The organism is Chloroflexia bacterium SDU3-3 (assembly GCA_009268125.1).
In the GTDB taxonomy this organism is placed as follows: domain Bacteria; phylum Chloroflexota; class Chloroflexia; order Chloroflexales; family Roseiflexaceae; genus SDU3-3.
Genome location: WBOU01000004.1, coordinates 57,672 through 173,014, shown reverse-complemented (window position 1 = coordinate 173,014; position 115,343 = coordinate 57,672). Strand labels below are relative to the sequence as shown.

94 protein-coding genes and 2 pseudogenes (1 of these 96 only partly in view) are annotated in these 115,343 nt (G+C 67.0%); 60 read left to right on the top strand and 36 right to left on the bottom strand.

Annotated elements, in window-relative coordinates:
• Nucleotides 1-486: 486 nt before the first annotated feature.
• The 6 genes from F8S13_08040 to F8S13_08015 all read left to right on the top strand — a co-directional run bounded on the left by F8S13_08040 (nt 487) and on the right by F8S13_08015 (nt 7,793).
• A complete protein-coding gene (locus F8S13_08040) occupies nt 487-1,599 on the top strand; it encodes a LacI family transcriptional regulator (protein ID KAB8143842.1) in 1,113 nt (370 codons plus the stop codon).
• Nucleotides 1,600-1,726: 127 nt separating this feature from the next.
• Complete coding sequence (locus F8S13_08035; protein KAB8144096.1) at nt 1,727-3,460, top strand: ABC transporter substrate-binding protein; 1,734 nt, start codon at nt 1,727-1,729, stop codon at nt 3,458-3,460.
• A gap of 102 nt (nt 3,461-3,562) precedes the next feature.
• Nucleotides 3,563-4,540, top strand: coding sequence for an ABC transporter permease (locus F8S13_08030; protein ID KAB8143841.1), 978 nt, complete (start codon nt 3,563-3,565; stop codon nt 4,538-4,540).
• 11 nt (nt 4,541-4,551) lie between these two features.
• Nucleotides 4,552-5,532, top strand: coding sequence for an ABC transporter permease (locus F8S13_08025; protein KAB8143840.1), 981 nt, complete (start codon nt 4,552-4,554; stop codon nt 5,530-5,532).
• A gap of 10 nt (nt 5,533-5,542) precedes the next feature.
• The gene (locus F8S13_08020) at nt 5,543-6,499 is read left to right on the top strand and encodes an ABC transporter ATP-binding protein (protein KAB8144095.1); all 957 of its coding nucleotides are present in this window, start codon (nt 5,543-5,545) and stop codon (nt 6,497-6,499) included.
• A gap of 265 nt (nt 6,500-6,764) precedes the next feature.
• On the top strand, nt 6,765-7,793 hold the full coding sequence (locus tag F8S13_08015) for an ABC transporter ATP-binding protein (protein KAB8143839.1): 1,029 nt from the start codon (nt 6,765-6,767) through the stop codon (nt 7,791-7,793).
• Between the two features lie 96 nt (nt 7,794-7,889).
• On the opposite strand, the gene F8S13_08010 is transcribed toward F8S13_08015, so the two are convergent.
• Both F8S13_08010 and F8S13_08005 read right to left on the bottom strand, forming a co-directional pair.
• The gene (locus F8S13_08010) at nt 7,890-10,190 is read right to left on the bottom strand and encodes a bifunctional (p)ppGpp synthetase/guanosine-3',5'-bis(diphosphate) 3'-pyrophosphohydrolase (protein KAB8143838.1); all 2,301 of its coding nucleotides are present in this window, start codon (nt 10,188-10,190) and stop codon (nt 7,890-7,892) included.
• A 319-nt stretch (nt 10,191-10,509) separates the two neighbouring features.
• The gene (locus tag F8S13_08005; GenBank protein KAB8143837.1) at nt 10,510-13,014 is read right to left on the bottom strand and encodes a phenylalanine--tRNA ligase subunit beta; all 2,505 of its coding nucleotides are present in this window, start codon (nt 13,012-13,014) and stop codon (nt 10,510-10,512) included.
• Between the two features lie 1,110 nt (nt 13,015-14,124).
• Between F8S13_08005 and F8S13_08000 the strand changes: the two are divergent.
• Nucleotides 14,125-14,214: pseudogene (locus F8S13_08000) on the top strand (cell wall synthesis protein).
• Between the two features lie 659 nt (nt 14,215-14,873).
• Here the strand turns inward: F8S13_08000 and pheS are convergent.
• From pheS to F8S13_07970, 6 genes are all read right to left on the bottom strand, one after another.
• Complete coding sequence (gene pheS, locus F8S13_07995; protein KAB8144094.1) at nt 14,874-15,914, bottom strand: phenylalanine--tRNA ligase subunit alpha; 1,041 nt, start codon at nt 15,912-15,914, stop codon at nt 14,874-14,876.
• A gap of 618 nt (nt 15,915-16,532) precedes the next feature.
• On the bottom strand, nt 16,533-17,312 hold the full coding sequence (locus F8S13_07990) for an RNA methyltransferase (protein ID KAB8143836.1): 780 nt from the start codon (nt 17,310-17,312) through the stop codon (nt 16,533-16,535).
• A 79-nt stretch (nt 17,313-17,391) separates the two neighbouring features.
• On the bottom strand, nt 17,392-17,751 hold the full coding sequence (rplT, locus tag F8S13_07985) for a 50S ribosomal protein L20 (GenBank protein ID KAB8143835.1): 360 nt from the start codon (nt 17,749-17,751) through the stop codon (nt 17,392-17,394).
• 38 nt (nt 17,752-17,789) lie between these two features.
• Nucleotides 17,790-17,987, bottom strand: coding sequence for a 50S ribosomal protein L35 (rpmI, locus tag F8S13_07980; protein ID KAB8144093.1), 198 nt, complete (start codon nt 17,985-17,987; stop codon nt 17,790-17,792).
• 12 nt (nt 17,988-17,999) lie between these two features.
• Nucleotides 18,000-18,650 carry a translation initiation factor IF-3 gene (locus F8S13_07975; protein ID KAB8143834.1) on the bottom strand — a complete coding sequence of 217 codons (651 nt, stop codon included), beginning with the start codon at nt 18,648-18,650 and terminating at the stop codon, nt 18,000-18,002.
• A gap of 142 nt (nt 18,651-18,792) precedes the next feature.
• The gene (locus F8S13_07970; GenBank protein KAB8143833.1) at nt 18,793-19,191 is read right to left on the bottom strand and encodes a PspC domain-containing protein; all 399 of its coding nucleotides are present in this window, start codon (nt 19,189-19,191) and stop codon (nt 18,793-18,795) included.
• Between the two features lie 285 nt (nt 19,192-19,476).
• On the opposite strand from F8S13_07970, the gene F8S13_07965 reads away from it, so the two are divergent.
• The 14 genes from F8S13_07965 (at nt 19,477) to F8S13_07900 (ending at nt 33,673) form a co-directional block, all read left to right on the top strand.
• Nucleotides 19,477-20,625: a hypothetical protein gene (locus F8S13_07965; GenBank protein ID KAB8143832.1), complete on the top strand. Its 1,149-nt coding sequence runs from the start codon at nt 19,477-19,479 to the stop codon at nt 20,623-20,625.
• A 117-nt stretch (nt 20,626-20,742) separates the two neighbouring features.
• The gene (locus tag F8S13_07960; GenBank protein KAB8144092.1) at nt 20,743-22,362 is read left to right on the top strand and encodes a response regulator; all 1,620 of its coding nucleotides are present in this window, start codon (nt 20,743-20,745) and stop codon (nt 22,360-22,362) included.
• Between the two features lie 172 nt (nt 22,363-22,534).
• Nucleotides 22,535-23,491, top strand: coding sequence for a response regulator (locus F8S13_07955; GenBank protein KAB8143831.1), 957 nt, complete (start codon nt 22,535-22,537; stop codon nt 23,489-23,491).
• Between the two features lie 249 nt (nt 23,492-23,740).
• Nucleotides 23,741-24,790, top strand: a complete 1,050-nt coding sequence (locus tag F8S13_07950) for a F0F1 ATP synthase subunit A (protein KAB8143830.1) — start codon at nt 23,741-23,743, stop codon at nt 24,788-24,790.
• A gap of 78 nt (nt 24,791-24,868) precedes the next feature.
• Nucleotides 24,869-25,102, top strand: coding sequence for an ATP synthase F0 subunit C (atpE, locus tag F8S13_07945; protein KAB8143829.1), 234 nt, complete (start codon nt 24,869-24,871; stop codon nt 25,100-25,102).
• Between the two features lie 45 nt (nt 25,103-25,147).
• Nucleotides 25,148-25,639, top strand: coding sequence for a F0F1 ATP synthase subunit B (locus F8S13_07940; protein ID KAB8143828.1), 492 nt, complete (start codon nt 25,148-25,150; stop codon nt 25,637-25,639).
• Between the two features lie 66 nt (nt 25,640-25,705).
• On the top strand, nt 25,706-26,218 hold the full coding sequence (atpH, locus tag F8S13_07935; protein ID KAB8143827.1) for an ATP synthase F1 subunit delta: 513 nt from the start codon (nt 25,706-25,708) through the stop codon (nt 26,216-26,218).
• 134 nt (nt 26,219-26,352) lie between these two features.
• The gene (locus tag F8S13_07930; GenBank protein ID KAB8143826.1) at nt 26,353-27,927 is read left to right on the top strand and encodes a F0F1 ATP synthase subunit alpha; all 1,575 of its coding nucleotides are present in this window, start codon (nt 26,353-26,355) and stop codon (nt 27,925-27,927) included.
• Between the two features lie 69 nt (nt 27,928-27,996).
• Complete coding sequence (locus F8S13_07925) at nt 27,997-28,863, top strand: F0F1 ATP synthase subunit gamma (GenBank protein ID KAB8143825.1); 867 nt, start codon at nt 27,997-27,999, stop codon at nt 28,861-28,863.
• A gap of 61 nt (nt 28,864-28,924) precedes the next feature.
• Nucleotides 28,925-30,340, top strand: a complete 1,416-nt coding sequence (locus F8S13_07920) for a F0F1 ATP synthase subunit beta (protein KAB8143824.1) — start codon at nt 28,925-28,927, stop codon at nt 30,338-30,340.
• Between the two features lie 169 nt (nt 30,341-30,509).
• Complete coding sequence (locus F8S13_07915; GenBank protein ID KAB8143823.1) at nt 30,510-30,926, top strand: F0F1 ATP synthase subunit epsilon; 417 nt, start codon at nt 30,510-30,512, stop codon at nt 30,924-30,926.
• A 130-nt stretch (nt 30,927-31,056) separates the two neighbouring features.
• Nucleotides 31,057-32,067: a rod shape-determining protein gene (locus F8S13_07910; protein KAB8143822.1), complete on the top strand. Its 1,011-nt coding sequence runs from the start codon at nt 31,057-31,059 to the stop codon at nt 32,065-32,067.
• Nucleotides 32,068-32,076: 9 nt separating this feature from the next.
• Nucleotides 32,077-32,562 carry a DUF402 domain-containing protein gene (locus F8S13_07905; GenBank protein ID KAB8143821.1) on the top strand — a complete coding sequence of 162 codons (486 nt, stop codon included), beginning with the start codon at nt 32,077-32,079 and terminating at the stop codon, nt 32,560-32,562.
• Nucleotides 32,555-33,673, top strand: coding sequence for a Gfo/Idh/MocA family oxidoreductase (locus F8S13_07900; protein KAB8143820.1), 1,119 nt, complete (start codon nt 32,555-32,557; stop codon nt 33,671-33,673). Before F8S13_07905 ends, F8S13_07900 begins: the two co-directional genes overlap by 8 nt.
• 92 nt (nt 33,674-33,765) lie before the next feature.
• Here the strand turns inward: F8S13_07900 and F8S13_07895 are convergent, their stop codons facing one another.
• A complete protein-coding gene (locus F8S13_07895) occupies nt 33,766-34,722 on the bottom strand; it encodes a D-2-hydroxyacid dehydrogenase (protein ID KAB8143819.1) in 957 nt (318 codons plus the stop codon).
• Between the two features lie 23 nt (nt 34,723-34,745).
• Nucleotides 34,746-35,480, bottom strand: coding sequence for a metal-dependent hydrolase (locus F8S13_07890; GenBank protein ID KAB8143818.1), 735 nt, complete (start codon nt 35,478-35,480; stop codon nt 34,746-34,748).
• A 177-nt stretch (nt 35,481-35,657) separates the two neighbouring features.
• On the opposite strand from F8S13_07890, the gene trxA reads away from it, so the two are divergent.
• The 3 genes from trxA (at nt 35,658) to F8S13_07875 (ending at nt 37,078) form a co-directional block, all read left to right on the top strand.
• Nucleotides 35,658-35,987: a thioredoxin gene (gene trxA, locus F8S13_07885; protein KAB8143817.1), complete on the top strand. Its 330-nt coding sequence runs from the start codon at nt 35,658-35,660 to the stop codon at nt 35,985-35,987.
• A 117-nt stretch (nt 35,988-36,104) separates the two neighbouring features.
• A complete protein-coding gene (locus F8S13_07880; protein ID KAB8143816.1) occupies nt 36,105-36,389 on the top strand; it encodes a metal-sensitive transcriptional regulator in 285 nt (94 codons plus the stop codon).
• 59 nt (nt 36,390-36,448) lie between these two features.
• Entirely contained in the window at nt 36,449-37,078 is a 630-nt protein-coding gene (locus tag F8S13_07875; protein KAB8143815.1) for an aminoacyl-tRNA hydrolase, read from the top strand.
• 69 nt (nt 37,079-37,147) lie between these two features.
• Here F8S13_07875 and F8S13_07870 read toward each other — a convergent pair whose 3' ends face one another.
• Nucleotides 37,148-37,555: a hypothetical protein gene (locus F8S13_07870; GenBank protein ID KAB8143814.1), complete on the bottom strand. Its 408-nt coding sequence runs from the start codon at nt 37,553-37,555 to the stop codon at nt 37,148-37,150.
• A gap of 295 nt (nt 37,556-37,850) precedes the next feature.
• Here F8S13_07870 and F8S13_07865 point away from each other — a divergent pair, with 295 nt between their 5' ends.
• From F8S13_07865 to F8S13_07845, 5 genes are all read left to right on the top strand, one after another.
• A complete protein-coding gene (locus F8S13_07865) occupies nt 37,851-38,672 on the top strand; it encodes a PHP domain-containing protein (protein ID KAB8143813.1) in 822 nt (273 codons plus the stop codon).
• A 95-nt stretch (nt 38,673-38,767) separates the two neighbouring features.
• Nucleotides 38,768-41,413: a PAS domain S-box protein gene (locus F8S13_07860; protein ID KAB8143812.1), complete on the top strand. Its 2,646-nt coding sequence runs from the start codon at nt 38,768-38,770 to the stop codon at nt 41,411-41,413.
• Nucleotides 41,410-42,492, top strand: a complete 1,083-nt coding sequence (locus tag F8S13_07855; protein KAB8143811.1) for a class I SAM-dependent methyltransferase — start codon at nt 41,410-41,412, stop codon at nt 42,490-42,492. Before F8S13_07860 ends, F8S13_07855 begins: the two co-directional genes overlap by 4 nt.
• A 7-nt stretch (nt 42,493-42,499) precedes the next feature.
• Nucleotides 42,500-43,096 (top strand): NUDIX hydrolase, encoded by a 597-nt coding sequence (locus tag F8S13_07850; protein ID KAB8143810.1) that lies wholly within the window; start codon nt 42,500-42,502, stop codon nt 43,094-43,096.
• A gap of 20 nt (nt 43,097-43,116) precedes the next feature.
• The gene (locus tag F8S13_07845; protein ID KAB8143809.1) at nt 43,117-44,046 is read left to right on the top strand and encodes a hypothetical protein; all 930 of its coding nucleotides are present in this window, start codon (nt 43,117-43,119) and stop codon (nt 44,044-44,046) included.
• A 908-nt stretch (nt 44,047-44,954) separates the two neighbouring features.
• On the opposite strand, the gene F8S13_07840 is transcribed toward F8S13_07845, so the two are convergent.
• The 4 genes from F8S13_07840 to F8S13_07825 all read right to left on the bottom strand — a co-directional run bounded on the left by F8S13_07840 (nt 44,955) and on the right by F8S13_07825 (nt 50,074).
• Nucleotides 44,955-45,734 (bottom strand): hypothetical protein, encoded by a 780-nt coding sequence (locus F8S13_07840; GenBank protein KAB8143808.1) that lies wholly within the window; start codon nt 45,732-45,734, stop codon nt 44,955-44,957.
• On the bottom strand, nt 45,731-47,080 hold the full coding sequence (locus tag F8S13_07835) for a hypothetical protein (GenBank protein ID KAB8143807.1): 1,350 nt from the start codon (nt 47,078-47,080) through the stop codon (nt 45,731-45,733). Before F8S13_07835 ends, F8S13_07840 begins: the two co-directional genes overlap by 4 nt.
• Before the next feature lie 179 nt (nt 47,081-47,259).
• Nucleotides 47,260-48,822: an AAA family ATPase gene (locus F8S13_07830; GenBank protein KAB8143806.1), complete on the bottom strand. Its 1,563-nt coding sequence runs from the start codon at nt 48,820-48,822 to the stop codon at nt 47,260-47,262.
• A gap of 259 nt (nt 48,823-49,081) precedes the next feature.
• Entirely contained in the window at nt 49,082-50,074 is a 993-nt protein-coding gene (locus F8S13_07825; GenBank protein ID KAB8143805.1) for a ribose-phosphate pyrophosphokinase, read from the bottom strand.
• 142 nt (nt 50,075-50,216) lie between these two features.
• On the opposite strand from F8S13_07825, the gene F8S13_07820 reads away from it, so the two are divergent.
• The 13 genes from F8S13_07820 (at nt 50,217) to F8S13_07760 (ending at nt 61,784) form a co-directional block, all read left to right on the top strand.
• A complete protein-coding gene (locus F8S13_07820; protein ID KAB8143804.1) occupies nt 50,217-50,513 on the top strand; it encodes a (2Fe-2S) ferredoxin domain-containing protein in 297 nt (98 codons plus the stop codon).
• Between the two features lie 87 nt (nt 50,514-50,600).
• Nucleotides 50,601-51,704: an Mrp/NBP35 family ATP-binding protein gene (locus F8S13_07815; GenBank protein ID KAB8143803.1), complete on the top strand. Its 1,104-nt coding sequence runs from the start codon at nt 50,601-50,603 to the stop codon at nt 51,702-51,704.
• Nucleotides 51,705-51,845: 141 nt separating this feature from the next.
• Nucleotides 51,846-52,868: a GTP 3',8-cyclase MoaA gene (gene moaA, locus F8S13_07810; protein ID KAB8143802.1), complete on the top strand. Its 1,023-nt coding sequence runs from the start codon at nt 51,846-51,848 to the stop codon at nt 52,866-52,868.
• 101 nt (nt 52,869-52,969) lie between these two features.
• Nucleotides 52,970-53,428: an iron-sulfur cluster assembly accessory protein gene (locus F8S13_07805; protein ID KAB8143801.1), complete on the top strand. Its 459-nt coding sequence runs from the start codon at nt 52,970-52,972 to the stop codon at nt 53,426-53,428.
• A gap of 93 nt (nt 53,429-53,521) precedes the next feature.
• Nucleotides 53,522-53,848 (top strand): sulfurtransferase, encoded by a 327-nt coding sequence (locus F8S13_07800; protein ID KAB8143800.1) that lies wholly within the window; start codon nt 53,522-53,524, stop codon nt 53,846-53,848.
• The gene (locus F8S13_07795) at nt 53,841-54,221 is read left to right on the top strand and encodes a DUF309 domain-containing protein (protein KAB8143799.1); all 381 of its coding nucleotides are present in this window, start codon (nt 53,841-53,843) and stop codon (nt 54,219-54,221) included. The genes F8S13_07800 and F8S13_07795 overlap by 8 nt, the downstream gene beginning before the upstream one ends.
• A 154-nt stretch (nt 54,222-54,375) precedes the next feature.
• Nucleotides 54,376-55,386: a response regulator gene (locus tag F8S13_07790; protein ID KAB8143798.1), complete on the top strand. Its 1,011-nt coding sequence runs from the start codon at nt 54,376-54,378 to the stop codon at nt 55,384-55,386.
• Between the two features lie 184 nt (nt 55,387-55,570).
• Nucleotides 55,571-56,119 (top strand): cob(I)yrinic acid a,c-diamide adenosyltransferase, encoded by a 549-nt coding sequence (locus F8S13_07785; protein ID KAB8143797.1) that lies wholly within the window; start codon nt 55,571-55,573, stop codon nt 56,117-56,119.
• Nucleotides 56,120-56,151: 32 nt separating this feature from the next.
• The gene (locus F8S13_07780; protein ID KAB8143796.1) at nt 56,152-56,790 is read left to right on the top strand and encodes a hypothetical protein; all 639 of its coding nucleotides are present in this window, start codon (nt 56,152-56,154) and stop codon (nt 56,788-56,790) included.
• A gap of 148 nt (nt 56,791-56,938) precedes the next feature.
• A complete protein-coding gene (locus tag F8S13_07775) occupies nt 56,939-57,937 on the top strand; it encodes a MerR family transcriptional regulator (protein ID KAB8143795.1) in 999 nt (332 codons plus the stop codon).
• Between the two features lie 160 nt (nt 57,938-58,097).
• A complete protein-coding gene (locus tag F8S13_07770; protein KAB8143794.1) occupies nt 58,098-59,129 on the top strand; it encodes a phytoene/squalene synthase family protein in 1,032 nt (343 codons plus the stop codon).
• Nucleotides 59,126-59,602, top strand: coding sequence for a DUF2085 domain-containing protein (locus tag F8S13_07765; protein ID KAB8143793.1), 477 nt, complete (start codon nt 59,126-59,128; stop codon nt 59,600-59,602). Before F8S13_07770 ends, F8S13_07765 begins: the two co-directional genes overlap by 4 nt.
• Before the next feature lie 952 nt (nt 59,603-60,554).
• The gene (locus F8S13_07760; GenBank protein ID KAB8144091.1) at nt 60,555-61,784 is read left to right on the top strand and encodes a PDZ domain-containing protein; all 1,230 of its coding nucleotides are present in this window, start codon (nt 60,555-60,557) and stop codon (nt 61,782-61,784) included.
• 8 nt (nt 61,785-61,792) lie between these two features.
• Here the strand turns inward: F8S13_07760 and F8S13_07755 are convergent, their stop codons facing one another.
• The gene (locus F8S13_07755; GenBank protein KAB8144090.1) at nt 61,793-62,386 is read right to left on the bottom strand and encodes a leucyl/phenylalanyl-tRNA--protein transferase; all 594 of its coding nucleotides are present in this window, start codon (nt 62,384-62,386) and stop codon (nt 61,793-61,795) included.
• Between the two features lie 277 nt (nt 62,387-62,663).
• On the opposite strand from F8S13_07755, the gene F8S13_07750 reads away from it, so the two are divergent.
• Genes F8S13_07750 through F8S13_07730 form a run of 5 tightly spaced genes read left to right on the top strand, consistent with a single transcriptional unit; the run spans nt 62,664 to nt 65,930 of the window.
• The gene (locus F8S13_07750; GenBank protein ID KAB8143792.1) at nt 62,664-63,026 is read left to right on the top strand and encodes an NADH-quinone oxidoreductase subunit A; all 363 of its coding nucleotides are present in this window, start codon (nt 62,664-62,666) and stop codon (nt 63,024-63,026) included.
• On the top strand, nt 63,017-63,523 hold the full coding sequence (locus F8S13_07745; GenBank protein KAB8143791.1) for an NADH-quinone oxidoreductase subunit B: 507 nt from the start codon (nt 63,017-63,019) through the stop codon (nt 63,521-63,523). Before F8S13_07750 ends, F8S13_07745 begins: the two co-directional genes overlap by 10 nt.
• 32 nt (nt 63,524-63,555) lie before the next feature.
• Nucleotides 63,556-64,074 carry an NADH-quinone oxidoreductase subunit C gene (locus tag F8S13_07740; protein KAB8143790.1) on the top strand — a complete coding sequence of 173 codons (519 nt, stop codon included), beginning with the start codon at nt 63,556-63,558 and terminating at the stop codon, nt 64,072-64,074.
• Between the two features lie 53 nt (nt 64,075-64,127).
• Nucleotides 64,128-65,360, top strand: a complete 1,233-nt coding sequence (locus tag F8S13_07735) for an NADH-quinone oxidoreductase subunit D (protein KAB8143789.1) — start codon at nt 64,128-64,130, stop codon at nt 65,358-65,360.
• 45 nt (nt 65,361-65,405) lie between these two features.
• A complete protein-coding gene (locus F8S13_07730; GenBank protein ID KAB8143788.1) occupies nt 65,406-65,930 on the top strand; it encodes an NAD(P)H-dependent oxidoreductase subunit E in 525 nt (174 codons plus the stop codon).
• 101 nt (nt 65,931-66,031) lie between these two features.
• Here F8S13_07730 and F8S13_07725 read toward each other — a convergent pair whose 3' ends face one another.
• The 5 genes from F8S13_07725 to F8S13_07705 all read right to left on the bottom strand — a co-directional run bounded on the left by F8S13_07725 (nt 66,032) and on the right by F8S13_07705 (nt 77,339).
• Nucleotides 66,032-68,872, bottom strand: coding sequence for a hypothetical protein (locus F8S13_07725; protein KAB8143787.1), 2,841 nt, complete (start codon nt 68,870-68,872; stop codon nt 66,032-66,034).
• A gap of 64 nt (nt 68,873-68,936) precedes the next feature.
• A complete protein-coding gene (locus F8S13_07720; protein ID KAB8143786.1) occupies nt 68,937-72,227 on the bottom strand; it encodes a hypothetical protein in 3,291 nt (1,096 codons plus the stop codon).
• Between the two features lie 235 nt (nt 72,228-72,462).
• Complete coding sequence (locus tag F8S13_07715) at nt 72,463-72,870, bottom strand: globin (GenBank protein KAB8143785.1); 408 nt, start codon at nt 72,868-72,870, stop codon at nt 72,463-72,465.
• Between the two features lie 297 nt (nt 72,871-73,167).
• Entirely contained in the window at nt 73,168-75,396 is a 2,229-nt protein-coding gene (locus F8S13_07710; GenBank protein KAB8143784.1) for a CHAT domain-containing protein, read from the bottom strand.
• Nucleotides 75,397-75,419: 23 nt separating this feature from the next.
• The gene (locus F8S13_07705) at nt 75,420-77,339 is read right to left on the bottom strand and encodes an N-acetylmuramoyl-L-alanine amidase (protein KAB8144089.1); all 1,920 of its coding nucleotides are present in this window, start codon (nt 77,337-77,339) and stop codon (nt 75,420-75,422) included.
• A gap of 372 nt (nt 77,340-77,711) precedes the next feature.
• On the opposite strand from F8S13_07705, the gene F8S13_07700 reads away from it, so the two are divergent.
• Nucleotides 77,712-78,518 (top strand): low molecular weight phosphatase family protein, encoded by an 807-nt coding sequence (locus F8S13_07700; protein KAB8143783.1) that lies wholly within the window; start codon nt 77,712-77,714, stop codon nt 78,516-78,518.
• Nucleotides 78,519-78,617: 99 nt separating this feature from the next.
• Complete coding sequence (locus F8S13_07695) at nt 78,618-79,241, top strand: hypothetical protein (protein KAB8143782.1); 624 nt, start codon at nt 78,618-78,620, stop codon at nt 79,239-79,241.
• Between the two features lie 63 nt (nt 79,242-79,304).
• Here the strand turns inward: F8S13_07695 and F8S13_07690 are convergent, their stop codons facing one another.
• Together F8S13_07690 and F8S13_07685 are read right to left on the bottom strand one after the other, a co-directional pair.
• Nucleotides 79,305-80,537, bottom strand: a complete 1,233-nt coding sequence (locus tag F8S13_07690; GenBank protein KAB8143781.1) for a class I SAM-dependent rRNA methyltransferase — start codon at nt 80,535-80,537, stop codon at nt 79,305-79,307.
• 556 nt (nt 80,538-81,093) lie between these two features.
• Nucleotides 81,094-83,115: a beta-galactosidase gene (locus tag F8S13_07685; protein KAB8143780.1), complete on the bottom strand. Its 2,022-nt coding sequence runs from the start codon at nt 83,113-83,115 to the stop codon at nt 81,094-81,096.
• A gap of 397 nt (nt 83,116-83,512) precedes the next feature.
• Here F8S13_07685 and F8S13_07680 point away from each other — a divergent pair, with 397 nt between their 5' ends.
• Entirely contained in the window at nt 83,513-83,722 is a 210-nt protein-coding gene (locus F8S13_07680; protein ID KAB8143779.1) for a hypothetical protein, read from the top strand.
• Nucleotides 83,723-83,793: 71 nt separating this feature from the next.
• On the opposite strand, the gene F8S13_07675 is transcribed toward F8S13_07680, so the two are convergent.
• Complete coding sequence (locus F8S13_07675; protein KAB8143778.1) at nt 83,794-84,780, bottom strand: dihydrodipicolinate reductase; 987 nt, start codon at nt 84,778-84,780, stop codon at nt 83,794-83,796.
• A gap of 273 nt (nt 84,781-85,053) precedes the next feature.
• Between F8S13_07675 and F8S13_07670 the strand changes: the two genes are divergently transcribed.
• From F8S13_07670 to F8S13_07655, 4 genes are all read left to right on the top strand, one after another.
• Nucleotides 85,054-86,232 (top strand): response regulator, encoded by a 1,179-nt coding sequence (locus tag F8S13_07670; GenBank protein KAB8143777.1) that lies wholly within the window; start codon nt 85,054-85,056, stop codon nt 86,230-86,232.
• Nucleotides 86,233-86,441: 209 nt separating this feature from the next.
• The gene (locus tag F8S13_07665; GenBank protein KAB8143776.1) at nt 86,442-89,783 is read left to right on the top strand and encodes a hypothetical protein; all 3,342 of its coding nucleotides are present in this window, start codon (nt 86,442-86,444) and stop codon (nt 89,781-89,783) included.
• Nucleotides 89,780-91,024: a hypothetical protein gene (locus F8S13_07660; protein ID KAB8143775.1), complete on the top strand. Its 1,245-nt coding sequence runs from the start codon at nt 89,780-89,782 to the stop codon at nt 91,022-91,024. Before F8S13_07665 ends, F8S13_07660 begins: the two co-directional genes overlap by 4 nt.
• A 3-nt stretch (nt 91,025-91,027) precedes the next feature.
• On the top strand, nt 91,028-92,857 hold the full coding sequence (locus F8S13_07655) for a cellulase family glycosylhydrolase (GenBank protein ID KAB8143774.1): 1,830 nt from the start codon (nt 91,028-91,030) through the stop codon (nt 92,855-92,857).
• Nucleotides 92,858-93,835: 978 nt separating this feature from the next.
• Here the strand turns inward: F8S13_07655 and F8S13_07650 are convergent.
• The 11 genes and pseudogenes from F8S13_07650 to F8S13_07600 all read right to left on the bottom strand — a co-directional run bounded on the left by F8S13_07650 (nt 93,836) and on the right by F8S13_07600 (nt 108,100).
• Entirely contained in the window at nt 93,836-96,805 is a 2,970-nt protein-coding gene (locus F8S13_07650) for a hypothetical protein (GenBank protein ID KAB8143773.1), read from the bottom strand.
• 3 nt (nt 96,806-96,808) lie between these two features.
• A complete protein-coding gene (locus tag F8S13_07645) occupies nt 96,809-98,470 on the bottom strand; it encodes a DUF1080 domain-containing protein (protein ID KAB8143772.1) in 1,662 nt (553 codons plus the stop codon).
• A gap of 125 nt (nt 98,471-98,595) precedes the next feature.
• On the bottom strand, nt 98,596-99,978 hold the full coding sequence (locus tag F8S13_07640; protein KAB8143771.1) for an oligosaccharide flippase family protein: 1,383 nt from the start codon (nt 99,976-99,978) through the stop codon (nt 98,596-98,598).
• A 211-nt stretch (nt 99,979-100,189) separates the two neighbouring features.
• Nucleotides 100,190-102,646, bottom strand: a complete 2,457-nt coding sequence (locus F8S13_07635) for a response regulator (GenBank protein ID KAB8143770.1) — start codon at nt 102,644-102,646, stop codon at nt 100,190-100,192.
• Nucleotides 102,647-102,867: 221 nt separating this feature from the next.
• Nucleotides 102,868-103,242, bottom strand: coding sequence for a response regulator (locus F8S13_07630; GenBank protein ID KAB8143769.1), 375 nt, complete (start codon nt 103,240-103,242; stop codon nt 102,868-102,870).
• Between the two features lie 23 nt (nt 103,243-103,265).
• Entirely contained in the window at nt 103,266-103,607 is a 342-nt protein-coding gene (locus F8S13_07625) for an STAS domain-containing protein (GenBank protein ID KAB8143768.1), read from the bottom strand.
• A 9-nt stretch (nt 103,608-103,616) separates the two neighbouring features.
• Nucleotides 103,617-104,045 (bottom strand): ATP-binding protein, encoded by a 429-nt coding sequence (locus F8S13_07620; GenBank protein KAB8143767.1) that lies wholly within the window; start codon nt 104,043-104,045, stop codon nt 103,617-103,619.
• The gene (locus tag F8S13_07615; GenBank protein KAB8143766.1) at nt 104,011-105,540 is read right to left on the bottom strand and encodes a SpoIIE family protein phosphatase; all 1,530 of its coding nucleotides are present in this window, start codon (nt 105,538-105,540) and stop codon (nt 104,011-104,013) included. Before F8S13_07615 ends, F8S13_07620 begins: the two co-directional genes overlap by 35 nt.
• Nucleotides 105,541-105,549: 9 nt before the next feature.
• Entirely contained in the window at nt 105,550-106,029 is a 480-nt protein-coding gene (locus F8S13_07610; protein ID KAB8143765.1) for an STAS domain-containing protein, read from the bottom strand.
• Nucleotides 105,935-107,158: a glycosyltransferase gene (locus F8S13_07605; protein ID KAB8144088.1), complete on the bottom strand. Its 1,224-nt coding sequence runs from the start codon at nt 107,156-107,158 to the stop codon at nt 105,935-105,937. Before F8S13_07605 ends, F8S13_07610 begins: the two co-directional genes overlap by 95 nt.
• A 165-nt stretch (nt 107,159-107,323) precedes the next feature.
• Nucleotides 107,324-108,100, bottom strand: a pseudogene (locus F8S13_07600) (glycosyltransferase family 2 protein).
• Nucleotides 108,101-108,512: 412 nt separating this feature from the next.
• On the opposite strand from F8S13_07600, the gene F8S13_07595 reads away from it, so the two are divergent.
• Nucleotides 108,513-109,283 (top strand): hypothetical protein, encoded by a 771-nt coding sequence (locus F8S13_07595; protein ID KAB8143764.1) that lies wholly within the window; start codon nt 108,513-108,515, stop codon nt 109,281-109,283.
• A 209-nt stretch (nt 109,284-109,492) separates the two neighbouring features.
• Nucleotides 109,493-110,116 (top strand): STAS domain-containing protein, encoded by a 624-nt coding sequence (locus tag F8S13_07590; protein KAB8144087.1) that lies wholly within the window; start codon nt 109,493-109,495, stop codon nt 110,114-110,116.
• Between the two features lie 60 nt (nt 110,117-110,176).
• Here F8S13_07590 and F8S13_07585 read toward each other — a convergent pair whose 3' ends face one another.
• Nucleotides 110,177-111,544 (bottom strand): cystathionine beta-synthase, encoded by a 1,368-nt coding sequence (locus F8S13_07585; GenBank protein ID KAB8144086.1) that lies wholly within the window; start codon nt 111,542-111,544, stop codon nt 110,177-110,179.
• Between the two features lie 494 nt (nt 111,545-112,038).
• Between F8S13_07585 and F8S13_07580 the strand changes: the two genes are divergently transcribed.
• From F8S13_07580 to F8S13_07565, 4 genes are all read left to right on the top strand, one after another.
• On the top strand, nt 112,039-113,337 hold the full coding sequence (locus tag F8S13_07580; protein KAB8143763.1) for a hypothetical protein: 1,299 nt from the start codon (nt 112,039-112,041) through the stop codon (nt 113,335-113,337).
• Nucleotides 113,338-113,468: 131 nt separating this feature from the next.
• Nucleotides 113,469-114,455 (top strand): hypothetical protein, encoded by a 987-nt coding sequence (locus F8S13_07575; GenBank protein KAB8143762.1) that lies wholly within the window; start codon nt 113,469-113,471, stop codon nt 114,453-114,455.
• Entirely contained in the window at nt 114,452-115,279 is an 828-nt protein-coding gene (locus F8S13_07570; GenBank protein KAB8143761.1) for an alpha/beta hydrolase, read from the top strand. Before F8S13_07575 ends, F8S13_07570 begins: the two co-directional genes overlap by 4 nt.
• 30 nt (nt 115,280-115,309) lie before the next feature.
• Nucleotides 115,310-115,343: the start of a fumarylacetoacetate hydrolase family protein gene (locus tag F8S13_07565; GenBank protein KAB8143760.1), read on the top strand. It continues 992 nt past the right edge of the window; the window shows 34 of its 1,026 coding nt (coding positions 1-34); the start codon lies at nt 115,310-115,312; the stop codon falls past the right edge of the window.

The following is a 115,343-nucleotide window of genomic DNA, read 5'->3' as shown; positions in this document are numbered from 1 at the left end:
GGCTAGCCCCTCGGCGCTGCCCGCGCAGGGCATCCGCCTCCTCAACACGCACTATCGCCCGCGCTCATGTCAGATCCGCGCCAGACCAACGTCAAATGTGACCTCTCCTGCGGTGCGCAGCCCGTGGTACCGCTACCGCGCCGTCGTTTTGGGAAAGTAAGCGCCCCCAGCTTTGCAGCCTCGCTCTCCTTCTGTGCAAGCAGCTAGCCGCACTGCCTGTGGGAAAGTGAGTTTTTTCTCATTAAACATGGGCTTGTGTTTAATGGAGAACATAAGCTATACTTCGGGTATCACAGTAACATCAACTTGACAAAACCTGGCGGCTCTTCTATACTCTCTGCCATAATCTTGAGAGCGTTCCCAATAGGTGAAGACATAGCGCCGCGCGGATGCGGCATGTGCAGGTTCTTTCCTAAAGCATAGTGCTTGGCTTTCTAAAAGCATAGCATGCTCGGATTTACCTAGGTTATTCCATGCCAGATCGGTATGGGCATAGATGCGCTTTCACCCAAAATGTTGAGAGCGCTCCCAGCCATGCAATCGCTGACGATTGAAGAAATTGCCACTCTGGCCCAGGTCTCGCGCTCCACGGTCTCGCGGGTGCTCAACAACCACCCCAACGTGCGCGCCGCTGTGCGCGAGCGGGTCATGCAGGTCATCCAGGAGCACAACTACGCGCCCCGCGCGGCGGCGCGCAGCCTGGCCAGCAACCGCACCCACAGCATTGGCGTGCTGGTGCCCAGCATGATGTCCGAGGCGGTCTTCCACGACCCCTACCTCTCGGTGGCCATGCACGGCATGATCACGGCGGCCAGCCGGCGCGGCTACTTCGTGATGATCTCCATGCTCACCGTCGACATGCAGCAGGGCTTCTACGCCCGCGTGCTGCGCGGACGCCCCTTCGACGGCCTGATCATGATCGGCAACCAGATCGACGAGCCGATGCTGCCTAGCCTGCTGCGCGATCAGATCCCTCTGGTGCTCTGCGAGCGCCACCCCTACCTGCGTAATCTCTCCTGGGTCGATATCCAAAATCAGGAGTGCGCCTATATCGCCGTGCGCCACCTGCTGTCGCTGGGCCACCGCCGCGTGGCCACCATCACCGGCCCGCTCTACACCGCGTCGGGCTGCGACCGCCGCGATGGCTACAAGCAGGCCCTGCTGGAGCAGGCCATCCCGATCGACCCCGACCTGATCGTGGCTGGCGACTACGCGCAGGACAAGGCCGCTGCGGCCATGCAATTGCTGCTGGCCCTGCCCCAGCCGCCCACGGCGGTGTTCGCCGCCAACGACATGATGGCGCTGGGGGCCATCCGCGCCATCCGCGCCGCCGGGCTGCGCGTGCCCGAAGACATCGCCATTGTCGGCTTCGACGACATCTCGGCCCCGGTGATCGCCGATATCGGCCTCACCACCATCCGCCAGCCGGTCAGCGAGGTCGGCATGGCCGCCGCCAACCTGCTCATCGATCAGCTTGAATCTCAGGAGATCTCTCCTGCCTATCGATACCTCCCCACCGAGCTTGTCATCCGCGAGTCGTGCGGTGCCCACCTGCACGGCGCGGGGAAAGAGAAAGGGGTGCTCCAGGGCGCACTGTAACCACGTGATGTTGCATTTCTTTCGCATGGCCTGAAATGTTCTCGTAACCAGATTGAGGGGGACAATGATGTTAAACCTTCGACGGCGCAGATCTTTTCTCAAGACCATTCCGGTTTGGACCGCGACGATGATGACCGTGGCCGCATGTGGCGGCACCCCGCCCGCCGCGCAGCAGCCCACCGCCGCGCCTGCCGCGCAGCCCACCGCCGCGCCCGCCGCAGCCGAGGCCACCGCCGCGCCCGCCGCAGCCGAGGCCACCACCGCGCCTGCCACCGGCGGCTCGGGCAGCGCCACGCTGCTCACCGTCTCGGCCCAGCAGCAAGCCACCTGGACCCGCAACTTCAACCCCTTTGCCACCGACAACCGATTCCCTACGATCAATGGCATCTATGAGCCATCCATGGTCTACAACACGGTCAAGGGCGAGCTGACGCCCTGGCTGGCCACCAAGTACGAGTGGAGCAGCGACAACAAGAAGCTGACCGTCACCTACCGCGACAATGTGAAGTGGTCGGATGGCCAGGCCTTCACCGCCAAGGATGTGGCCTTCACCTTCAACCTGCAGAAGGCCAACAAGGGCCTGACCGGCAGCGGCCAGAACGCCTGGGTCTACCTGGACACCGTGACCGCGCCGAGCGACACCACCGCCGAGTTCAGCTTCAAAGAGGTCTACACCGTCGGCCTGTACGACATCGTGGGCCAGAACATCGTGGCCGAGCACGTCTGGAAGGATGTCAAGGATCCGGTGACCTTCACCAACGAGACCCCGGTCGGCACTGGCCCGTTCACCGAGGTGCAGAACTTCCAGAACCAGATCTACGAGGTTCACAAGAACCCCAACTACTGGCAGTCGGGCAAGCCCATGATCGACGGTATGCGCTTCCCGGCCTACCCCGGCAACGACCAGGCCAACCTGGCCACCATCAACGGCGAGAACGACTGGGCCGGGAACTTCCTGCCCGACATCGAGAAGACCTACGTGGCCAAGTCGCCCGACAACGGCTACTACTTCCCGCCGGTGGGCGCGACGGTGATGCTCTACCTGAACACCACCAAGAAGCCCTTCGACGACGTGAACGTGCGCAAGGCGATCAGCATGGCGATCAACCGCGACCAAGTCGTCAAGGTGGCCATGTACGGCTACACCAAGCCTGCCGACGTCACTGGTCTGAGCGACGCCTACCCCAAGTACAAAAGCCAGGCCGTGGTGGATGCGGGCACCTGGACCAAGCTTGACATCGCCAAGGCCAACGAACTGCTGGATGCCGCTGGCCTGGCCAAGGGTGGCGACGGCATGCGCACCCTGTCCGATGGCACCCCGCTGGTCTACGACATCAACGTGGTGTCGGGCTGGAGCGACTGGGTCTCGGCCTGCAACATCATCGCGCAGAACCTCAAGGCCGTGGGCATCAACGCCTCGGTGAAGAGCTACGACTACAGCGCCTGGTACGACCGCGTCCAGAAGGGCGAGTTCGACATCTCGATCGGCTGGAGCAACGGCGGCGCGACCCCGCTTAACTACTACCGTGGCCAGATGTCGAAGACCACCGTCAAGGCCGTGGGCGAAAGCTCCGATCAGAACTGGCACCGCTTCGGCCTGGATGAGGCCGACAAGCTGCTGGGCGATTTCGCCGCCACCTCCGACGAGGCCGAGCAGGTGAAGATCGCCGAGCAGCTGGAGCAGCTGTTCTCGGACAACGCCCCGGCCATCCCGCTCTTCCCTGGGCCGGCGTGGTACGAGTTCAACACCAGCCGCTTCACCGGCTGGCCTTCGAAGGATAACCCCTTCGCCCAGGGCTCGCCGTTCGGCAGCGGCACGCCCGAGCAGCTCCTGGTGATGACCAGCGTCCAGCCGAAGTAGCGCAAGGGGGGCCGCGCCGCCGCGGGTGGTGCGGCCCTCGCCCCTGGCCCAAAGGGCCAGGGGCGACTTCGCCGACGATGCACCCACAAAAGGAGCGCGACGATGCAATATATCCTTCGACGGCTGGGCTTCTACGCACTTGCGGCCTGGCTCTCCATCACCATCAACTTCTTTCTGCCCCGCCTGATGCCCGGCGACCCCGCGTCGGTGATCTTCGCGCGGTTCCGCGGCCAGCTGCAGCCCGAGCAGATCCAGGCCATGAAAGAGGCCTACGGCCTCAGCGACGCCCCGCTGCACATTCAGTACATCCAGTACCTCTCCAGCGTGCTGCACGGCAACCTCGGCACCTCGATCTCGGCCTTCCCCGCCCCCGTCACCAGCGTGATCGCCACCAGCGTCATGTGGACGCTGCTGCTCGGCGGCTCGGCGCTGCTGATCAGCTTCACGCTGGGCAATGTGCTGGGCATCTTCAGCGCCTGGAAGCGCGGCGGCCTGCTCGACAACGTGCTGCCGCCCCTGCTGATCTTTGTCGGCTCGTTCCCCTTCTTCTGGCTGGCCCTGGTGGCCCTCTACTTCCTGGGCTTTAAGTTTGGCTGGTTCCCGCTGCGCCACGCCTACAGCGACAAGCTGCAGATGGGCTGGACCTGGGAGTTTGTGGGCAGTGTGTTCCAGCACCTGATCTTGCCCGCGGGTGCGATCATCGTGGTCTCGATCGGCGGCTGGGTGCTGGGCATGCGCAACACCATGATCAACATGCTGGGCGAGGACTTTATCACCATGGCCGAGGCCAAGGGCCTGTCGCAGAACCGCATCATGTTCAACTATGCGGCCCGCAACGCCCTGCTGCCCAACATCACCGCGTTTGGCATGGCGCTGGGCTTCGTGCTGGGCGGCCAGCTGATCGTCGAGACGGTGTTCTCGTACCCCGGCCTGGGCTACCAGCTCACCAAGGCGGTGAGCAGCCTCGACTACCCGCTGATGCAGGGCCTGTTCCTCATGATCACCTTCGCGGTGCTGGGGGCCAACCTGATCATCGACATGCTGTATGTGCGGCTCGACCCGCGCGTGCGCGCCAGCTAAAGGAGGCTGCGATGCAGGCACAGAATCTTCAGCAGGCCCCAGCTACCAAGGCCCCTGCGGTGGCCAAGCCCGCCAGCAAGCGGCTTGCGCCCACCTGGCTGCGCGTGATCACCGGCAACGCCAAGGGCATGGTGGGCGCGGCGATCGTGCTGTTCTTCATCCTCATGGCGGTGTTCGCCCCCCTGGTGGCCCCCGGCGACCCCAACGAGTTTGTGGATGTGCCCCACCAGGAGCCGTCGCTCACCCACTGGTTTGGCACCGAGGGCCAGGGCAAAGACGTGTTCCGCCAGACCGTGTGGGGCGCGCGTAACTCGCTGGCCGTCGGCCTCTCCACTGGCCTGCTCACCACGCTGGTGGGCGTGGCCATCGGCATGATCGCGGGCTACTTCGGCGGGCGCATCGACGATGTGCTCTCGCTGCTCACCAACGTGGTGCTGATCATCCCCGGCCTGCCGCTGCTGGTGGTGCTGGCCGCCTTCCTCAAGCCCGGCCTGCTCACTATGATCTTCGTGCTGAGCGTGGTGGGCTGGGCATGGCCCGCCCGCGTGATGCGCTCGCAGACCCTCTCGCTGCGCGAGAAGGACTTCGCATCGGCGGCGGTGGTCAGCGGCGAGAACCGCCTGCGGATCGTCTTCCGCGAGCTGCTGCCCAATATGACCTCGCTGATCGTGGGTAGCACCATCGGCTCGGTCACCTACGCCATCGGCGCGGAGACCACGCTCAGCTTCCTGGGCCTCACCAACGTGAGCGATGTGAGCTGGGGCACCAACCTGTACTGGGCGCAAAATAACGCCGGGCTGCTGGTGGGCGCGTGGTGGACGATCATCCCCTCGGGCCTGTGCGTCGCGCTGGTCGCGTTCGCGCTCTCGCTGATCAACTACGCGATGGATGAGATCACCAACCCGCGCCTGCGTGCCGAGAAGGAGCTGAGCAATGTCTTCAAGAAACAGCGTCGCCGTGTCCGATCCACTCCTGTTGTCCGCAATGCCTAGCGCCCACGATCTGCGCTCCCCGCTGCTGGATGTGCGCGACCTGCAGGTGCAGTATATGACCCCGCGCGGCCCCGTGCGCGCCGTCGACGGCGTCTCGTTCTCGATCGCCCCCGGCGAGGTCTTCGGCCTGGCGGGCGAGTCGGGCAGCGGCAAGTCTACCATCGCCCACGCCATGATGCGCCTGCTGCACCCGCCTGCCGTGATCACCGGCGGCCAGGTGCTGTTTGGCGGCAATGATGTGCTGGAGATGGAGGATGACGAGCTGAGCAGCTTCCGCTGGAGCCAGGTTTCCATGGTGTTTCAGAGCGCCATGAACTCGCTCAACCCCGTGATCACTATTGGCGACCAGATCTGCGATGTGATCATCCGCCACCTCAAGCTCTCGAAAAAAGAGGCCCGCGATCGCGCCGCCTATCTGCTCGATCTGGTGGGCATCGAAAAGCAGCGCATCGACTCCTACCCCCACGAGCTTTCTGGCGGCATGCGCCAGCGCGTGGTGATCGCCATCGCCCTGGCGCTCAACCCGCCGCTGATGATCATGGACGAGCCGACCACCGCGCTCGATGTGGTGGTGCAGAAGGAGATCATGCAGCAGATCGAGAAGCTGAAGGAGAAGATGGGCTTCTCCATCCTCTTCATCACCCACGATCTCTCGCTGATGGTGGAGTTCTCCGACCGGATCGGTGTGATGTACGCGGGCGAGATCGTGGAGCTGACCTCGGCGCAGGAGCTGTTCAAGAACCCCATGCACCCCTACACCCAGGGGCTGATGAACTCGTTCCCGTCGATCACCGGCCCCAAGGTCAAGCTCACCGGCATCCCCGGCGCGCCGCCCGACATGGTCTGCCCGCCCTCGGGCTGCCGCTTCCACCCGCGCTGCGCCAAGGTGCAGCCCCGCCATACCCAGGAGGAGCCGCGCCTGCGCGAGGTCGCGCCAGGGCATTTTGTGGCCTGCCACCTGTACTAGATACAGGCTCGACCGGTGCAAAATGAGGTTCGACCGGTGCAAAATGAGGCTCGACCGGTGCAAAATGAGGTTCGACGGCGAAAAAATGAACCTCGACCGGGTCAGAATGAACCTCGACCGGGTCAGAATGAACCTCGACCGGTGCAAAATGAGGTTCGACCGGGTCAGAATGAACCTCGACCGGGTCAGAATGAACCTCGACCGGGTCAGAATGAACCTCGACCAAACTGGAACCCAGCACCACAGCTGAGGAGGATAGACGATGATGCAACCGACAACTGCCCAGCCGACGGTGGCGGGCGTCGATACCGACTCGCCGGTGCTGGAGGTGCGCGGCCTGACCAAGCACTTTCCGGTGGGCGGCATGTTTCAAAAGCGGTACGTACACGCGCTGGAGGATGTTTCGTTTAGCATTCGGCGCGGCCAGGTGATCTCGCTAGTGGGCGAGTCGGGCAGCGGCAAGAGCACCACGGCCCGCCTGATCGCGCGGCTGATGCCGCCCACCGCAGGCGAGATCCTGTTTCGCGGCCAGGACATCCTGAAGGCCGAGCCGCGCAGCGCCTCGCGCGAGTACCGCAGCCACGTGCAGATGATCTTCCAGGATCCATTCGGCTCGCTCAACCCCACGCAGACGATCGGCTACCACCTGGAGCGCCCGCTGTTCATCCACAAGAAGGCCGCATCCAAGGCCGAGGCCTACGACAAGGTGATCGATCTGCTGACCACCGTGGGCCTGAACCCCGCCACCGACTTTGCCCAGAAGTTCCCCTACCAGCTCTCCGGCGGCCAGCGCCAGCGCGTGGCCATCGCCCGCGCCCTGGCCGTGGACCCCGAGATCATCCTGGCCGACGAGCCGATCTCGATGCTGGATGTCTCCATCCGCATGGGCGTGCTCAACCTGATGGAGAAGCTGAAGGAGGAGCGCGGCATCGGCTACCTCTACATCACCCACGACATCGCCAGCGCCCGCTACATCGGCGACCAGACGATCGTGATGTACGCCGGGCATATGGTGGAGGGGGCCGAGAGCGACGAGCTGATGAGCCAGCCCGCCCACCCCTACACCAAGCTGCTGCTCTCGGCGGTGCCCAACCCCCACGCCAGCCTGACGGCGGCCAAGGTGGATGCGCGCGGCGAGGTGCCCTCGCTGATCGATCCGCCGCCGGGCTGCCCGTTCGTGGCGCGCTGCCCCAAGGTGATGGATGTGTGCAGGCAAGCCATGCCGGGCGTCGAGCAGATCGGGCCGCAGCACTGGGTGCGCTGCCACCTGTATGGCTCGGGCGGGGCCGCCTAGCGGCGAAGCTGCGCGAGCGACGCGCACGACACAGCGCGGGGGCCAGGCATATTGCCTAGCCCCCGCGCTGTGTCTGGTGGCTGCCCGCGCGCCGCGCTAGGCGGCGGGCACCGCGCCGCTGTTCTCGCGCCGCGCCTCGATCACGTCGGGCAGGCGGTTGAGCTTGTCGATGATCATGGTGAGCTGGGGGATGGAGCAGATAGTGAGGAGAGTCATCAGGATCGCGCGGTCGGGCTTGCGGGTGGGCACCTGGCGTACCTCTTCGATGTTGATGCCGTTGTCGGCCATCACGCTGGTGATGTCGCGCCAGAGGCCCACGCGGTCCCAGGCCTCGATCCGCACCGGCACCGAGAAGCCCTGCTGCTTCGGCCCGCCGCCCCAGGTGACCTCGACCAGCCGGGCCTGGTCGCGCTCGTTGAGGATGGTGTGACAGTCGGCGCGGTGGATGGTGATGCCCTTGCCGCGCGTCACATAGCCCACGATCGGCTCGCCGATGATCGGGTTGCAGCACTTGGCCAGGCGGGTGAGCACGCCATCCGCGCCGCGCACCTGGATGCCCTTGGGGTCGGCGCGGCGCTCGGGCGCGGGGGCCACCTGCGGGATCTGGGCGAGGTCGGCGGCCTGGGCGGCCTGCTGCTGCAGCACCTTCTGGCCCACGGCGCGGGCGGTGGTGTCGCCGCTGCCGATCAGGGCGAACACGTCCTCGATCGTCTTCGAGCCGACGATCTGGGCGATCTGGTCGAAGGGCACCGACAGGCCGAACTTCTTCAGCTCTTTTTCCAGCAGGTCGCGGCCAGCGGTCTCGTTCTCATCGCGGCGCATCTTCTTGAAGTAGCGGCGGATGTGGGCGCGGGCGCTGTTGGTGCGCACGAAGTTCAGCCAGTCGCGGCTGGGGCCGCGCACCGTCTTCGAGGTCATGATCTCGATGATCTCGCCGCTCTTCAGCTGGTAGTCCAGCGGCACCATGCGGTTGTTGACCTTCGCGCCCACGCAAGAGTTGCCGATCTGCGAGTGGATGCGGTAGGCGAAGTCGATCGGGGTGGAGCCAAGCGGCAGATCGATGATCTTGCCCCTGGGCGAGAACACATAGACCTGCTCCTCCAGCTCCTCGGACTTGAGCGACTCGACGAACTCCTTGGCGTCGTCGAGGTCGCGCCGCCAGTCGATCAGGCCGCGCAGCCAGGCCAGCTTGTGCTCGAACGAGGTGTCGCGCCGCCCGAAGCCCTCTTTGTAGCGCCAGTGGGCCGCGATGCCGTGCTCGGAGATCTCGTGCATCTCCCAGGTGCGGATCTGGATCTCGCAGGGCTGGCCGCCGGGGATGAGCACGGTGGTGTGGAGCGACTGGTACATGCTCTCCTTGGGGTTGGCGATGTAGTCGTCGAACTCGCCGGGCACGGGGGGCCATGTGGTGTGGGCGATGCCCAGCACCTGGTAGCACTCGCCCACGCTGTTCACGATCACGCGCACGGCCAGCTGGTCGTAGATCTGGTCGAGGCTGACGCCCTTGCGCTCCATCTTGCGGTAGATCGAGAAGATATGCTTGGGGCGGCCTGTGATGTCGGCCTGGATGTTCTCGCGGCCCAGCACCTGGCGCAGCTTCTCGATCACGCGCTGCACGGTGCGCTCGCGCATCTCGCGGCGCTGGGCCAGCTGGCGGCTGATCTCGTAGTATTTGTCGGGGTTGAGCACCTGGAACGAGCGGTCCTCAAGCTCCCACTTCATCTGCCAGATGCCCAGGCGGTGGGCCAGCGGGGCGTAGATGTCCAGCGTCTCGCGGGCGTTGCGCCGCTGGCTCTCGGTGGACATGGAGCCGATGGTGCGCATGTTGTGCATGCGGTCGGCCAGCTTCACCAGCACCACGCGCGGGTCGTCGGCCATGGCGATGAACATCTTGCGGTAGCTGTTGGCCTGGGCCTCCTCCTTGGTCTGGTTCTCCAGCACGGTCAGCTTGGTGACACCATCCACCAGATGCGCGACCTCTTCGCCAAAGAACTGGGTGATCTGCTCTTTGGTGATGGGGGTATCTTCGACGACATCGTGGAGGAGGGCTGCTGAGATCGAGGCGGGGTCCATGCGCAGGTCGAGGAGGATGTTGGCGACGGCGACCGGGTGATCGATGTATGGCTCGCCGGAGTTGCGGCGCTGGCCCTCGTGGGCCTCGCGGGCGACGGCATAGGCGTTTCGCACCATCGTGGCACCGGCCATATCGCCAGCGCGCTGATAGGAGAGCAGCCTTGTGGCAAGCTCGTGCGCCGTCGGGCTTTCGGCAAAATCGGGCTTCGGCACAAGTGGCGGAAGCTGGTTGGCCGAGGAGCTACGACGGGAGGATGAGGGACTACGGTGCGATTCTGATATGGCATCGTTGCCACCAGCCGCTATCGAGGTGGTTAGATCCATGGCATTGGGTGGCACAATACGCGCACAATGTTGTGGTGCGAACGATGCCGGTTTTAGATGGTGAACGGTAGGATAGCACGCGGAGTAGGTACTGTCAAGAATTATACCAGGGTTTGCTGCGCCGCGCCGAGCGCTGGGGGGCGATCTTCTAGCCGATTGTGATGCGGTCTGGTAGCGGCATGGTGGTGGGGCGCTGCACGTGGTCGGGCGGTTATGGTTTCACTACGGCAGATGGAGATGCCGCCTGGGGAAACGACGCGCTGTCGTTGGCGCGCGGCCCGCCGAGCAACAGCTGCTCGGCGGGCCGCACTGGGGCGCGCTAGGCGCGGATGGTGGCCTTCACGTCGTGCTCAAGGCCGCGGATGATCTTCTGGCGGATCTTGGCCAGGTCGGCGTCGCCCAGCGTGCGGTCCTGGGCGCGGAAGGTCAGGCGGTAGGCCAGGCTCTGCTTGCCCTCGCCCACCTGCGGCCCCTGGTACACGTCGAACAGCACCAGCGACTCAAGCGTGTTTCCGGCGTACTTGCGGATGGCCTGGGCCACGGCGTCGGCGGGGGTGGCGGTCTCCACCACCATGGCCAGATCCTGGATGGTGGCGGGGTAGCGCGAGATCGGGCGGTACTTGGCTGGCGCGGAGAGCGCGATCAGCTGCTCAAGGTCCAGCTCGGCCACGGCCACGCGCCGCGTCTCGATGCCCAGGCGCTCGCGCACATCGGGGTGCAGCTCGCCCAGCACGCCCAGCACCGCGCCCGGCTCGGCGGGGGCCTTGCCCCTGGGGGCGGCGCGTCGGCGCAGCACGGCGGCGCGGCCCGGCTGGAGCCGCGGGTCGCCATCCAGCGGGGCGAACTCGACCTGGTCGCCGATGTGCAGGCGCTCGACTAGGGTCTCGACCGCGCCCTTCACGTCGAAGAAGTCGATCGCCCCGGCGTCGCGCTGGTGCCAGCTGAGCGGCGTGCGCGGGCCGGCCATAGCGATGGCTAGGTAGCGCGGCTCGGCGGGCAGCACCTGGCCCTCCTGCCGCAGGTACACGCGCCCGATCTCGAACTGCAGCACGCGCTCCTGCTCGCGCAGGTTGCCCGCCACCGCCTCAAGGAACACCGGCAGCAGCGAGCGCCGCATGTACTCGCGGTCGGGGGTGTTGGGGTTGCTGACCCGCATGTGCAGGGCCGGGTCGGCGTCCGCCGGGCTGACGGCGGCCACGCTGGGCATGCTGGTCATCGAGTAGGTCATGGCCTCATCCAGCCCGCAGCCCACCATGGTGTCGCGGGCCTTCTGCTCTAGCTCGAAGCTGACGTTGTTCTGCTGCTTGGGCAGCGCATCGCTCAGCAGCGTGCCGGGGATGCGGTCGTAGCCGTACATGCGCGCCACCTCCTCGCACAGGTCGGCGAGGATGGTCACATCCTGGCGCGAGCTGGGCACCGTCACGCGCACCACGTCGGCCTCCACCGCGCAGCCGAAGCCGAGCGGGGCCAGCAGGGCGGCGATCTCCGCCGCGCTCAGGTCGATGCCGACGATGCGGCGCACCTCGGCGGGCGTCAGGTCGAGTGTTATTTGCTGCCAGGGCTGGGGGTAGATGTCGATCATGCCCTGGGCAATGGTGCCGCCCGCCGTCTGCTGGAGCAGGGCGGTGGCGCGCTGCTGGAGCAGCACGGGCAGCTCCCAGTCCACGCCGCGCTCGAAGCGGCGCGAGGCCTCGGAGGGCAGCGCGTAGGCGCGCGCGGTCTTGCGGATGGTGGCCGGCTCCCAGCTGGCCGCCTCCAGCAGCACGCGGGTGGTGCTGGCTGTCACCTCGCTGGTCTCGCCGCCCATCACGCCCGCGATGCTCAGCGGGCCGGTGGGGTCGGCCACCAGCAGCCGCTCGGGGGTGAGCGTGCGCTCCTTGCCGTCCAGCGTGGTCAGGCGCTCGCTCTCGCGTGCGGGCCGCACGATCAGGTGCTGCTCGGCGATCGTGTCGGCGTCGAACGAGTGGCTGGGCTGGCCGATCTCCAGCATCAGGTAGTTGGTCACATCCACCACGTTGCTGATCGGGCGCATCCCGGCCAGCATCAGGCGTCGCTGCATCCAGTAGGGCGAGGGCTTGATCTCGATGCCCTCGATCAAAGTGGCGGTGAAGCGCGGGCAGAGCGTCGGGGCCTCCACCGTCACGCGGAAGCGGCCCTCGATGCTAGGGCCGGTGGCGGGCGCGCTCAGCTCGGGGATGTGCACCTGCTTGCCCAGCAGCGCCGCGACCTCGCGGGCCACGCCCAGGATGGAGAGCGCGCGGGCGTAGTTCGGCGTGATCGCGATCTCGATCACCACGTCGCCCAGATAGTCGGCCAGCGGCGCACCGGTGGGCGCATCCTCAGGCAGGAACAGGATGCCCTCGTGCTCGTCGGAGATGCCCAGCTCCTTCTCGGAGCAGAGCATGGCATCCGACATGACGCCGCGCACCGGGCGGCCCTTCAGCTTCACCTTGACCTTGCCCTCGGCGTGGCCGTCGTATAGCTCGGCCCCCTCCTTGGCGAAGACCGACTTCAGCGGGTGGCCGACTGGCCCTTTATCCTTGTAGGGCTGCAGGTTGGGCGCGCCGGTGACGACGGTGTGCGGCTGGCCTGCGCCGTAGTCCACGTCGGCCAGCACCAGCTTGTCGGCGTTGGGGTGCTGCCGCACATCCAGGATGTTGCACACCAGCACTTTGTCCTTGTCCCACGGCAGCTCGCCGCCTGGCAGGCCCAGGTACTCGATCCCCTCGACCTCCAGCCCGGCCATGGTCAGCCGGTGCGCCAGCTCCTCGACCGGCACGTCGATATCAACAAACGCTTTCAGCCACGAAAGTGGTACGCGCATATCCCCTCCGTTATGGTTTCAGGCGATCGGCGGCACGCGCCTATTCTGTCACCTGTATATCGCTCAGTGTTAGGTAGTCGCCACGTAGCTTGTTTTTCTTATCCCACATCCCGGCGCGGCGCTGGCTGCCCTTGGCGTCGTACAGGCCCACCCGCAGGCGGTAGGTGCCCGGCGGCAGGTCGGCGGGCAGCGCCAGCGTGTGGGTATCCTCCACCCAGTCGCCCGCGTCCCACTGGCCCATGGGGAACTGACCCTGGCGCGGCATGCCGTTCACGTGGGCCACGATCGTGTCGTCGGCATCCACCAGATGCACAAACACCGTCCAGTCGCGGTTCTGGCGACCCTGCGAGTGCCAGTAGAGCGTCAGCTCCAGCGCCTGGCCGGGGCGGGCCTGCCCAGCCAGCGCGTAGCCGCGCAGGTCGGCCCCTGGGTCGCCCGCCAGCCCGAAGCGCCCGTAGACCTCGCGCTCGATCCGGGCCAGCGCGGCAGGCTGGCTCAGCACCTGCCACTGGTAGGCCGGGGCGATCACGCCCAGCGCCAGCCACGCGGGCAGCGCCAGCGCGGCCAGCCCCGCCGCCGCGCTGGCGCGCGGCCAGCGCCACACGGGGTGGGCCAGCCCCGCCGCCAGCAGCAGGGCCAGCGCGGGCAGCGCGGGGAAGACCAGCCGCCCCTGCCAGCCCACCAGCCCCGCCGTGCGCACAAACAGCAGCAGCCACGCCCCCGCTGTCGCGATCAGGGCCAGCGGCGGCAGCCAGGGCCGCAGCCCGCCGCGCCGCACCTGGATCGCCCAGCCAGCCAGCCCGGCCAGCGCCAGCGCGCCGTAGAGCCACACCACCCACAGCGGCGGCGCGATGTTCATCCAGCCGAAGCGCGCCCAGAACGAGCTATGCAGCTGGCCCAGCGCCATGGCCCAGGCCAGCGGGCTGGTGAAGTCGAACGGCTGCGTCGCAAACTCGGCGCTGAAGGCCGCCACGCCCAGCGGGTCGCCGTACAGCTGCCAGCTGCGCACGAACCACCAGCCCGCCGCCAGCGCTGCCGCGCCGCCAAAAGCGCCCGCGCCAGCCGCTAGCCGCCGCGCCGCGCCCGCGCGCCCAGGCTTCCAGGCCCAGGCCGCCAGCGCCAGCGCCAGCGGCGGCCCCAGCACCAGCGCGCTTAGCTTCACCAGCAGGCCTAGCCCCAGCAGCAGGCCCAGCGTCGCGCCGTAGCGCGCCATCGGCCATGCCCCCGGCCCGCGCAGGGCCAGCCACAGCGCCGCGGCGCAGCAGGCCGCCAGCGCCGGGTCGTTGCTCACCACCCCGCAGATGAACAGGAACTGCGGGTTCAGCGCCACTACGGCGGCGGCCAGCAGCGCGAGGCGCCTCGGCTCCACGCCGGGAGCCAGCCGCGCCGCCCCGGCCAGCGCGGCCAGGTAGGTCGTGCCCACCGCCAGCGCGCCCCAGGCCACGCTGGCCAGCCGCATCAGGTGCCAGGCCAGCGCCGCGCCGCGCCACGGCCACAGCTCGCGGCTGCCGTGGGCCACCGCGTTGCTATCGCCCCCGCCGCCCCACGCGAAGCGCGCGTTGGCGGGCTGGTCGAGCGCCCGCTGGTCGGCGGGCAGCCACAGCGCGGCAGGCAGCGCCGCCACATAGGCCAGCGGCGGCTGGTGGCCCTCGCCGGGCACCTCGCCCGCTCGCGGGTCGGGCAGCCGCCCCGCGCTGGCCAGGAAGAACACATACCCCGCGTGCCCTGGCTCATCCGGCCCCTCGCCCAGCGGCGTGGCCGCGCTGTACAGCGCCGCAAGCCCGACGAACAGCAGCAGCAGGATCAGGACTGGTCGGTGGTGCCTCATCGGGCGCTCCGTCGCGCTGGTCGCTCGCACATCATCCAAACTGCTGGATCAGCCGCTCGTCGCCGCTCAGGAACCAGCGGATGTCGTCGATCCCATACTTCAGCAGGCTGATCCGCTCCGGCCCGAAGCCGCCCGCGAACCCGCTGTATACCGCCGGGTCGTAGCCGCCGTTGCGCAGCACGTTCGGGTGCACCATGCCGCAGCCGCCGATCTCCAGCCAGCCGCTGTGCTTGCAGATCCGGCAGCCCTTGCCCCCACACAGGAAGCAGGTCACATCCATCTCCGCGCTCGGCTCGGTGAACGGGAAGTAGGAGGGCCGCAGCCGCACCTTGGTGCCCTCGCCGAACAGCCGCTCGGCCATCGCGCCCAGCGTGCCCTTCAGGTCGGCCAGGGTGATGCCCTTGCCCACCGCCAGGAACTCGAACTGGCTGAACTGCATCTCCGACCGCGCCGACACCTGCTCGTTGCGGTAGACCTTGCCCGGCAGCAGCACGCGCACCGGCTCGGGCGCGAAGCGCCGCATGGCGTGGATCTGCCCGCCCGAGGTGTGCGTGCGCAGCACCAGCTTCTCGGCATCTGGCGGCGTGTCGACATAAAACGTGTCCTGCATGTCGCGCGCCGGGTGCTCCGGCGGGAAGTTCAGCAGGCCGTAGTTCACCTCGTCGGTCTCGATCTCGGGGCTCTCCCACACCTGGAAGCCCATATCGCCGAAGATATCGATGATCTCGCGGATGGTCTGGTTGATCGGGTGGATGCGGCCCACGCTCGGGCTGCGCCCCGGCAGCGTCACGTCCACCTCATCCTGCGCGAAGTCGGAGGCCCGCGCCGCCTGCTTCACGCGCTGCTCGGTCTCGTCCATCGCGGCCTCCAGCGCCTGCCGCACCGCGTTGAACGCCTGCCCCGCCGCCGGGCGCTCCTCCGGCGTCAGCGCGCCTAGGCCCCGGCTCAGCTGTGAAAGCTCGCCCTTCTTGCCCAGGAAGCTGGTCTTCCACTCGGCCAGCGCCGCCGCGTCGTTCGCCGCCGCCAGCGCCCCTAGGGCGCGCTCCTGCAGCGCCTTCAGATCGTCGCTCAGTGCCATATGCTCCATTATCCTCCGCCCCGGCCACCCCCAGGTCGCCGGGCAACAAAAAAGCCACGCGCTCGCAGGGACGAGGCGTGACCCGTGGTACCACCCTGATTTGGCCCCCGCGCGTGGCGCAGCAGGCCCTCACAGCCCGATAACGGCGGGCCGCCGGAAACGACTACTCCCACGGGCGACGCCCAGGTTTCCCCGCTCAGCTCAGAAGAGAACTTCGGCATGCTTCCACGGCGGCGGCTCCCAGCCGCTGACCACCGCTCTCTGATCGCTTCCCCATGCCTACTTTTGCTTCGTCACAGCTTGTATGCTGCGCCTATTATACCGCAGCCGCGCAAGTGCGCGTGCGGCCTGCGACGGAATTCGCCACCAAGACCGTTTACCACCAAGATACCAAGGCACCAAGAGAGGTAAAGATACCTATTTACCGCGAAGAGGCGAAGGTGCGAAGGCCAACAGATGTTATCTCCATTTTGCGAAAGCCGCACCATCTCGCAGAAACCCACGATAGCAAGGGAGAAAATGCGCCCGCCTCCCATCCGCACCTACGCCGCTGCGGTCTGGATCATGGCCAGCGTCGTCTACCGTACACCTTCGCTGGATGGGCTAGGCCGCTTATTCTACCGAGCGCTGGCGCAGCGCCTCGAACAGCAAGATGCTGCCCGCCACCCCCGCGTTCAGCGACTCGGCCCCGCCGCGCATCGGGATGCTCAGCATGCCCGTGGCCATGGCCGCCGCCTCGGCGCTCAGCCCCTGCGCCTCGTTGCTCACGATCAGCGCGCAGGGCTGGCGCATGTCGGCCTGGTGGTAGGCCTGTGTCGCCTCCGCGTCGGATGCGTACAGCGCCAACCCCGCGCAGCGCTCGGCGATCTCGCCCCAGCCCAGGTCCTGCTCCACGCACAGCCGGAAGTGCGCGCCCATGGCCGAGCGCACCACCTTGGGGCTGTACACATCCACTGTCCCGCGCGAGCACAGCACCATGTCCACGCCGCAGGCCTCGGCGCTGCGCAGCAGCGTGCCCGCGTTGCCAGGATCCTGGATGGCATCCAGCACCAGCGCCAGCCCGCCCTGGCCGCGCCGCACCTGCGGCCAGCGCACCAGCGCCACCACGCCCTGCGGGTGCACCGTGTCGGCGGCGGCGGCCAGCGCCTGCGGGCTGGCCTCGTGGCAGCGCGGCAGCGCGCGTAGCCGGGCCAGCAGCGCCGCGCCCGCCTCGGTCGTCTCTAGCTGCTCGGGGGCGTACAGCGCCAGCTCCAGGCTGGCCTGCGAGCCAAGCGCGTCGGCCACCAGCCGCACGCCCTCGATCACGAACAGCCGCTGCTCGCGCCGATCGCGGCGGCCAGCGGCCAGCGCGCGGATCTGCTTCACGTGGGGGTTTGTTGTGCTTGCGATCATACCATGCCCTATAAAACAAAAGAGCCGCCGCCTACCTTGGCATAGAATGCCAGAGGCGGGCGGCGGCAGCCTGCGGTAGCTAGGCGCTGATCGCGCGCTGGGCCTGCTCGACCACCAGGGTGAAGCCCTTCGGGTCGCGCACGGCCAGGTCGGCCAGCATCTTGCGGTCGATGTCGATGTTGGCCTTCTTCAGCCCGCTCATCAGGCGGCTGTAGCTGATGCCGTTGAGGCGCGCAGCCGCGTTGATGCGGGTGATCCACAGGCGGCGGAAGTCGCGCTTGCGGTTGCGGCGGTCGCGGTAGGCGTACGAGAGCGCCTTCATCAACGTCTCGCGAGCGACCTTAATGCGGCGGCTGCGGCTACCGCGGTAGCCCTTCACCTCTTTGAGCAGCTTATTGTGGCGCTTGCGCACCATCACGCCACGCTTTACACGTGCCATTATCGTCTCCTAAAACAAGAGTAAATATAAAACTTTTCTTAGCGGATCGGGCCGTAGGGCAGCGCGGCGCGGATGGCGCGCTCGCTGGTCTCGGGGATGGCCTTCAGCTTGTCCAGCTGCTGCAGCAGGCGGGTGGCCTTGCGGCGGCGGAAGTGGCCGCGGCGGCCCTGCTGGTGAACCAGCTTGCCGGTGCCCGTCACCTTGAAGCGCTTGGATGCACCCTTGTGCGTTTTCATCTTCGGCATGAACTAATCCTCGTTCTCTTCCTCTGCCCCGTCGGTTTCTACCGAGGGCGATGGCCGGGCGGGGCGCTCGGCATTTTCTTTGGGTTGGCGCTGTGATTGCTGAGTCTTAGCCTTTTGATTAGGCGCCAGCGTAAGTGACAGCACTTTCCCTTCCATGAGCGGGCGCTGCTCGACGATTGCGATATCGCGGAGGTTCTCCGCAATCCGCTCCAGGATCTCGCGCCCAATTTCCTGGTGGACGATCTCGCGGCCACGGAACCGCAGGTTGAACTTGACTTTGTCGCCTTCCAGCAGGAAACGCCGCGCCTGGCCTGTCTTCACATCAATATCATGCGAGTCGGTCTTTGGCTCTAGGCGGATCTGCTTAATCTCAACCTGCTTCTGATTCTTCCGTGCCTCTCGTTCCTTCTTTGTCTGCTCATAGCGGTACTTCCCGTGGTCCATCAGGCGGCACACGGGCGGCACAGCATTTGGCGCGACCTCGACAAGGTCGAGCCCACGTTCCTCAGCCAAAGCCAAAGCATCGCGCAGGAGGAGAATACCAAGCTGGTTATTCTCGTCGTCGATCACGCGAACCTCGCGCGCGCGGATGCGGTTGTTGATGCGAAGCCGGTCTCTAATCGCAGCGCTCCTTCTGTTCAAGAGACAAAACAAGACAGCGCCCTCACCGGGAGGACGATGCAATTAAGAAGTATAGCATCCTATAGGGCTGCCGTCAATTCGTGGTTTTGTTGGTCGGACAAGCTGTGAGGTGGGGCTGCCGGGCAGGGCACCCGCCCTGCCCGGCAGCGCCCGCCTAGCGGCTGCGGGCCAGCAGCATCACGCCGATGCCGATCACGATCAGGGGGAACAGCACCTTGGCTAGCACCATGCCTAGCGCCACCTTGCCGCTGGCCAGGGCCAGCGCGCCCACAAACAGCAGGGCGTAGCCCAGCAGGTGCTTGCGGCGGTCGGTGTCGGCGGGGCTGGCCTGGGCGGCGGGGTCGGCGTAGGCGGCCTCGCCCTCTGGCTCCAGCGGCATGATCACGCACAGGATGGGGTAGAGCAGCAGCCCCAGGCCGGTGATGCTCAGCGCGATGAAGGCCAGGCGGATGAACACTGGGTCGACGGTCAGGTAGCGCGCGATGCCGCCGGCCACTCCGGCGATCACTTTCTCGTTGCGGCTGCGCATAAGCCGCTGTGTTGGTGTATACATGGTATTGTAACCTCGGGATGGAATGTGCTTGAAGGTCTGTATTGTCTTGGGCATTTACGTTCTGGTGCTGAGACGGCTGCGGGCGCCTGAAAGTTGCAGGGCGCGCGAGGATCCGGGCCGCCGCCATGCCTGCGGACCATGCCTATCGAAGATAGTTCTACGCAGAAATAAAATAGTCGGCGGCGGTGGTCTATGCCCTTCTACTGCGCAATTTCCCCTAGCCGCACGCTATCGGCTGTGCTATAATGGCACAGCAGTTCGTCCTAGCGCGGAGAACGCCACACCATGTCACTATACGTCCCCTCTGGAATACCACCGCTTATCAGTGGCGCACTAGCGAGAATCGAGCGCCGCCTTCCACAGCCCGGCGAGGTGCTGGTGCGCACCGGCCAGCGCGTCGAGCCAGAAGATGTGGTCGCCCGTGCCTTTCTGCCCGCCCGCCCGCTGATCATGAATGTCGCCCGCTCGCTGTCGATCACTCCGGCCAGCGTCGAGCGCGCCATGAAGCGCGAGGTGGGCAACAAGATCAACAAGGGCGACCTGCTGGCGCGTACCAGCCCGATCGGCGGGCGCGCCTTCCATGCACCTATCGCCGGGATCATTACCGCCGTGGATGCCGAGACGGGCTATGTCACTATCACGCCCGACCCTGTCACCTACGAGCTGCAGGCCACCGTGCGCGGCTTGGTGATGGATGTGATCCCAGGGCGCGGTGTGCAGATCGAGACCCCCGCCGCGCAGGTCTATGGCGCGATCGGTTTTGGCCCGGACCGCTCGGGCGTGCTGCGGCTGCTGGTCACCGACCCATCCGAGCCCATCCGCCCCGAGATGATCGACGCGCGCAGCGCCTACGCCGTGCTGATCGGCGGCAGCAGCGTCACCGCGGCGGCGCTGCGCCGCGCCGTGGCCGAGCAGGTGCGCGGCGTGATCGTAGGCGGCATCGACGCCGACGAGCTGGCCACCTTCCTGGGCTGGAGCACCGCCAACAACTGGCGGGTGGGCGTGAGCACATGGCAGATGCCGGTGGCCGCCACCGAGCGGGCCTACGACCTCACCCTGGTGGTCACCGAGGGCTTTGGGGCGCGCCCCATGGCCACCGCGCTGTTCGAGCTGCTGGCCGCGCACGATCGGCAGGAGGCCCTGATCGAAGGGCTGACCCAGCTGCGCTACCCGCACACCCGCCCACGCGTGGTCATCCCGCTCTCGGCCCGCACATCCAACATCCCCATGGAATCGCAGCCCGCCACGCTGCGCCCCGGCACCCAGGTGCGCCTGCTGGATCGCGACCACCTGGGCGCGGTGGGCCAGGTGCGCACGGTCTCGAATGTGCCGCGCAAGGTGGCCGGGCGCGTGCGCACCCAGGCGGTGGATGTGCAGCTGGATGACGGCTCGACCGCCCTGGTGCCAGTGACTGCGGTTGAGGTGCTGAGCTAGCTATGGCGTACCGCGCCTGCTCGCTGGCCCCAGCGCAGGGGCACCCCGCCACCACGCCGGTCGTACCGAGCGCTACTATGAGGAGATGCACTGCCGGTGAGCACGCCAGAACCGCAGATGAATAGCGCGCCGCCCGCCCCATTTCTGGGGCGTATCCTTGTGGTGGACGACGAGCAGTATATGTGCGATGTGTGCTCGCGCACCCTGCAGCGCAGCGGCTACGAGGTGCTGACCACCTGCGACCCCGATGCGGCGGTGCGCCTGCTGCAGGGCGAGCTCTCCTTTGATCTGCTGCTCACCGACATCAAGATGCCCACCATGAGCGGCCTCGACCTCGCCCACATCGCACGCGATCGCGACCCCGCGATCGCTATCATTATTATGACGGGCTTTGCATCGAAGGAGAACCTGCAGCAGTCGGTGCAGCGCGGGGTCGCCGACTTCTTGCCCAAGCCCTTCGAGCTTGACCAGCTGCGCCTGGCGGTCGAGCAGGCCCTACACAAGCGCGGCCTGCTGCAGGACAACCTGCGCCTGCGCGCCCTTGAGCAGATGCTGGCGCATAGCGAGGCCCTGATCAGCACGCTGAATGTGCAGGAGCTGGGCGCGACGCTGCTGCGGATCGCCCTTGAGCAGAGCGGCGGCCAGTTTGGCTTTGTGCTGGTGAATGCCGAGCGCCCCGTCACCATCGCCTCGCACGCGGGCGCGGCCCTGCTGCCGGGCGGGCGGCGGCTGGCCCAGAAGGCCACCGTGCAGCGCCGCCTGCAGCACAGTGGCGACGAGCCGCTGGGCACCATGGGTGGCCACGAGGCCAGCTACGGCATCGCGACGGCGCTCTACGCCCAGGGCGAGATCACCGGCGTGCTGGTGATCTGCTATGGCCAGGCGCCCGAGCTGCGGCTTGGCGCGCAAGAGGAGCTGGCGCTGCTGGCCAACCACGCCGGCACCGCGCTGCGCAACGCCGTGCTCTACAGCCAGCTGGATGAGGCGTACGCCCGCCTGAAAGACCTCGACAAGCTCAAGGGCGAGTTTATCGCCGTGGCCTCGCACGAGCTGCGCACGCCGCTCTCGCTGGTGCTGGGCTACACCATGATGCTGCGCGACCAGTCGACCACCGATACCCAGCGCGACTACCTAGGCCGCGTGCTGGAAAATGGCGAGCGCATCCGTGGGATTGTCGATGACATGATTAGCCTGCGCCACCTTGACATGGGCCAGGCCAACCTGAGCGCCGACCAGATCGTGCTTGGCGATCTACTAAAGGATGCCTGTAGTAATCTTGGCCCGCTGGCCCAGGAGCACGCGCTGACGCTCTCCTTCACGCCCAGCCAGCCGCCGATCACGTTGGTGAGCGACCGCGAGAAGGTGCAGCTGATCGCCGGGCATCTGATCTCGAATGCGGTGCGCTTCACGCCGCCGGGCGGCAAGATCGATGTTCGCGCATCGCTTCAGCCGGTTGAACAGCTCAAGGGGCATACCCCAACGGGGCGTGAGCTGAGCCGCATGTGGGCAGTGGTGGAGGTCGAGGACACTGGCGTAGGCATCCCCGAGCGCGAGCAGCTGCGGATCTTCGAACGCTTCTACCAGGTCGAAGAGTCGCTCACCCGCGAGCACGGCGGCATCGGGCTCGGGCTTGCGATCGTGCGCGAGCTAACCGCAGTGTTGGGCGGTATAGTCTGGCTTCAGAGCAAAGAGGGGCAGGGCAGCACCTTCACGGTGGCCCTGCCCGTAGCATCGTAGGATAGATAGAAAGCACGAGCTAGGACGCAGGCGGCATACCGCGTGCAAACGGATGCGCAAAGTGGTGTACAATATTTCCACCCACACGCGCCACGCGGGCGCTGCTTGCTGATAGCTGATAGCTCATAGCTGATGGCTGGCGGCTCCAGCTGGGGAAAGGCGAAAAAGACGAATGGCCCACCGACTCATTATCGTACCTGGCGACAACGAGGTGCTGCGCTCGTTGCAGGGAAATCTGAATGATGATATCGAAGTACAAATGCTGGAAACGGCAAACGATGCCCTCTGGGAAGTGCGGAATGCGCCGCCCGAGGTGATCGTTGCAGATATTGATCTCCCCGGCATGAGCGGTATGGATCTCGCTGAGATCCTGCCAAATTTTGGCCTGCCCACGCGGGTCATTTTGTGCAGCCGCCAGCCCGACCCGCGTGCCGCCAAGCAGGCGCAGAGCCATGGCGTCTACCAGTTCTTGGATGCGCTGACCGACGTCGGCGTGCTGAAGGAAGCCCTGCTGGCTGCGATCAGCGCCGCCCCCGTCGCTCCCGCCCCCGAGCCCGAGCCCGAGCCTGCCGCCCCCGAGCCTGCCGCCCCCGAGCCCGAGCCAGCCCCGCGCCGCCGCGACCCCGAGCCCCGCGCCGCACGCCGCGACCCTGAGCCAGCCACGCGCCCCGAGCCAGCCCCGCGCCCGCCGATGCCTACGCCTGCGCCCCGCAAGCCTGGCTCGCGCCGCAACGCCCTGGTGCTCACCGCCGACAACCTGACACCCATTCGCAGCCGTATGAGCGACCTGCTGCAAGAGGTGGGCGCGCAGTGCATCCTGCTGAGCAACCGTGAGGGCATGGTGCTCACCGAGGTCGGCTCAACCAGCGGCCTTTCCACCATGGTGCTGCTGCCCCTGCTCTCCACCAGTTTCTCGGCGGCGGGCCAGATCTCGCAGATGCTGCGCGAGCGCGACTCGAGCGCCCTGTACATGCAGGAGGGGTCGCACTTCGATCTCTACTGCTTCGATATGGCGCAGCAGTTCATGTTGGTGCTGATCTTCGACAAGGCCGCCTCTGCCACCAAGATCGGCACGGCCTGGGTCTACACCAAGCGCGCCATCCGCGACATGCTGGAGTACCTCTCCTAGATGCCATCGGTGTTGCGTGTAGAGCAAATGATCGTAGCGGTTTCTCTACACGCAATAGCCGTATGGCAACAAACATTTGCGCAAGATGGCGAACTATGCTATACTCGCGCCGCCAAAACTCCATACACAAGGTTGTTACGTTTGGCACAATTTCAACCTTATCGCTAGGTTGAATTTTTATGCCCTCTATGTTATATTGATTGTGAAAGAGTTCCCAAAGTCGCTGAAAGTTAAGGAGGGAGCTGGCGCATGTTGAATGGCCTACTGCGCAACCGCGTCCTGATGGTGCTGCTTGCGGTTCTGGTTATTGGTGGTGTGCTCTTCGCGCTCAATGTTCGCATGGCTAAGAGCGATCTGCATGTGTCCGCTGCCGCAGAGGCGCTGACATGTCTGGGCGGCGGCGAGCCAGAGCACGGCCTGTGCGCCACCGGCATCCCCTTCACCAACGCGGTGCTGATGACCCTGCTGGTGGATGTGGCCCTGATCCTGACGATGCTGAGCGTGCGCAGCATGCAGCTGGTGCCGCGCGGTTTCCAGAATGTGATTGAAGCCACCGTCGAGGCGCTCTACAACTTCGCGGTCGGCATCGACCGTAAGAATGTCGCGAAGTTCTTCGCCCTGCCGGCGACGATCTTTATGTTCTTCCTCTACGCAAACTTCTTCGCGCTGGTGCCGGGCGTCGGCTCGATCGGCCTGTGCGAGGTGGAGAAGCCCGCCGCTGCTGCCGAGGGGCACGCCGCCGAGGGCGCTGCGCCCGCCGCCGAAGGGCACGCTGGAGAGGCTCAGGCCAACAATACGGTGTTCGTCAGCTGGCCGCTGCACTGCGGTGGCACGGTGGTGCCGTTCTTCCGCGCCCCCGCAGCCGACCTGAACGTGACCTTCGCCTTCGCGCTGGTGGCCATGTTTATGGTGGAGTTCTTCGGCTTCCAGGCCCTTGGCTTCTCGTATCTCACCAAGTTCTTCAACTTCCGCGAGGGCTTCCTGGGCTTCTTCGTGGGCATAATCGAGATCATCTCGGAGTTCAGCCGTATTATCTCGTTCGCCTTCCGAATTTTTGGCAACATCTTCGGCGGAGAGGTCATCCTCCTGGTGATGTCCTACCTCTTCCCGTACCTGTTGCCGCTTCCATTCTATGGCTTCGAGGTGTTTGTCGCCTTCATGCAGGCGATCATCTTCGCCATCCTCACCCTGATCTTCTTCTCGACCGCGGTGATCGGCCACGCGTCGCACGATGAGGAAGGGCACGATGTCGGCACGGTGCAGGTGGAGTCGGATGTCGCTCCGCACGCCGCGCACTAGATCACCATTATACGCAGAGCATTTTGTTTCACCTTTTGACAGACGCATTGGACCCTTTCTTCTAAGGAGGCATCATCAATGACTGAGCAGACTGTGCGGCTTCTTGCGATGGCGCTGGCTATCGGCCTTGGCGCTATCGGACCTGGCGCTGGTATCGGCATCATTTTCAGCGGTGCGCTCCAGGCTATGGGCCGCAATCCAGAGGCAGAGGGCCTGGTTCGAACGTACATGTTCCTGGGCTTCGCGCTTGCTGAGTCGCTGTTCATCTTTGCTCTGGTCTTTGGTATTCTGATTGGCTTCAGCATTATCTAGTCGCCGTCGTACGAACCAAACACCTACGAGTAAGGAGAGCGTCGAGTGGAAAAACTTGGTATTAATTGGGCGCTCCTGTTCGCGCAGATTGTGAACGTGGGCTTGCTGGTGTGGCTGCTGTCGCGCTACCTCTACCAGCCGGTGCTCAACATGCTGAACGAGCGCACCAACCGCATCCAGACGAGCCTGCAGGAGGCCGAGCAGGTGAAGGCGCAGCTGGCCCGCGCCCAGAAGGACTACGAGGCCGAGGTCGCCCGGGGCCGCCAGGAGGCCGCGAGCATCGTGGCCCAGGCCCAGGAGCGCGCCAAGACCCAGGAGGTCGAGATCGTGGCCCAGGCCCGCGCCGAGGCGGATCGCATCCGCGCCGAGGCGCGCACCCAGTCGCTTCAGGAGCGCGATCAGCTGCTGCGCGACCTGAAGGGCCAGATGGCCGCCCTGGTGACGGCGACGGCGGAGAAGGTGATCGGCGCGGAGCTTTCGACCAACCACGATAAGCTGATCGAGGAGTCGCTGGCTCAGCTTGGACGACAGAACTAGGTGGGGCGCGCGGCGTGTGGGCGTCAGCTCATTCGTTGGGTCTGACACGCCCGCACGCCAAGCACTCTGCTTTCCATCTTGGAGGACACTGTGAGTACGTCCGAAGCTCAAGTCCTGGCCCGCGCCCTCTACGACTCGCTGATCAGCGCGACTCTTGGCTCGCTTCGCACCGCTGCCAACCGGCTGGCGGTGGGAAATGGCGAGGTCTCTGCGGCGCAGGTCGATGAGGCGCTGCCGCCGGACACCCCGCTTCAGGTGCGCAACGCCATCCTGCTGCTGACCCAGCAGGGCAAGCTTGGCGATCTCGACACGGTGGCGCGCAGCTTCGAGCTGCTGGCCGCCGCCAAGGCCGAGAAGGCCCTGAGCGCCGAGGTGATCAGCGCGGGTGCCCTTGACACGGCCCAGCAGGCAAATGTTCAGCAGCAACTGCGCCAGGCATATGGCGAACGGCTGGATCTGCGATTCAGTGTAGACCCGTCAATTCTCGGCGGCCTGATCATCCGCGTGGGCGATCAGGTGTTCGACAACAGCGCCCGCACCAGGCTGAACGCCGTGCAGCGCAGCATGATGTCGAGCTAAATGGCCGTTGTTGCTGCAATTGGCGGGCGGGCACCTATGCGTCGCGTGGGTTACCTGGCCCGCCCCTTTTGTTTCCACGCCGCCAGCACGTTGGCTGGCGGGCAGAGATCAGAACGCTGCTAAAGGAGCCAACGATGAGCGTTGCGACTCAGGAACTATATGACCGCCTTCTGAAAAGCATCCAGCAGGGCGTGGATGTGAAGCCCCGCGTGGTGACGGTGGGAACCGTGACCGCCGTGGGCGATGGCGTGGTGAAGATTGATGGCCTAGATAACGCCATGGCCTCCGAGCTGCTCGAGTTTCCGGCCAAGCCGGGCCGCGCCGAGCCGATCTACGGTATGGCGCTGAACCTTGAGCGCTCGGGCGTGAGCGCGATCGTGCTTGGACCCTACGAGAGCATCGAGGAAGGCGACCAGGTCAACTCGACCGGGCGCGTGATCTCGGTCAAGGTTGGCCAGGCTCTGGTGGGCCGCGTGATCGACGCGCTGGCCAGCCCGATCGACGGCAAGGGCGCGATCGAGAGCAGCAGCTACCGCGTGGTGGAGCGCGTGGCCCCCGGCGTGATGCTGCGCAAGTCGGTCGATACCCCGCTGCAGACCGGTGTGATCGCGATCGACTCGATGATCCCGATCGGCCGTGGCCAGCGCGAGCTGATCATCGGCGACCGCCAGACCGGCAAGACCGCCGTGGTGGTGGACACGATCATCAACCAGAAGGGCAAGGGCATCGTCTGCATTTACGTGGCGATCGGCCAGCGCCGCGCCCAGGTTGCCCAGATCGTGGGCACGCTGGAGAAGCACGGCGCGATGGACTACACCATCGTGGTGGCCGCCACCGCCTCCGACTCGGCGGCGCTGCAGTACATCGCCCCCTACGCCGGCTGCGCGATCGGCGAGGAGATCATGGAGAACGGCGTGACGATCAACGGCGAGCTGGTCAAAGACGCCCTGATCATCTACGACGACCTCTCGAAGCACGCCACGGCCTACCGCCAGGTGTCGCTGCTGCTGCGCCGCCCGCCGGGCCGCGAGGCCTACCCCGGCGACGTGTTCTACCTGCACTCGCGCCTGCTTGAGCGCGCCGCGCGCCTGAACGAGGAGCACGGCGGCGGCTCGCTGACCGCGCTGCCGATCATCGAGACCCAGGCCAACGACGTGTCGGCCTACATCCCAACCAACGTGATCTCGATCACCGACGGCCAGATCTACCTTGAGTCCGACCTGTTCAACGCGGGCCAGCGCCCAGCGCTGAACGTGGGCCTCTCGGTCTCGCGCGTGGGCGGCGCGGCGCAGACGCGGGCCATGCGCTCGGTGGCGGGCAAGCTCCGCATCGACCTGGCGCAGTTCCGCGAGCTTGCGGCTTTCGCCCAGTTCGCATCCGATCTGGACGCCACCACCAAGGCCCAGATCGACCGTGGTATGCGCCTGCAGGAGGCGCTCAAGCAGCCGCAGTACCAGCCGATGCCGCTGGAGGAGCAGGTGTCGCTGCTCTACGCCGCCACCAACGGTTTCCTGGATGCGGTGCCGGTGAGCAAGGTCGGCCAGTGGAAGGCCGACTTCTTCCAGTTTATGCGCACGGCCCACCCCGATATCAACCGCGAGCTGGATGCGACCAAGACCGCCAAGAACTTCCCCGCCCCCGAGCTGAAGGCCTCGCTGGAGTCGGCGATCAAGGAGTTCAACCAGACGAACGTCTACACGGAAGACTAAGCAGGAGCAGCGCGGGGCGGGCCGATACCGCCTTCCCCGCGCCGCTCTCCACGTATATCTGGAGATACCGTGCCAAGTACACGAGAAATTCGACGCCGCATTCGGTCGGTGAAGAATCTGGCGCAGATCACGCGAGCGATGGAGATGGTCTCTTCATCGCGTCTGCGGCGGGCGCAGCGCAATGTGCTGGCGACGCGGCCCTATGCCGACCGTATCCTGGAGCTGATGGGCAACCTGATGTCGCGCTCGCGCGGCTCGCGCGTGGGTACGCTGCTTGAGGTGCGCCCAAACGTCCGCTCGGTCGCGCTGATCGTGGTGACGCCTGACCGTGGTATGGCGGGGAGCCTGGTGAGCAACCTGCTGCGCCGCATGTCGCAGTTCTACCTGGATGAGACCAAGAAGGGCCGCTCGGTCGACCTGATCGCGATCGGCAAGAAGGGCCGCGACTTCCTGGCGCGCAACAAGATGCCGATGGTGGCCGAGCTGACCAAGCTGGGCGACTTCCCCACCCTTGAGCAGGTGCTGGGCGCGGCGACGGTGGGCATCGGCGGCTTCCGCGAGGGCAAGTACGACGAGGTGTATGTGATGTACGCCGAGTTTGTCAACACCCTGGTGCAGCGCCCGCGCCTGAAGCGGCTGGTGCCCGTCGAGCTGCCATCCGATGTCGAGACCACAGGGTCGGACTACACCTACGAGCCGGACCAGGACGAGGTGCTGCGCAGCCTGCTGCCGCGCTTTGTCGAGGTGACGCTCTACCAGGCCATCCTTGAGGCGGTGGCCAGCGAGCACTCGGCGCGCATGGTGGCGATGCGAAATGCCACCGACAACGCCAAGGAGCTGCGCCGCGACTACACGCTCTCGCTCAACAAGACGCGCCAGGCCAATATCACCAAGGAAGTATCGGAGATTGCGGCAGGTACCGCAGCGCTGTCGTAATTGCTGATCGCGTCGGCGTACGCCGCTGCGGCCAACAATCGACACCTCAGGAGAGAACTATATGGCAGGGGGAATCGGAACCGTTACCGATATTATCGGCGTTGTGCTCCAGGCCCAGTTCCCGCAGGGGCAGGAGCCGGAGATCTACAACGCGCTTGAGATTCCGCTCGATGACGGCACGCGCCTGGTGGCCGAGGTGCAGCAGCAGCTCGGCGGCGGCGTGGTGAAGGCGGTGGCTATGTCCACCACCGACGGCCTGCGCCGTGGCGTGCAGGCCGTGGACACAGGCCGCCCGATCTCGGTGCCGGTTGGCCCTGTGACGCTGGGTCGCGTGTTCAACGTGCTGGGCGACCCGATCGACGGTGGCGCGCCGATCAGCGATGTCGAGCTGCGCGCCATCCACCAGCCCGCGCCCTCGTTCGAGGAGCAGTCGACCCAGGCCCAGATCTTTGAGACCGGCCTGAAGGTGGTGGACCTGATCGCGCCGTTCACACGCGGCGGCAAGACCGCCATCTTCGGCGGCGCGGGCACGGGCAAGACCGTGACCATCCAGGAGCTGATCGCCAACATCGCCCGCGAGCAGTCGGGCTACTCGGCGTTCGCTGGTGTGGGCGAGCGCTCGCGCGAGGGCAACGACCTCATCCACGAGATGAAGGACGCCCGCATCGACGAGAATACTAGCGTGTTCGACAAGACCGTGATGGTGTTCGGCCAGATGAACGAGCCGCCCGGCGCGCGCCTGCGCGTGGCGCTGACCGCGCTGACCATGGCCGAGTACTTCCGCGATGAGGGCCGCGACATGCTGCTGTTCATCGACAACATCTTCCGCTTTGTGCAGGCCGGCTCCGAGGTCTCCGCGCTGCTGGGCCGCCTGCCCTCGCAGGTGGGCTACCAGCCGACGCTGGGCACCGAGATGGGCGAGCTGCAGGAGCGCATCACATCGACCAAGAAGGGCTCGATCACCTCGATGCAGGCGGTGTATGTGCCCGCCGACGACTACACCGACCCGGCCCCGGCCACGACCTTCGCCCACCTGGATGCGACGATCACGCTCGACCGCTCGATCGTGGAGAAGGGTATCTTCCCCGCCGTCGACCCGCTGACATCGAGCAGCCGCATCCTCGACCCGAACGTGGTGGGCGATGACCACTACCGCGTGGCGCAGGATGTGAAGCGCATCCTCCAGCGCTACAAGGATCTGCAGGACATCATCGCCATCCTCGGCGTCGAGGAGCTGTCCGACGAGGACAAGCTGACGGTGGCGCGCGCCCGCAAGGTCGAGCGTTTCCTCTCGCAGCCGATGCACGTGGCCGAGCAGTTCACGGGCCGCCCCGGCAAATATGTGCCGGTGGCCGACACCGTGAAGAGCTTCGACCGCCTGCTGCAGGGCGAGGTCGACCACATCCCCGAGCAGTACTTCCTGCTGCAGGGCACGCTGGATGACGTGATCGCCTCGTTTGAGGCCTCGCGCAAGTAGGTGACACGCTGCCTTCTGTGAAAAGTGGCAGGGCGCTGCCCTGCCGCTTTTCGCCAAAGGTGGGAGCAGAGCGGCGAGAAGAGAAGAAAACGACGACCTATCGTATTTTTGCCAGTTGCTGTTTTTTCTGACCCCCGTGATCTGAACAAGCGAAGTGGGAGCGTAGCCCATGCCCATGCATCTTGAGATAGTGACGCCCGAGCGCCTGGTGCTTTCGGATGAGGTGGACCAGATCAACGCGCCGACCAAGGATGGCCGCGTCGGCATCCTGCCCCGGCACGAGGCGCTGCTGACGATTCTGGATGTCGGCGAGCTCGACATTATCAAGAACGGCGAGAGCACGCCCTACGCCATCTCGGGCGGCTTTATGGAGGTCGCCTCCAGCCGGGTGACGATTCTGGCCGACACGGTGGAGCGCGCCGACGAGATCGACGAGGCCCGCGCCGCCGCCGCCCGCCAGCGCGCCGAGACCAGCCTGGCCAACCGCCAGAGCGATCGCCAGACCGCCGCCGCCGAGGCCTCGCTCAAAAAGGCGCTCATCCGCCTGCGTGTCTCGCAGCTGCGCGGGCGCGTTCGCGGCAGTTAGATCCCTACGGCGAGCCGATGCCACCAGGCCCCAGCCACGCGATTTTGTGAGTTGGGTGCTTGGTGGTATTATTTATGGCGCGTTTCACGATCCATCGGTACGCCGTGAAACTGCTGCTGAATGAGGTTTTATGGCGCGGAAAATTGGTATCGACCTAGGCACTGCGAATGTGCTGGTGTATGTCAAAGGCCGGGGTATCGTTCTCTCCGAGCCTTCGGTCGTGGCCCTCTCAACCAAGACAAATCGCGTTCGCGCGGTGGGCGCGGATGCACTGGCGATGGTCGGGCGCGAGCCCGAGAGCATCGAGGTGGTGCGTCCGATGCGCAACGGTGTGATCGCCGACTACGATATTACTGAGGCGATGCTGAAGCACTTTATCGGCAAGGCCAGCGGGCCGCTGCGCTTCAGCAAGCCCGAGGTGATGATCTGCATCCCGGCGGGCGTCACCACGGTGGAGATGCGGGCCGTGCGCACCGCCGCCGAGTCGGCTGGCGCTGGGCGGGCCTACCTCATCCGCGAGCCGCTGGCTGCGGCTATCGGCGCGAACATCCCGATCGCGCAGCCCTCGGGCAACCTGATCATCGACATTGGCGGCGGCACCACCGAGGTGGCCGTGATCTCGCTGAACGATATTGTGGTCAGCACCTCGGTGCGCGTGGGCGGCAACAAGTTCGACGAGGCGATCGCGGCCTATATCAAGCGCAAGTACAACGTGCTGATCGGCGAGCGCACCGCCGAGAGCATCAAGATCGAGATCGGATCGGCCCTGCCGCTCAGCCGCCCGCTCTCCATGCAGGTGCGCGGTCGCGACCAGGTGGCCGGGCTGCCCCGCACCATCGAGGTGAACTCGAACGAGATCACCGAGGCCCTGCAGGAGCCGCTGGAGGCTGTGGTGAACGCGGTGCGCGCGGTGCTGGCCGAGACCCCGCCCGAGCTTTCATCGGACATCATCGACAAGGGCATGGTGATGACGGGCGGCGGCTCGATGCTGCGCCGGATCAACGAGCTGCTCACCGAGGTGACGGGCGTGCCCTGCTATGTGGCCGACCAGCCCGCTAACTGTGTGGCGATCGGTACGGGCCTGGCGCTGGAGTACCTGGAGATCCTACGCGACAGCATCTCGGGCGATGACATGAACTAGGCGGTGCCTATGGTCGAGGTTCGGCTGCTCAAGCCTGGGAAGGCGACGACGATAGCGTTCGAGGCCGATCTGCTGCGGCAGGATGGCCCTGAGATCGTGGTGCGGGCCTTCTGGCGGCGCGGGCGGCTCGACCTGGGCTATGTGGTGTTCGAGGATGGCGACCGCTTCCTTGAGCACTACTACACCGACCGCTGGTACAACATCTACGCCATCTACAGTGCGGCGGGCGCGTTCAAAGGCTGGTACTGCAATGTCACCAAGCCCGCCAGCTACGATGGCCAGATCATCACATCCGAAGATCTGGAGATCGACCTCTTCGTCTCCCCCGACCGATCCACGATCCTGCCCCTCGATATGGATGAGTTTGCGGCGCGCGGCTTCGACCAGAGCGAGCCTGCGACGCATCGGCACGCGCTGGAGGCGCTGACCGAGCTAGAGCGGCTGGCGCTGGCTGGCGCTGGCCCATTTTCGCAAGAGGAGCGCGCAGATGGCTGAGATAGGTGTTGGCCTGATCGGCTACGGCGGCATCGGGCGCGTGCACGCGCTGTGCTACCGTATGATCCCGCTGTGCTACCCCGCGCTGGCCCTGCAGCCGCGCATCGCCGCCGTGCAGGTGGCCACGCCCGGCTCGGCCGAGCGGGTGGGCCGCGAGCTGCCCGAAGTCCGCGCCACCACCAGCCTGGCCGATCTGCTGGCCGACCCGCAGGTGTCCCTGATCGACTGCTGCGCGCCCACCGCCGACCACGCGGCGATCGTGCGGGCGGCGCTGGATGCGGGCAAGCCGGTGTTCTGCGAGAAGCCGCTGGCGGTGGAGCCGCGCGAGGCTGCGGCGCTGGCCGCGCTGGCCGTCGAGCGCGGCCTGGTGTGTGGCGTCAACTACCACTTCCGCAACATCCCCGCGCTGCAGCATGCCCGCCGCTGGATCGAGCAGGGCAGCCTGGGCGATCCGGTCGGCTTTCACCTGCGCTACTACCGCGCCAGCAACCTCAAGCGCGACCGCGCGGTGACGTGGCGCTTCCAGGGCGCGGGCAGCGGCGTGCTGCTCGACCTTGGCTCGCATCTGGTCGATCTGATCACCTTTTTGTTGGGGCCTGCCCACACCGTCTCGGCGCAGACCCGCACCCTGATCGGCCAGCGCCCCACGGCGGGTGGCGGCACCGCCCAGATCACCAGCGACGATGCGGCCTGGCTGAGCCTGGAGCTGACCAACGGCGCGATCGGCACGGCCCACGCATCCAAGGTGGCGGCTGGCACCGCCGACGACCTGCGGGTGGAGGCCTACGGCACCAGGGGCACGCTGATCTTCGACGCCGCACACCCCAACGAGCTGCAGATCGCCGACGACCAGGGCCGCCGCATCATCTCCACGCTCAGCGCCAGCGCGCCCACGCCCACCTACCCCACCGCCGAGGTGCCTACCGCCACGCTGCTCTGGCACCTCTCCACTGTGGCGGGCTACCTGCAGTCGCTGGGCGGCCAGCCCGGGCCACTGGCCAGCTTTGGCCAGGCCGCCTATGTGGATGCTGTGCTGGAAGCGGCGCAGCGCTCGGCGGCCAGCGGGGTGGCGCACGCCATCCCGGCGGATGTGCGCGAGCTTCTGGTGTGATGGATTGTTTGTGGACATAACATGCCACTGTGTGTATGCGCACAAAGGCCTGGATCATGCGATCCAGGCCTTTGTGCTGAGCAGCTCGGCAGCTAGTAGCCCTGCTGGATATCCACCACGTTGATCAGATCTTCGCCCGCCACAAAGCGCCGCAGGTTCTCGTAGAAGTAGCTGAGCGAGCGCTCTTGGGTGCGGGGCGACATCCACGAGATGTGGGGCGTGATCCAGATATTGGGCGCGCTCCACAGCGGGTGGTCGGCTGGCAGCGGCTCTACTGGCAGGGTGTCGAGCGACGCGCCGGAGAGCCTGCGGGTGCGCAGCGCATCGATCAGGGCGTCGCTGTCCACGATCTGCCCACGCGCGATGTTGATCAGGTACGCGCCTGGCTTCATGCGCCCGAAGGCGTCGGCATCCACCATGCCCCGCGTTGCGGCGGTGAGCGGCGTGGCCACCACCACAAAGTCGGCCTGGGGCAGCAGGTCGCGCCACTGGTGATCGCCCACCACTACGTCTATGTTCGGCATGGGCACGGGGCGGCGGCGGCTGCCGATCACCCGCATGCCAAAGGCGTGGGCGCGCTTGGCGATCTCGCGCCCGATGCTGCCCAGCCCCAGGATAAGCACCGTCTGCCCGTACAGCTCGCCCATATCGAGCGAGCGCCTGCGCTGCCAGGCGTCGCCGGGGGTGAAGCTGGCCAGCTCGCGCAGGCGCTTGACCCTGCCGAGCATGGTGGAAAGCACAAATTCGCTGATGGCGATGGCGTGTGCCCCCGCCGAGTTGGTGAGCGTTATCTTGCGCCGCGCCAGATCGCCCAGGCGGAATCCATCGACGCCTGCGCTCATGGTGTGCACCCAGCGCAGGCGTGGCGCTTGGTCGATCGTGGTGTCGAGCACCTTGCTCATCATCCAGCGTAAGATGGCATCGGCATCAGCTATGTCGCCATCGGCGCTTCCATCTTCGGCGATATGGACGATACTGAGATCGGGCGCTATCGTGCGTATGGTTGGCTCAATGTCGGCGACAGCAGTTTGTGGAACAATCAGCTTCATCGTGCTGCCTTTTCACTTCCAGGCTAGGAAACAGGCTCGCCCGGCTTGGGTGCGAGCACATCGCATTGTACTGCGAATTCGGCCAGGTGCTGCCGCAATTGATCGGGCGTGCCGCGCAGCAGCGGGAAGGTGCCGTAGTGGCTGGGCAGGGCGTAGCGCGAGCCGATCAGCTTGAGCGCGTAGGCGGCCTGGCGCGGCCCCATGGTAAAGTGGTCGCCAATTGGCAAGATGGTGAGCTCGGGCTGGTAGAGCGCGCCGATGATCTGCATGTCGGCGTGCACGGCGGTGTCGCCGGTGTGGTAGATGGTGAAGCCGTTCTCCATGCGCAGCACATAGCCCGCCTCGGTGCCCATAGGGATGATCTGGCCCTGGTGGTGCACCGTGCTGGAGTGGGTGGCGTTGGTCATAGTGGCCTGCACGCCGCCTAGGTCGACCGCGCCGCCCTTGTTGAAGCCGATAATCCGCTCCTCGGGTACGCCGTTGGCCACCAGCCAGGGCACGATGTCGAACTGGCACACCAGGGTGGCCTTGGTCTGCTCGGCGATGCCCAGCAGGTCGCCGATGTGGTCCATATGGCCATGGGTGATCAGGATGTAGTCCACGCCCTCATCGTGCAGCCTGGCCGCCCAGCTGGCCGGGAAGGTCGGGCTGGAGCCAAGCCAGGCGTCGATCAGCAGGCGCTTGCCGCCTGGCGAGAGGATGTGCCAGGTGGCGTGGCCGAGCCATGTGAGGGTGGTGTCACGTCCGATAGCGCTCATGGGTCGCTCCTTCTTTTTCAGTAGCTTGGTGCGTCGCTCATTGTAGCGCCCCACCCCAGAAGCGCAAGTGCTGGAACGATCCTTGCCTATCTTGACTTTCCACGGGGACGTGCTATACTATACCCAGTACCCCCAGGGGGTATATACCCGCCCTCTGGAACATAAAGGAGCACTACCATGGCCAAGCCAATTGTTATTACCGATGCCACCTTCGAGCAGCAGGCGATCAACGCCGACACCCCGGTTGTGGTCGATTTCTGGGCACCCTGGTGCCCGCCGTGCCGCGCTATTGCGCCCGTGCTCGAAGAGCTTGCGGGCGAGTACGAGGGCCGCGTAACCGTGGCCAAGGTCAACATCGACGAAGACCAGCGCTGGGCCGGCCAGCTGGGCGTGATGGCCATCCCCACCATGATCTTCTTCAAGGATGGCAAAGAGGTCAACCGCATCCAGGGCGCGCTCCCCAAGAGCAAGCTGCAAGAGGCCTTTGAGACGACCATCAGCAAGTAGATCTGGCCCCGTGTCGCGCAGGCCCGAGCGCCAGCCCAGGGTTCCCCTGGCGCTGGCACTCGGGCTTTGTGTGTGGGGGATCGAGCGCCCTCTGCGGCGGCATAAGGAGTAGCGCCTATGGAAACCCCTTCCGCGAGCGATACGATCAACCCGCAGGTGAAGGCCGAGGTTCAGCGGCGGCTCCGCCTGATCGAGGGGCAGATACGCGGCGTGCAGACCATGGTCGAGAACGACCGCCACTGCCGCGATGTGGTCATCCAGCTGTCGGCGATCAAGGCCTCGGTGGCCAGCCTGAACACGCTGGTGGCCGAGACCTACGCGCGCCAGTGCCTGTGCGGCAGCGAGCCGACCGATACCAACGAGGTCACACGCCTGCTCGACATTCTCAAGGCGGCGCGCTAGGCCGGAAGAGCATAAGCTGGCGGCGCGCGCCTAGGCGCGGCTGCCCCATGGGGGATGGTGTGTGGCTGATTGTGGGCCTGGGCAACCCAGGCGAAGAGTACGTTAAGACCCGACATAACATCGGCTTTCGCGCGGTGGATGCGCTGGCCGACCGCTATCGCCTGAGCTTTTCGGAGAAGCGCTCGAAGGCCCGCGTGGCCGAGGGCGTGATCGCCGGGCAGCGGGTGGCGCTGGCCAAGCCGTTCACGTTTATGAACCTGAGCGGGCAGGCCGTCACCGGGCTGCGCCAGTGGTACAAGGTCGACCCAGCCAGCGAGCTGCTGATCGTCTACGACGACCTTGATCTGCCGTTTGGGGCCATGCGCCTGCGCGCCAACGGCAGCTCGGGCACGCACAACGGCATGCGCTCGATCGTGTCGCTGCTGGGCAGCCAGCAGTTCCCAAGGCTGCGCCTGGGCATCGACCGCACGCCCCAGGGCTGGGATACGGCTAACTATGTGCTCAGCCGCTTCACCCGCGAGCAGGAGGAGCAGCTGCCCGGCATCCTGGGCGCGGCTGCCGATGCGATGGAGCTGATCGTGCGCGAGGGCATGGGGGTGGCGATGAACCGCTACAACGGGCAGGAGAAGAAGCCCGAGCGGGGCAAGCCCGCGCCGCCCAAGCCCCAGGGGCCAGCGGGCGACGCCTAGCGCTGGCCGTGCTCATAGAAAAAGCCCCGCGATACCACTGGCTGGTATCGCGGGGCTTTTGTGTGCTGGCTACGATTGGCCTTCTTGGAGCTGGGCCAGGCAGTGCTGCGCGCGCAGCACATTGCGGCGGAACAGATCTTCGTCGCCAAGCGAGGTGGGCGGCAGGTGCCCGCTAACAACCATATCGGCGACGAGAACGACGACCGTGAGGCTCTGCGAAAGCTCGGTGGCAGGTGTGTTATTTGAAAGGTTGAGTTCGCGCAGAACCCGCATTGCCTCCCCAGCACGGCGGGCGTTAAAATCTATTCGCTCGAAAAGCAGCGGAATAGCCTGCCGTGGTACGGCTGCCGCCACAACCTGATCGGCGACGCTCACGAGCGCGGTGATAGCTCGCTCGATCTGGAGCAGCACATCATCCAAAGCTGATTGATCGTCCGATGCTGACTCGTTGGGGGATGGTAAAGGGAATTCGTGCATCGTGATGGACTTTCTGACCCCATGTGACCAAGTAGCGACCTAGCCGGGGCCTTGCCTGGTTAGGCGCGAACCCTTCTTTTTTGAGCGAGATCACGAGAAGAATACGACACGATTATAGTGGCCATTGTTCTTAGTTGCAACCTCTCCATGGTCCTCTTTTGTTCTAGTACTATAGTATGGTACACTCATGCAGCACCGCCGCCGCGATCGAGCAGATTTGGCCTTGATGTGCGGTATGGCGAGTTTTTATCGTCAGGATTCGTTAGGTGAAATTTAGCAAGAGGCAAGCATAGCCATGTTCGACCTACACATCCACACCAACGCCACCCCCCACCACTCCACATGGCAGCCCGCCGCGCTGGTGGCTGCCGCGCAGGCCGCCGGCCTCACCACTATCGCCGCCGCCGACCACAATACCGTGGCCAGCGTGCGCGCCCTGCTGGATGCGGGCGCGGCCCAGGGGCTGCGGGTGATCGCGGGCGTGGAGATCGACAGCGGCTTCGGCGGCAAGCTGTGGCACACGCTGGTGTACGGGGTGGCCCCCGAGGCTCCCGAGCTGCTGGCGCTCTGCGATGCGGTGTTCTCCCGCAACCACGCCGACGCCCTGGCCCTGCGCGCGCATCTGGATGCCCACGGCTTCCGGCTGGGCGGCCTGGATGCGATCGACCGCCCGATCAATGTGGCCGATGTGGGCACCGCGCTGGCCCGCGAGAACGCCCTGCCAGGCCGCGATGCCGCCGAGAGCGACGAGGCCGCCGGCATGCGCTACATCCTCACCGAGCTGGCGGGGGCCTACCGCCCGCTGGGCGTGGATGAGATCATCGCGGTGGCCCACCCGCTGGGCGGCACGGTGGTGCTGGCCCACCCTGGCCGATCCAAGGGCATCTACGCCATCCCAGCTACCGAGCACGACATCGCGGCCATGGCCGACGCGGGCCTGGATGGAATAGAGGTATACTACCCCACACACACGCCTACGCAGCAGCAGATCTACGGGCAGCTGGCCCAGCGCTACGGTCTGCTCGTCACCGGCGGCTCCGACTCGCACGGGCCGCACGACCCGCTCGCCCGCTGGGATGATCAGCTCGGCGCGGCGTTCCTGCGGCGGCTGGCGTAGTATCCCTGCCCTGCACCTTATCCGAGGTCGCCAACCTTCCTAGCGCGCTCGCCAGAATGCGCTCTGGGGGAAACCCATGCTCGTGAGGCCCGCCTATGCGCTTTCTTCGTAGACGTAGCCTAGTAGCTGTCTGCATCACTACGCTGGTGCTGATGATCAATGCTGGGATCGCATCCTATAGCCTGTTCCGCATCGATCAGGCGCAGAATCAGATCCAGGCCGCCTATGCTTTTGATCTCGATGTGGCGCAGCTTTTCTCGCTGCTGCAGGATGCCGAGACCGGGCAGCGGGGCTTTTTGCTCTCCCGCAGCGAGGCCTACTTGGCGCCCTATAGCCACGCGGTGCAGTCCATCCAGCAGGAAGTTGGGCTGCTGGATGCGGCGGGCCGCGCGCCCTCGCTATCGCCCGGCCACATCGCTACCTTGCAAGCCCTGATCGATCAGAAGCTCGATGAGCTGGCCCAGACCATCGCGCTCAGCCACCAGGGCGACCATGAGGGGGCGATCGCCATGGTGCAGTCGGGCAGGGGCAAGCAGCTGATGGATGCGATCCGTGAGGAGATCGCATCCATCCAGCAGGAGCAGGCCACCTACCTGCAGGTTGAAGTGGCGGCGATCCACCAGCGCTCGCTGCTTGCCCAGGTCAGCCTGCTGGTGGCCCTGGCCCTGTCGATTGTGCTGCTGGGCAGCCTGGCGGTGCTGATGGAGCGCTCTATGCGCGAGCGCCTGCAGGCGGCTGCCCAGCTAGCCCACGAGCGCAGCGTGCTGCACGCCACCATCTCCAGCATCGGCGATGGCCTGATCGCCACGGATATACAGGGCCAGGTCACCTTCATGAACGCGGTGGCCGAGCATCTGACCGGCTGGCTGCAGGCTGAGGCCCATGGCCAGGCGCTGGAGAAGGTGTTCACGATCATCAGCGAGAGCACGCGCCAGCCCACCGAGAGCCCGGTGTCCAAGGTGCTGCGCAGCGGCATGGTGGCCGGCCTAGCCAACCACACCCTGCTGATCGCCAAGGATGGCACCGAGCGGCCAATCGACGATAGCGGCGCGCCCATCCACGATGCGCAGCGTCAGCTGCTGGGTGTGGTGCTGGTGTTCCGTGACATCACCGAGCGCTACGCCGCCGAGGCGGCGCTGCGGCAGTCCGAGGCGCGCTACCGCGCCCTGGCCGACACGATCGCGTCGCTGGTCTTCTCGATGGATGCCGACGGCGAGATCTTCTACTTCAACCAGCCCTTCTACGACTATACCGGCCTGCAGGGACAGGCGCCATCGAGGGCGCTCTGGCTGCGGCTCATCCACCCCGCCGACCGCCCCGGCCTGCTTCAGGCCTGGGAGCAGGCCCGCCGCAGCGGCGAGGCGCTGGTGGCCGAGCACCGGCTGCGGCGGGCCGATGGCGTCTACCGCTGGTTCCTAAGCCGGATCATCCCTACGCCCCACGCGGATGTCGGCGCGGCGGGTTGGTTTGGCTCGTGCACCGATATCGACGACCAGCGCGTGGCCGCCGACCACGAGCATTTTCTGGCCGAGGCCAGCTATACCCTGGCGCGCACCACCAACTACGAGTTGGCGCTCGATACCGTAGCGCGGCTGGCGGTGCCCAGCGTGGCCGATATGTGCGTCATCCAGCTGCTGGATGATCAGGGCGTACCGGCGCAGACGATCGTCGCCCATAGCGACCCCGACAAGGCCGCGCTCATCCAGCCGCTGCAGCTGATGCGCCTGATGCCGCTAGGCCAGGGCGAGCCGCTGTGGCGGGCGCAGCTTGTGCCCTATGTCACCGACATGGTGACCGAGCACTCGGAGCTCAGCCCCTTCATCCGCGAGCTGTCGCAGCAGATCGAGCCGCGATCGCTGATCTTCACGCCGATGCATATCCGCCACCAGCCCCTGGGCGGTGTGCTGCTGGCCATCGACACCACCGAGCGCAGCTATGGCCCCAGCGACCTGCATATGGCCGAGGAGCTGGCGCGGCGGCTCAGCCTGGGCATCGACAATGCCCGGCTGTTCCGCGAGGCCCAGACGGCGATTACGGTGCGCGACGAGTTTCTGTCGATCGCCTCGCACGAGCTGCGCACGCCGCTCACCGCGCTGCTCGGCTACGCCGAGATGCTCCAGCGCCGCGTCGAGGAGAACCCGGCCTTCCAAGAGCGCGACCGCTACGCCGTGCGCGTGATGCTGATGCGGATCGAGCATCTGTACAAGATGGTCTCATCCATGCTCGATCTCTCACGGCTGCAGAGCCAGCAGCTGATGATCGAATACTCGGTGGTGCGGATCTGCAAGCTGGTCGATCGCGTGATCCACGAGGCGCAGGTGCTGCCGGGGCGCAGCCGCATCGCGTTCGCTGGCTGCGATCAGGATATGCTGATCGAGGGCGATGAAGTGCGGCTTGAGCAGGTGTTTCAGAACTTGCTTGAGAATGCGCTAAAATACAGCAGCGACCCGGACCCGGTCACGATCACGGTTGAGGACCACGGCAGCCATGTGCTAGTCTCGGTCGCGGATCAGGGTATCGGCATACCCAAGGAAGATCTGCCCCAGCTGTTCCAGCGCTTCTACCGCGCCAGCAATATCGATGGTCGGCGGGTGAGCGGCATGGGCCTGGGGCTGTATGTGGTGAAAGAGATAGTGAGCCTACATCACGGAACCATCACGGTGACGAGCGAGGAGGGCAAGGGCAGCACCTTTGTGGTGCGCCTGCCCAAGGCGGCCCCCGCCCAGGAGCGCCTGGCATGAGCGATCGCGACCCGACCCCCGAGCTGCTGCTAGAGGCGCTGGGCGCGCCGCCGGGCCAGCGCGCCCTGGTCTACGGCGGCGGCCTGGCGCTGGCTGGCGGGCTGGCCGCCCGCTGGCCCGGCCAGCTGCTGCTGGCCGACACCAGCAGCGCGCGCCTGGCCCAGGCGCTGGCCGCCGCTGGCCCCCGCGCCGCCGCTGCTGGCGTGGCGCTGCCGCCCGAATCCTACGGCCAGTTCGACTTGGCCGTGCTGGCCGCGCCGCAGAGCCGCGCCCTGGCCCGCCGCTGGCTGGTCGAGGCGCTGGCGGCGCTGCGCGTGGGCGGCGCGCTCTACCTGGGCGGCCCCAACGACCTGGGCATCCGATCGCAGATCGATGACGCGGCGGCCCTATTCGGCGGGGCCGCGCCGCTGCTGGCCCGGCGCCGCGCGCGGGTGGCCCGCGCCGTGCGCCCCGCCACCCCGCCCGCGCCGCCGGGCTGGGCCGCCGAGCCGGGCGTGGCCCTGGCCAGCTGGGCCAGCTTTCCGGCTGCGCTGCCCGCCATGGGCGGCGCGGTGGCCCTGGCCAGCCTGCCGGGCGTGTTCTCCTACGATCACGCCGACCCGGCCACCCAGCTGCTGCTGGCCCACGTGGGCGATCCGCGCGGCCTGCGCGCGCTCGACCTGGGCTGCGGCTGCGGGATCATCGGGGTGGCGCTGGGGCTGGGCGGCGCGGCCCAGGTGGACATGCTGGATGAGAGCCTGTACGCCGTGGCCGCCGCCCAGCGCAACGCGGCGGCGCTGGGGCTGGCCCAGGCCCGCGCGCAGGCCGCCGATGTGCGCGCCCCCACGCTGCGCGGCCCCTACGACCTGATCGCCACCAACCCGCCCTTCCACCAGGGCAAGGATGTGCGCTACGATGTGGCCCACGGCTTTATCGCCTATGCCAGCGAGCTGCTGGCCCCCGGCGGGCGCTTCCTGCTGGTGGCCAACAGCTTTCTTCGCTACGAATCCGTTCTTCGCGCCCAGTTCGCCCAGGTCGAGAAGCTGGCCGCCACGCCCAGCTTCACGCTCTGGCAGGCCCAGGGCGCACTAGCAAAGTGAGGCCGCCGTGCTCCCCGCTCATGTCGAGACCGAGATCGCCGCGCTCGCCAGCCAGTATGGCGAGCCTGCCCGCTTCTACATCCAGCTGGCCCCCGCCACCTTCTCGCCGATCTGCGACGACGACCGCACCAGCGAAGTGTGCATGATCGTGCAGCGCACCGATGGCCGCCTGCTCACCTCGATCAAGGACTACTACCCCGAGGGCGCGTTCCGCCTGCTCACCGGCGGGGTGCGCCACGGCGAGCCGATCGAGCAGGCTCTGGAGCGTGAGATTTGGGAGGAGACCGGGCTGGAGACCGAGGTGGCACGCTTCTTGGCCGTGCTGGAGTACTACCTGGGCGATGTGCGCCCCGATGAGATGCCCGATTTTGCCACCTATGCCTTTCTGGTCACCGAGCTGGGCGGCACGTTTACCAACAACGACCCCGACGAGCGGGTGGCGGCCTACCGCGAGATTGCGATCGATGAGCTTCCCGCCATGGCCGCCCACCTGCGTGCCACGCCCGATCAGTACAGCGACGATGTCAAGGGCAGCTGGCGCGACTGGGGCGCGTTTCGCGCCGCCGTACACGAGCTGTCCTACGAGCTGCTGCGGCAGCCCTAGGCCAGCCGAGAGGAGCAACTATGGCCCGTCTTGCTATCGCACGATACGCCGACATCCTGCGCTACGACGCGGATCTGAACCAGCTGTTTGCGCTGGATCTGGCCAGCGCACCTGCGCTCCGTCCGCTCGATCTGGGCGAGCTCGGCGGGCTGCGTGCCCTTGCCCGCGCCGATGCGCTGGCGGGTCAGATCGGCGCAGGCTACGCGCTGGCGCAGGCCGCCCACGCCTGGGCTGGCCGCCCCACCGATGCGCGGCGCGGCCAGCTCATCCAAGCGGCCCAGGCGCTGGGCGAGCTGCTGCCGCTGGCTGGGGCGCTGGATGCGCTGCGGGAGAAGCTGGATGCGGCGCTGCTGGCGGGCCAGGATGCCGCCGCCGTGGCGCTGGACTGGGCCGACGCGCTGGCCCGCCGCGCGGATCGGGCGGCGCGGCGCTGCGGCGGCCACGCGGCCAGCCTGGTGCTGCCCGACGACCGCGTGCTGTGCTGGGGGCTGGGCGGCATGCCGCTGCTGGCCCTGCTGGCGGCGCTGCCTGCCGCCCAGCCCTGGCCGCTGCTGCTGGTCGCAGGCGAGCAGGCTGGCGCGGCGGGGCTGCTGGCCCTGGCATCGCAGGCAGGCCAGCCCGCCCAGCCCCTGCCCGACATCGCCGCGCTGGCGGCGGCGGGCGCAACTCTGGCGATCTTCCCTGCCATCGCCGTGGCCGAGGATGGCGCAGCGGTGTGCCCGGCAGGCGCGGGCGCGGCTATCGCCCAGGCGCGCTCGCTGGCTATCCCCTGCTACCTGCTGGCCCCTAGCGGGCCGGATGCCGCCGCCTTCGCCTCCGCCAGCGGCGACCCGATCTCCCCCGCCCAGATCGGCGCGATTGTGACCGACCGGGGCATGTATCGGCCCGCGATGCTCTCCCGCTATCACGGCGATGCCGAGGCCCCGCTCGATGTGATCCCGCTGAGCTAGAGTGTTGCACTGAGGCTGCTTGGGGTTGCAGGTCGGGCCGACCGGCTTCGGCCTCGATTATGATGGCTCCTCTTGACTGGTGGGTGGATGCCCTGCGCGGGCGGCGGCTAGGGGCAGGCCCCGAGCAACCCCGCCATGGGGTGATGCCCCTCAACAGGTGTCACTTTCATGAGCGGGGCATTGGGATGCGGCATGCGGGGCAAGACTGCGTGCCGAGGATGATCGGTGGTTATTACGAGTAATGGTTAGGCGTGTGCACGACGGAATCATTGTTGTAGGGGCGGACCTGGTGTCCGCCCACGCCGCATTGCATCGCCCGCATCGCATGCCCCTGCGATGCGGGCGATGCATGCTTACGGCGCGCATCGGAGCGCACCGTGAGCATCGGGTCGCGTGGCGATGAACGCGGCGCATCGCGCTGGGGCGGACACCAGGTCCGCCCCGACACCCGTGGTGGATCATTGCGATCATCGGGTCGGGTACGATGATCGCAATGCAGTGCATCGGCAAGCGATCGGGCATGGGTGCCCAAAAAAAGCCTTGAAACGTGGTACAACGTGACACCATGTGAGGGCGATGCCCCCTTGGAATCCCCAATTTTGAGCGTTCCCGTGCTGACCCATGGCGGCTATTGTTCGCGCATATGGCCAGTTTGCACGAGTAGCACCTTCGCCGCATGGGCCAGGTGGGTAGGATGGAGCAGCGATTATGGCGCGCAGGCGATATGGGTGCAGCGCTCGTTTGTAGCGTGGCTTGCACTATGATCGCTTGGGGTTGATGGAGGGCTGCTTGGGGTTGATGAAGGGCTGGACTATATGTTCTATCTACGCTCGGTGGTAAAACCAATATCCCTCGTGCCTTCGCGTCTTCGTGGTTATTCGTTCCCTTGAAGCCTTGGTGGTGCGCTGCTACTGGAAGCGCTGCGCCAGCGCGAAGCCCGCGCCCGCCGCCAGCCCACACGCCAGCGCCACATCCAGCGCAAGGTAGCCCCAGGCCCATGGGCGTGGCCCGGCGCGGCGGCTGGCCGCGTGGAAGCCCCACAGCCCTAGGCCTAGCGCCAGCGGCGGCAGCGCCTGCCAGATCTGCCCATCCAGCGGCATCAGCCAGGGCAGCGCGGCCACGCAGTAGTAGCCAACGCCGCGCAGCGCCAGCGGCAGTGCATAGCCATCCTCGCGCGGCGGCTGGGCGAAGGGGCCAAGCCCCAGCAGCGGCGGCAGCGCGCATGTGATGGCGGCGGCCCCCATCCAGTGCAGCAGCCCCGCAGGCTGCGTGGTGGGCGCGGCAAACAGCTGTCGCATGTCGAAAGTTCCCCCGCCGCAGAGCAGCAGGCCCAGCAGCAGCGGCGGATAGCCGTTCAGTAGGCTGGCCAGCGAGCGCGCGGCCCGCTGGCGATCTGCGCCCAGATCGCGGGCCAGCGTGGCCAGCCAGGGCAGGTCGAGCAGCGCCAGCGTCACCACGCAGTCGGGCCAGTAGCCCAGGTCGGCAGCGCCGGGCAGGGGCAGCATGGCGATGGCCAGCCAGGGCGCGGCCAGCGCCAGCCAGGGGTGGCGGGCCAGCAGCGCGGCGCGCCAGGGGCGGCTGCGGGAAAGCGCGGCCAGCGCCAGCAGCAGCGCGCTCGTGCCGCCGGGGTAGAGCAGCAGCCGCACCCACGAGCGCCCGACGCTGGCCAGCAGCTCGCCGACCGTCACTTTTTGCCACTGCCCAGCCAGGGCACCTCGTCGCGCAGCGCATCCCACAGCCAGGTCAGATCCTCGGGCGCGGCGGCGCTGGGCTGGGCCTCGGCCTCGCCGCGCAGGCTGTCGAGCACCGCCATGGCGGCCAGCAGCACCAGCATCAGCAGCCCCACCATCACCGAGGGCAGCGCGGCCACCCGGGCTTGGCTGGCGCTGACAAAGGCCGCGCCCACCCAGGGCCAGATCGTCACATCGCCGTAGGGTGACAGCCCGCCCTGGAGCAGCTGCACCACCGGCTCGATCAGCGCCAGCAGCAGCGGCAGGGCCACCACGGCGGCCACGCTCACAGCGGCGGCGCGCGGGCTAGCGCGGCGGCTGGCTGGCCGCAGCGCCCATGCCAGCGCCAGCAGCAGCGCCGCCGCCCACGTGGCGCTGGCCAGCGCGCCCACCCCCGCCGCCGCCGCCGCGCCCACCGCCATCCAGACCGCCGCCAGTGGGGCCAGCATGGCCAGCGCGGCGGGGGTGCCGCTGCGCGAATCGCCCTCGGCGGCGCTATCGAGCGCGGCCACCAGGGCCAAGAAGCAGCCCGCCGCCACGCCCGCGCTGCTGGCCAGCCCCATGCAGGCCAGCGCCAGCCCGCCCAGCACGACCCAGCGCCTGCCCTGGGCAGGCGTGCGCAGCAGCTGCCAGGCCCGCCACAGCCCCAGCGCTCCGCCGAACAGCGCGGCGGCTAGCGACCAGCCGCTGTTCCACGGCCCCAGCATGTATAGCCGCGCCAGCGGGTAGAGCCACAGCATGGCCAGCCCCGCCGGACAGCGCCCCAGCGCCAGCAGCGGCGCCGCCGCCCCCAGCAGCGTGAACCAGAATACCTGGTTGCTCAGCGCCGCGCCCGCCAGCCGGTCGTCGTAGGCGGCCACTCCGCCCGCCGCCAGCAGCAGCTGGGCTAGGCCCGCACAGGTGGCAGCCAGCACCAGCGGCAGCTGCCCCACCACCTGCGCCGCCGCGCCCGCCGCGCCGCGCCAGCCATGGGCCTTGGGCAGGGCGGGCCAGGGCGTGGCGACCAGCGCGGCCAGCAGCAGCCCCAGCCCCACCAGCAGCGGGCTACGAGCGGCCAGCGCCAGCGCCGCGCCCAAGGCCAGCGCCAGGGCACGGGCGGGGTGTGGCAGCCCGGCGCTGCCGCGCACGGCGGCGCTAGCCAGCAGCACCAGCCCAAAGAACAGCGAGAGCGAGTCGAGCCGCAGCGGGCCTGCTGTCAGCGGCTGCTCGCGGGTGAGCCAGAGCGCCGCCGCGCAGGCCAGGGCCAGCAGCCCGGCGGCAGCAGGCGGCGCATATGCGGAAACGCGGTGTGGAAGATCCCTCATGGCGGCTACTATAGCATATCTGGGGCGGAGGAGAACCGCTTCACCACGGAGACGCGAAGGCGCGAAGAGGAACAAGAACATTCACCACCAAGGCATCAAGGGAGCAGGGGAGCGATTCGCCACCCAGACACGAAGAGAAAGAGGGTGGATGAACGTATCGGCCCGATCCGGCAGCCTGGCTAGGGCTGCAGCTGCCGGATGATCGGCTCAAGCGGCTGGAGCGCCGAGTGGATGGCGGCGCGCTGGTTGAGCGGCAGCGTGCCGAGGATGTCGAGATCGGTCAGGGCCAGCAGCTCGCCCACGCGGTCGCGGATGAGCGCCAGGCGCTGGTCGTTCGGGCGGGCCTCCACACCATCCTGCTCGTCGAGCAGCGCGATCATAGCGCGGCGGGTGGTGGCATCCTCGGGCGCGGCCAGCGGTGGCCAGCGCGCCGAGTCCACCCAGTCGGGGATCTCGCGCGAGACCAGCACTAGGCGCAGGTCGCGGCGGAAGCGGGCGTTGCGCAGCACCGTGATCAGCTGGTTGGCGTGCGCGCCGCGCAGCATGTCGGCGCTGTCGATCACCAGCGTCCAGTGCCGCCCGCTCAGGCTCTGGCTAAGCATGTCGACCGCGCGCGAGAACTGGGCCGGCTCGCCGCTGTTCAGCTGGGTCCAGAGCGTGTGTTTGCCATCGGCGTCGAGCGCGGCGGCCAAGGAGAGCAGCAGCTGCTGGCCGGTGCTGGACTCGCCCTCGGCGGGGCGCACAGTGTGCCACACCACCGTCTGCCCACGGTCGATCAGGCGGGCGGCCATGGTGGCGGCCAGCGCGGTTTTGCCCGTGCCACGGTGGCCCCAGATCACCACCAGGCCATCGCGGCGCAGCCGGGCCATGTAGCGCTCCAGCTCCGGCTCGTGGGTGCAGGTCTCGGGTGGGTCTGGCGGCGCGGTCATGGTGGCGGGCGGTGCGGGCGAGGGCAGCTCGGCGGCGGCCTCGTGCAGCAGGGCGGCCAGGCGGCCCATGGCCTCGCGCTTGGCGCGGCTGTAGGTGCTGGCGCTCAGCGCCAGGGCGTTCTGCAGCTCGGCGCGGCTGTTGCCTGCCTCGTACTCGCCCGCGATGATCAGGTAGTGCCGCCAGCGCATATCATCCAGCGCCGGGCCGGCCTCGGCGGGGCGCAGCCGCTCGATCGCGGTGCGCAGCACGCGCTGCAGCCAGCGCCCGCGCATCAGCGGGTCGCGCACATCGGGCAGCAGCAGCGCGGCTAGGTCGCCGCGCCCCAGGGCCAGCGGCGGGTCCTCGGCCAGCGCCGAGAGCGCCTCGCGCAGGGCGGTGTCGGGGGCGCTGCGCTGGCGGGCTACGGTCTCGGCGCGCAGGCGGCCCAGCAGGCGGTAGAAGCTGCTGCGCGGCGCGGCGATGCCCAGCTCGGCCATGTGGGCCTGCACGCGGTGCAGCAGCGCGGCGTCGGAAGCGCCCGGGTCGGCGGCCAGCTCCTGGCGGAGCGCGCGGGCCAGCGGGGTGCCGCGCATCAGGTGGCCGCTGCGGCGCGGCTGGCTGCGCAGGCCATCCACGCCGCGCCGGTCGAAGGCCAGCCGCACGCGCCGCAGCGTCTCGCGGCTCACGCCGAAGGTCTGGGCCACCTCGCTGGCCGAGCGGCCCTCGCGCAGCAGCGCGGTGAGCATGCGGTAGCGGCGCAGCGCAGGTTCGTCGTCGCCGTAGCGGGCGTGCAGATCGGCGGAGGAGAGCCGTGGAAGTTCGCGTTCAGTCATAGGTGCTCGGCTGCTAGGCTAGAATGGCGGCGCTGGGTATTGTATACCATCGACGGTAGTTTGCGCAACGTTTTTTTAACAATACCGCAGCCCGAGCAAGATGTTTCGCCACCACGAATCCAAGGCTCCCAGGGGATATAAAGAAAGACACGCCAACCACGATCTGCGCATCCCAGCGGTATGGCGCACCCAGAACACTACCGGCCCGCCGCGCAACAGCGGTGCGGCGGGCCGGTAGTGTCGAGGGGGATCGAGCGGCCTAGCTCAGCGAGGGGTTGTGGCGGCGGAAGATCGTGTCCACCGAGATACCGCTGTGGATGCGCTGGATCACCTCGGCCAGCAGCGGCGCGATCGAGACCACCGTCAGGCCCTCCCAGCGCGGGCCAGGCGGCACCGGCAGCGTATCGGTCACCACCACCTCGCAGATCACGCTGCTGCTCAGGCGCTCCATCGCGTTGCCCGCCAGCACGCCGTGCACCGCGCAGGCGTGCACCTCGCGTGCGCCGCGCGCCATCAGCAGGTCGGCGGCCTCCACCATTGAGCCGCCGGTCATGATCTCGTCGTCCACCAGGATGCAGCGCTTGCCCTCTACGTCGCCGATCAGGTTCAGCGCCTCCACGCGGGTCAGCTGGCCCTCGGTGTTGTGCAGCTGCTGGATGCGGCGCTTCTCCACGATCGCCAGCGGCACACCCAGCAGCTCGGCGAAGTTGCGGGCGCGCTTGGCGAAGCCCAGGTCGGGCGAGACCACCACCGCATCATCCCAGTTGCGCTCCTGGAAGTGGCGGGCCAGCAGGCTCATCGCGCTCAGCTCATCCACGGGGATGTTGAAGAAGCCCTGGATCTGCCCGGCGTGCAGGTCCATGGTGATCACCTGCTGCGCCCCGGCGGTCTGCATCATGTCGGCCAGCAGGCGCGCGGTGATCGGCACGCGCGGCTGATCGCGCTTGTCGGTGCGGCCATAGGGATAGTAGGGGATGACCGCTGTCACGCGGCCCGCTGCGGCGCGGCGCACGGCGTCGAGCATGATCAGCAGCTCCATGATCCGGTCGCTCAAAGGTGAAGTTAGCGACTGCACCACGAAGACATCTTTTTCGCGGACGCTCTCATTCAGGCGAACAAAAATATTTTCATTTACGAACGAGGCTACGGTGCAATCGCCCATCGGAATGTTGAGCCGCGAGCTGATCGCCTGCGCTAACTCGGGGTTGCCGTTGCCGCTAAAGATGCGAAGCTCGTCGAAACGGCCGCTCATTTGCCTGCTCTCCCTTGCAAAGTAAAAGCCAACTTTCGGCAGCATGGAAACATACAACCCCCGCACTGTCAAATAATCGGCGGGCCGCTGTGGGACTTTTGTCTTTTTGCTTTTGGCCTGCGTCTGCTACAATATTTGGATTATGGACACAAAGATCTACCGCGTCTACGTCTGCGCCAATGTCCACTGCCGCGCCAATGGCAGCGCGGGCATCCAGCAGGCGCTCGCCCAGGAGCTGTGGGCGCTGGGCCTGGGCGATCAGGTCGAGGTGGTGGTGGGGGGCTGCCAGGGCCAGTGCGAGCGCGGCCCCAACATCAAGATCTGGCCGGGGCCATACCACTACCTGGGCGTCACGCCCGCCATGGTGCGGCAGATCGTGGCCAGCCACCTGCGCGACGGCGTGCCGCTGTGCGAGCCGACGCCTGGGTTTCGACAGTGAATACTTTCGTAATGTGCTATACTATATCTAGGCCATAGCGGCGCGGAAAACGCGCTGCTAGCGGCATAGAATCTGGAGCGAAACACTATGGGACTCTTCTCGCGAGGGACGGGGCAGCTCAGCGAAGACCTCATCCTCAAGGCCCTCAGCACCGTGCAGGAGCCAGAGCTCGGCGGCGATCTGGTCTCGCGCCGCATGATCAAAGATCTGGCGATCGATGGCGAGCGCGTCAGCTTCACCATCGATCTGACCACGCCCGCCTGCCCGCTGAAAGACCAGATCCAGCAGGAGTGCCTCGACGCGCTTGAGCGGATCGCCGGGCTGAGCGCCGAGCAGGTGACCATCACCTTCGACGCCACCGTGCGCCCGCGCGGCGGCGTGCTGGACAAGGCCGCCATCCCCGGCGTCAGCCATGTGATCGCCGTCTCGGCGGGCAAGGGCGGCGTGGGCAAATCCACCGTGGCCACCAACCTGGCCGTGGCCCTGGCCCAGGAGGGCGCGGCGGTCGGCCTGCTCGACGCCGATGTGTACGGCCCCTCCGTCCCGCTGATGATGGGCACGGTGGGCCACCACCCATCCGCCACCAGCCGCGCCGATGGCCAGCAGCTGATCGTGCCGGTCGAGGCCCACGGCATCAAGATGATCTCGGTCGGCTTCCTGATCGACGACAGCCAGCCGGTGATTTGGCGCGGCCCTATGGTCTCGCAGCTGCTGCGCCAGTTCCTCTACCAGGTCGAGTGGGGCGAGCTGGACTACCTGATCATCGACATGCCCCCCGGCACCGGCGACATCGCGCTGACGCTCACCCAGTCGCTGCAGAACGTGGGCCTGACTGGCGTGATCACCGTGACTACGCCGCAGGATGTGGCAGCCCTGGATGTGCTCAAGTCCATGGAGATGTTCCGCAAGTCCGAGGTGCCGCTGCTCGGCATCATCGAGAATATGGCCTACTTTGTCGCGCCCGACACCGGCAAGCGCTACGACATCTTCGGGCAGGGCGCGGCCAAGCGCCTGGCCGAGCGCCTTGAGGTGCCGCTGCTGGCCCAGATCCCGCTGGGCATGAGCATCCGCGTCGGCGGCGACGAGGGTAGCCCCGCTGTCACCAGCGAGCAGCCCGATGCCTACGCCGAGGTCTTCCGCACGGCCGCCCGCCAGCTGGCGGCCCGCGTCAGCGTGATGGAATACGTGTAGAACCTGCCGCATCGCCTGCGAGCATTGCTCCAATGGTCGCAGGCTCGCCAGCACCACCCCAGGGCGGCGCTGGTGAGCCTTTTATAACCCAGGCATAGGAACGTTTCCCAAGCGGCGGGCGTTGAAAGACGCCGAGGAGCCATGCCCAATCAACACCAGCCTATCCCGCTCTACCCCACCGATGCGCCCGCCCACGACGGCTACGGGCGGCGGATCGACTACCTGCGCATCTCGCTCACCGACCGCTGCAATATGCGCTGCGTCTACTGCATGCCCGAGCACGGCATGCGCTTCACGCCGCGCCCCGAGCTGCTGACCAGCGACGAGCTGCTGGTGGTGGTGCGCGCGGCGGTGGCTGCTGGCTTCCGTAAGGTGCGCCTGACGGGCGGCGAGCCGAGCCTGCGCCCCGACCTGGTGGATCTGGTGTCCGCGATCCGGCAGGCGGGCATCGAGCACATCGCTATGACCACCAACGCCCTGCGGCTGCAGCAGCAGGCCCGCGCGCTCAAGCAGGCCGGGCTGGATCGGGTGAATATTAGCATCGACTCGCTGGATGCCCAGAAGTTCCGCCAGATCACCCGTGGCGGCAGCCTGGAGAAGGTCTGGGCGGGCATCCACGAGGCGGTGGCGGCGGGCCTGTTCCCGATCAAGCTGAACACCGTGGTGGTGCGCGGCCTGAACGACGACGAGGTGGTGCAACTGGCCGCGCTGACCCGCACCTACCCTTGGGAGATGCGCTTTATCGAGGTGATGCCGCTCACCGGCGTGGCCGATGTGGCCAGCGACGGCGTGGTGCCCACCGACGAGATCATCGGCCAGATCGACGCGGCGTTTGGCCCGCTGGAGCACCTGGGCCTGGCCGCCAGCGACTCGGCGCGGCGCTACCGCATCCCGGGCGCGCCGGGGCGGCTGGGCTTCATCAGCGCGGTCACGCAGCCCTTCTGCGCCGGGTGCAACCGCATGCGCCTGACCGCCGATGGCAAGCTGCACCTCTGCCTGCTGCGTGACAACGAGGTCGACCTGCGTGCGGCCATCCGCAGCGGGGCCAGCCAGGCCCAGATCGAGCAGCTGGTGCGCCACGCCGTGGCCACCAAGCCCTGGGGTCACGGCCTGCCCGATGGCGTGCTTCCGACACTGCGTGGGATGTCGTCGCTGGGCGGCTGATCAGGGCGAGAATTGGGGCACGAAGAGAGTAGCAAATTCTGGAAACCTCTGGTATACTACCACTTACGAAACAGTAGCGCTTTTGCGCTCAGGAGGCACAAATGGCGATTTCTGAGCTTGATATTACGGCACGGTCGGGCGAGACGTTTGTCCCGATGATGCAGATCGAGGAGACGGCGGCCAAGCGCCTGCTGGAGATGATGGGCGAGCGTGAGCTGGATGGCTACGCTCTGCGCGTGTTCATCTCGGGCGGCGGCTGCTCGGGCCTTCAGTACGGCATGACCTTCGACGACGAGGTGCGCGAGGGCGACACCGAGTGGACCGCCCACAGCCTGCGCGTGCTGGTCGACCCGGTGAGCGCGCAGTACCTGCACGGCGCGAACATCTCGTTCCAGCAGGACAACATGCTGGCCGGCGCGTTCAAGATCGACAACCCCAACGCCGCCTCGTCGTGCGGCTGCGGCCACTCGTTCCGCGCGAAGGACGGGGCCGAGGGCGCGGATGAGAGCTACGACGAGGGCTACGCGGGCGGCGGCTGCGGCCACTGCAACCACGGCTAGTCTTCCCCCACACCGCCATTTTCGCAGGACACCAAGATCTTTCGAGCTTGGTGTCCTGCTGCGTTCTAGCGCCACGAAGAGAAGAGAGAGAAGATGCCCTACCGCAACTACACCGTCCAGGAGATCAAGTCCAAGCTGGATGCGGGCGAGTCGTTCCGCCTGATCGACGTGCGCGAGCCGCGCGAGCACGAGATCGTGCATATCGAGGGTGCCGAGCTGCTGCCGCTGAGCCGCAACCCCGAGTGGATCGAGAGCATCCCGCACGACACCGAGGTGGTGTTCTTCTGCCACCACGGCGGGCGCAGCGCCCAGGTGGCCAGCTACCTGGCCAACAAGGGCCACACCAATGTGGCCAACATGCTGGGCGGCATCGACACCTGGGCCGAGCAGATCGCCCCCGACCTGCCGCGCTATGACTAGCGGCCAGCCCGCGCCTATCGGCGATGCCCACCACCAGGGTATCGCCCTCTTCAACCAGCAGCGCTACTGGCATGCCCACGAGGCATGGGAGCAGTGCTGGCTCGGCGCGCCCGAGCCGCAGGCCACCTTCTACCAGGGCCTGATCCAGGCCGCCGCCGCCCTGGTGCACTGGCAGCGCGGCAACGGGCGCGGGCTGAAGCGCAACTGGTACAAGGCCCGACCCAAGCTGGTGGCGCTCTCCCCCTCCTACGCCATGCTCGATCTTGCCCGCCTGGTGCACGACATGGATCGCTTTGTGCTCGGCACGTGTTCCTCCCCCCCACTATTACAGATAGATGCATCCAGCGGCAGCGCCGAAAACCTAGCGGCATAGCTGCGATTTGCACTCATAGCACGAGTAATCATGGTATACTAGTGGCAGGTTTTGACTCTGTTGACACATTTCCCTTGGGCCTGCGCCTATCGAAACGCTTTCGCCAGTGGGCCTGATTTTCTGCCAAACATCCACACCGTGAGGAGGGGCAGCTATGCCTGCGCGCATTCTCGTTGTCGATGACGAGCCAGCAATTATCGATGTCCTCTCCCGCCTGCTGACGCGGGATGGCTACAACGTCATAACGGCCCGGAACGGTGCCGAGGCGCTCGATATTGTGGATCGCCAGAAGCCGGATTTGATTCTGCTTGATGTGATGATGCCGCTGATCGATGGCTTCACGGTATGCCAGAAGCTCAAGAACGATGAGCATACCGCGCTCATCCCCATCACCATGCTGACCGGCCAGGATGACTTCGAGCACCGCAAGCGCGGGATGGAGGTCGGGGCCGACGACTTCCTCTCCAAGCCCTTCGAGCAGAGCATGCTGCGCGCCAGGATCAAGTCGCAGCTGCGCATCAAGCGGCTGACCGACCAGCTTGAGCACACCGAGAGCGTGATCTTCATGTTGGCCATGGCGATCGAGGAAAAAGATGCCTACACCGAGGGCCACCTGCAGCGCCTGAAGCACTACAGCGAGCAGCTGGCCATGGCGCTCGATCTGGATGACGACACCGTGCGCGCCGTGCGCTACGGCGGCATCCTGCACGACATCGGCAAGATCGGCGTGAGCGAGGCCATCCTCACCAAGCCGGATGTGCTGACCGCCGACGAGCGCGAGCAGATGGAGAAGCACCCCGCGATCGGCGCGCGGATCGTCTCGCAGATGCGCTTCGCCCAGGAGGTCGCGCCGATCGTGCGCCACCACCACGAGCGCTGGGACGGCGGCGGCTACCCCGACGGACTGGCGGGCGATGACATCCCGATCGGCGCGCGGATCGTGGCGATCGCCGACTCGTACGATGCCATGACCACCGATCGCCCCTACCGCGCCGCGCTGCCCCAGGAGGAGGCCATCCGCAGGCTGCGCAGCGGCGCTGGCACTCAGTGGGAGCCGGGGATGATCGAGCGCTTTGTGCAGCTCATCCAGACTGGCCAGCTGCACCTACCCGATATCGAGAGCGATGGCACGATCGCCGCATCGGTCGGCGGCCCCTCACACTAGCGGAGATCCGCCGCGCCCTTCTGCTCGTATCATCTTGATGCAGCACGGCGGCACGCCCCGATAGATACCACAAGCTTTGCACCCTGCGCGATGACCGCAGGGGGTGCCGACCTCTGCGCTGCGGCGCACGTGCGGGCACTCCCTGCGGTCGCGCTGTTTCTGCAAGCAAAAGGAGCGATGCCCTATGTTCTACACCCGACGCGGCGACGACGGCTACACCGATCTGCTGGGTGGGCCGCGCATCCCCAAGTACGACCTGCGCCCCGAGGCGCTGGGCACGCTGGATGAGGCCAGCGCCGCCCTGGGTCTGGCCCGCGCCCACGCCCAGCGCGAGGAGACCCGCCACGCGGTGATCCACGCCCAGCGCGACCTCTACCTGCTGATGGCCGATATCGCCACCATCGCCGGGCGCAGCGCCGGGGTGCCCCGCCTGACCGACGAGCACGTGGCCGCGCTGGAGCAGATTATCGCCGACCTTGACCCCAAGGTGAGCATCCCCAAGGAGTTTGTGGCCTCGGGCGATAGCGTGGCGGGGGCGGCGCTGGATGTGGCCCGTACGGTGGTGCGGCGGGCCGAGCGCGTGCTGGCCCGGCTGCTGCACGAGGCCGAGCTGCCCAGCACCAGCGGCCTGGTCTACGTCAACCGACTCTCATCGATGCTGTTTGGGCTGGCCCGCTTCGAGGATGCCGCCGCCGGGGCGCGCTCGACCATTGCGAAAGATATTGCCGAGTAGCCTGGCGCGCTAGGCGAAGGAGAGGGAGAGAGATGGCCAAGGCAGGTCTGCTATTTGTTGGGACTGATGACGGCGTGCTGATCTTCAGCGACCCGGGCGCCAGCGGGCGCTGGCTGAAGATCGGCCACGAGCTGCAGGGCATGCATGCTCTGGCGGTGTGGCCGCTGATCGAGAACCCCCAGGTGGTGCTGGTGGGTGGGCCGGGCGGCCTGTGGCGCAGCTCCGACGGTGGCCAGAGCTGGCTGCAGATCTTCACCAGCGGCGTGAGCGCGCTGCAGGGGCCGCGCGAGTCGCCCGAGCTGGTCGAGGCGTTCGGCGAGGGCGGCTGGCAGCGCAGCGAGGATGCTGGCCGCACCTGGGCAGCGCTTGACCGCGCCGATGCGCCCCGCCCGCTGGCCGTCACGCTGCCGGGCAACGCGCCGGTGGCGATCGAGGCGCGCGGCGCGGCGCTGGCTCGCAGCGAGGATGGCGGCGTGGCGTGGCAGGTCGTCGAGCCGCCGCTGACCGACGAGGCGACCGCGCTGACCGTGGCGCGCTACCACATGGATACGGCCTACGTGGGCAGCGCGGCTGGCGAGCTGGCCGTCTCGACAGATCGCGGGCGTACCTGGCAGATCCTCAAGCGCGATCTGCCGCCCATTCGCTCGATTGTGGCCACCCGCATCGCCTAGCACCCCTACCACGCCGCCGCATGGGCAGCCCATGCGGCGGCTATTTCTTTGCGTAAATTGTGCGGTTTCTGTGCAAAACATTGACATAGCCCGACCTGCTATGCTACACTACCCGTGCAGACGCCATAGGGCAAGGGAAAAGAAGCAGATGGAGCCTACACACCCAGCGGGCCGCGACGGGGACAGCGCCCTGAGCAGCGTCCCCTCGTTTAGCCACTATGCCGCCACACCCGCCTTCAACACCAAGGCGGTGGTGCGCGAGACAGTGGTACCAGCCGACACCTTCCGCGCGTGGGAGCGGCGCTATGGCATCCCCTGCCCGCAGCGTACGGCAGGCGGTCACCGGCTGTACTCCGAGCGCGACATGGCGGTCATCCGCTGGCTGCGCGATCGCACGGCAGGCGGCATGAACATCAGCCAGGCCATCCAGCAGCTGGCCGCCGCCCTCGATTGCCAGTGCGGCGCGAGCGCCCCAGCCCTCGTCGATGCGCCGCAGCCCATGGCGCACATGGCCACCCAGCTGGCCGATCTGCTCACCCGATTCGACTCGGCGGGGGCCGAGCGCCTGCTGAGCGAGGCCTTCGCCATGCACCCGCTGGAGGATGTGCTGGTGTCGCTGGTGCAGCCCGCGCTGGTGGATGTGGGCGAGCGCTGGCACCGCCACGAGATCAACGTGGCCACCGAGCATTTCGCCAGCCAGTTCATCCGCCGCAAGCTCTCGGGGCTGCTCGGCCTGTTCGACCGGCAGGCGGGCCAGAGCCGCGCGGTGGTGGCCTGCGCCCCCAGCGAGCTGCACGACCTGGGCGCGCTAGTCGTGGCGCTGTTTCTGGCGCGCCGCGGCTGGAGCGTGATCTACCTGGGCGCGCAGGTGCCTATGGCCGATCTTGAGGCCACCGTGGCCACGCTACGCCCCACTATCGTCTGCCTCTCGGCCTCCATGCCCGAGACCGCCGCCCAGGTGGCCGATGTGGCTAGCGCGCTGCGCCGCAGCCACCCCGGCGTGCTGATCGGCTTTGGCGGGCGGGTGTTTAACGACGCCCCGGCGCTGCGCGACTCGATCCCCGGCATCTTCCTCGGGGCCGATGCCCGCGAGCTGGTCGCCATCCTGGGCCAGCGTTTGCAGGCTACATCCACTGGCGGCCTCTAGACGTACCTTCTGCGTAACGCCCATAGAGCGCCCGACTTGCGAGCGCTGCAGCACACCTCACCCCAACCAAGCCCCAGCAGGATAGCCAGCCAGACATACGTGGCACGGCATGTGCCGCCATGCCTTGCTATGCCCTGCGCAACGAACGCTGGCGCGCCCTATGGGTATCGTGGCAAGTTTGTGGAAGGAGACGCGCGTGTCACTCTCTCATCCTCAGCACTGGGTGCGGCCTGTCCATGGGCTGCGGCAGGTTCCCCCTGGTGATGCCCTAGCCCTGCTAGAGGGGCTACGTCGACATGTGCCCGAGCACGATGCGCACGCCGCCGATCATGCGCATGCCCCGATCTCGCTTGAGGCGGCGCTGCGGACATGCGCAGAGATCACCCGCATGCATTCGCGCAGCTTCTACCTGAGCACCCAGCTGCTGCCCGCCGAGAAGCGCCAGGGCATCCGCGCGCTCTATGCGCTGTGCCGCACCAGCGATGATCTGGTGGATGGGGCCAGCGAGAACCCGCACCGCTCGCTGGCCCACTGGGTGGCCCGCGTGCACGCGCCGGTGCCGCCCGCGCACGACCCCGTGCTGCTGGCATGGTCGGCCATCCGCCAGCGCTATCAGGTGCCCCAGCCGCTGGTGGATGAGCTGCTGGCTGGGGTGGCCATGGATCTGAGCGTCAGCCGCTACGCTAGCTTCGACGACCTGTGGCTCTACTGCTACCGCGTGGCCTCGGTGGTGGGCCTGCTCTCCATGTACATCATCGGCTCGCGCGAGGGGGCGCGGCCCTACGCGGTCAGCCTGGGCATCGCGCTGCAGCTCACCAACATCCTGCGGGATGTGGGCGAGGACGCGCGGCGCGGGCGGATCTACATCCCGCAGGAGGATCTGGCCCGCTTCGGCCTGAGCGACGAGGACATCCTGGCGGGGCGGCGCGACGAGCGATTCCGCGCCCTGATGCGCTTCGAGATCGAGCGCGCCCACGCGCTGTACGAGGAGGCCTGGCCGGGCATTCTGCTGCTGAGCGAGGATAGCCAGCTGGCCGTGGGCGCGGCGGCGCAGGTCTACCGAGGCATCCTGGAGAAGATCGTGGCGAATGACTACGACGTGTTCACGCGCCGCGCCCACCTTTCGCTGGGCGAGAAGCTGATGGCGCTGCCCGGCGTGGCGCGGCGGCTGCGCCGAGGGGGCCACCGATGACGGCCCGTGCCCTGCGGGCCGAGTGGCCGCTGCTGCTGGCCATGAGCGTGCTGTTTTTGGGGCCGCTGATCGCGCCGCTGTTCCAGGCCACGGGCGTGTGGGGCCTGGCCGACTCGGGCGCGCTGGCCCGCGACCTGCTCTCGCGCTATGTCTGCCCGACCCCGGCCAAGTCGTATGTGCTGCTGGGCTACCCCATGGCGGTGTGCGCGCGCTGCTGGGGTGCGACGGTGGGGCTGTGGGCGGCCTGGCTGCTGCTGCGCTTCGCGCCTGGCCTGCGCCCCTACCTCGGGCTGCCCGTGCCGCTGCGCGTGCTGCTGGGCGTGCTGGCATTCCTGCTCTGGCCCGCCGAGATCGTGGGCTGGCCAGCGGCCCCGCTGTGGGCGCTGCTGGCCAACGGCGCGCTGGCCGGGCTGCTGGGCGGGCTGGCCCTGCTCTCGGTGTGGGGCGGCCAGCGTCGTTTAACCCCAGCCTAGGGGCGAAGATTTTTCACCACCAAAACCCTACCCACCTGGCCCATGCGGCGAAGGTGCCGCTGATGTTTTGATGGCCATATGCACGAACACCAGCAGCCAGGAAACAGCATAGGAACGCTCAAAATTGGGGTTCCAAGGGGCGATGCCCCTGGCGGGGTTCCAAGGGCGCGGAGCCCTTGGTGCCGCCCGCACAGGGCTGTCACCAACCAACAAAGAGGAACCATTATCATCGAAGCCGCAGCCGGTTGCCCCAACCGCGCAACGCTCCAAGCATTGCCTACGGTTGGGGCGACCCAAAAACAACGCGGAAGCAGCCTCAAAAGCGACACCTATTGAGGGGCATCGCCCCATGGCGGGGGTGCTCGGGGCAGGCCCCGAGCCGCCACCTGCGTCGGGCACACCAAATAACTCAGAGGAACCATTATTATCGAAGTGGCAAGCGGTGGCCCGACGCGGAAATGCCGTAGAAAGTGATACCTGCTGAGCGGCACACCTGTTTTGCTGAAGATACTATGTATCGGACCTATCGTATAAAAATGCGGCCTATCATGCGTGCGATCGGAACAGCACCATTGCCGGAAGCTTAAGCGCCATTGCCGGAAGCTTAAGCACCATTGCCGGAAGCTTAAGCACCATTGCCGGAAGCTTAAGTACCATCGCCGGAAGCTTAAGCACCATCGCCGGAAGCTTAAGCACCATTGCCGGAAGCTTAAGCACCATTGTCGGAAGCCTAAGTATCTTAATTGGAAGATAGCGCGCTCTTTTTTGTGAAAAACAGCGGCCTCGCCCATCCAGCGAAGGTGCGCGATAGCTGGCGGCTGGCCATACTCACACCCGCAGCGGCGAGGCGAAGCTGGCGCGGCGGCCTTTTTTCCTAAACCCTGCTGCTCCTCGGTATAATACCTGTGAGCACGTGCGGGAGCCGCCGCACCGATACAAGGAACCCTCTATGCTGCGCCGCATCAGCCTGATAGCCCTGACCTTCTCGCTTGCCGCATGCTCGCTGCCAGATGTGCGCGTGCAGACCCCGACGATCAGCCCCATGCCCACCCAGGCCCGTGCCGAGGAAGACCCCGCGCCCACGCCGCTGGCGCTGGGCACGGTCGGCCCGCTGACCAGCGCCAGCCCCGCGCCCACCATCGATGCCACGCTCACCAACGCCATCGAGCAGCAGCAGCGGCTGATGGTGGAGCTGTATCGGCGGGCCAGCCCGGCGGTGGTGCGGATCGAGGTGCTGGGCACGCACCCGCTGGTGGATGACGAGCGCGCACCCAGCGGCGATGTGATGCTGGGCCAGGGGTCGGGCTTTCTGTACGACCAGCTGGGGCATATTGTCACCAACAACCACGTGGTAGAGGACGCGCACACGCTGCAGGTGAGCTTCGCCGACGGCACCACTGTGCCCGCCGAGCTGGTGGGCACCGACCCCGGCAGCGATCTGGCGGTGGTGCGGGTGGGCAGTCTGCCGCAGGGCACCGCGCCGCTGGCCCTGGGCGCATCCGGCGATGTGGCGGTGGGGCAGACGGCGATCGCGATCGGCAACCCCTTCGGGCTGCAGAACACCCTGACCATCGGCGTGATCAGCGGGCTGGGGCGCGACCTGGATGGCCCGGCGGTGCAGAGCGGCGGGCGCTTCAGCATCCCCAACATCATCCAGACCGACGCGGCGATCAACCCCGGCAACTCGGGCGGCCCGCTGCTGAACATCTACGGCCAGGTGATCGGCGTGAACACCGCGATCAGCTCGGAGAGCGGCAGCTTTGAGGGCATCGGCTACGCGGTGCCCTCGGACATGGTGGGCCGCGTGGTGCCCCAGATCATCCGCACGGGCACCTACAGCCACCCCTGGCTGGGCGTGAGCATGAACGACATCACCCCGCAGCTGCGCCGCCAGTTCGGCATCGCGCCCGCCAGCGGCGTGATGGTGGTGAGCGTGATCGCGGGCGGCCCCGCCGAGAAGGCGGGCCTGCGCGGCGACGCCAAGCTGAGCGAGGGCGAGCAGACCAGCAGCTTTGCGGGCGACATCATCGTGGCGGTGGATGATCAGAAGGTGGCGCGCGGGGCCGACCTGCGCGGCTACATCGAGCAGGCCAAGGCGGTGGGCGACAGCGTGACGCTGACGGTGCTGCGCGACGGTGCCGAGCAGCGCCTGACGGTAGTGCTGGAGGCGCGGCCCAAGTAGGCTGCGCCCTAGAACGTGGCCTCGACCTGGATGGCGGCGTGCAGGCGGCGGTGGTACTCGGCGCGGGGGATCTCGGTGGCGCCGAAGCCCGCCAGGTGGGTGGTGATGAACTGGGTGTCGAGCAGCACGAAGCCGCCCGCGCGCAGGCGCTGGATGAGCGCCACCAGGGCCACCTTGCTGGCGTTGGCCTCGCGGCTGAACATGCTCTCGCCCGCGAACAGGCCGCGCACCGCCACGCCGTACAGCCCGCCCACCAGCTGCCCGCCGCGCCAGGTCTCCACGCTGTGGGCGAAGCCCAGCTGGTGCAGCTCGGTGTAGCGGTCGATCAGCTCGGGCGAGATCCAGGTGCCGTCGCGGTCGGCGGCTGGCTCGGCGCACAGCTCCATCACGCGGCGGAAGCAGGTGTCGACGCGCACCTCGAAGCCGTCGTTGCGGATAGTGCGGGCCAGGCGGCGCGGCACGTGGAAGGCGCTGTCGAGCGGGATGATCGCGCGGGGGTCGGGGTCGTACCAGCGGATGTCGCCCTCGCCCACGGCCATGGGGAACACGCCCTGGCAGTAGGCCGAGATCAGCAGCTGTGGGGTTATCTCCATGGTGTGCATGCCTTTCATCAGGGCGGGCGTGGCGCGGCAGGAAAGCGGCTTTGCCCGATTGGGATGCGGCGGGCGCAGTATAGCATAGCGGCGGCGTCGGCGCAACGGGCGGGCGGTTTTGCTGGACATAACAGGTCGTCAGGCAGTTTGTGTTTCTTGACACAATACACCAACGCGCTATAATGCATTGCGTACAACTGCGCATGAGAATGCTGTATACGGTGTCGCGCCGCCATGTCCTTCGTTTGCCGCAGCGGCGGGCGCGCGATTGACAAAGGGGCGTCTGATGTCACCGCTCAATGAGTACATCCCCATTCTGGTTCTCTTTCTCGTTGCTGTCTTTGTGGCCGCCTTTGTGCTCACGGTCAACAACCTGCTCGGCCCCAAGAAGCTGACGCGCCGCAAGCTGATGCCCTACGAGTCGGGCATGGAGCCGATCGGCAGCGCCCAGCGCCGCTTCCCGGTCAAATTCTACGTCGCTGCGATGCTTTTCATCCTGTTCGACATCGAAGTGATCTTCTTCTTCCCCTTTGCCCTGATCTACAAACAGCTCGGTTGGTTTGGCCTGGCCGAGATGGGCCTGTTCATGCTCATCCTGCTGGTGGGCCTGGTGTATATCTTTAAACGAGAGGCGCTGCGATGGGACTAGAGGAGAAAGCTGGCGACCTTGGCGTCATCACCACGTCGCTTGAATATGCGGTGAACTGGTCGCGCAGCAACGCCATGTGGCCGATGCTGTTCGGCCTGGCGTGCTGCGCCATCGAGATGATGAGCTCGCAGGGCGCGAACTACGACACCTCGCGCTTCGGTATGGAGATCATGCGCGCCTCGCCCCGCCAGTCCGACCTGATGATCGTGGCGGGCCGCGTCTCGCGCAAGATGGCCCCGGTGGTGCGGCGGCTCTACGACCAGATGAGCGAGCCGAAGTGGGTGCTGGCCATGGGCGACTGCGCCTCGTGCGGCGGCGTGTTCAACAACTACGCGGTGGTGCAGGGCGTGGATGAGATCGTGCCCGTCGACGTGTATGTGGCCGGCTGCCCGCCCCGCCCCGAGGCGCTCATCCACGGCATCCTGACCCTGCAGGACAAGGTGTTCCGCACGAAGCTGGATGGCACCATTCGCGAGCGCGAGCCGATCCACGTGTAGCCGACGCAGCACCCGCGTCGTTTGAGGCAAGAATGGACAATACCACCGTCATCACTCGGCTCCAGCAGGCCCCCGAGGGCAGCGTGCTGGAGACGCGCGAGTTCCGCGGCGAGCTTCAGGTGCGCATCCGCCCCGAGTCGCTGATCCCGCTCGTGCAGTTCCTGCGCGGCGACGCCGAGCTGAGCTACAACTTCCTAGAGAACGTCAACGGCGTGGACTACCTGGGGCGCGAGCCGCGCTTCGAGGTGGTCTACCACCTGCTCTCGCATACAAACCGCCACCGCATCTGCCTGAAGGCGGGCCTCCCCGAGTCGAACCCGCATATCGCCACGATCACCAGCGAGTGGGCCACCGCCACCTACATGGAGCGCGAGGTCTACGACATGTTCGGCGTGGTCTTCGATGGCCACCCCAGCCTGGATCGCATCCTGATGCCCGAGGACTGGAACGGCCACCCCCAGCGCAAGGATGTGCCCCTGGGGTACGAGGAGGTCGCGTTCACGATTAACGAGCAGCAGATCTACGAGCGGAAGCCGTTCGCGAAAGAGTAGCACGTGCGGGCGGTGGCCGCGCGCCGTGCCCGCGCCTTTTCAGAAAGCGCAATATGACGACACTTACGGTCCCCTCGCCGCGCTCGATCACCCAGCCGGCACTTGAGGGCAAGACAGATACGATGGTGCTGAACATGGGGCCGCACCATCCCAGCACCCACGGCGTGCTGCGGCTGGTGGTCGAGCTGGATGGCGAGACCGTTGTGAACGTCGCCCCCGACATCGGCTACCTGCACACCGGCATCGAGAAGACGATGGAGAGCAAGACCTACCAGAAGGCGGTAGTGCTGACCGACCGTATGGACTACCTCGCGCCGCTCTCGAACAACCTGGGCTATGTGATGGCGGTCGAGAAGCTGCTGCAGTGCGAGGTGCCCGAACGGGCGCAGGTGGCGCGCGTGCTGCTGGCCGAGCTGACCCGCATCGGCAGCCACCTGATCTGGCTGGGCACCCACGTGCTCGATCTGGGCGCGACCAGCATGTACATGTACGGCTTCCGTGAGCGCGAGCAGATCCTCGACATCTTCGAGCTGGTCTCGGGCGCTCGTATGATGACCAGCTACTTCCGCGTGGGCGGGCTGGCCTACGACCTGCCCCGCGAGTTCGCCGCCACCGTCCAGGCCTTCCTGGATGTGATGCCCTCGCGCCTGGAGGAGTACGACGGCCTGCTCACCAACAACCCGATCTTCCTGGAGCGCATGGTGGGCGTGGGCAAGCTCAGCCAGCAGGACGCGATCGACCTGGGCGTGACCGGCCCCATCCTGCGCGCCACCGGCGTGGCCTGGGATCTGCGCAAGGATATGCCCTACAGCGGGTATGAGACCTACGACTTCGCCGTGCCGATCGCCCAGAACGGCGACAACTTCGACCGCTACATCGTGCGCATGGCCGAGATGCAGCAGAGCCTGAGCATCATCAAGCAGGCGCTCGACCGCCTGCAGGCGCTTGGCCCCGGCCCCTACATCACCACCGACCGCAAGATCGCGCCGCCGCCCAAGGCCGAGATCACGCAGAGCATGGAGTCGCTCATCCACCACTTCAAGCTGTGGACCGAGGGCTTCAAGCCGCCGGTGGGCGATGTGTACGCGGCGGTCGAGTCGCCCCGTGGCGAGTTCGGCTGCTACCTGGTGAGCGACGGCAGCCCCAAGCCCTACCGCTGCCACTTCCGCACGCCGTCGTTTGTGAACCTCCAGTCGCTGCCGGTGATGTCGCGCGGCAGCCTGGTGGCCGACCTGGTCACGCTGATCGCGACCATCGACCCCATCCTTGGCGATGTGGATCGGTAGCGCGTGAGCCTACCGGCGCAGATTCGCGCCCTGAAGAGAAACGCTATGCCACTACGAGAGACCCACGGGGCCGAGATCGATTCTCTGCTTTCCCGCTACGCCCAGCGCCGCAGCGCCGTGCTGCCCATGCTGTATATCGCCCAGGATGCCTACGGCCACCTGTCCGACGAGGCCATCCGCGAGGTGGCCGATGTGCTGGGGCTGCCGCCCACCGATGTGTTCGAGGTGGTCGGCTTCTACACGCTGTTCTACAACAAGCCGGTGGGCAAGTGGGTGCTGCAGGTCTGCGATGATGTGCCCTGCGCCTTCTGCGGCGCCGAGGAGCTGATCACCGCGCTGGAGGATTCGCTGGGTATCAAGGCCGCCGGTAAGACCACGCCGGATGGCATGTTCACTCTGGAGCGCGTGAAGTGCGTGGCGGCCTGCGACAAGGCCCCCGTGCTGCAGGCCAACCTCGACTTCATGTACAACGTGAGCGCCGAGAAGGTGGACGAGGTGCTGACCGAGCTGCGCCGCCGCGCCGAGTCGGGCGAGCAGCTGAGCGTCTCGGGGCGGCTCGCCACAATCTAACCCACGCCCCGTCGGAGCAACGCACGCGGCCCTGGCATATTGCCAGGGCCGCGTGTTTGTGTGGCGCGCTGGATGAAGACCTGCACGCGTTGTATGAGAGCCTAATCGCTCTCGCGGATCGGCACACTGATCGCCCTCATCGTCCCCAGCTCGGCGTTGACTGGGTTGCTGAATCGGATGATCACCGTCTCCTCGCCCTCGGGCTCGCTATCATCCAGGATGGGGATGATCAGCTCCTTCATCACCGAGCCAGGCGGGAAGACCAGGGTGCCGCTGGTGGGCGGGTAGTCCACCCCGGCCTTAGCGGTGCCATCCACGAAGGTGTAGTCCACGGTGATCTGCTGGTAGGAAGATGCGCTCAGCCGCACGGCGATGCGGCCAAAGCTTCCCTCGTCGCCCGCGTTCCAGTTCTCCATCGTGATCAGATCGTTGGCCGGAATGGTGATGGTAGCGATGGAGGAGATGCCGAGGATAGCATCCTCTGGGCTGCTCAGCGCAAGCGTGATCGTCTCGTCGCCTTCCGCCTGGCTATCCTCGCGGATGGGCACGCTGATTGTCCGCGTTGTCACGCCTGGGGGGAAGGTGAGGCTGCCGCTGACGGCGGTGTAGTCGCCACCGGCGGTGGCGCTGCCGCCCACGGTGGCGTAGTGGATGCTCACCTCGCTGATGGAGGGAGCGCTCAGGCGCACGGTCACGGCCAGATTGTTGCCCCGCTCGCTGGCGGTGAGCCTGGTGTTGCTGAACTCCACTCGCGTTGTGCCCTGGATGGTGATGGTGTATGGAGCGTTGGGATAGGCCAGCCCCGCTCCTGTCGGGTTGCTGAGCCGTACGATGATCGTCTCGGCATCCTCGGGGGCGCTATCGTTGATGATCGGTATGCTGATGTTCTTCTGGGTCTGGCCGGGCGCGAAGGTCAGCGTGCCGGTGATGGGCGTGTAGTCGGCACCTGGGCTGGCGGTGCCGCCGCCCTCGGTGGTGTAGTCCACCGTCACCGGTACCGCCGAGGCCGCGTTCAGGTAGACCGAGACCCCCGCAGCACCATAGCGCTCCATAGTGGTGCCGCCAGTCTCGCCCCCGAATGAGATGGTGTCGTTGGCCTTGATGATCCGCTCGGACACGGACTGTCTGCCGAGCGTCGCATAGACAGGGCTGCTCAGCATGACGCTGTAGGTCTCATCTGGCTCTGGCAGCGTATCATCGAATATTGGTAAGGACACGTACTCTGAGCTTTCGTTTGGGTCGAAGACGAGCGTGCCGGTGACTGGCGTGAAATCTTCCCCGGCGATGGCGCTGCCCGAGGTGACGGCGTAGTCCACCCGCACGCGGTAGCCCGAGTAGCTGCTGAGCGCGAGCGAGAACCCCCCGTACTGCGACCCTTCTGATACGCCTTCCCCGCCAGGCCGCAGCGAGACGCTCGGTATCGGGTCGCCGTTGTCGAAGATCACCAGCTCGCTGCTGACTGGCCCTGCTATGGCGAGGCCAGATGGGTTGTACATCCTCATCGCCACCTGCTCGGCAGGCTCGTTGAAGATGTCGTCGGTGATACTGACGCGGAACGACTTGTTCATCTCGCCAGGCGCGAAGGTCACGGTGCCCTCCTTGCCGGTGAGGTCGCGCCCCACCTGGGCATTGCCATAGCTGAGGATGTAGGAGACAGATACGCTCAGCGGCGAGGGTGCGCTCAGCCGCATGTCGAAGACCGCCGACTGATCGCTCTCGGTCACGGGGTTGGCGGGGCGTACCCAGCGCACGCATGTGGTGGTGCCCAGCGGCGCGCAGAGCGGCCCACCCACCGCGCCGACCGGGATGCGGATGGGGATGGTGAAATCCCGCCCCGCGCTCCGCACGGTCTGCTCAAGCTGGAGGATGGTGCCGGGCGCGGTCGCCGCGTCGACGGTGATGCGGAAGCTGGCGGCGGCGCTGGCCTTCCCGACGATGGCTGGGTAGCTGGCGCTGGCCACATCCACCGTGCCTCCCCCGCCGATCAGGCGCAGGCTGCTGGTGAAGGGCTGGCTGGCCTGGGTGCTCAGGTTGCTCAGCGTCACGGTGATGCCGAGCTGCTCGCCGGGATCGGGGATGCCGTCCCGGTCGCCCGCGCTGTCCTCCCAGCCCAGCGCGAGCAGGGCTAGGCGGCTGTCCACAACATCCACGTTCTGGGCTGCGCCGCCGGTTAGCGCCGCGCCCACCGGGTTGCTCAGGCTCAGGCTGAAGGTCTCGGTCGGCTCGCTGGTGCTGTCAATCTTGAGTGTCACTGGGATCTCCCGCCAGGTTTCGCCGGGCGGGAACACCAGCGTGCCTACGGCTGCGGTGAAATCGGCGGCGCTGGCGCTGCCGGGGCTGGTGGCGTAGTCCACCGTCACCGTCACCGCCGAGCTGCCCTGGAGCTGCACGGGGATGACCGCCCTGCCGCTGATCTCGTAGGCGGTGGTGGCGGGCTGCGCGAATCCGATGGTGTCGCTGGCACCGATGGTCACCTCGGCGGTGGGGCGCTCGCCCAGGGCCAGCCCGCTCGGCGCGCTCAGCGCCACGCGGAACAGCTCGTCGCCCTCGGGCTGGGCATCGTCGGCGATCGGCACGCCGAGGATCTTCTCCTGCTCGCCGGGGTAGAAGGTGAGCGTGCCGCTAGCGGCGGCGTAGTCGCCTGCGGCGGTGGCGCTGGCATCCTCGCTGGTGTAGGCCACGCTGCCCACCTGTGTGGCGGGGCTGGCCAGCCGCACCTTCAGGGCCGCCAGGCGCGCGCCCTCCTGTGCGGCGTAGGCCATGGCCGCGCCTGGTGGCGCTGGCTCGGCCCCGATGGGTACGAACGAGACGGTGTTGGCTGCTTGCTGCGGCATGGCGTGCGGCGGGGCCGCGCTTCCGTGTGCGGCGGCGCTCGGCACGAGCAGCGGGGCGAGAACCAGCGCAAGTGAAAAGAGCGCTGGAGCGGTGTGCGGCAAGCTCATAGTGCCTCCATCGGCGTGGTTGCACGCCAGAATATAGCTTGGTGTCACAGCGTTGTAGCGGCTGCTAGTCGCTGGCTCGGATGGGCACGCCGATCGAGCTCGTGCTGTCTAGCTCGGCATTTGTCGGGCTGCTGAGCGTCACGATGATCGTCTCCTCCGGCTCGGTCAGCGTGTCGTCGAGGATCGGGATGGTAAAAGACTGCGAGCTTGAACCGGCGGGGATGGTCAGCGTGCCGCTGGTGGGCGTGTAGTCGCTCCCTGCGGTGGCCGTGCCGTCGCTGGTGGCGTAGTTCACCGTCACCGCCTGAAACGATGTGGCCTTCAGGCGCACCGTCACCACCGGCAGAGTTCCCAGTTCATCGCCCGCCGCCCCGCTCAGGGTGATCAGATCGTTGGCCGGGATGGTGATGGTGGCGACGGATGTGGTGCCCAGCATCGCCCCGGTAGGGTTGCTCAGCGCGATGTTAATGGTCTCATCTGGCTCGGCCAGGCTATCCTCCAGAATGGGCACGCTGATCGTGCGGCTGGTCGCGCCTGGCGAGATGGTCAGCGTGCCGCTGGTGGGCGTGTAGTCGCTGCCTGGCGTGGCGCTGCCGCCAACCGTGGCGTACTGCACGGTCACGGGGATCGACGAGTAGCTGTTCAGCTGCACGGTGATGCTGACGTTGGTGCTGCGCTCGGTCGCGCTTTTTGAGGGTGCCGGGAAGGTAATCGAGTCATTCTCCAGGATGTTCACGGTGGCGAATACGCCCGCGAGGGGTACACCCGCGTTGTTCGCGTTGCTGAGGCGCACCAGGATGGTCTCGTTCGCCTCGGCGATCGCATCATCGAGGATGGGAAAGTTGAAGGTTTTGGATGTCTCCCCCGGCGCAAACACCAGCGTGCCGCTGGCGGGTGTGTAGTCGCTGCCGGGCGTGGCCGTGCCGCCGCCCTCGGTGCTGATGTCGACAGTGACGGTCTGGGCCGAGGTGGCGCTCAGGCCAACGCTCAGCGAGGCGCTGCCGCTCTCGTACACACTGTGCGAGCTGGAGGAGAAGGCGAGCGTGTCGTTGGCGAGAATCGTGACGCTCTTTGACTGCTGGCCGCCAGCGGAGAAATAGACCGGGTTGCTCAGGATGATGCTGAGCTTCTCATCTGGCTCGGGCAGCGCGTCGTCGAAGATCGGCAGCGGCACACTGGCCGACTGCTGGTAGGGTTGGAACACCAGCGTGCCGCTGGTGGGCGCGAAGTCGCTGCCCACCACGGCAGTGCCCGACTCTAGCCGATAGTCGACCCGCAACGGGTAGCCCGAGAGCGCGCTGAGCAGCAGCCCTTGTCTCTGCGAGGAGTCGTTTTCGTTGAACCCGTTTGTGGGTATGAATGAGAGCGTGGGGGGCGAGTCGTTGTTGTCGAAGATGATGACCTGCGTCATCATTCGATCGACCTCAACCCTATCGAGAGAGAGGAAGCCGATATGAAACGACTCGGGCGGCTCGCTCAGCGTATCGTTCGTGATCTTGACCTGGAAGGACTTGTTCATCTCACCAGGGGCAAAGGTGACCTGCGCCTGCCTGCCGGTGAAGTCTTTCCCCTTGAATGCGACGCTGTCCAGGGTTGAGGAGCTGACCGTTAGGGTGTGAGGTGCTGGGACGTTTAGCCGCATGTTTACCACCACCGAGGCGTCGCCCTCGGTCACGGTGGTGTAGGGTAGATCCCAGCTGATGCAGATGTTGCTGCCCGCAGGCGCACAGGAGGGCACCACGGGACGGATGTCGACATCCCAGTTGGTCAGCACGCCCTGGTTGGCCGCCGGGTTCTGATCCTTGATAGACAGAGTCGCGTAGCTGAGGTTGTTTACCCGCAGGCTCTGGAAGACGGCCAGCGGGGTGCGCGGCTGGTAGCTGCCGGCCATCGGCGCAGGCGAGCTGGCCATGGTGGCGGGGGCGCTGTCGTCGAAGGTGACGCTGTCGAGGTTCGCGCCCTTGGCGTCGCCAACGTCGAAGAGGGTGGCGGCCACCGTGCCTGCGGTGAGCTGCATGCGCAGCTGGCTGGTGTCGCGGTGGGTGGCGGCCACCCTCACGTTCAGGTCGCCCACCATCCGGCTTGTGGTGATGCCCGGCGGGTAGAGGATGATATCGAGCGTATCGCTCACGCCAGCGCCGTGTGTGATCGGCCACGGCGGGGTGGGGAAGGTGCCGCTGTAGGTTTCGACTGGGCCGAGGCGGGCCACACCCACGGGGACGCGCAGCGGGAAGCGGGTGGTCTGGCCCGGCGTGAACAGTGCCTGCTCCAGCACGATCAGGTCGCCCGCCTGCGCGGTTGGGCCGACCGTGAGCGTGAAGGGCGCGGCAGCGTAGGCCGCCCCCTTGCCCGCAATTGCCCCGTAGCTGGCGGTCGCCACCTCCAGCGTCGCATCCCCGCCGATCAGCCGCAGGCTGCTAGTGAAGGGCTGGGTCGCCGCCGGGGCCAAGTTGCTGACCGCGACCGCCACCGCCACCTGCTCGCCCGCGTCCGCCGCGCTGTCGCCGTCGCCCGCCAGCTCATCCCAGCGCGCCGACTGGAAGGCCAGCCGATCATCGATCAGCGCCACCGTCTGCGTCAGGTCGCCCGCTAGCGTCGCGTTGGTCGGGCTGCTCAGCGTCACCAGGAAGGTCTCGGTCAGCTCGCTGGTGCTGTCCACCGTTACTGGTACAGGTATCTCCTGCCAGGTCTCGCCGGGCGCGAAGGTGAGGGTGCCGCTGGTGGCGGTGTAGTCGCTCCCCGCGAGGGCGCTGCCGTCGCTGGTGGTGTAGCTCACGGTCACGGCGGCGGTCGAGCTGCCCTGCAGCTGCACGGGGATGATCGCGCGTCCGTTCGCCTCGTAGGCCTGGGTGGTGGGCAGGGCGAAGCCCAGCGTATCGCTGGCGCGGATGGTCACATCCGCCGTGGCCAGGGCGCCGAGCGACGCGCCAGAGGGGCTGCTCAGGGCCATGTGGAAGCCCTCGGCAGGCTCGGCGCTGGGGTCGTCGGCCAGGGGTACGCCCAGGGTTTTCTCTTGCTCGCCGGGGTAGAAGGTGAGGGTGCCGCTGGTGGTGGTGTAGTCGCTTCCCTGGCTGGCGCTGCCGTCGCTGGTGGCGTAGTTGACGGTCACCAGCTGGGCTGCCGCCGTATCCAGCCGCACCTTCAGCGCGGCGACCCGCGTGCCCTCGTCTGCTGTGTAGGCCATCACGCCGCTGTCGGCGGCCTCGGCGACAATCGGCGCGAAGGCCACGCTGTTGGCCGCCTGCGGCGGAGCGACGCGGGCTGGCAGGCCAGCTACCGGCGGAGCGTGCTGGAGCAGCGGGCTGGAAATCAGGGCAAGTGAAAGCAGTATCGGCGAGCTGTGCGGCAGTTTCATGGATCCTCCATTGGCGGCGTGTGTCTACGCCAGATGGGAATTGAAATCAAGCCGCTGAGAGGACGCCAAGGCAGCGCACCAGCGTCTATGCTGTCTTGGGCAGAGTGTGGGTGGGGGATGCTCGCTCAGTATAGGAGGGCCGTCAGGCAGAGTCAATAGGGAATGCCCGCCATTTTGGTGCGTGAAAATGGGCCTGGGGGATGGCCCAGGCCCGGCGGTGTGCTGGCGGCAGGCGCTACCCCCCGAGTAGCTCCAGCGAGTTGGGGTCGGATGGCCGGTTGATCAGGAAGGTGGCGGCGCGCTCGAAGTAGCCGCGCATCGGCTCCTTCGCCTCGTCGGGGAAGCCCGCCGCGTCGAGCGCCGCGAGCATGTGGCGCACCCACGCGTCGCGCTCGGGCTGGCCGATGGCGAAGGGCACGTGGCGCATGCGCAGGCGCGGGTGGCCGCGCAGCGCGTTGTAGCGCGGCGGCGCGCCGAAGTACTGGGTCAGGAACAGGAACATGTGCTCCTTCGACGCCTCCAGGTCCTCGGGGTACATGGGGCGGAGCAGCGGCTCGCTCTCGATGCCGACGTAGAAGGCCTCGACCAGTCGGCGGAAGGGCGCGTCGCCGCCGACGTATGTGTAGATAGTGTGTTCTTCCATACCGGGAATTATACCCGCTGTCGCCAGCCTTGTCCTTTTCTTTCCTAACAGCGAGGCATTTTGGCAGAGTATAGCATGGGTTCGCGATAGTGGAGCGAACCCGATACCACGAAGGCGCGAAGGCGCGAAGCGAGACCGCTTTACCACCAAGACGCCAAGGCACCAAGGGAACAAAAGGGGAGAAAGAGCAGGCTCAATTTCAGCCGAGCACGTATGATAATTTCTTAGCCCTGTAATAGCAGAGAGGGCTAGGGGCAAACCCTAGCCCTCTGGATACGTGGTGGGATGAGGCGCTGCCTAGATGCGCTGCACCACCACCTGGGCACCGCTGTGCAGCGCATAGACTAGGCCCATCACGTTGTTCTTGTCCATCAGGTACTCGCGGCGCAGGTCGAGCAGCAGCTCGCCGATCGGCTGGCCGCCCGCCGCGAAGCGCTGCAGCAGCAGCCGCGCGAACTCGGCGGCGAACAGGGCGGGGGTGTTGACTTCGGTGCCCAGCACGCCGCGCGCGCCCTTGGCGATCAGGTAGGGCACCAGCCCGTCGTAGAAGTAGGGGCTTAGCTCGGCGCTCTCGCAGGCGTTGATAAACACCAGCGGAGCGCTCTGCAGGCTCTCCTCGGCCTTGCTGAGCGAGGCCAGCCGCTTCAGATCCTTCAGCGTCACCGGCCCGTCGGAGAGGGTGAGCTGCGAGGCATCCACGCCGCCCGGGTCGCTGGGCAGCGTGCTCTCGGCGTGGCAGTAGAAGTAGAGCAGCTGCGGGCCGGGCTGCGTGCTGCTCAGCAGGCTGATCAGCTCGGCCTTGGTGGTGTACTCGCTCACCGTCACGCCGGGCAGCTGGCGCAGAAACGCCTGCTGCGGCTTGACCACGTCGACCGGCAGCCCTTTTTGGCGCAGCTCGTCGTCGATCGTGGTGTTGACCACAAAGCCGATCTCCAGCTCGCCCGCCACGCTGATCTCGGGGGTGAGGTTCAGGGGCGTGGCGGTGCGGAACTCGGGCGTGTACTCGATCACGTGCTTAAATCCCCAGAAGCCCTCCGGCTCTACGTGGTCGGGGTCGTAGTCGCGGTCGTAGAGCAGCGCCCAGGGGAAGCTGAAGCGCTCGGCGATGATCGCGATCTGCAGCTTGCTCTGGCGCGATCTCTCGCGCAGCACGCGGCCCATCTCGTTGGCGTCGGCACCGCTGCCCGGCGCGAAGAACAGGCCCTCGAACAGGTCGGTGCCGATGCCCATCAGGGCCTTGAGCGACTGCTCGTGAGCGAAGGCTGGGATGCTGGTGTCGGCGGACTGGTAGAGGTAGCGCCCGCCCTCCTTGGCGTAGACAATGCCCTTCAGCTCCTCGCGGGCGTTGGCGGTCATGTCGGCGATCTGCTGCTCGCTGAGGTTGACGGTGGCCCGCTTCACACCGCCGCTGTTGAGGATGAACTCGTAGCCCGCATCCCTGCGCAGGATGACCAGGTCGATCTCCTGCGGGCGCGGCTGGCTGGCCAGGGCGCTCTGCAGCGTCTTGCCGCTGGCCTGCTGCTCGATCGGGGCGGCCTGGGCTGCGCCCACGTGCAGGGTCAGCTTCATTTTTTGGAACATGCGGTTGTTGGCGAAAAACAGCGCGCGTAGCTCGTTGGGGCCATCCTTGGTGGGCGTGATGGTGAAGCTGGCATCCTGGGTAGATGCGCCTTTGCGCGGCACCGCGATCACGCCCTGGTCGCTGCCGGTGATGGTCAGGTCATCGCTGTCGATCACCACGGTGATCTCGATGCGCTTGGCCTTGGGGCTGGCGTCGAAGATCTGGCCGAGGCTGGCGCTGGCGCTGGCTAGGGCCTCGGCCTGCGGCGCACCCACGTTGAACACGAGGGTGTAGGGTGTGCCCACGGCCAGCGGCTGGCCCTTGTCGTGGTCCTTCAGCAGCGCGTTGATCACGCGCTGCTCGGCCTGCTCTGGCGGCGTGTCGTGGGCGCGCGGCTCTGGCTCGACGCCTTTGCTCGCCTCAGCTTCCTCTGCCGGGGAGGTGTGGGTGCGCGGCTGTATCTGCGGCTCTGGCTTGTCGACCTGCTCTGCTTCATCTTCCTCATCCAGCGGGGGATCATCGGGCAGGGTGTTGGCCATGTGGTTTTGCGGGAAGGGGTCGGGGGCGTCGATCTGCTGGTCGCCGCGCAGCGGCTGGGCCAGCAGCCCCAGCACCTGGCCAGCCTTGAGCACCACCACAACCTTCAGCGGCTTCTGCTCGTCGCGCAGCTCGTTGGCGGCCTGGATGCCGATGCGATCGGCATCGACAGCGGGCACGGGCGCGGGCAGCTGCGGCAGCTGGCCCACCGGCAGCGCGCGCGGGTCGCTGGGCCAGCTGCGCACGCGCTCCTCCACATCCTGCCAGCGCAGCACGCGGAAGATGCCGCCCGGCTCGGCGATCACGACAAAGCTGGCGAAGCGCGCCGGGCGGCTGGCGGGCAGCCGTTCGAGCAGCGCCCCCAGCGGCTCGTCTGGCGTGGCGACGACGAAGGGCGTCGATGAGAGCTGAGATGCGGTAATCGGCATAGGCAGTTCCTCTCTATCTCGGGCTACCAGGAGAGATCTGCGCCATCGGGGCGGCTGTCGGCATCCAGATCGCCCCAGCGGACAACATGGGCCAGATTATACCGCTCGCGCAGCGTGGCGACGAGCCAGGCCAGCGCCTTTTTTGCCGCCTCGGTGTAGCCCTTGGTGCTGCGCTGCACGGTGATGCCCAGGCTGATGCGGTTGATGTTCTGCCGCCGACCCTGCCATGTGGCCATGCCCGCGTGGAAGGTGGCGCGGTCGTCGTCGGCCAGCTGGTAGATCTGGCCCTCGGCGGTGATGTAGTAGTGCGCCATGCTCTGGGCATCCGGCGCGGCCATGGCGCGCAGGTCTTCCTCGGCGCTGCCCGTGCTGCTGTGCAGCACGAGCAGGCGCGCGCGTGCGCCGCTGCGGGTGCCCGAGGCGGCGGCGAAGGGCACACGGTAGCGCACGATGTGGAAGGGCGCGCCGGGCTGCTCGAAGACCGCGCCGCGCCCGAGCACGACGGCGATCTCGCTGTCCTCGGGCAGCGTGCTGGCCTGCATACCGGCCCGTGGCTTGGCGGCGGGCACCGCGCCCCCCGCCGAGAGCGCCACCACGCCCGAGCCGCCGCTGGCCAGCGGCAGCGCGCGGCGCACCTCCTGCCACTTCGGGATGATGTTGTAGAGCGTGTCGGTGGCGTAGACCTGGATGGCGTACTGGCTGGCCCCCGATGTGACGCGGTACGAGTCGGAGAGCGGCGCGCCCAGGTTGAGCTTCCGCGCGATCTGGTGGAAGGCCCAGTCGGGGTGGTAGGCCACGCCCGCCGCCTTCTGGTAGGTGGCGCTCAGCAGGGCGTCGCGCAGCTGGGCCGAGGCGGCGTCGCTGGCGCTGGCCAGCTCGCTGACGCGGTGGATGGCCTGCCAGTCGGGGATCTTGTTGTAGAGCGTGTCGAGCGCGTAGACCTGGTAGGCGTACTCGACGCCGCCCACCTTCAGCTTGGTGCTCTCGGCCAGGGGCGGGCCGAGCTTGGCGGCTACGGCGTACTGGTGAAAGGCCCAGTCGGGGTGGAAGATGGCCCCGCTGGCGCGGTAGGTCGCATCCAGCAGCGCGCGGCCCAGCCCCGACGGCGGGATGCTGCCGCCCAGCAGGTCGGAGAGCCTGCCCACCTCGCCCCAGCGCGGCACCTCGCAGTAGAGCGTGTCGCGGGCGAAGGCCTGGTAGGCGTAGGTCTTGCCGCCGTCGGCCAGGGTCGCGGCCTTGGCGGTGGGGAAGCCCAGGCTGTGCTGCACGGCGTACTGGTTGAAGGCCAGGTCGGGGTTATAGCCATCGCCGCGCCGCTGGAAGCTCTCGTTCATCAGCAGGTCGAGCAGGGCCTCGTTCTCGGGGGTGGGGGTGCCCACCTGCACCGGCGGCGGCGGCTGGGGCGGGGCGGCCTGGTTGCCCAGCCAGGCCTCGATCTCGGGCCAGACCCAGTCCTTGGTCACGGCCCAGCCGGGGCAGCTCTTCTGATTGGTGTAGTCGCGGTGGAAGGAGATCAGCTGGCGCGGCGCGATGCCTAGCCGCTTGGATAGGCCGCCTAGCACCGCCTTGGTGCCCTCCCACACCGCGCCGCTGGGCCGCACCTTGTCGTAGTAGCCCACCATCTCGCAGCCGATGCTATACCACAGCTTGCCGCCCGCTGTGCCCGAGTTGCCGGTGCCCGCGTGGATGCCGATGTCTTTCATAGGGGTGGCCAGCCAGATGCCGTCGGGGGCCACGTAGATGTGCGGCCCGGATCGCCAGCCCTTGGCGCCGTAGAAGCGCTGCATGCCCTGCATGGTGGCCAGGCCGCGCCACTGCTCGATGGTGGGGATATAGGTGTGGTGCAGCACTACCCGCGTCGGCGCGATCCGGCCGAAGTCGTAGGCGGCAACGTAGGAGAGCCACTCGGTGATCGAGAGCCTGCGGTTGATGAACGGCGGCATGCCACTCGTTGGGTCGTTGGTAGCCACGTAGTACCTCCTCGTCCATAGCGATCAGCCTACCGCTGAGTATAGCTGCCCGAAGTAGAGGAAATGTAGCAAGTTTGATGCAACTGCTCACCAGATCACGGTATATGGTGATCTCGCGCAAAAACCCACCGGCCCCCGCCAGACAGGCGGGGGCCGGTGGGCCAAAGGAGGTTCTACGGAACAGCATCACGACCAGGTGTACTATAATCCCATAGCGGCACGGGCGGAACATGCCGCTGGTCCTATTCCGCCCAGGCACATGGCTGCATGGCCATGAGTACCATACCTCTTGACAGCGCGGCGCGGCAAGGCTGCAAGGCGCTGTGTGCGATGGAGCGAGACGACATGAGACCGACGATCCTGATCGTGGGGGCCGCCGACACGGGGCGCGCCCCCATGGCCGCCGCACTGCTGCGCCGCCAGATCGAGCAGCGCCGCCTGCCCTGGGATGTGGCCTCCGCCGGGGTGGTGGGCCACGACGACGACCCGCCCGAGCCAGAGGCCCGCACCACCATGCTGCATATGGGCCTGAACATCGACCAGCACCGCGCCCGCTCGGTGGGCGAGGACATGCTGGCCGAGGCCGCCCTGGTGCTGGCCGTGGACAGCGGCACCGCCCGCGCCATGCGGGCGCGCTTCGCGGGCGTGGCGCTGCACACCCTGGGCGATCTGGCCGGGCGCGCGCGCGACATCCCCGACCCCTTCCGCATGCAGGTGGGCGCGTGGATGACCTACGCCCGCGAGCTAGAGGCCATGCTAATCGCCGCGCTCGACCGCATCTGCGGGCTGCTGGGCGAGCCGCCCGCCGCGCCGCAGCCGCAGCCCGCGCCCGCCGGGGCCACGGCCCGCGAGGCCGCGCTGGGGCGGGCCGCCCAACTGCTGGTGCTGCTGGCCGACATGCCCGAGGTGGTGCGCTGGGATGCGGCGCGGGCCAGGCTGGAGTCCGAGCTGGATGCGGCCACCGCGCCGCTGGCCCCCGGCGACCTCGCCAAGGCCTACGGCGGGCTGCTGCGGGCCGCGCTGGCGCTCAGCGCGCCCAGCCCCGGCCAGGCCCAGCGCCTAGCCGAGGCCTACGCCCGCCTGGCCCAGCCCGTGGCCCAGCCCGATATCGACTGGCTCTCGGCGCAGATCGGCGGCTGGGCGGCGCTCTAGCGCGGGCGGCTGGGCCTCCGAAAATAGGCGCGCGCCTACGTTCTTGCCTATACGTACCCGACCGACTCAGAGGCATATGGCTCATATGGAGGCGCGCCCATGACCCGCGAGCAGCCCATCCCATCGTCGATGCTGCGGCTTTTCTGCGATAGCGTGATCGACAACCTGGGCGAGAAGACGCTGCGCCTGCTGTTCACCCAGGCCGGCCTGCCGCACGTCTACGGCGGCCAGCTCCCGCCGATCGACGACAGCCCCTCGATCACGGCCAACCAGCTGGCCGCGCTGATGGCCACGGGGTTCCGCGTGCTGGGCGACAAGGGCTTCCGGCCCATCCTGATGCGGGTGGGGCGCAGCACGGCCAGCCACTTCCGCGAGCACAACCGCGCGCTGGCCGCGCTGGCGGGCGCGGCTTTCCGGCTGCTGCCCAGCGAGGCCAAGGTGAAGCTGGTGCTCTCGCGCACGGCCAAGATGTCGCAGGAGCAGCTGCATATGCCCCACCGCACCTACGACAGCGCCGAGGGCTACTTTGTGGAGATCGAGGAGAGCATCTACTGCGAGGGGATCTCGACCGACCACGCGGTGTGCTACCTGCCGCAGTCGTTCTACGTGGAGATCCTGCGCTGGGCGACGGGCAGCACCTACCTGGTGGAGGAGGTGCAGTGCCGCGCCAAGGGCGACGGGCGCTGCCTGTTCCGCGTGAGCCGCGAGCCGCAGACAGCCTAGCGACCGCTGCTACCTGCTGGATGAGCGAAGGCTCTGGGGCACGCCCCAGAGCCTTCGGCGCTGCTAGAGCACGCGCGCCACCACGAATTTGAGGTAGCGCCCCTCGGGGAACTGCGGGGGCACGGGGTGATCCTGAGGCTGCCCGGCCTCGTGGGTGATCTGCAGGCGGCGCTTGGCCTGCAGCGCGGCGGCGGCCAGCATCTCCTTGAACGGCTCGGGGCCGACTTGGCTGGTGCAGCTGGCCGAGACCAGCGTGCCGCCGCTGCGGATGCAACGCAGCGCCAGCGCGTTCAGCCGCGTGTAGGCGCGGATGGCGGCGAAGCGGCTCTGCTTGCTCTTGGCGAAGCTGGGCGGGTCGAGGATGATCATGTCGAAGCTGCGGCGCTGCTTCACATAGGCGTCGAGCGTCTCGAAGCAGTCGGCGGTGACGAAGGTGTGGCGCGCGGCATCCAGCCCGCTGAGCGAGAGGTTGCTGGCGGCGCTGGCATCTAGGCCCTTGCCGATGTCGACGCTGGTGACGTGGCTGGCCCCGCCGCGCAGGGCGTAGAGCGAGAACGCGCCGGTGTAGGCGAAGCAGTTCAGCACCTCGCAGCCCTGGCTGATGCCCTCCACATAGCGGCGGTTCTCGCGGTGGTCGAGGAACAGCCCGGTCTTCTGGCCGCCGCGCAGGTCGGCCTCGAACGAGAGGCCGTGCTCGCGGATCACCAGGTCGTGCGGCGGCCCCGCACCCCAGAGGATAGATGTGCGGCGCGGGGCGGCGGCCTTGGCGCGCGGCTCCTCGGCTGGCTCGTCCTCGTCGGAGCGGCCCACGCTCTCCTCGCCTGTGTCCGCCCTGCGGTAGCGCAGCACGATCCCGCGCAGCGGCGCGCAGGCCCGCAGCGCTGGCACCAGCCAGTCGATCAGCTCGTCGGCCCCATCCATGTAGGTGGCCACCACGGCGTACGCGCCGTAGAGATCGACGGTGATACCGGGCAGGCCGTCGCCCTCGCCGAAGATCCAGCGGTAGGCGGTGGTGTCGCTGGCGCGCAGCGGGGCGCGCAGATCCCAGGCCTGGCGCACGCGCTCGCGCAGCCAGGCCTCGTCGGGGGCGCGCTGCTCGGCGTAGATGCGGATGCCGATCGGGCCGCTGTCATCCCACAGGCCATAGCCGCTCCAGCCGCCGCAGCGGGCTTTGACCCATGTGCCCGAGGGCATGCGCAGGGCGGCGGGGATATGGTTGCGGTAGACCCACGGGTGGCCCTGGGCCAGCCGCTCTTTGAGCTGGGTGGGTAGTTGTATTTCTTTGAGTGTTGACATGCCACTATTGTACCTGATCTTGTTTGCTCTGGGGTTGGGTTTTTTGGGTGTCGGTCTGTGACTTTGATGTGTCGGTCTGTGGCTTTGATGTGTCGGTCTGTGATGTAAGAGATATGTTACTTTTAGATATTGTCTGTTGTTTTTGGATTGCGATGTTATTCTACATATGTTGGCGCATTGTTGCTTTTGAAAAAGTGTTTTCTGTTTGTTGGGTTTTTTCGTTTTGTATTGATGTCGATGGTGCTTGATTAGTAGGTTGATGCCCTACGCGGGCGGCGGCTAGGGGCCAGCCCCTAGCAACCCCGCGAGGGGGTGTAACCCCCTTCGATCCCCCAATTTTGAGCGTTCCTCTGCCGCTCGCTGGCGGCTGGTGTTCGTGCATATGGCCAGCTGGCGCAAGCAGCACCTTCGCCGCATGGGCCAGGTGGTTAGGGCTTGTGTTTTGCCGATCCCTCTTCCCTCTTGCCCTTCGTGCCCTGGCGTCTTGTGGTTATATAGTTCCCCCCAGCACGGGCGCGGCGAGGGGTAGCCCTGCCGCGCCCGTGGGGTGCCTGTGCTACTCGGCCAGCAGGATGGCCACGTCGTTGACCTCCAGCAGCAGCGCGCCCGAGCAGCGCTTACCGGTGATCAGGTCGGTGGCGGGGGTGTCGAGCGTGACCCAGGCAGGCTCGCCGCTGTGGTTCAGCAAATAGAGCATGTCGCCAGCGGGGCCGCTGCGGCGCACGGCCTCGATGCGTGCGGGCACGACGGCGGCGGGCTTGACCCCGGCATCCTCGCAGGCGCGGCCCAGTACCCAGGCCATGCCCTCGGCGGTGGGCCGGGTGCCCAGGTAGTAGGCCGCGCCCTGGCCGAAGGCGTGGCGCGTGATCGCGGCGCGCCCGGCCAGGAAGGTGCCGGTGTAGCTGGCCAGCGCCTCGGCCCCCTCCAGGTCGATGGCGTCGGCCCACAGATCGCCGGTGAACTGGCCGTCGCTCTCGGTGGCCAGCGCGATGCTCTGCTCGGGCGCGAAGGGCACGTACTCCTCCACGCGCAGGCCCAGCAGCTTGCGGAAGGGCGCGGGGTAGCCGCCCAGCCAGATGTGCTCGTGCTCGTTCACCATGCCGCTGAAGAACGACATCACCAGCGTGCCGCCCTGGGCCACGTACTGCTCTAGGTTCTGCGCGGCCTGCTGGCGCACCAGGTAGAGGTTGGGGGCCAGCACCAGGCGGTAGGCCGAGAGATCGGCGTCGGGCTGCACGAAGTCGACGGCGATGTTGCGCTGGAACAGCACGTTGTAGTAGCTGTGGATCTGGCTGATCAGCTGCACATCCTTCGACGGCTTGCTGTCCAGCTCCAGCGCCCACCAGCTATCCCAGTCGAGCACGATGGCCACCTCGGCGGGCAGGCTGGCGCTGAGTAGCGGGTCGAGCTTCTTCAGCTCCTGGCCGAGGGCCACCACCTCGCGCCAGACGCGGGTGTCGCTGCCGCCGTGGGGCACCATGCCGCTGTGGTACTTCTCGGCCCCGGCGCGGCCCGCCCGCCACTGGAAGTACATCAGGCCCGCCGAGCCGCGCGCGATGGCCTGGTGGCTCCACAGCCGCATCTGGCCGGGCTGCTTGATCAGGTTGTGGGGCCGCCAGTTCACGTTGCTGGTGGCCTGCTCCATCAGCAGCCAGGGCCTGCCGTGGCCCAGCGAGCGCATCATGTCGCAGTTGAGCGCGGCGTTCAGCTCGGGGTGGGCCTCGGCGGGGTCTTGGTATTGGTCGAGCGTGATCACATCCTGGTGCTCGGCCCACTTCCAGTAGTCCAGCGGCTTGAAGTTCACCATGAAGTTGGTGGTGACGGGCACGTCGGGCGTCAGCTCCTTGATGATCGCGCGCTCCATGTCGAAGCACTCCAGCAGCGCGTCGGATGAGAAGCGCCGCCAGTCGAGCTGCTGGGTGGGGTTGGCGTAGGTGGGGGCGCGGCGGGGCGGGTTGATCTCCTCCCAGTCGCTGTACTGCTGGCTCCAGAATGCCGTGCCCCAGGCCTCGTTCAGGGCATCCAGCGTGGCGTAGCGGCGCTTGAGCCAGGCGCGGAAGTCGCGGGCCGACTCGTCGCAGAAGCACTCGGCCACGTGGCAGGCGTACTCGTTGCCGATGTGCCACATGGCCAGGGCCGGGTGGTCGCGGTAGCGGGTGGCCAGCTGGCGCACCAGGGCCTGGGCGGCCTGGCGGTAGGCCGGGCTGCTGGGGCAGTAGTGCTGCCGCCCGCCGGGCCACAGCGTCACGCCGTCGGCGGTGACGGGCAGCGACTCGGGGTACAGGCGGGCCAGCCAGGGCGGCGGCGAGGCGGTGGCGCTGGCCAGATCCACGCGCACGCCGTGGGCGTGCAGCAGATCCATGATCCGGTCGAACCAGCCGAAGTCGTAGTTGCCGGGGGTCGGCTCCAGCTTGGCCCACGAGAAGATGCCGAGCGACACCAGGTTGACCCCGGCCTCCTGCATCAGGCGCACGTCCTCCTGCCATGTCTCCTCGGGCCACTGCTCGGGGTTGTAGTCGCCGCCGTAGGCCATATGGGCGAAGGGGAAGCTGGGCGGTGTGGTGGGCTGTTCGGTCATAGGGCCTCTCTCTTTCAGCGAGCTGTGCGCGAGCGACGTTGCTGCTGCTGGCCAGAAGCCGGGTGCCCGCGCGATGGTGGCAAGTGGCCAGCGTTGGGGGGTATAGTAGCATAGAAGTTGGGGTACGGCGTATTGATTTCTTACCACGAAGACACGAAGGCGCGAGGAGCTGTAACCACCAAGACCCCAAGACTCCAAGGGCTGAAAAAGCGTAAAGATAAATGACAGCGTTCTGTTGGAGCCTTGGAGGTAAAACGGCTCTTGCTCCTCTTCGTGCCCTCGCGTCTTCGTGGTGAAACATGCAGCTAGAAATAGTGGCATAGTTTCTGGTATGATTGCAGCGGGATGTCAGGCAGCGTGGCCAAAAAGGCACCCCATCGTGCGAGGAGGCATGGCTATGAGCGAAGAGCGCCATGAGCAGCAGCGGCAGCAGGGCGAGCAGCAGGGCGGCCAGGATGCCCTGCGCGAAGCGCCGCGCAGCTGCGAGGTCGGCTCGCCCGACTTTATCCACGAGCGGCGGATGTTCCGCTCATTCCAGCACGACCACGGGCAGCGCGGCGATCATTGCGAGCAGCCGGTGCGCGAGCGGGCCGTGGGCGAGCGCTAGCCGAGGGCAGAACCCGGCACGGGGCAGGCCTGGGGGCGGCAGCTGCCGCCCCCAGGCCGTGTTGCGCTGGCCTACCAGTAGTGGGCCATGGGGGCATCGGCCATGCTGGCCAGCCCGGGGGCGGCGCGCAGCACGCTGGTGATAGTGTTGACCACCATGGCCGCCGTGGCCACGTCGCCGTGCAGGCCGCCCTGGATGGTCATCTTCACCGGCGGGTTGCCCGCGATCTCCACGGTGTCCTGCGCGTCGGGCGCGCCGAGGTACATGCGCAGCTCCAGGTTGATCACCTCGCGGTCGCCGCAGAAGCCGCGCGCGATCTGGTGCACGCCCGCAACCTGGCCCGGCTCGACGTGGGCGAACTCGGTGGTGATCGCCGCATCGGCGATCATGGGCTGGATGACATCCTCGGTGCGGCTCAGCTCCCAGCCCAGCGAGGTGGCCAGCATATGCAGCGACTCGGGCAGGCCGACGTGGCGCACCGTGCCGGCCTTGACCTGCTCGGCGAACTGCTCGGGGGTGAGGCCAGCGCCGACCTTCTTCTGCAGCGGGCCGCGGCGGCGCGCGGCGTCCACCACGCGCAGCACGCGCACCGAGTCGACGGAGGCGCAGGGCGCGGTCAGCATCAGCGGCAGGGCGTCCATGGCGTAGCCGGGGTTCACACCCGTGCCGATCAGGGTGACGCCAGCCTTGCGGGCGGCGGCATCCAGCTCGGCGGCCAGCGCGGGCTGGGCCGTCCACGGGTAGGAAAGCTCCTCGCAGGTGGAGACGATATTTGCGCCGATCGACATGATCTCGGTGAACTGCGATGCCACGCGGGCAAGCGCCGATCCGGTGGCGTGGAGGACAACATCCGCATTCAGATCGGCCAGCTTGGTGATGCTGTCGGTGATCGTCACGCCGATCTTCTCGCCGCCCAGCACCTCGCCGAGATCACGCCCAACTTTCGACGGGTCCACATCCACCGCCCCAACGATCTCGATATTCGTACGCGTGCGTGCGAGCTTCGCAATACCCAGCCCAATTGGGCCAAGACCGTAACAGATAATACGTGTTGCCATGCTAGTCTCCTTTGTCGGCCCTCAGCGGGCTGTGCTATAATAACGCGCCGCTAGTGTCGTGTCAAAGATCAGACAAGACATTTTCCGCGTGGTGATGCGGAACTCTGGCGGTTTATAGCATCCATATGACCCATCCTGTGGCCCGAGGCTGCAGGCGTCGGTGATGCTTTCGACGCACCCTCGCATGCTCCCACAGCGGGCCGGCTGCAGGCCCGCGCTCGCGGCACCGCGCCGGGCGGCTGATGGGCGCTCTGTTGTGGATAAGGTGAACCGTTGCCAACCATACTTGCTGTAAATGATGACGCCACCCTGCTGAGCCACCTGGCCGACCAGCTGGCCGAGGCGGGCTACCATGTGGTGCGCGCGATGGACAGCGCCTCCGCCGAGCGCGCGCTCGACGAGTCGCAGCCCGATCTGGCGCTGGTGGACCCGATGCTGGAGGAGGGCGGCGGCTGGGCGCTGATCACCCGCCTCGCGCAGCGGGTGCCGGTGATCGCGATCAGCGACCGCGGGCTAGAGGAGGATGTGGTGCGCGGGCTGGATGCGGGCGCGATCGACTACCTGGCCCTGCCCTACCGCGCCAGCGAGCTGCTGGCCCGGCTGCGGGTGCACCTGCGCGCCGCCCCCGGCCGCTGGGTGCCCGAGCCGCCCCAGGCGGCCCCCGAAGCCGCGCCGCCCGCCCCCGAAGCCGCGCCGCCCGCCGCGCCGCCCACCCTGGCCGACATCGCCGCATCGCAGCGCCTGGGCGAGCGCTCCACCCGCCGCAAGAGCGAGGAGGAGCCGGTGTTCATGTCGTTCGGCGAAGAGCAGCGCATGCTGAACGACCAGGAGCGCGCCGCCATGGAGCTGAGCAGCGAGGAGCTTGAGGCCCTGCCGCTGGGCGAGCGCCTGCGCACCGCGCGCATCCGCCGCCGCATCACGCTGGTGCAGGCCGAGCTTGAGAGCAAGCTGCGCATGCACTACATCCAGGCGATGGAGGAGGAGAAGTTCTCGCTGCTGCCGCGCGGCCCGCTGGCCGAGGAGCTGCTGAAGCGCTACGCGACCTACCTGGGCGTGAACACTTCCAGCGCGGCGGAGGAGTACCGCAGGCTGCACTACAGCGCGCCGATCGATCCGCCGCTGGCGCTGGGCGGTAAGCCGCTGCCCTACCGCCTGCCGCGCGTGGCCACCACGGCCATCGCGGTGGTGGCGGCGCTGGTGGTGGCGGCGCTGCTGATCGGCGCGCTGAATATGTTCGCCCCCACCGCCGTGCCCAGCTTGGCCAGCAGCGCCATGGCCCTGGTGCGCTCGCCCACCCCGACGCCCACGGCCACCCCGACGCCGACCAACACGCCCACGCCCACGGCCACGGCCACCCCGACCAACACGCCCACACCCACGGCCACCCCGACGATCACGCCGACACCGACGATCACGCCGACACCCACGCGCACCCCGCGCCCGCGCCGCTGATCGACGACCGCGCAGCAAAAGCCTCGCCCACGCGGCGGGGCTTTTTTGCTGCGCGCCCCTCTCAGGCACCCCCGCCGCTGCGCAGACCTAGCACCTGCTGTCATCCGCCTGTCATCCTACGCCGCAGCGTCGTTGCCGCCCGTGCGATACACTAGCAGCGCACCGGATACTGCGCGCCCTGCGGACCCACCTAGCACACACGGCACGATATGCGATCCTTGCTCGCGCGCTACAACCCCTACCTGTTTCTGGCGCTGGCCACGGCGCTGGTGTTTCACGGCAGCCTGCTGGTCAGTGGCAGCTACAAGCACACCTACGACGCCTACGTCCACATCTTTTTCGCCGACCACTACGCCCGCTACTGGTTCGACCACTGGGAGCCGCGCTGGTACACCGGTTTCACCATGACCAGCTATCCCCCCGGCTCACAGCAGTCGATCGCGCTGCTCTCCTACGCCGTCGGGCTTCAGAACGCCTTCGCGATCGTGGCCACGCTGGCCGTGCTGAATGTGACGGTGGGCATCTACCGCTTCGCGAAGATCTGGGTGAGCGAGGAGGCGGCTGGCTACGCCGCTCTGCTCCTGGTCTTCTCGTCGTGTGTCGCCGAGACGGTACACGTGTTCGGCCAGCTGCCCACCATGTTCTCGCTGGGCTTCCTGCTGAACGCGCTGCCCTTCGTGCGGCGCTGGCTGGACACCGGCCACGTGCGCTGGCTGATCACGGCCTGGCTGCTGAATGCGGCCACCACCGCTGGCCACCACGTGACCACGCTGTTCGGCGCGGTGTTCTTTGTGGCCCCGGTGATCGCGGCGGCCTTCTTCGAGGCCTTCAGCGCGCCGCTGCCCGACGAGCCGGGCGAGCGCCCCGCCAAGATCACCTGGCAGAACCTGCGCCCGCTGGTGGTGCGCCGCGCGCGCCGCGTGCTGCCGATCGTGCTGCGGGCGGCGGTCTATGGCCCCGGCCTGGTCGGGGCGCTGATCCTGGTGGTGCTGCCCTACTGGCTATGGAGCAAGGCCGACCCGATCACCCAGGTGACCATCCCGCACGCCTCGCGCGACTCGTTTATTGTGAACACCGCCGCCGGGCTGGTGTTCTGGCTGGTGCCCTACGGCCTCTCGCTGGTGGCGCTGCCCTACGCCTTTTTCAAGGGTATAACCACCAAGGCCTGGCCCATGACTCTGTCGCTGGCGATGCTGGTGTTCCTAGGCACCGGCGGCACCACGCCCTTCCCCAAGATGCTGCTGGGCGGCGCGTTCGACGTGCTGACGCTCGACCGTTTCACGTTCTGGGCGGCAATCACCATGATGCCGCTGCTGGGCGAGTTTGTGGTCAGCCTGCGCCACGGGCGGCTAGCCCGCTACACCCGCGAGCAGTTTGGCGATATCACCTGGCGCATGGTGCAGCTGGGGCTGCTGCTGGCCTACCTGCTGGTGACGGTCTTCGTGGCCAACCTCACCCAGTTCCGCCGCTTCCAGCCCGACCCGATCGACGTGCAGCCGATTGTGACCTTCCTAGAGAAAGATCAGCACGCGCGTTGGCGGTTCATGACGCTGGGCTTCGGCGATCAGATGGCCTGGCTTTCGGCCCAGACCACCGCCAGCTCGGTAGATGGCAACTACCACTCGGCCCGCCGCCTGCCCGAGATGACCAGCACGCCGGTGGAGCGGCTGGAGGGTGCGAAGTATAGCGGCATCCCCGGCATCGGCTCGCTCCAGCAGTTTATCGCCATGCCCGAGAAGTATAATCTCAAGTTTATCTTCTCGAACGACCAGTTCTACGACCCGCTGCTGTTCTTCTCGGGCTGGCACCAGCTGCAGCGGCTAGAGAACGGCATCGTGGTGTGGGAGCGCGAGGACATCCCACCCATGCCCGAGGTGCTGCCGCGCAAGGAGATCCCCTACTACCAGCGCCTGATGTGGGGTACGGTGCCCATGCTGGCGATCATTGCGGCGCTCACTGCCTTCTTGTCGCCGCTGTGGCTGCCCTACGTGCGCTGGCTGCTGAACAAGGATGCCGACGCTGGCCTGAGCACCGGCCATCAGATCCGCCGCCGCTTCTGGCGCGCGCTGCTCAGCCCGCCGCGCAGGCTCTACGACTGGGTGCGCAACGAGTTCTTCCGCCGCCGCTTCCGCCGCTGGGTGATCGATAGCTGGAGCCGCTTTGATGCCCGCCTGCTGGCCTGGTCGGCGCTGCCACCCGGCGATGCGCTGGCCGCGCAGGTGCCGTGGCAGGTGTGGATGGAGTGGGCCACGCGCATCCCGCGCCCCAAGCCCGCCGCACCCACGGCCCAGAATGTCCGCCTGCTGCTGATGCTCACCATCGCTCTGCTCGGGGTCGCGGTGGCGGTCTCCTCCTACATCCGCGCCGCGCGCACGCCGGTGGCGGTGGTGCAGGCCTACTTCGACGACCTCGACTTCCGCCGCTTCCGCAGCGCCTACGCCCGAATCGACCCCGCCACGCGCCCCGACTACGACCAGTACCTGCTCGACCTCTCGGTGCAGGGCGGCATGGTGGCCTCGTACGGCAAGCTGGACAGTGTGCGGGCCACCGTGGTGAGGGAGGAGCCAGGCCAGACCACGCTGGATGTCGAGACCAGCTGGGTGACCGCGCTCTCCACCTATGTGACCCGCCAGACCATGGTGCTGGTGCTGCGCGACGGCCAGTGGGTGATCGCGCCCGACCCGGTGGATGTGTCGGTGCCGCCCGAGCAGTTCTACCGCCGTGGCGAGGTGGGCTATGTTGCCACGGCGGGGCGGCGCGTCACCACCGAGCCGACCTCGTTTAACGAGATGCTCGACCGCCCGCTGCTGCAGATCCTCTCATCCCGCCTGGTGAAGCACGCCGGCCGCTACAGCGTGGTGGGCGAGCTGATCAACACCTCATCCGACCCGGCGGATGTGACGGTGACCTCGTTTCTGCGCGACGCCCAGGGCGGCGAGCTGATCCGCTACAACGCCCAGGAGGGCATGGTGCACACGCTGCTGCCCAAGGAGGTGACGCCCTTCCGCGTGGATTTCGAGGGCGTGGCGGGCGCGGTGCTCTCCGACACGGTCGATATGAAGAAGTTCAAGCCCGGCGCATTTACGCCGCCCGTGATCACCCGCCCGATCAGCAGCTTCGATGTGTTTGCCAAGGGTGTGGTGACGCAGCATGGCCTTGACCGCAACCTGACGATCCAGGATATCGCCCTCACCACCGATGCCCAGGGCGTCACCCACCTGACGGGCACGCTGCTGAACACCGGCACGGTCGAGGCCACCATCCCCCACGTGCTGCTGACCTACTACGACGAGAAAAGCCAGGTGGCGTGGGTCGACCACATCTACATCCGCGATGCGGTGCGGCCCCAGCGCTCGCAGCCGATCGACCTGCCGCTGACCCAGGCCGCCGAGGTGCAGTCGCTGAAGAGCAGCGGTGACATGTACGCCAATGTGATGCAGCCCGATGTGTCGGCGGCCACGCCCTGGGTCGAGCGCATGCCGCTGCCGCCGAGCGTGGGCTACCGCTCGCTGCGCATCAGCATCCACGCGCTGGAGGGCACCAACCTATGATCCGGCGCATCGCACTGCTGGGCACGCTGGCCCTGGCGCTGGCGGGCTGCGCGCCCGCCGCCACGCCCGCCGCGCCAGCCTACAGCGGCCCGCTGCGGCTCCAGGCCCCCGCCCAGATCGCGGCGGGCGACACCCTGGGCGTGCAGGTGAGCGCCCCGGCGGCGGAGGATGGCCAGCCTGTCACGCTGCTGCTGATCGACAGCTACGGCCCGCACCTGCACCGCAGCGCGCTGGCGGGCCGCGCCGCCTCGTTCGTGCTGGGCGGCGAGCAGACCCAGTACGCCGGGGCTGTCACGCTGGTGGCCCAGGTGGGCGAGGCCCAGGCCCGCGCCCCGCTCACCATCCTGCCCGGCCCGCCCGCCGACCCCGTCACACCGCTGGTCGGCCCGCGATCGGTGCCGGTGGGCGGCACCCACTGGGCCATGCTGGTGGCGGTGCCCTTCGACTCCTACGGCAACCCGGTGGCCGACGGTACCCCGCTTGAGTTCCGCATTCTCCACCCCGACGAGCGGCTGGAGACCAGGCGCGCCGCCGTGCAGAATCTGGTGGCCTGGAGCAGCGTCTACAGCGGCAGGTTCGCCGGGCGCTCGCGCGTGAGCGTGGTGGCGGGCCAGGCCCACGGCCCGGATGCGACCTTCCTTGAGGTGCCCGGCTGGCCGACGGGTGTGGATATCTCGGCTAGCCCCCGCGATGTACCCGCCGATGGCCACCAGCTGGTGACGCTGCGCACCGGCGTCATCCGCGACACCTACGGCAACCCGATGGAGGATGGCACCCTGGTCACGTTTGTGGTGCGCGCGCCTGCGGGCGAGCTGCGCTTCATCCCCGCCTACACCATCGCTGGCGCGGCCCAGGCCGAGCTGCAGGCCCCCGCCGAGCCAGGCACCATCCAGGTGACGTGCACGCTCTACGGCGTGGAGAGCGTGCCGCTGGCGATCACCTTCCTGCCCGGGCCAGCCACGGGCGCGGTGCCCCTTTCCGCCCGCGTGAATGCCCGCGATGGCCTGGTGGCCCTGGACGCAGGCCCTATGCTCGGCCCGCTCCAGCAGTTCGTGCCCGATGCCACGCTGGTGCGCTTCCGCATCGCCCGCGCTGGCCACGAGCCGCTCGATATCACCAGCGAGTCGTACCGTGGCCGCGCCCATGTCGAGCTGCGCCTGGCCGATCTGGCCAGCGGCACCTACACCGCCGAGGTGCAGGTGGGCGCTGGGCGCGGCTACGCCAGCTTCAAGGTGCCATAGCCGATGTCGAAGCGACGGATCAAGCTGCTGATCTGGCTGGCGGTGGCGCTGGTGGGCCTGGCCCTGGCGGCGGCGCTGGTGCGCGGCGCGGCCAGCCTGCTGGCCTCCTTCCAGCGCGGTGCCGACCCCGCCAGCGCCCTGCACATCGTGCCGAACATCGCGCCCGATATCTACGTAGACATGCGCTGGCTCGATGATGACGCCAATGTCGGGCGCACCATCGACCCCGTGGCCCGCGCCGATCTGCAGAACGCCTACCTGCGCGGCTGGCTCCAGTGGGGCTTCTCCTACACCAAGGGCGAGCCGTTTGGCCTCAAGTCCTACTTCACCGGCCCGGCGCTGGCCGCCGTGGGCGGCTCGGTCAGCGCGGCTGCCGCCGATGGCCTGCGCATCGATCAGGTGGATACATCGCACCACATGCGGCTGCACTTCTACAGCGCGAATGGCGCGCTGGCCTCGTTCACCGACCACGATGTGGTGGTGGCCCAGGTCATCCGCGATACCTCGGGCAGGGTGGTGTACGCGGGCGAGACCCGCGCCGACTATGATGTGGTGATGGTGCTGGAGGATGGCAGCTGGCGCGTGCGCCACATGGTGCGGCGCAGCGCTGGCAAGGGCTGGGAAGCGCCCACCCCCGCGCCCGCATGCCCTGGCTGCGCCAGCGTGGCTGGGGCGCGGCTGCTGGTGGGCGGCCAGCCCTACACCAGCCACGGCGTCAACTACTACCCGCAGGCCACGCCCTGGGATCTGTTCTGGTCCACCTACAGCACCGGCGTGATCGACCGCGACCTCAGCCGCATGAAGGGTATGGGCCTGAACACCGTGCGCATCTTCATTCCCTACGAGCAGTTTGGCGGGCCGCAGGTAGACCCGCAGAAGCTGGGGCTGCTCAGCGATTTTCTGGGCCGCGCCCACGCCCAGGGCATTATGGTGGTGGTGACGCTGTTCGACTTTCGCGCCGACTACGGCACCCTCCGCTGGCCCGACGCCGACGCCCACATGCGCACGCTGCTCACCAGCTTCGCCGCAAGCCCGGCCATCCTGGCCTGGGATCTGAAGAACGAGCCGGATCTGGACTACGCCCGCAGCGGGCGCGAGCTGGTGGATGCCTGGCTGGCCCACGCCGCCGACATGGCCCACCACTACGACCCCAACCACCCGATCACTATCGGCTGGTCCAGCCCGCAGGCCGCGCAGTCGCTGGTGGAGAAGGTCGACCTCATCCAGTTTCACTACTACGCCACCGCCGAGGCCTTCCCCGCCGCCTACGTCAGCCTGCGCGCCGCCGCCCAGGGCAAGCCGATCGTGCTGGGCGAGTTCGGCCTGCCCACCTGGAATTCGGTGTTCCCCCACGGCCACACCGAGGCCGAGCAGGCCGCCTACTACGCCGACATGCTCGCGGCGCTGCGTCAGACCGACAGCGCTGGGTTCATGGCCTGGACGCTCTACGACTTCACCGCGGTGCCCGCCAGCGTGGCGGGCGGCATGCCCTGGCAGGTCGGCCCGCAGCGCCAGCTGGGCCTGCTGCGCGCCGATGGCGGCGCCAAGCCCGCCGCCGCGCTGCTGGCCCCCGGCGCGGCGCTGGATGTGCCGCGCCCGCCCGCCTGGGCGCGCTTTGCCAAGCCGTTCTGGCTGGCCGTGGTGCTGGGCGCGCTGCTTATCGGCGCACTGTCGCTCTGGGGGCTGCGCCGCATCCGCCGCGCTCTGCCCTGGCGAGCAACCCCAAGGCTGCCGCCCGCCGAGCGTGACCCAGCTCCCGCGCCCGCCCGGCAGAGCGCCGCGCAGAAGAGCCGCGCCCGCCGCCGCACCGCCAAGCGCAAGCGCCGCCGCTAATCCTCCCCCCACCGCATCGCCAGCAGATCTGCTGGTGGTGCTCTTTTGTTAGAAAAAAGGCCCGCCATCGCTGGATCTAGCCTTCTCGCTGCGGTAGGGATTATGGCCAGCAGGCACCTAGTCGCACCTTCGCTGGATGGGCGAGGCCGCTGTGGCGCAAGCCGGGTCCGCCGTGCTCCGGCCCCTTTCCACCATTCTCCCATGTGGCGAAGGTGCTGATAGTGTTTTGATGGCCATATGCACGAACACCAGTTGCTAGGAAACAGCAGAGGAATGCTGCAAATTGGAGGTTCCTAGGGGGCGATGCCCTCACATGGTGTCACTTTCTCTGGCGGAGCATTCGGATGCGGCACATGACGAGAGAACGCGTGCCAGGCCATGCACCGCATGGAAGATTCTCGATCTCACCCACCCGGCCCATGCGGCGAAGGTGCCGCTCGTGCACACTGGCCATATGCACGAACACCAGATGCCTGATTTCGGCATAGGAATGCTCCAAATTGGGGGTTTCGAAGGGGGCAACGCCCCCTCGCGGGGTTCCTAGGGGCTGGCCCCTAGGCGCTGCCCGCGTAGGGCACACACCAACCAAACATCGACCAATGCCATCGCTGAAGGAAAAAACGCCCAGCGCCGACGGGAAAAGTGACACCTGTTGAGGGGCGATGCCCCCTGGCGGGGTTTACAGGGGCTGGCCCCTGTGCGCCGCCCGCGTAGGGCACACACCAACCAAACACGAGACACCATCAACATCGAAGCCGCAACCGGTCGGGCCGACCGGGCGACGCTGCCAGCATTGCCGACGGTCGACCGGACGTGGCCCCAGCCCAAACGCGCCACACAGGCCCGTGAGCGCCGCCCGCTACCATCATCGAATGCGCCCAGTCGACCCGATACCGCCACAGGCGAAACCCCTGCTGCGCGGCTGCAAAAAGCCCCGCTGGCCTGCGCACACAGACCAGCGGGGCAAAAGACAGAACCCTAATCAGCAGCCACCGGCTCGGGCTGCGGTACGGGCCGCCTCGGCAGGAAGCGCCGCAGCTGGTGGGCCTCGCTGGCCGCCGCCGCCAGCAGCGTGCCCAGCGCCGCCGCCAGCGCCAGCAGCGAGATCGCCCCGCCCAGGCGCGCGCTGAGCGGGCGGTACACGAACGTGACCTCGTGTGGCGAGCCGGGTAGCGCGGGCGGCAGGATGACGCCGCGCTCCATGCCGTTGACCCGCAGGATGGGCGTGGGCAGGCCATCCACGTAGGCCTCCCAGCCGGGGAAGTCGGACTCGCTGACGGCCAGCAGGCCGCGCGCGCTGTTCTGCACCAGCAGCGATATCTGGTCGCCCTGGTAGCTCATGATCTCGCTGCTAAACGTGGTGTCGGGCGTGGCGGGCATCGCTCCGCTGCCCACATCCACCACCACGGCGGCGGCGGGGTCGAACTTCTCCAGCGCGCTGCCGCTGGGCGCGCCCTTCACGCCGATCAGGGCGTAGGCCGCGCCCACCTTGCCCTCCAGGTCGGCGGCAGCGCCTGCGCTGGCCATGGCCCGCAGCGCCACCTGGTTGAGCTTGGCGATGCCCTCGTCGTAGGTGGCCAGCGCCACGATCGTGCCCTGCGGCGCGGCGTCGATCGCGGCGGCCAGGCGGTCGCTCTCCTGGCTGGAGAGGTAGGTGTCGAAGGCCCCGCTGCTCAGCAGCGTGCCGTCTGCGGGGTCGATCAGGGCTAGCACGATGCCGCGCTGCTGGGGGGTGACGGTCACACCATCCACAACCACCGCGCTGTACTTCACCGGCCCGCCCGCCAGCACGCTGATGTCCACTGGGCTATGCACGCCCGTGGTGCCGATGGCGAAGAGGCTGGCGGCGCGGGCCTCGGGCCACAGCTCCTGGAGCGTCTCGGCCAGCGCGGCTTTTTTGTCCATCGACACCGGGGGCTGCGCGTCGAGCGAGCCGGTGGCGTTGAGCAGCCCATTCATGGTGATCGAGGTGCTGGCCACGCGGAAGCTGGTGCTGAAGTGGGCGTAGCTGGGCTGTGCGGCGCGCTTCCAGAGCTTGCCCTGGCTGTTTTCGAGCACTAGGGTTGCGCCCGGCTCGGGGGGCGCGGCATCATCGGCGGTGAGCACGTAGCCCACGTTCAGCAGGTCGCGGCGTAGGGCCGGGGGCAGGTTTGGCCACTGGCTCAGCAGCTCGAAGCGCTGCTGCAGGTCGAGGATGTTGTAGCCGGTGGCGAAGGGCATGCGCCAGACCGCGCTGTAGTTGTCGGGCAGCACCTCGGCGGTGTTGTCCACCCGCACGCCGTCGGGCACCTGGCGCAGCTGTCCGATCAGCTGCTGCTGGTCGGCGATCTCCCAGGGCGCATTGAGCATGGTGGTGGCGTACTGCCTCACGGTGAAGTGGGCCTTGTCGGGGTCGGCCTTGATCGTGTCGTGGTAGGGCGCGAAGGTGGCCACATCCACGAACATCAGCAGCGTGGCGGCAAAAGCCAGCGCGCGACCCTGCAGCCTGCCCAGCACCTTGGCCCACAGCAGCGCCACCGCAGCGCCCAGCAGCAGCACGAACAGCAGGTAGGCGTTGGCGGTCTGGGTCAGCATGTCGTAGGTGTCGCCGCTGGGCTGGCGGCTGAAGAGATTTTCAGAGAAGAAGAACTCCTCGCCCACCGGCTTGTAGCTGTTCATCAGCAGCACGTAGAGGATGAGGCCAAGCCCCACAGCCAGGGCCAGCGCCATCGCGCCGCCGCGCGCCAGCAGCCGCAGCCGCCGCATGGCTGGCTCGGGCAGCGGCGCGAGCAGCATGTCCATGCCGATTGCGGCCAGCACTGCCAGCCCAAAGTTGGCCACGTAGAAGGCGCGCGCGCTGACGCGGATGCTGCCGAACCCCGGCACAAAGCGGTAGATCAGGCCCTGGATGATCGTGAACCCGCCCAGCGCGGTGAGGAAGGCCACCAGCGCGGCCCCGCCGAAGAAGCGCTTCTCGGGGCGGCCCTGGCCGGAGAGCAGCAGGGGCACCAGCGCCAGCACCAGGGTGAGGATGCCCGCGTAGATGCGGTACTCGGTGGTGCTCCAGCCCAGAAACTCGGGCACCAGCAGGCCCACGAGGTTGCGCGGCATCAGCGAGTACTGGCCGACGAAGGTGAAGGAGGGGGCGCTGCGCAGCGAGCGCCCGAGCAGCTCGGCGGCGGGCAGCAGGGCGATGGCGGCGATGCCACCGCCTAGCGCTCCGGCCAGCGCCAGCGGCGCGGGTACGCGCAGCCAGCGCCATAGCCCCTGGCCGCCCGTGCGCCACACGGCTACGGCGCGGTAGGTAGCGTAGGCCACGATGGTGATCGCGCAGTAGAGCGTGGCCTGGGGGTGCCCGGCCATCACCATCTGGCTCAGTATCAGCCCTGCCGCCACGCTCCACAGCCCCATGCTGCGGCGGCTCGCGGCCCGCCATGCGCGGTCAAGCATCCACAGCACCCCAGGGAGCCACACCACCACCGCCAGCATGTTGTAGTGGCCGCGGTGCCCCACGAAGAAGCCGTTGAACTCGAAGGCGATCGCGCCCACCACGGCGGCGGCTGGCCGCACCCCCAGGTTGCGCACGAAGCCGTAGAACAGCAGCGCGCCGATGGCGTAGTGCCCGATCGTGAGCAGCTCGAAGGCGATGTAGGGCAGATCGCTGCCACGGTACAGCGCATCCAGCAGGTAGTTGGGCAGGTAGAACGGGGCCACCTGCACATCGCCGATCAGCGGCATGCCCGCCAGCTGGTAGGGGTTCCACAGCGGCAGCGCGCCGCCCTCCATCAGCCGGTGCACAAACACGCGCGTGGGGTACGCGCCCATCAGGATGTCGCCGCCCAGCATCACGCGGTCGTTGCTGTTGGGCGTCCAGATCTGCCAGAACACCACCAGGGGCAGCGCGATCAGCAGCAGCACGGCCAGTATGTCGGGCATGTGGGGCTTGATACGTCGGAACAGCGCGGGCATCTCTTACTCCTTAGCGATCTGCACATCGTCGAAGGCGACCTTGCCATTGGCGTACAGGCCCACATAGCCGCTGGCGTAGGTCAGCTTCACATCGCTGGCCACCTGCTCGCCATCCAGCGTGAAGGTGGCCAGCCCGCCCTTTACCCGCACGCCAAGCGTGTGCCACGTGCCGTCGCCGCCACCGCTGCTGGCGGCCAGCGGGGCGCTGCCATCCTGCACAAAGCTGCCGCCCTCGTCGAAGTGGCCCCACTGCAACGCTTGGCTGCCCTGGGCGTAGCGCACCACCTGGCTCTGGCTCCTCGTGTCGCGCTGGGCCATGCCGAAGTACAGCCCGCCGCTCATGTTGCCCTCAACATGTTGGAGCCGCACTGTGGCGATAAACTGGTCGCTCTGGAAGGTGGAGATGCTGCCGAGATTCTTACCGTCGGCGGTCTGCTGGTAGGTGCCATCCGCCGCCCGCCATGTGCCATCGATTGTTTGCCACTCCTTGGCGTCGCCATCGGCAAAGTCATCACCGAGGCTGGCGGTATCCAGCGCCTGTGTCTCGCTCAGGCCCTGGGTTCCGCTGATCGGCTGGGTGCTACCTGCGCTCGGGGCCTGTCCATCGACCGTGATCAGCGCGCCATCCTTGGGCAGCGCGGTCACCTGCACATTGTCAAAATCGACCATCGAGCGCGAGGCGGTGAGCCCCAGGTAGCCCGCCGTGCTGGTGTTGGCGATCGTGCCGACCTCTTTGCCATCGACCGAGACAAGGCTCTGTCCACCGTGGGTTACGAGCGAAAGGGTGTGCCAGCCGCCGTCGCTCGCGCCTGGGGCGACATCTGCCCCGCCCTCATACACATAGTCGCCATCTTTGTCGTAGCGGCCCCAGCGCAGGAACGTGCCCTGCTCGGTGAAATCCACGCTCTGTGCCCCTGCGCGGCTGGTGGGGCTGGGAGCATTGTAGACAAAGCCGCCGCCCATGTCGCCCGCGCCAATGCGGATCTTGGCATCCATGCGGTAGTGGGTCAGCGGGTCGAGGTTGAGCATGGTCATATAGTCGTAGCCGGTGTTGTCGTGCTGGCTGTAAATGCCGTCTTTCATCTCCCAGTTGCCCGCCAGCGGTGCCCAGTTGGCCTTGGGGGCCGCGCCGTCGAAGGCGCTGTCGCTGAGGGCCTGGGGCGCGGGGATGCTGCCGGGCGCGGCGGGCTGGGCTGGCGCTGCGGTGGGTTGGCTTGGTGCTGCGGTAGCCGCTGGCGCAGCGGTGGGCGCGGCGCTGGCCACGGGCGCAGCCGCCACGGTCTGGTCGCCACCGATCAGGCTAGGCGACGAGCCAGTGTAGCGGTACTGGGCTGGCTCGGCGGCGCGGCGCAGCGGCGCGCTGATCACCTCCTGCTGGCTCGGGCCGCTGCCGTAGTCGATCACCCAGCGCAGCTGATCCTTGGCGGGCATGGCCGCGAAGCGCTCGGCGAACGGCTCCAGCTGCACCATGGCCCAGGTGCGCAGCCGCGCCCGGTCGGGCTGGCTGGTGCGGGTGTAGAGGATCAGCGCGTCGCCGGGCAGGTATGCCGCCGAGGCGACCTGCACCTCCGGCGACTGCGCGGCGGCGCGGGCGATGTCCCACCCGAGCTGCTGGCCGGGCAGGGCCTGTCCCACCGGCGCGGGGCGCAGCGATCTCATGGCCATCGCCCCGCCTCCGCCCATCACCCCGGCCAGCACCGCGCCGATAAGCAGAATGCGAGGGCGTACAAACTTCCGCCAATGGAAGCCACGAAGGGTTACAAACAGCATTGCCATTCCTCAATAACTCCTTACACCTGCTGCGAGAGCGGGAGCGCGGGCGGCTCTTGGCGAGCTGCGGCGCGCTTTAGTAGGCCGAGCGCGACATCCCACAGCAGCAGCGCGACAAACAGCCCGCCCATCACAACCACCTGCACCTGTACCACCTGCGTCAGGCTCTCGTGGGCCAGCCAGAGGCTCAGCAGCTGCACCAGCTCCGCGCCAAACGCCAGCAAGCTGCCGCCGCCCGTATCAAGCGAGAGGTGGTAGTTGATCACCACGTTGCCAAGCGCGTAGAACGCCGTGGCCAGCGCGTACATGCCCAGCAGCGGTGCCGCCGCCAGGTACTCCTGCCCGAACAGCACCTGCACGATCTGCGCGGGGAAGAGCGCGGTCGCGCCCACGATCCCCGCCGAGATCGCCAGCACGATCCCGACCCCTGCGTAGAGCAGGCTGCGGTGGGGCTGGCCGCGCTGGTGGCGCTGGGCCACCAGCGGGAACAGCACGGTGACGACCGACCACGTGGCGAAAAAGACGATCCTGCCGATCAGCGCCAGCGCCGCGTACAGCCCGGCCTCGCCCGCGCTGAAGAAGTGCTTGACCACCAGTATGTCGCTGTTGTTGATCAGGATCTGGCCCACCAGCGCGGCCACCACCGGCACGGCGAACCGCGCGATCCGCGCCCGCTCCTCGGCGGGCAGCCGGGCGGGGGCGGGCACGGGGATGTGGTAGCAGGCCCGCAGCAGCGCGCCCAGGAGCGCGTCGGCCAGCGTGTGCTGCGCGGCGATCTGGCGCACCCCCCAGCGCGCCGCCAGCCACGCGAAGATAAGCGAGAGCGTGAGGCCTAACACCGCGCCGAAGATCGACCACCCCAGCCACACCAGCGCCACCGCGATCGCCAGCCTGGCCCACATTTCCACCTGGAAGCTGATCGCGAGGCGGCCAAAGTGGGTCTGGCCCTGCATCAGGCCACGGTCGACGCCCTGCACAAAATAGAACGGGATGCCCAGCCCGAAGATCACAAACAGCCACGCCGACGTGGTGTGGAAGAACCCCTGCCAGAGCGGCGCGCCCAGGCCGAACAGCGCCGCCCCAGCCAGCCCCGCCAGCCAGGCGTAGCCGCCCAGCCAGCGGCGCAGCCCTGCCAGCAGCGCGGGCTGGGCGGCGGCGGCGTAGCTAGCCGCGAACTTAGCCGCCGCCATCTGCAGCGCCACGGTGACAAAGGTGATCACCAGAAACAGCGTGATGATCAGGCTCGCGTCGGCAAAGGCGGCGGGGCCAAGCCAGCGCCCGAGGATCAGGTTGAAGGCGTAGTTGCCCGCATTCACCAGGGTGGTGCTGCCGAACAGCAGCCCCCCGGCGAGCAGGCCCTCGGGAAGGCGGGCGAGCAGATGCCGCAGGCGTGGTTGAGCCATGGAAGGAGCCTCCACATGAGATTGTTGGGTGGTTGGGTACGATGGGTGGGTTGCCCAATGCGCCTATATACCGCCGCCCCTGCGGAGAAACCACGCCCGTAGGCTGGCATCAGATGACGAGTTGATGACATCCTGCCATCAACTCGCCGCAACAGCTTGCCGCAACAAAAAAAGGCGGGTTGCCCCGCCTTCTCATTGCCGCGCCAGCTGCCTAAGCGGTGAACGCGGCGCGCTCCTGCACCATCGCCAGCAGCTGCTGCTGCACCAGCGTGATCTCGCCCACGAGTGCGGGCAGCCCCTGCGCGACCTGATCCACCGCCCCATCTTGCGCCCAGCCCTGCAGCTGCTGGGCCTGCTCGGCCAGCTGGCAGGCCCCCACCTGGGCGCAGCTACGTTGCAGCTGCTGCGCGGCCTGCGCGATCGACGCAGTGTCGCCGCTGGCCAGCGCGCCCCGGATGGCCTCGATCTGGAGGCGAGCCTCGTCGTAGAACATCGCCACCATGGTGGAGAGGATGCCGCCGCTGGGGTCAAGCGTGCGAAATGGCTCGATCACTGCCATGTCGATGCTTGGCGGCGCGGCAGTTACGGGCTGGGGCTTCAGCCTCCACTGCTCCAGCGCATCCGCCAGCTCGTCCGGCTGCAGTGGCTTGGTGAGCACCGCGTCCATGCCCGCCGCTATGCACGCCTGGTAGTCGCGCTGCAGCGTGCTGGCGGTCAGCGCGATCACGGGCATGTGCACGCTGCTGCCTGCCTCCTGCGCCCGCAGCGTGCGGGCCGCCTCGTAGCCGTCGATGTCGGGCATGTAGCAGTCGAGCAGCAGCGCGCAGTAGCGCTCGCGCTGGCGGGCCAGTAGGTCCAGCGCCTCGCGCCCGCTGGAGGCCGTATCGGCGGTGTACCCCAGCTTGGCCAGCTGCCGCACCGCCAGGTGCTGGTTGACCGGGTTGTCATCCACCAGCAGCACATGGCGCTGGCTGGTCGGCACGGCCTCATCGGGCTGCTGCGGGGGCTGCTCTAGCGCCAGCCGCGCGGTGAACCAGAAGATCGATCCTTGGCCCTCCTCGCTGGTGCATCCGATCTGGCCGCCCATCAGCTCGGCCAGCCGCTTGCTGATCGCTAGGCCTAGCCCGGTGCCGCCGTAGCGGCGCGTCACCGAGCCATCCGCCTGCATGAATGGCTGGAACAGGCGCTGCTGGGCGGCTGCCGAGATCCCGATACCGGTGTCGTGCACCTCGAAGCGCACCAGGCAGTCGCGGCTCGACGACTGCTCGATATCGACACGGATGGTGATGCTGCCGCGCTCGGTGAACTTGGCCGCGTTGCCCAGCAAGTTGAGCAGCACCTGGCGCAGCCGCCCGGCGTCAGCCAGCACCATCTCGGGCACGCCCGGCCCGATTGCGGCAGCCATGGCGATGCCCATGGGCTGCAGCCTGGCCGTGAACATACGGCTCACCGTGGCGATCAACGTGGGCAGCGAGGTGGGCACGCTATCAAGCACCATCTTGCCCGCTTCGATCCGCGAGTAGTCGAGGATGTCGTTGATAATGGTCAGTAGCGCGTGCCCCGATTCGTTGATGATCTGCACAAACTCGCGCTGCTCGTCGTTGAGCGGCGTCTCTAGCAGCAGCTCGGCCATGCCGATCACGCCGTTCATCGGCGTGCGGATCTCGTGGCTGACCGTGGCAAGGAACTCCGACTTCAGCTGCGACGATTCCAGCGCCACATCGCGGGCCTGGGCCAGCGCGGCCTGGCTCTGCTTACGCTCGGTGATATCGCGATATTGCCATAGGTGCCCGTAGTACTGCTCGTCCAAAAAGATCGGTATGTAGTCGCGCTCAAGCGTGCGCCCATCGGCCATGGCCAGCTCTTCGGCGACCACCGGGGTGCGCTCGATCAGGATCTGGTCGATGCTGGACACAAACCCCTGGGGATCGTAGAACAGCCCCATCGACAGCTGCGCCGACTGGCTGCAGTCGCTGCCGATCAGATCGTCGGGCGGCACCGGGATGGAGAACAAGTCGCAGAAGGTCTGGTTGATCAGCACAATATGGCGCTGCTGATCCTCGACCAGGATGCCGCTCTGCATATTGGTGATCAGGGTCGAGAGCCGGGTGTTGCTGGCGCGCAGCGCGCTGTCGGTATTCGCGATCTCGTGGAGGGTATATTCGAGCCGCTGGTTGGTCTTGAGCAGCCTCTGGCGCTGGCTTTCGAGCGCGCGGGCCAGCTCATTGGTGTCGCGCAGCGCGACCTGCTGCGACTGGAGCAGCGTCAGCAGATCGACCATGGGGTCGTGCACCGCAAAGTCGGTGGAGCTCAGCCCGATCGAGGCCAGCTCGCTGAGGCTCGTGACCCAGGGCGAGCCGAGAAAGACCGCCATGGGCGCGGGCGCGCTCTGGATCAGGATCTGCCCCCTGAGCGTCAGCGGCGCTGTGGTGGATTCCAGCATGAAGAGCGCGCTGCTCTGCCGCTCGATGTCGCTAAAGGTATGGATGGCGTGGGGCTGTGTGATCCGGAAAAACTGCGCCAGTGGCTGATCGTGCGCCAGATCTGGCGCGATACGCGCGAGCGAGTGCCCAAACTGGGTGATCTGGAGATCGGTGCCAAAGGCAATATGAAACGGAAAGATCTGGTCAAAATCTTCTGGTAGCAGGCTGAGGTTTGTCCGTATCATAGTGCTCTCTCGTCACATATCGGCGATCATCGTGTGGATATTGGTGTGCTGGGTATGGTCGTAGTGTATGGCTCATGCCCTGGCGAACATTGATGCAAACGCGCGGCTTTTTTGGTGCAGTTGTGCAATAAAAAGCGCCAGGGCAGTGCCGCCTTCTGCCCTGGGCTTTCTGGCAGATCGTGGCCCAGGCCTGGTTGCCGCACTTGCGGTGTGCCGCGTGCCTACCCAGCGGCCCCGCCGATTAGCTGGCTGACTGTCGCGATCAGATCTTGCGAGCTAGCGGGCTTGGTGAGAAATGCGCTGGCCCCGGCGGCGCGGGCGTCGATCCGATCCTGATCTTGCCCGCTGGCGGTCAGCATCAGCAGGGGCAGATCTTTATGCTGCGGGTCGCTGCGGATGGTGCGTAGCAGGGTTAGGCCATCGATGTCGGGCATCGAAAGGTCGGCGATCACCAGCTCGAAGCGCTCCGCTCGCAGCTGGGCGAGCGCCTCCACCCCGCTTGATGCCACCATCACCACGTAGCCCACCCGCCGAAGCGTGTGCTGGAGCAAGCGCTGGATCACGGGCGAGTCGTCAACTACAAGAATGCTGGCCATGGGCTATCTCCTGGGCAGATGGGCTAGGCGAAGCTGCGCAGCGCATGGTCCACCGTCTCGGAAAGAGGAAAGACATGGTCGAACTTGGTCAGGTGCAGGATGCGGCGGGCGGCCTCCTCTTGGGGCATGATGATGCGTATATCGCCCCCCACCTGGCGCGAGCGCTTGAGCAGGCGCACCAGCACCGCCAGCCCCGCGCTATCCAGAAATGGCACCGCCGATAGATCGACAACAAAGCGGGTGGTGCCCTGCACCAGCATGGTGTCGAGCATGGCGCGCAGCTCGGGGGCGCAGAAGGCGTCGATGCGCTCTTGGGGCGCGATCACTGTCACCTTGATCACGTGATCGTAGACATTCATGAGCATGGGTTCTCCTCAGATCTTCTTGATCAGCAGCCAGTGGTTTCCGCCGGGCAGGGCGTTGTAGCTCATCTCATCCATCAGCTTGCGCACCAGGAAGAGCCCGTAGCCGCCCTCTTGCAGCGCCTCGGGGTCGGGGTCGGGCACGGTGGTAGGGTCGAACGAGTGGCCAGTGTCGGTCAGGTGGATGATGACCTCGCGGCTCTTGCGGTTGTACTCCATCGAGATCGCGATCCGCCCGTTGGGGTTATTATCATAGGCGTGGCCGATGATATTGGTGCAGATCTCGTGGATGGCCAGCTGGATGTTGTAGGCCAGGTTGCGCACCTCTTTGATATCCGATGCCTGCTCAAGCATGGTGGTGAGGCACGGCCCCAGCAGGGACAGATACCCTAGGTTCGCAGGCAGGTTAAGCTGAATATTCTGCAGTGGTTCTTTTGTCACGCTCTTTTCCTTTGATCACCACGAGTGTTTGGTCGTCATCTTGGGGGCGGCCCCCCGAGAAGCGATCGATCGCGCCGAAGATATCGTTGGCGATTTCGAGGGCTGGCTTCGCCCGCAGCGAGTCGATCAGCGCCAGCAGGCGGTCGTAGCCATACAGCTCGCCCGCTGCATTCTGCGCCTCGCTGAAGCCATCGGTTGCGACGATCAGCAGATCGCCTGCGCGGATGTGGATCATGTGCTCGCTGCCAAGGTAGGCGGGCAGCACGCCGATCGGCGGCCCATCTGACTCGATCATGATCGGTGGGCTTTCGGCGGGGCAGAAGATCACGGGCGAGTGCCCGGCGTTGGTGTAGCGCAGCAGCTGGTCGTCCTGGGTGTACTGCGCCACGAAGGTGGTGGCGAAGGCGTCAAGGATGGTGAAGTCGTCGTACAGATCTTCGTTGGCGCGGGCCAGCACGCGCACCACCGATGGGTGGGGCATAAATTTGGCCGCGCTGCAGATCGAGGCGTGCAGCATGGCCATGATCATCGCCGCCGAGATGCCCTTCCCGGCCACGTCGCCCACGGCGATGAACAGCGGGCGGGCGGGCTGCTCCACAAAGTAGAAGAAGTCGCCGCCCACCTGCAGCGCCGAGCGCGACTCGGCGTAGACATCGATCGCCGATATGGCTGGGGCCTGCTGGGGCAGCAGGCGCTGCTGCACCTGGCGGGCTAGGTGCATCTCGGTCTTCATGCGCTCCTGGGCCAGCGACTCTTGGTAGAGCAGGGTCTGCTCGATCTGCATCCCGGCGTGCTCGGTGATGGCGCGGATGAGCTTGATATCGGCGGCGATGAAGCCGCTGATCGATTTATTGAACAGCATGATGCCAGCGCTGAGCTTCCCGCGCACGCTGATCGGCATCACGCACAGGTTGCGGATGTTTCCGGGCAGCGGCTCGGCCCCGCCCTCATTGATCACCAGGATGTGGTTGTGGGCCTTGGCCCGCTCGACATACTGCAGCAGCAGGCTGTCCTCGATGATCGGGTGTGGGTGGTGCACGATCAGCGGCATCAGGAACATGGAGACCGCGTCGGTGTGCAGCAGGCGCGCGGCCTCGGCGGCCAGCGCGCGCATGGTCTCGGCCAGCCCGAGGTGGTTGCGTGCCGAGCTGGTGAGGTCGTACATCGCCAGCAGCTGATCTTGGGTCTCGATCAGATCATTGGTCATCTGGTCGAGGTCGCGCTCGGCGATCAGCAGCTTCATCAGCAGCTGGGCCTCGGATGCGAGCCGCGGCTGCTCGTGGTGCGAGCAGCCTGCCACGCCCATCCACCCGATGCTGCGCCCTCCCCAGATCAACGGGGTGCGCACGCTTGGCTCGCCTTCGGCACCGCTGGGCCAGGTGCAGATCGGGCCTGCATCGTCGCCGATGCTGAAGGATCCCGCCCCCGATGCGATCCAGCCCTGGGCAATGCTGGCAATATGCTCACGATGTGTTAGGACAAGTTCGGCAAGCATAAGCGTTCGCTAGTGGCTCAGCGCTGCGCGCGCCGCCGCCTCGTCGGTGAAGATCTTGAATGCCCGGTCCATGCTGGTCAGCTCGAAGATGATCTGCACCGGCTGCTGCAAGTTGCAGAGCACTAGGTCGCCATTGCGCTGGCGGCAGCGCTTGAGGCCGCGCACCAGCACGGTAAGCCCCGACGAGTCGATGAATGGCACCTCGGCCATGTTGACGATGGTGTTTGGTGTGTCGGTGCTGGCGGCGCTGTCGATGTGCTCGACGACCCTGGCCGATACGTTGGCGTCGAACCGCCCATGGAGATGCAGAATAGTCCCCTGCTCAATGCTCTCGACTGTCACTTCCACAGCTTGCTCCTTCTCTACGAATCCAGATAGCGGTATAGGTGCGTGCCTAGTTTCCAACGCGGATCGAGCGGGCCGCCTGGGCTGGCCGGGCCGTATGTTCGAGCACGAGCTGGGCGTGCAGCAGGTACCAGTCGACCACATCGGCCATGGGCAGGCCGCAGGCGGCGAGGTAGTTGCGCATGCCCATGTGCTGGCGGCGGGTGTCGTCGTCGAGCACGCTGGCGATGGCGCTCGCTAGGCTGGTTGGGTCGTCGGGGGTGAAGAACTCGCCGCTGTAGCCCTCCTCTTCGATCAGCTCGGCCAGGTCGCCCAGCTGGGGCAGCACCACGGCCTTGCCATAGTTGCCCGCCTGGTGCAAAACCCCCGAGCTGCCGGTGGTGCTGGTGTAGGGGAAGACCACCACGGCGGCATCGCCGAAGAGCTGGGGCACATCGTTTTCGGCCACGTAGCCGGTGAAGCGGATGTTGGTCACGTCGGCGTACTGCTGTCGCACGCTTTCTAGGTAGCCCTTGGCGTTGGGGCTGTCGGTGCCCGCGATCACCAGCTGCACGGGCGCGGTGTTGCGCAGCTGCAGCAGCTTGAAGGCCTCGATCAGGGTTTCGATCTTCTTGTAGGTGCCGAACTTGCCGAAGGTCATGATCACGGCTGGGCCGGGTTTGAGCTCCAGCGCTGGCGGCGGGATCTGCTCGAATGCGCCGTGGGGGGCTAGCAGCACGTTGTGCGCGCCGTACTTGCGCTCAAGGATCTCGACGTACTTCGGGATAGTCAGCGCGACCAGATCGGCGCTGAGCAGCATGCGGGTGATGATCGATCCAGCCGACCGGATGAGCAGCTCGCTAAGCCGACTGCTGCCATAGCCCGCATTGCGCAGGTCTACCGTTTCCATAATGTTGTGCATCAGCACGATGGTGGTGTAGCCCATCGCCTTGACCAGCATCGGTGCGCTTAGGCCCAGCGCCGCCGCGATCTTGTCGCCGCCGAAGCTGGCGAACTGGATGTTGAACAGCACGACATCGGGCTTGATCTGGCCGATAGCGGTGCTGATGCGGGCGGCGTTGCGCATGTCGCCGAAGCGCCAGCATGGGATGATCTGCAGCTTGCCCTCGGTGTCTTCGGGCTGGGGGTAGGCAGCGCCGTGTGGCAGCTCGTCCACCAGCAGGGTGACGCTGGCGGCCTCGGGCTTCTGCAGCAGGCAGCGCACAAAGTGGTAGGCGTACTCGTTGAGGGTGCCAGCGCTGGGCGGGTAGGTGGTGACGACCGCGATGTGCATGCCGAACCTCTCGGTTGTGCCGCTCTCGGCTTTTGGCTGGGCGTGGGCGGTGGCGGCGGGCGGGCTGGCGAAGGCCTTTTTTACGCTGCCCCAGGCGCTGCGCAGCCGATCGGCGATCGATTGGCGTGCGACCTGCGCTGGCTGGGGCTGCTGGATCTGCCTGGGGTAGACCCCACGCAGATCGTTCCACTTGATACGAACCAGATCGTTGATGAAGCGCCGGGCCTCCTTGAGGGCGTCGACCTTGGATCCAGGGGCGTCGACCCACGATATGGGCACCTCGGCGACCCGCAGCCTGTACTTAAAGGCCAGGTAGAGGATCTCGAGATCGAACGAGAAGCCCATGATCTTCTGCCTGCGGTAGAGCAGCTGGGCGGCATCGCGGGTGAACAGCTTGAAGCCACACTGGGTGTCCAGCACGCCGATCCGCAGCACGTGCCGCACGATCCAGCGCAGGCTGCCGCTCATCAGGCGGCGCAGCGGGCTGCGGTGGGCCTCTTCGGCCCCCTGGGCGGCCCGCGAGCCGATGGCGATGTCGTAGCCCGCCCGCAGCTGGGCGATCAGCTTGGTCACCTCTTCGATCGGGGTCGAGTTGTCGGCATCGGCAAACAGTTGGTAGCGGCCGCTGGCGGCCAGCATGCCGCGCTGCACGGCGCTGCCCTTGCCGCCATTGGCGGGCGCGCGCAGCACCTTGGCATTTACCATGCCCAGCCCTTCGACCAGCGCGATGGTCTCATCCTGCGAGCCGTCATCGGCGATGATCAGCTCCCAGTCGATCCCCATGCCCGAGACATAGGATGCGATCGCGCCGATCGTGGGCACGATCCGGTCAGCTTCGTTGTAGGCTGGGATGACGATCGAGAGTTCGGGTGTGGTCGCGAGCGGTGTCGTCTTCCAGCGCAGGTAGTCGGCATAGGCCATGGCGAACCTCTTGTGGCACATCTCGGCGATGTTGTTGCGAGAATGTTGGATGTGTCGAGTACACAGCGTAGCATTGCTATCTCGCACAATACACCGAGGAGGTACGCCTCCATAATTCGCCTATCAGATGACAGGAAGATGACAGCCGTTGTGGTGGTATTCATCTTCATTGCGTACCGCTCTGTCGCGCTCTGCACCTCTTCTCGCCGTACTGGTATCATCATCGGATATGAACGCGATTCATCCATGACAGAATGTAGGCAGATGCATGCCAGAACACCGACAAAAGTGCTATCCTCCGGTGTTTTCTGCAAAGCATCTCGTGCAAAACGTAGATACCTATGAGATAATAGAAGCCACAAAAGAGCCCATGGCGTTGCCCAACTTTGTTGCTGCTTGGTGATCGCACATCAGTACATGAGGGGTGGCATATATGAGCATTGACGCTTCGAAGCCATGTATCGGGCGGATCTACGACTATGTCCTTGGCGGGCATCACAACTTCGCTGTTGACCGCCAGGAGGCCGAGAAGATCGTGAAGCTGCTGCCGAGCTACCCATTCCTGGCGCGGCTCAATCGCTGGTTCCTCCAGCTGATCGCCGAGCGCTGGGCGAATGAGGGTGTGACCCAGGTGCTTGATCTTGGGTCGGGCATGCCTACGCAGGGCCATTTCCACGCCAGCCTGCCGAATACCACGGTGCTGTATTCCGATAACGACCCCATGACGCTTGCCTATGCCCAGCAGGTGCTGGCCGATACGCCGCAGGCGCACTATGTGCTGATGGATATCCGCGATATCGATCTGCTGCTCAGCACCGCTTCGACGCTGTTTGCCCCGCATGAACCTACCGCCATCGGCTTTATCGGCGTCTCCTACTTCATCGAGGATGCCTTCATTCGCCGCATCGCCCAGGCCACCTACGAGTGGGCCAGCCCTGGCAGCCAGATGGCGGTCAGCTTTCTTGAGAGTATTAAAGAGGATCCGGCGACCTACAGCGATGCAAAAGAGCGGCTGCGCGGGCTTGGCGCTGAGACCTACAGCCGATCGGCGGCGCAGATCCGCGAGCTGTTTGCGCCATGGCACGTTACCGAGCTGAAGCGGCTGGATGCATGGCTTGGGCTAGAGGACTGTTTTCAAGAACAGACCCAGGGGCAGGCAAATGAAGCGGCGATATATGGTGCGCTTCTTGCGCGCGGGGAGTAGCCCACGTGGAAACACCACATGATCAGCTCCGTGAGCCATTTGAGCAGGCGATCAAAGCAGCGCTCAGCAGCAAGGCGCTGAGCAACCGCGGTACGCTCGCGTCGTTTAAGCTGCCAGGCATCGCGGCGTCGCTTTCCAAGATCTTGGTGGATGCTGACGGGGGGCTTGCCAAGGCCGCACAGCTGGGTGGCGAGCTTGGCCGCCAGGGCATGAGCCTGGAGTCGGTGCTGGCCGCGCAGCAGGCGGCGGTTGAGCAGGCGGCGAAGATCGACCCGGTGACCGACCGCGTGGTGCTGGTGCGCCATGTGCTGGATGGCTTTGCGTCGCTGATCGGGGCGCTGCTGAAGGAGGAGCAGGCCGAGATCGATCGCCAGCGGACACAGATGGAGCAGGCCTTCTTCAGCACGGTGGACACCCAGCGCCAGGCCGAGGACGCGCTGCGCAGCGCCATCCGCGAGCTTTCCACCCCGATCATGCCAGTGTCCGAGGGTATTCTGGTGCTGCCGCTGGTCGGCTCGATCGACAGCCACCGCGCGGGCGAGATCAACGAGCGCCTGCTGGAGGGCATTGCCGAGCACCAGGCCGAGATTGTGATCATCGATATCACCGGCGTGCCGCTGATGGATACCAGCACGGCCAACCTGCTGCTGATGACGACCAAGGCGGCCAACCTGCTGGGGTCGCAGATCATCCTCTGCGGGATCGGGGCCGAGATCGCGCAGACGATCACGCACCTCGGGGTCGATCTTTCCAACCTGACCACTATGTCGAACCTGCAGTCGAGCATCTCGTATGCGCTTGAGCAGACCGGGCTGGCGATCAAGCCGCTGTAGCGCCGCGCCGCATAGCGAAGGGCTGCTTGGCGATGCCAAGCAGCCCTTTTTGCTGGGCCGCTAGCGTCGCTGGGCCAGGAAGTCGATCACGTCGATCTTGGTGACGATGCCGACCACCCGGCCATCCTCTACCGCCACGGCGGCCTGCCCGCGCCCGAAGATGCTGGTCAGATCCTCGATTGGGGTGGCCAGATCGACGGTGGCGACCTCGTGGGCGTGCAGGTCGGTGATGGTGTGGCTCATGGCCCCGCCGCCTAGCAGGTAGTCGAGCAGGTCGCTCTCGCCGATGATACCGTGCAGGTGGCCCTGGGCATCCAGCACGGGCAGCTGCGAGATACCGTGGGTCTTCATCTGGCGGATGGCGGCCTCGACGGTGGTGTCCTCGCTGGCGCTGATCAGCTGGCCCTGGCGTGCGGCGAGCAGATCGGCCACGGTGGACAGCTCAAGGAAGCCGTTCTCGCGCATCCAGGTGTCGTCGAAGATCTTCGAGAGGTAGCGTGCGCCGCTGTCGGGCAGCAGCACCACCACCACATCATCCTCGGTCAGGTGGGCGGCCTGCTCGCTGCGCAGCCATTTGATCGCCCCGGCCACCGCCATCCCGCACGAGCCGCCGCAGAACAGCCCTTCCTCGCGCACCAGCCGCCGCGTCATGGTGAAGGCCTCGCGGTCGCCCACCTGCACCACGTCATCGATCACGCTGAAGTCGAGCGTGCTGGGCAGAAAATCCTCGCCCACGCCCTCTACCTTGTAGCCGTGGGTGTCGCCAAGCTCGCGGGTGTAGAAGTAGCGGTGCAGCAGCGAGCCGTAGGGATCGATGCCTACCACCTTGATGTCGGGGTTCTGCTCTTTCAGGTAGCGCCCGGTGCCGCTGATCGTGCCGCCAGTGCCCATGCCAGCGATAAACGCCTTGATCCTGCCGCCGGTCTGCTTCCACAGCTCGGGGCCAGTGCTGCGGTAGTGGGCCTCGGGGTTGGATGCGTTCCAGTACTGGCCCGCCAGGATGGCGTTAGGGGTCTCCTCGGCCAGCCGCCGCGAGACCGAGTAGTACGATCGGGGGTCGTCTGGCTCGACTGCGGTGGGCGTGATCACCACGCGCGCCCCGAAGGCGCGCAGCTGGCGGATCTTCTCCTCGCTCATCTTGTCGGGCATCACGAAGATGCTCTTGTAGCCCTTGATCGCGGCGGCGATCGCCAGGCCTACGCCGGTGTTGCCGCTGGTGGCCTCCACGATCGTGCCGCCGGGTTTGATCAGCCCATCGCGCTCGGCGGCCTCGATCATGGCGATGCCGATGCGGTCTTTCACGCTGCCGCCGGGGTTCATAAACTCGACCTTGGCGACCAGGCGGGGCTGGATGTTGCGCGCCACCGCGCCCAGTTGCACCAGCGGGGTGTTGCCGATGGCATCGAGGATGGTGGTTTTGATATCAATGGTGCTGTCAGGTGTCTGCGACACAAGTTTGCTCCTTCACCACAGTTGGTAGTGAGAAATATAGTTAATCTGAAAACGTAAGAAGTTTGTGCTCATAGTAGCAGATCTCGCCCGTTCTGGGTAGTGGTGGCGTAGGTGGCGAGCAGATGATATTTGATATATTTACCTGAGCATGGCGCGAGCGCTTTGCCATGCGTAGAAATAATGGCTAAGCCAAACGACGATAGGCAAGAGAGCCGCAAGGCACCCACATGTGATTGTGGCGGGCATGGCGGGATAAAACTCTTTGCACTTTCGTACGAGGCGAGGGCCAAACAAGCGATAGGGGCGCGATAGGACAAAAGTCCGGTGTTGACCGCCCATTTTCACTGTGATAGAATAGCCGCAGCCTGCCGTGGCTTCTGCATCGCGGCAGCGGAAAATTGCCGCATTGCAACGCCAGATCGGCTTAGTTTCTACCTTGCCCCATCGGGCGTAACAGGAAGGAATCACGCATGGCGGAATCAGATACGATTCTGCAGCTTGGAATCGAGGCCGCGCGCGAAGGGAATCGCGAAGAAGCACGCAACCTGTTTAGCCTGCTCACGCGCCAGGACCCGGACAATGTCCAAGCTTGGCTGTGGCTGGCTGGGGTTGCCGAGGGCCCCGATGAACGCCGCGCTGCCCTTGAACATGTGGTTGCGCTTGAGCCCAGCAACGAGATGGCGCGCAAGGGCCTTCAGGCGCTTGGGGTTGACCCCGACAGTGTGAGCGGCAGGCCCGCCCCCACGCCGGTTGCCACGCCGCCCCCGCCCGCTGCGGCGGATCTGAGCGAAGAAGATCTCTATGCCGCCGAGCTTGACTCGGCTTTTGATGATTACGATATGGTCGAGAAGGTGGGCGGCACGCCGCGCAACGAGCCGACTGGCTACGGCGACCAGGGCGACGACGAGTCCGCCAGCGCTGGGGCGTTTGCCTCTTCCTCCTCCAGCAGCGCCCGCGAGCGCGTCGAGTCCCGCCGCAGCGCCCGCACCCGCTCCCTGATAGATGAGGATAGTGGCACTATGACCCGCGCCCCCTTCCAGATCACACCTTTGGCCCGCCTCCTGATCGGCTTTGCGGTCGTGCTGCTGCTCGGCTTTCTCATCTTCAGCCTGTTCTTCAATAAGGGTAATTCTGGCACTGCTGGTGTTCCCACACCGGTGGCCAGCGCCACCGCCGATGCCTCGGGCCTGCCCTCGGCCACCTCGGTCACCACCGATACCACCGGCATCGGCGGCACCGGCGCGATCTCGGGCACCGACATGCTGACGCCCACCGACACGCTAGAGCCGACCCCAGTGCCCGCCGAGCCGCAGCCCGGCAGCTACGCCGACCCGGCCACCGCCAACCCCGAACAGGTCGCCATTGGCACCACGCTTGAGGCCAACGGCTGGGGCTACACCTACCCCGACGCCACCTATGCCGCCTCGCTGGGCAGCTCGGTTGGCGGGGTGAACGCGCAGAATGGGCGATTTGCGGTAATCCTTGCGTTTATTGCAAATAAGACTGGTACCGAGCAGGTGATCCCAGCCGATCTGTTCGTGCTGAAGGATGCGCAGGGCCGCGTCTACCCGGCGAACACCGCCGCGTCGCGGGCGTATGTCCAGCCGGGCATCAACGCCGATAAGAGCCTTGAGGACACGCTGCCCGCCGACGGCGAGTCGTACAGCGTGGCGCTGGTGTTTGATGTCGCCCCCGATGCGACCAACCTGGTGCTGTTCACGCGGGCGAATCAGGGCCAGGGCTTCCTGGTGCTGAACAGCGTGCCCTAGCGCCTGACGCTGCGGCGCAGGCCACCTGCCCACAAGTGAACGTGCGAGGCCATAGCACAGTGGCCAGCTGCGAAAGACGAAGGCGTACCATCCTTCGTCTTTCGCATGTCTGACGGAAATGGCAGGAACCCATGCGTGAGCAGACCGACGCCCCCCCCACCCTTCTTGCGGCAGCCCAGCGCGCCCGCCAGCGCGGCGATCTGGCCGCAGCCCGCGCGCTGCTGCGGGCGATTACCGCGCAGCATCAGAGCGTGCAGGCCTGGCTGATGCTGGCCAGCGTGGCCGAGACTCTAGAGGAGCAGCGCAACGCCCTGCGGTATGCGCTACAGCTTGACCCTACTAACCAGGTGGCACAGCGTAGCCTGGCAGTGCTGCGCGCCGCCGTAGCCGAGCGCGAGCTGGCGGCCCGCCCTGCGCACCCTGCGCCGCCATCCCCCGCGCCTGCCGCCCAGCCACGGCCCGCCGTGCGCCTGCGGCCCCTGCCAGGGCCTGCCCAGCCCGCGCCGCGCCAGCGCTGGCTCACCGGCGGGCTGCTGGCGCTGGCCCTGGTGCTGGTGGGCGTGCTGCTGGTGGCGCACCCCTGGCGCGAGGCGGCATCGCCTGGCCTGGGCGGGGTGGCGAGTGTCGCCACCCCCGCTCAGCCGCCCAGCGCGGTGCCGCCCACGCTGTCGCCGGCCACCCCCACCCTGGCGCTTGCGCCCACCCCCACCCCGGCCACCTTTGGCACCTTTCAGCACCAGGGCGCGTGGAGCGTGAGCCTGCTGCGGCCCAGCGATGCGGTGCGCCTGAGCGGCAGCATTGGCACGCTGCAGCCGAGCGGGCGGTTTGTGCTGGCGCTGGTGGCGGTGGGCAATGGGTCGGCTGGCGGCATGCTTCCTGCCAAGCTGATCACCCTGAGCGATGGGAGCGGCAGGCGCTACCACCCTATCCCCGCCGCGTCATCGGCCTATCTGAGCGCCTATGGGGCAGGGCAGGCAGGCATCTTTAGCATGGAGCAGCATATCCCTGGGAATCAGCAGCTGGTGAGCGTGCCGGTGATCTTTGATGTGCCCGCCGATGCGCGTGGCCTGATGCTGGCGGTGGGCGATGATCCCCAGGGCTGGAGCTTGGGCCTGTGATAGGAAAGCTGTATGGTGACCCCCAGCCGCGCTATGATGAGGTGGCGCAGATGGCCTATGTGGCGGCGGGCGACGATGGAGAGCCGCTGGTGATGGTGCATGGCTGGGCGGCGTTTAAAGAGATCTGGTGGTCGTCCATGTGCGATCTTGCCCGCGACCACCGCAGCTTTGCGCCCGACCTGCCGGGGCACGGCGGCACCGCCCTGGGCGCATGCCGCACGATCGAGCAGCTGGCCGAGCGGGTTGGACAGTTCTGCGATGCCGTGGTCGGTCAGCCGGTGACGCTGCTGGGGCACTCGATGGGTGGCGATATCGCGCTGGCGCTGGCGCATGCCCGCCCCGATCTGGTGCGGCGGTTGGTGCTGGTGGATGCTGCTGTGCACGGCGAGGATCTGCCTTTTGTCACCCGAGCCTACCTGCTGCCCACACACGGCTACGCGGCGCTGCGGCTCACCATCCACCTCTGCCAATATACCCGCGTGCTGGCCAGCCAGGTGCCGCATATCCACCGAGGCGGGTCATTCTGGCCCACGATGCGGCGGCTCTCATACGCCTCACGATACGACCCGGATGTGATGCACCTGCTGCTGGGCAGCCTGATCCGCGCACCGCTGCTTTCTTATGCCCGCGCGGTGCGCGTGCCGACGCTGGTGGTGAGCGGCTCGCTCGACCCACTGGTGCCCGCCGCGCTCTCGCGCCGCCTGGCGGCCAGCATTCCAGGCGCGCGCTATGTGGAGCTGCGCGGCGCGGCCCACAACCCGATGGACGACCAGCCGCTGGCCTTTAACCGTGCGCTGCGCACGTTTTTGGAGGAGACCGCCTAGCCCGCGCTGGCTGAGCCGATGGAGGATACTGTGCGATTTTTGACCTTTAGCTATCTTTCACCCC

Coding starts and splice junctions, on each gene's coding strand:
- F8S13_07820 (KAB8143804.1), top strand. CDS start 50,217: ATGGACACAAAGATCTACCGCGTCTACGTCTGCGCCAATGTCCACTGC.
- F8S13_07580 (KAB8143763.1), top strand. CDS start 112,039: ATGGCGGAATCAGATACGATTCTGCAGCTTGGAATCGAGGCCGCGCGC.
- moaA (KAB8143802.1), top strand. CDS start 51,846: ATGCCCAATCAACACCAGCCTATCCCGCTCTACCCCACCGATGCGCCC.
- F8S13_07765 (KAB8143793.1), top strand. CDS start 59,126: ATGACGGCCCGTGCCCTGCGGGCCGAGTGGCCGCTGCTGCTGGCCATG.
- F8S13_07955 (KAB8143831.1), top strand. CDS start 22,535: ATGGCCCACCGACTCATTATCGTACCTGGCGACAACGAGGTGCTGCGC.
- F8S13_07695 (KAB8143782.1), top strand. CDS start 78,618: ATGACCCGCGAGCAGCCCATCCCATCGTCGATGCTGCGGCTTTTCTGC.
- F8S13_08040 (KAB8143842.1), top strand. CDS start 487: ATGGGCATAGATGCGCTTTCACCCAAAATGTTGAGAGCGCTCCCAGCC.
- F8S13_07745 (KAB8143791.1), top strand. CDS start 63,017: ATGGGACTAGAGGAGAAAGCTGGCGACCTTGGCGTCATCACCACGTCG.
- F8S13_08005 (KAB8143837.1), bottom strand. CDS start 13,014: ATGCGCGTACCACTTTCGTGGCTGAAAGCGTTTGTTGATATCGACGTG.
- F8S13_07635 (KAB8143770.1), bottom strand. CDS start 102,646: ATGATACGGACAAACCTCAGCCTGCTACCAGAAGATTTTGACCAGATC.
- F8S13_07675 (KAB8143778.1), bottom strand. CDS start 84,780: ATGGCAACACGTATTATCTGTTACGGTCTTGGCCCAATTGGGCTGGGT.
- F8S13_07615 (KAB8143766.1), bottom strand. CDS start 105,540: ATGCTTGCCGAACTTGTCCTAACACATCGTGAGCATATTGCCAGCATT.
- F8S13_07825 (KAB8143805.1), bottom strand. CDS start 50,074: ATGAGCGGCCGTTTCGACGAGCTTCGCATCTTTAGCGGCAACGGCAAC.
- F8S13_07880 (KAB8143816.1), top strand. CDS start 36,105: ATGGAAACCCCTTCCGCGAGCGATACGATCAACCCGCAGGTGAAGGCC.
- F8S13_07640 (KAB8143771.1), bottom strand. CDS start 99,978: ATGGCTCAACCACGCCTGCGGCATCTGCTCGCCCGCCTTCCCGAGGGC.
- F8S13_07780 (KAB8143796.1), top strand. CDS start 56,152: ATGGCCAAGGCAGGTCTGCTATTTGTTGGGACTGATGACGGCGTGCTG.
- F8S13_07755 (KAB8144090.1), bottom strand. CDS start 62,386: ATGCACACCATGGAGATAACCCCACAGCTGCTGATCTCGGCCTACTGC.
- F8S13_07575 (KAB8143762.1), top strand. CDS start 113,469: ATGCGTGAGCAGACCGACGCCCCCCCCACCCTTCTTGCGGCAGCCCAG.
- F8S13_07740 (KAB8143790.1), top strand. CDS start 63,556: ATGGACAATACCACCGTCATCACTCGGCTCCAGCAGGCCCCCGAGGGC.
- F8S13_07790 (KAB8143798.1), top strand. CDS start 54,376: ATGCCTGCGCGCATTCTCGTTGTCGATGACGAGCCAGCAATTATCGAT.
- F8S13_07960 (KAB8144092.1), top strand. CDS start 20,743: ATGAATAGCGCGCCGCCCGCCCCATTTCTGGGGCGTATCCTTGTGGTG.
- F8S13_07705 (KAB8144089.1), bottom strand. CDS start 77,339: ATGCCGCCGTTCATCAACCGCAGGCTCTCGATCACCGAGTGGCTCTCC.
- F8S13_07890 (KAB8143818.1), bottom strand. CDS start 35,480: ATGAGCGCTATCGGACGTGACACCACCCTCACATGGCTCGGCCACGCC.
- F8S13_08025 (KAB8143840.1), top strand. CDS start 4,552: ATGCAGGCACAGAATCTTCAGCAGGCCCCAGCTACCAAGGCCCCTGCG.
- F8S13_07800 (KAB8143800.1), top strand. CDS start 53,522: ATGCCCTACCGCAACTACACCGTCCAGGAGATCAAGTCCAAGCTGGAT.
- atpE (KAB8143829.1), top strand. CDS start 24,869: ATGACTGAGCAGACTGTGCGGCTTCTTGCGATGGCGCTGGCTATCGGC.
- F8S13_07910 (KAB8143822.1), top strand. CDS start 31,057: ATGGCGCGGAAAATTGGTATCGACCTAGGCACTGCGAATGTGCTGGTG.
- F8S13_07680 (KAB8143779.1), top strand. CDS start 83,513: ATGAGCGAAGAGCGCCATGAGCAGCAGCGGCAGCAGGGCGAGCAGCAG.
- F8S13_07870 (KAB8143814.1), bottom strand. CDS start 37,555: ATGCACGAATTCCCTTTACCATCCCCCAACGAGTCAGCATCGGACGAT.
- F8S13_07735 (KAB8143789.1), top strand. CDS start 64,128: ATGACGACACTTACGGTCCCCTCGCCGCGCTCGATCACCCAGCCGGCA.
- F8S13_07845 (KAB8143809.1), top strand. CDS start 43,117: ATGGCCCGTCTTGCTATCGCACGATACGCCGACATCCTGCGCTACGAC.
- F8S13_07770 (KAB8143794.1), top strand. CDS start 58,098: ATGGGTATCGTGGCAAGTTTGTGGAAGGAGACGCGCGTGTCACTCTCT.
- F8S13_08030 (KAB8143841.1), top strand. CDS start 3,563: ATGCAATATATCCTTCGACGGCTGGGCTTCTACGCACTTGCGGCCTGG.
- F8S13_07785 (KAB8143797.1), top strand. CDS start 55,571: ATGTTCTACACCCGACGCGGCGACGACGGCTACACCGATCTGCTGGGT.
- F8S13_07655 (KAB8143774.1), top strand. CDS start 91,028: ATGTCGAAGCGACGGATCAAGCTGCTGATCTGGCTGGCGGTGGCGCTG.
- F8S13_07645 (KAB8143772.1), bottom strand. CDS start 98,470: ATGGCCATGAGATCGCTGCGCCCCGCGCCGGTGGGACAGGCCCTGCCC.
- F8S13_07930 (KAB8143826.1), top strand. CDS start 26,353: ATGAGCGTTGCGACTCAGGAACTATATGACCGCCTTCTGAAAAGCATC.
- F8S13_07900 (KAB8143820.1), top strand. CDS start 32,555: ATGGCTGAGATAGGTGTTGGCCTGATCGGCTACGGCGGCATCGGGCGC.
- F8S13_07970 (KAB8143833.1), bottom strand. CDS start 19,191: ATGTATACACCAACACAGCGGCTTATGCGCAGCCGCAACGAGAAAGTG.
- F8S13_07720 (KAB8143786.1), bottom strand. CDS start 72,227: ATGAAACTGCCGCACAGCTCGCCGATACTGCTTTCACTTGCCCTGATT.
- F8S13_07750 (KAB8143792.1), top strand. CDS start 62,664: ATGTCACCGCTCAATGAGTACATCCCCATTCTGGTTCTCTTTCTCGTT.
- F8S13_07610 (KAB8143765.1), bottom strand. CDS start 106,029: ATGTGGTCGACTGGTACCTGCTGCACGCCCAGCTCGTGCTCGAACATA.
- F8S13_07665 (KAB8143776.1), top strand. CDS start 86,442: ATGCGATCCTTGCTCGCGCGCTACAACCCCTACCTGTTTCTGGCGCTG.
- F8S13_07690 (KAB8143781.1), bottom strand. CDS start 80,537: ATGTCAACACTCAAAGAAATACAACTACCCACCCAGCTCAAAGAGCGG.
- F8S13_07775 (KAB8143795.1), top strand. CDS start 56,939: ATGGAGCCTACACACCCAGCGGGCCGCGACGGGGACAGCGCCCTGAGC.
- F8S13_08010 (KAB8143838.1), bottom strand. CDS start 10,190: ATGGATCTAACCACCTCGATAGCGGCTGGTGGCAACGATGCCATATCA.
- F8S13_07595 (KAB8143764.1), top strand. CDS start 108,513: ATGAGCATTGACGCTTCGAAGCCATGTATCGGGCGGATCTACGACTAT.
- F8S13_07700 (KAB8143783.1), top strand. CDS start 77,712: ATGAGACCGACGATCCTGATCGTGGGGGCCGCCGACACGGGGCGCGCC.
- F8S13_08015 (KAB8143839.1), top strand. CDS start 6,765: ATGCAACCGACAACTGCCCAGCCGACGGTGGCGGGCGTCGATACCGAC.
- F8S13_07715 (KAB8143785.1), bottom strand. CDS start 72,870: ATGGAAGAACACACTATCTACACATACGTCGGCGGCGACGCGCCCTTC.
- F8S13_07905 (KAB8143821.1), top strand. CDS start 32,077: ATGGTCGAGGTTCGGCTGCTCAAGCCTGGGAAGGCGACGACGATAGCG.
- F8S13_07630 (KAB8143769.1), bottom strand. CDS start 103,242: ATGGCCAGCATTCTTGTAGTTGACGACTCGCCCGTGATCCAGCGCTTG.
- trxA (KAB8143817.1), top strand. CDS start 35,658: ATGGCCAAGCCAATTGTTATTACCGATGCCACCTTCGAGCAGCAGGCG.
- F8S13_07725 (KAB8143787.1), bottom strand. CDS start 68,872: ATGAGCTTGCCGCACACCGCTCCAGCGCTCTTTTCACTTGCGCTGGTT.
- F8S13_07730 (KAB8143788.1), top strand. CDS start 65,406: ATGCCACTACGAGAGACCCACGGGGCCGAGATCGATTCTCTGCTTTCC.
- F8S13_07590 (KAB8144087.1), top strand. CDS start 109,493: ATGAGCCTGGAGTCGGTGCTGGCCGCGCAGCAGGCGGCGGTTGAGCAG.
- F8S13_07895 (KAB8143819.1), bottom strand. CDS start 34,722: ATGAAGCTGATTGTTCCACAAACTGCTGTCGCCGACATTGAGCCAACC.
- F8S13_07815 (KAB8143803.1), top strand. CDS start 50,601: ATGGGACTCTTCTCGCGAGGGACGGGGCAGCTCAGCGAAGACCTCATC.
- F8S13_07805 (KAB8143801.1), top strand. CDS start 52,970: ATGGCGATTTCTGAGCTTGATATTACGGCACGGTCGGGCGAGACGTTT.
- F8S13_07855 (KAB8143811.1), top strand. CDS start 41,410: ATGAGCGATCGCGACCCGACCCCCGAGCTGCTGCTAGAGGCGCTGGGC.
- F8S13_07605 (KAB8144088.1), bottom strand. CDS start 107,158: ATGCACATCGCGGTCGTCACCACCTACCCGCCCAGCGCTGGCACCCTC.
- F8S13_07625 (KAB8143768.1), bottom strand. CDS start 103,607: ATGCTCATGAATGTCTACGATCACGTGATCAAGGTGACAGTGATCGCG.
- F8S13_07965 (KAB8143832.1), top strand. CDS start 19,477: ATGTCACTATACGTCCCCTCTGGAATACCACCGCTTATCAGTGGCGCA.
- F8S13_07650 (KAB8143773.1), bottom strand. CDS start 96,805: ATGCCCGCGCTGTTCCGACGTATCAAGCCCCACATGCCCGACATACTG.
- F8S13_08035 (KAB8144096.1), top strand. CDS start 1,727: ATGATGACCGTGGCCGCATGTGGCGGCACCCCGCCCGCCGCGCAGCAG.
- F8S13_07950 (KAB8143830.1), top strand. CDS start 23,741: ATGTTGAATGGCCTACTGCGCAACCGCGTCCTGATGGTGCTGCTTGCG.
- F8S13_07835 (KAB8143807.1), bottom strand. CDS start 47,080: ATGAGGGATCTTCCACACCGCGTTTCCGCATATGCGCCGCCTGCTGCC.
- F8S13_07660 (KAB8143775.1), top strand. CDS start 89,780: ATGATCCGGCGCATCGCACTGCTGGGCACGCTGGCCCTGGCGCTGGCG.
- F8S13_07685 (KAB8143780.1), bottom strand. CDS start 83,115: ATGACCGAACAGCCCACCACACCGCCCAGCTTCCCCTTCGCCCATATG.
- F8S13_07830 (KAB8143806.1), bottom strand. CDS start 48,822: ATGACTGAACGCGAACTTCCACGGCTCTCCTCCGCCGATCTGCACGCC.
- F8S13_07795 (KAB8143799.1), top strand. CDS start 53,841: ATGACTAGCGGCCAGCCCGCGCCTATCGGCGATGCCCACCACCAGGGT.
- rplT (KAB8143835.1), bottom strand. CDS start 17,751: ATGGCACGTGTAAAGCGTGGCGTGATGGTGCGCAAGCGCCACAATAAG.
- F8S13_07915 (KAB8143823.1), top strand. CDS start 30,510: ATGCCCATGCATCTTGAGATAGTGACGCCCGAGCGCCTGGTGCTTTCG.
- F8S13_07710 (KAB8143784.1), bottom strand. CDS start 75,396: ATGCCGATTACCGCATCTCAGCTCTCATCGACGCCCTTCGTCGTCGCC.
- F8S13_07860 (KAB8143812.1), top strand. CDS start 38,768: ATGCGCTTTCTTCGTAGACGTAGCCTAGTAGCTGTCTGCATCACTACG.
- F8S13_07920 (KAB8143824.1), top strand. CDS start 28,925: ATGGCAGGGGGAATCGGAACCGTTACCGATATTATCGGCGTTGTGCTC.
- F8S13_07865 (KAB8143813.1), top strand. CDS start 37,851: ATGTTCGACCTACACATCCACACCAACGCCACCCCCCACCACTCCACA.
- rpmI (KAB8144093.1), bottom strand. CDS start 17,987: ATGAAAACGCACAAGGGTGCATCCAAGCGCTTCAAGGTGACGGGCACC.
- F8S13_07990 (KAB8143836.1), bottom strand. CDS start 17,312: ATGATCGCAAGCACAACAAACCCCCACGTGAAGCAGATCCGCGCGCTG.